This is a genomic window from Streptomyces sp. NPDC007971, assembly GCF_042958635.1.
GTDB lineage: Bacteria > Actinomycetota > Actinomycetes > Streptomycetales > Streptomycetaceae > Streptomyces.
Genome location: NZ_JBIBJK010000018.1, coordinates 115,343 through 211,507, shown reverse-complemented (window position 1 = coordinate 211,507; position 96,165 = coordinate 115,343). Strand labels below are relative to the sequence as shown.

The window sequence follows — 96,165 nt, the reverse complement described above, 5'->3', positions numbered from 1 at the left end:
TCGCTTCCTTTGTACTCACCCTCTCGGGCTTTCCTCCGGGCTTCCCTTCGGTGTTTCCGACTCTATCAGATCTTTTCTCGATCCGATTTCCTCGGCGCTTTCCAGGTTCTCGCTCTCGCGTTTCCCTTTCCGGCGGTTCCGACTCTATCAGATCCTTTCGGCGTCCGATCCCCGGTCGGCGGGGTTTGTCTTCGCGGCTTTTGGGCCGTTCCGACGAGTGAGACTTTAGCGGATTCCTGGCTCCCGAGCTAATCGGGGCTGCATCCTTTCGGACGCGGATTCCTCATTTCGTCATACGCACACCAAAGCAATCGACGCCGAAACGTCGAGGCGTGGGTGGTACTCGGAATGGTTGTCCGGGGACCGACCGGAGTCGGCGCTCACGTCGGACAACCCGGAGAACATTACGTACCGGGGTGAGGTGTGTCAACCCTTGCCCTGGGAGCACTCCGGAGGCGTAATCTGTCGGCCATGACCACGCGTACGTGTAGCCAGCTCTGGTGGGCCGCCTGACGGCGGCCGTGCTCACGTATGCAACCAACGGCCGCCGCCTCGGCGGCCGTTCGTGTATCTCCTCCAGTACTCCGGGGGTGGCGGCCGCAGAGCGGCGGTCCCGATCAGGAGGTGGAGTGGAGATGACGCGGGTCTTCAGCGGGATCCAGCCGACCGGGCACCTGACCCTGGGCAACTACCTGGGAGCCATGCGGTGCTGGGCCGAGACGGACCAGCACCGGGCTGACGCGCTGTTCTGCGTCGTGGATCTGCACGCACTGACCGTGGACCACGATCCGGCACGGGTGCGCAGGCTCAGTCGGCAGACGGCGACGTTGATGCTGGCGGCCGGGCTCGATCCCGAAGTGTGCACCGTGTTCCTGCAGAGCCATGTCGACGAGCACACGAGGCTCTCGTACCTGCTGGAGTGCGTGGCGACCGACGGGGAGATGCGTCGGATGATCCAGTACAAGGAGAAGGCCGCCCGGGTGAGGGAGCGCGGCGGGAGCGTGCGGCTGTCGTTGCTGACGTATCCGGTGCTGATGGCGGCGGACATCCTGGGGTACGGCGCGGAGGAAGTGCCGGTCGGGGACGACCAGGTACAGCATGTCGAGCTGGCGCGGGATCTGGCGGTGCGGTTCAACCAGCGCTACGGGTACACGTTCGTGGTGCCGAGGGCGACGCGTCCGGGGATCGCGGCACGGGTGATGAATCTGCAGAACCCGGCGTCGAAGATGGGGAAGTCGGACGACTCCGGTCTGGGCGTCGTCTATCTGCTCGACGAGCCGGACGTCGTACGGAAGAAGGTCACGCGTGCCGTCACGGACAGCGGGCGGGGCGTGGAGTACGACCGGGAGGCGCGGCCGGGCGTGGCGAATCTGCTGGAGGTCCTCGCGGCCTGCACGGACGGCGACCCGGAGGCTCTGGCCGGTGCGTACGAGTCGTACGGCGCCCTGAAGAAGGACACGGCGGAGGCGGTGGTGGAGGTTCTCCGGCCGGTGCAGGCCAGGCATCGGGAGCTGTGCGCCGATCCCGCGTATGTGGAGGGGGTGCTGCGGGAGGGGGCGGAGAAGGCCCGGGCGATTGCCCGGCCGTTCGTCGACGCCGCCTACCGGGCGATCGGGCTGCTGCCGCCGGTGGCGGAGCCCGTGCCGAGCGCCGCGGGCTCCTGAACGCCGTTCGCCGGCCGCGGGGCGGCGGGGTGACCCGCCGCCCTCGGGGGCGCGAGGGGGAGCAGTCCCCTCCGGGGCGAGGTGGGGATCAGTCCTTCTTGCCGGAGGCGAGTTCGCGGCTGCGGTCGCGGGCGGCCTCCAGCGCGGCGATCAGGGCGGCGCGGACTCCGTGGTTCTCCAGTTCGCGGATCGCGTTGATCGTCGTACCGGCCGGGGAGGTGACGTTCTCGCGGAGCCTGACGGGGTGCTCGCCGCTGTCGCGGAGCATCACGGCGGCGCCGATGGCGGACTGGACGATGAGGTCGTGGGCCTTGTCGCGGGGCAGGCCGAGCAGGATGCCTGCGTCGGTCATCGCCTCGACCAGGTAGAAGAAGTACGCCGGGCCGGAGCCGGAGAGGGCGGTGCAGGCGTCCTGCTGGTTCTCCGGGACGCGGAGGGTCTTGCCGACTCCTCCGAAGATCTCCTCGGTGTGGGCGAGGTGCGCCTCGGTGGCGTGGCTGCCGGCCGAGATGACGGACATCGCCTCGTCGACGAGGGCGGGGGTGTTGGTCATGACGCGCACGACCGGGGTGCCCGCGGCCAGGCGCTCCTCGAAGAAGGACGTGGGGATGCCGGCGGCTCCGCTGATGATCAGGCGGTCGGCGGGAATGTGCGGGGCGAGTTCGTCCAGGAGGGCGCCCATGTCCTGCGGCTTGACCGTGAGGATCAGGGTGTCGGCGGTCTTGGCGGCCTCGGTGTTGCTGACGGGGTTGACGCCGTAGCGGGTGCGGAGCTCTTCGGCCCGTTCGGGCCGGCGGGCCGTGACCAGGAGGTCGGCGGGGGCCCAGCCGGCCCGGATCATTCCGCTGAGCAGGGCTTCGCCGATCTTGCCGGTGCCGAGGACTGCGACTTTCTGGCTCATGCGGTTCAGTTTCGCACCGGTGCCCAGGGGGCGGCCGGAGCGTCCGGGTGGCGGAACGGGCCCTATGCCGTACGCCGTCGCAGCGTCGCCGCCCCCAGCCCGAGGACGAGCACGGCGCAGCCGGCCACGATCAGGACGTCGCGGACGAAGGTCGCGGTCATGTCGGTGTGGTGGAGGACCTCGTTCATGCCGTCGACGGCGTACGACATCGGCAGGACGTCGGAGACGGCCGTGAGGACGGGGTGCATCTCGGAGCGGGGAGTGAACAGGCCGCAGAGGAGGAGCTGGGGGAAGATCACCGCGGGCATGAACTGGACCGCCTGGAACTCCGAGGCCGCGAAGGCCGAGACGAAGAGTCCGAGGGCCGTGCCGAGCAGGGCGTCGAGAAGAGCGACGAGCAGGAGCAGCCAGGGCGAGCCGGTGACGTCCAGGCCGAGGACCCAGACGGCGAGGCCGGTGGCGAGGGCGGACTGGACGACGGCGAGGGCGCCGAAGGCGAGGGCGTAGCCGGCGATGAGGTCGGCCTTGCCCAGCGGCATGGCGAGCAGGCGTTCGAGGGTGCCGGAGGTGCGTTCCCGCAGGGTGGCGATGGAGGTGACCAGGAACATCGTGATCAGCGGGAAGATGCCGAGCAGGGAGGCGCCGATGTTGTCGAAGGTGTGCGGGCTGCCGTCGAAGACGTAGCGCAGCAGGACCAGCATCAGGCAGGGGACGAGGATCATCAGGGCGATGGTCCGCGGGTCGTGGCGGAGCTGGCGCAGGACGCGGGCCGCGGTGGCGGTGGTGCGGGCGGCGTTCAGCGGGCCGGTGGGCACTGCGGCGGGGGCGGCGGGCGGGGGCGTGCTCATCGGGTCGTCTCCTTGGTGCGGTCCGCGGCGGCTGCTTCGTCCACCAGGTGCAGGAAGGCGGCCTCGACGGTGTCGCTGCCGGTGCGGGTGCGCAGGGCGTCCGGGGTGTCGTCGGCGAGGATCCGGCCGTCGCGCATGAGCAGGAGGCGGTGGCAGCGCTCGGCCTCGTCCATGACGTGGGAGGAGACGAGGAGGGTGGCGCCCCGCTCGGCGGCGAGGTCGTGGAAGAGGTTCCACAGGTCGCGGCGCAGGACGGGGTCGAGGCCGACGGTCGGCTCGTCGAGGACGAGGAGTTCGGGGGAGCCGAGGAGGGCGACGGCGAGGGAGACGCGGCTGCGCTGCCCGCCGGAGAGGTTGCCGGCGAGGGCGTCGGCGTGGCTGGTGAGGTCGACGTCGGCGAGGACGCGTTCGACGTCGTTGCGGCGCTGGGCGGTGACGGAGGTCCCCTCGCGGTGGGGTCGCCTCTCGCTCGGGCGGAGCCGGGAGTGGGGAAGCCTTCGGGCGCGGGCGAGGCCGGGGTCCAGGATCGCGGCGAAGTAGTCGAGGTTCTGGCGGACGGTCAGGTCGTCGTAGACGGAGGGGGCCTGGGTGACGTAGCCGATGCGGCTGCGCAGGGCGGCGTGGCCGGCCGGGAGGCCGAGGACGTCGAGGGTGCCGGTGACCTTGGCCTGGGTGCCGACGACGGAGCGCATGAGGGTGGACTTGCCGCATCCGGAGGGGCCGAGCAGGCCGGTGATCTGGCCGCGCGGGACGGTGAAGCCGAGGTGGTGCAGGACGGTGCGGGGGCCGCGGACGACGGTGAGGTCCTCGGCGTGGACGGCGTCCGGTGCTGTGGAGCCCGGTGGATCCGGCACATAATTCATCATGCGATGAATAATCTGCCTCGGCGAGCCGGACAGTCAAGGGCGGAAGCCGGTGTTCCGTACACGGGAACGGTGGCCGGACACGAGAACGGCGGCCCGGAAGGAACCGGGCCGCCGCTGGCGCCTGTTGGCAGGTCTCGGGTCAGGGCGTGGTCGCCACGAGCACGAGCACGTCGTACGTCTCCTCGACGATGCCGTCCGGGAAGGTCTTCAGCAGGTGGTCGCGCTCCTCCTCCAGGAAAGCGGACCTGCGGTCCTCGGGGGCGACGAGGAAGGCCGAGTGGCTGCCGACGTTGGCGAGGTGGGTGTCGACGGGGACGCGGCGGCTCCAGCGGATCTTGTCGCGGCCGAAGCGGAGCCGGCCGCTGGGATCGGCCTGGTCCGTGCGGTCCGCGGCCTTGCGCGGTTCGGCGGCCGTGTTCACGCCGAAGAAGCGGTTCGCGCGGTCGGCCTGCTCGGCGATCCACTCGATGTCGGGCGCGGTGGTGTTCCACCACAGCGCCAGCGCGCCGCCGGGCCGCAGGACGCGCAGCGCCTCCGGCACCGAGCGGGCGGTGTCGGTCCAGTGCCAGGCCTGGGCGTAGGTGAGGAAGTCGGCGCGGGCGTCGGCCACGGGGAGGGCGTTGCCGTTGCCCTGCACGATCGGGATGTGCGGCAGACCGCGGCGGAACTCGGCGGCCATGCCCGCACCGGGTTCGACGGCGAGGACGTCGGCGCCGCGCTCGTGCAGCAGGGCGGTCGCGATACCGGTACCGGCGCCGACGTCCACGACCCGGGCGCCGGACAGCGACCGGCCGGCCAGTGCCTCGACGGTGTCGAAGAGGGCGGGCGGGTAGGAGGGGCGGTTCGCGGCGTACTGGGCGGCCGCGGCGTTGAAGGAGTGGGCGCGCAGTGCGTGCGCCGGCTCGGACGGATCTGGCGGCTCGGAGGAGGGCGGGGACGCGATCATGCCGCCATGGTGCGCGGGGAAGGCCCGGGGGGACAGCAGATATCCGGCCGGGCAGCGATTTTCGGACGGTGGCCTTTACGCCGGTCCCGTCGCCGATGTCGCTGGGGCAGCGGGGCTCGGACGGTGGCCCCTACGCCGGTTCCGTCACCGGCGTCGCTTCTTTCTCGCCGGGTTGCCGGTGCGGCGCAGGGTGCGGCGGGCGTACTCCTCGCCGGCCTTCTCGTACTCCGCGCGGTGCAGCTTCTCGCCCGGGGCCTCGGTGAGGGAACGGAAGAAGTAGGCGAACAGGGAGCCGACGAAGCCGATGGCCAGCAGACCGCGCAGGGAGGCCTGCCGGACCGGGTCGTGGCGCTTGCCGAAGCCCTCCCAGGTGTTGCGGAAGGCGAGCGCGCTGCAGATCGCGAACATGGCGACGATCAGCACGGTCACGAAGGCGCCGGTGTCGGCGATCCGGATGCCCTGGTAGGCGAAGCGCAGGATCAGGCAGGAGGCGACGGCGGCGGCGAGGGAGCCCGCGGCCGCGCCGACGCGGCGGGCCGGGTACCCGTTGTCGTGGTTCACCCAGGACGTGCCGAAGAAGCGAAGCGGCTCCGGGCGGGGGCCGCCGTCCTGGTCCGCGCCGTCTCTGGAGCCCGCCGGGGTGTCCGGGGTGCCGGTTTCGTCGCTCACGGGACGATTATGGCTCCGGACGGGGGCGGGCTCCCGGGCGGGGTCAGCTGCAGCGGCCCGCGACGTAGCCGTCGGTGCCCGTCTGCACGAAGGCGTCCGAGACGTACTCGCCGTTGCTGATGTTGTCCCAGATGTTCGAGGTGCCGTAGGGGCCTGCGACGGCGGTGCCCGGCGACTGGCAGTAGATGTGCACCTTGGCGCCCTCGGGCAGGACGCGGACGAGGTTGTAGTTCGTACCCGGCCCGCTGCGGACGTTCAGACTGACGCCCGGGGCGACCGAGTAGTAGCGCAAGGACTCCGTCGCGACCGCGGCCGTCCCGGCCGCCGCACCGCTGCGTTCGTCTTCTCCGACGCGCTCGACAGACATCGAGTGCCTCCCCCCGTTTGTCCCCACGAATGTCATGGGGTGTCGTTGATGCCCCTGGGACGAATCGCGAAACACCTGTGCGCGACTCGCATGCAGACGCTAGCAAGCCGCCTCTGTCTCGTACGAGTCATCGACTAGGCTCCGTGCGTCGCGCGCGCGGACGAACAGCACGGGGGTGGTCCATGACGCCACAGCGCAACACCGGAGCGGGCGCGGAAGCAGAACTTCCCGAGTACGCCGGCCAGTACCACCTGGACTCGTGTCTGGGCTCCGGCGGCATGGGCGTGGTGCATCTGGCCCGCAGCACCTCCGGACTGCGGCTCGCCGTGAAGGTCGTGCACGCCGAGTTCGCGAGGGACCCCGAGTTCAGAGGGCGCTTCCGGCAGGAGGTGGCCGCGGCCCGCCGGGTGAGCGGTGCCTTCACCGCGCCGGTCGTGGACGCCGACCCCGAGGCCGAGCGGCCCTGGATGGCCACGCTGTTCATTCCCGGTCCGACGCTCTCGGAGCATGTGAAGCAGAACGGGCCGATGCCTACGGCGCAGTTGCGTCGGCTGATGGCCGGGCTCGCCGAGGCGCTGCGCGACATCCACCGGGTGGGGGTCGTGCACCGGGATCTCAAGCCGAGCAACGTGCTGCTCGCCGAGGACGGGCCGAAGGTCATCGATTTCGGCATCTCCCGGCCCAAGGACAGTGAACTGCGCACCGAGACCGGGAAGTTGATCGGCACGCCGCCTTTCATGGCGCCCGAGCAGTTCCGGCGCCCGCGGGAGGTGGGGCCGGCGGCGGACATCTTCGCCCTCGGGTCGGTGCTGGTGCACGCCGCGACCGGGCGGGGGCCGTTCGACTCCGACAGCCCGTACGTCGTCGCCTATCAGGTGGTGCACGACGAGCCGGATCTGACCGGGGTGCCGGAGAACCTCGCGCCGCTGGTGCTGCGGTGTCTCGCCAAGGAGCCCGAGGACCGGCCCACCCCCGACGAGCTGATGCGGGAACTGCGGTCGCAGGCGGCCTCGTACGACACGCAGGCGTTCATACCCGCGCAGCGGGCGAGTGAGGACGAGCGGGGGCAGCAGGCCGGCGGCGAGCCGGCCGGGGAGCGGTCCGCCGGGCACTTTGCCGGGCCGTCCACGGGATCCGCGGGGCCGTCCGCGGAGCATTCCGCCGCGCCCGCCGTCAAGCAGTCCGCCGAGCCGTCCATGGGGTCGTCGGCCGAGCCGTCCGGCAGGCGTCGGCTCCGGGGGAAGCGGATGGCGGCCGTGGGCGCCGGGGCGCTCGGGCTGGCCGCGCTCGGTGTCCTGGTCTGCGTACAGCTGCTCGACGCAGCCCCGCACGCGTCGCGGGGCGAAAGCCCACGGACGCTGTCGACGGCCTCCGCCACCTGGGCGGCCGAACCGGTGGGGTCCGGCAAGGGCATGCCTCAGTGCTCCTACGGGGCCGGGAAGCTGCTCTGCACCCGCCCCGGTGTGGTGTTCGCCGTGTCCCCCGCCGACGGCGCCCTGATGTGGCGGCACTCCGTCGCCGCACGGACCACGAGCGCTCCGCCCCTGGTCTCCGCCGGCCTCGTGCAGCCCTTCACGAGCGGCGGGTCACGTCTGGCGGCTCTCGCTCCGGCGTCGGGCAGACAGGTCTGGGAGCGGCGCCTGCCCCCGGACACGACGATTCGTTACGCCGGCGGCACGACCCTACTCACGCGCGCCGACGGGACCGTCACCGGTGTGGACGCGGCGACCGGTTCGACCACGTGGCAGCGCCGGTTCCCCGGCCGGGGCACGCCGGCCTTTGTGTCATTCCCGGGAGACTCCTCGGCCTACGCGGCACAGACGTCCGCCGACGGCACGAGCACGCAGGTGACCGCGGTGGATCCGGACACGGGCCGGGTGCGATGGGACGTCCGGCTCGCCGGGGCGCTGAGGCCGTTCGGTGCCCAGGACGGCTCGGTGTTCTTCCAGGCCGTCGACAGCGTCTACGGGAACACCGGGGCGGTCGTCCGCTACACACCCGCCTCGAAGGAGACGCGCCGGGTGAAGCTGCCCGTCGCGCTCGACGACGCCCAGGCCGCCGTGCGGGGGCACTTCGTCTATCTCCTGGCCGCGGGCGGTTCCCTGGTCGCCGTCGACCTGGACACGCAGAAGCAGCTGTGGCGCATGGAGACCTCCGTGGTCCGCGGGTCGGCGCCCGTCACCGACGGCAGGAGGGTGTACTTCAGCTCGGGCGACGGGCGGCTCCTCGCCGTCGACGCGGCCAGGGGGAGGCTCGTCGGGCAGACCGAGGCCCGTCTCGGCAACCACTCCGGGGTCGCGGGAGCACCGCCCGCGCCGGTCGTCGTCGGCAACCGGATCTTCGCCACGGCTCCCGACGGCACCGTCTTCGCCCTCGACACACGCCGGCCGTCGTCCTGGTGACGTGCGGAAGGGGCCGCCCCGGCGAAGGGCGGCCCCTTTCCGTGGACCGGTCGACTCCCAAGGACCGGTCGACTTCCCGTGGACCGGTCGGTCGGGCTTCCCGTGGACCGGTCGGCGTCTCGTGAGCGGTCAGCCCAGCTCGGTCACGCCAGCTTGGTCACGTCGCGCACCGCGCCCTTGTCCGCGCTGGTCGCCATCGCGGCGTAGGCGCGCAGGGCGGCCGAGACCTTGCGGTCGCGGTTCCTGGGGGCGTAGGCGCCGTCGAGGGCTTCCTCGCGGCGGGCGAGTTCCGCCTCGTCGACCAGCAGCTCGATGGTGCGGTCGGGGATGTCGATGCGGATCCGGTCGCCGTCCTGGACCAGGGCGATCGTGCCGCCGGAGGCCGCCTCGGGGGACGCGTGGCCGATGGAGAGGCCGGACGTGCCGCCGGAGAAGCGTCCGTCGGTGATCAGGGCGCAGGACTTGCCCAGGCCCCGGCCCTTCAGATACGAGGTCGGGTAGAGCATCTCCTGCATGCCGGGACCGCCCTTGGGGCCCTCGTAGCGGATGACGACGACGTCGCCGTCCTTGACCTCCTGGGTGAGGATCCGCTGGACGGCCTCCTCCTGGGACTCGCAGACCACGGCCGGGCCCTCGAAGGTCCAGATGGACTCGTCGACGCCGGCCGTCTTGACCACGCAGCCGTCCACGGCCAGGTTGCCCCTGAGGACCGCGAGGCCGCCGTCCTTGGAGTAGGCGTGCTCGGCGGAGCGGATGCAGCCGCCCTCGGCGTCGTCGTCCAGCGCCTCCCAGCGCTCGGACTGGGAGAAGGCCTCGGCGGAGCGGACGCAGCCGGGGGCCGCGTGCCACAGCTCCACAGCCTCGGGGGACGGGGAGCCGCCGCGGACGTCCCAGGTCTTCAGCCAGTCGGAGAGGGAGGGGCTGTGGACCGCGTGGACGTCCTCGTTGAGGAGACCGGCGCGGTGCAGTTCGCCGAGGAGGGCGGGGATGCCGCCGGCGCGGTGCACGTCCTCCATGTAGTACGTGCGGTTCTTCGCGACGTTGGGCGCGACCTTGGCCAGGCAGGGGACGCGGCGCGAGACGGCGTCGATCTGCTCCAGTCCGAAGGGGACGCCCGCCTCCTGGGCGGCGGCCAGCAGGTGCAGGATCGTGTTCGTGGAGCCGCCCATCGCGATGTCCAGCGCCATGGCGTTCTCGAAGGCCTGGAAGGTGGCGATGTTGAGCGGCAGGGCGGTGTCGTCGTCCTGCTCGTAGTAGCGGCGGGTGAGGTCCATGACCGTGCGGGCCGCGTCGACGTAGAGCTGCTTGCGTGCGGTGTGGGTGGCGAGGACCGAGCCGTTGCCGGGCAGGGAGAGGCCGATGGCCTCGGTCAGGCAGTTCATCGAGTTGGCGGTGAACATGCCCGAACAGCTGCCGCAGGTCGGACAGGCGTTCTCCTCGATCCGGAGGATGTCCTCGTCGGAGATCTTGTCGTTGACGGCGTCGGAGATCGCGTCGACCAGGTCGAGGGTGCGGACCGTGCCGTCGACCAGCGTGGCCCGGCCGGACTCCATCGGGCCGCCGGAGACGAAGACCGTCGGGATGTTCAGGCGCAGGGCCGCCAGCAGCATGCCCGGGGTGATCTTGTCGCAGTTGGAGATGCAGACCAGGGCGTCGGCGCAGTGGGCCTCGACCATGTACTCCACGCTGTCCGCGATCAGGTCGCGGGAGGGGAGGCTGTAGAGCATGCCGCCGTGTCCCATGGCGATGCCGTCGTCGACCGCGATCGTGTTGAACTCGCGCGGGATGCCGCCGGCCTCCTTGATCGCCTCGCTGACGATCCGGCCGACGGGCTGGAGGTGGGTGTGCCCCGGCACGAACTCGGTGAAGGAGTTGGCGACCGCGATGACCGGCTTCCGGCCGATGTCCGCACCGGGTACACCGGAGGCGCGCATCAGGGCGCGGGCGCCCGCCATGTTGCGGCCGTGGGTGACTGTGCGGGACCTCAGCTCGGGCATCGTCGCTCGCTCCTTCGAAGACCTACCGCCGGAGAGGGTTCCGGCTCCTTTGAGCGTACGCCGCCCCTCCAAGGGATGGACACGGTTGTCCGGAATGCGGGACGGGTGTTTCACGGATCCGACAGGTGACGCCGCCGGGCCGGGTCACGCCGCCGTCCGGCCGCGCCGCCCTTCCCCGGTCACGCAGCTCGGGGCGGGCCGCGCGTCCCGCCCCGGTCACGGCTCCGTCAGGTGGCGCTGGACCACCGGTGCCACCCGGGTGATGATCTGTTCCAGGTCCGCCGAGGCCAGCGGCTCCAGCTTGATCACGTAGCGCATCATCGCCGTGCCCACGATCTGCGCGGCGGCCAGCTCGGCCCGCAGCTCCGCGTCCGGCAGGTCCACCTGGGCGGCGACGCGGCGCAGCAGCTGGGAGGCGACCAGGCGGCGGAAGACCGCGGCAGCGGTCTCGTTGTTCACGGCGGACCGGAGGATCGCCAGGAGGGGCGCACGGGTCGTGGGGTTGTCCCAGACGCCGAAGACGAAGCGGGTCAGCCGCTCCCCCACCCCCTCCAGCGGCCCGTCGGCCACCGCGTTCGGCGCGTCGAGCGCGGGCGCGAAGGCGACCGCGATGGCGGCCTCGAAGATCTGTTCCTTGGTGCCGAAGTAGTGGTGGACCAGTGCCGAGTCCACGTCGGCGGTCTTGGCGATCCCGCGTACGGACGTCTTGTCGTAGCCGCGTTCGGAGAACTGCTCGCGGGCCGCGGTCAGGATGCGGTCGCGGGTGTCCGCCGATTCGGTGCGCGGGGGCCGCCCCCGCCGTCGTGCCGTGGTCCCGGTCATCGCCTCGGCACCTCCACCGCATGAGCCAGGTGCCGGCGCGTGAAGGCCAGGGCCTCGGCGAGGTCGGCCTCGCGCTCGGCGCTGGACATCGCCCGCCGGGTGTTGACCTCGATGACGACATGGCCGTCGAAACCGCCGACGGAGAGACGTTCCAGCAGCTCGGCGCAGGGCTGGGTGCCGCGTCCCGGGACCAGGTGCTCGTCCTTGGCCGAGCCGCGCCCGTCGGCGAGGTGGACGTGACCGAGGCGGTCGCCCATGCGGTCGATCATGTGCAGGGCGTCGGTGCGAGCCGTCGACGTGTGGCTGAGGTCGATCGTGAAGTGCCGGTAGTCGTCCTTGGTGACGTCCCAGTCCGGGGCGTAGGCCAGCATCTCGCGGTCGCGATAGCGCCACGGGTACATGTTCTCCACGGCGAAGCGCACATCCGTCTCGTTCGCCATCCGCCAGATCCCGGCGACGAAGTCGCGGGCGTACTGCCGCTGCCACCGGAAGGGCGGGTGCACGACGACGGTGGAGGCGCCCAGCTTCTCGGCGGCCGACCGGGCCCGCTGGAGCTTGACCCAGGGGTCGGTGGACCAGACCCGCTGGGTGATCAGCAGACAGGGGGCGTGGACGGCCAGGATCGGAATGCCGTGGTAGTCGGACAGGCGGCGCAGCGCCTCGATGTCCTGGCTGACCGGGTCCGTCCACACCATGACCTCGACGCCGTCGTAGCCGAGGCGCGCGGCGATCTCGAAGGCCGTCGCCGTGGACTCCGGGTAGACGGAGGCGGTCGACAGCGCGATGCGCGCGTGCGTTGGTTCAACCACGTCCGTCACCTTACGGGGTCGAGTGGTGAGGGGGTGGGGTGCCTATTCGCCGTTGTGACGTTCGCCATTCGGGCGCCCGAGGGGTTACCGGGCGGCCGTGGGGAGCCCGCGGGGAGATGCGTGGGAGCCCCCGCGGGGAGGCGTCCGGGGGCCGGTCGTACGCGGTGCGTGGGGGCCGGTGGCGGGCGTGCGGCGGTGGCCGCACGCCCGTACGGCACCGCACCCCTGCGTGACCGACCGCCTGCAACGCGCTCGGACCGCCGTCGGACGGCCGACACTCCCCGGGTGATCGAAACCGCCGTCGGACGACCGGACACTCCCGGGGTGATCGAACCGCCGTCAGGCGACTAGGCGCTTCCCATGTGATCGAGCCGCCGCAGGATCACGCCCTCCCTCAGGGCCCACGGGCAGACCTCCAGGCTCTCCACTCCGAACAGGTCCATCGCGCCCTCGGCCACCAGCGCACCGGCCAGTATCTGGCGGGCGCGGCCCTCCGAGACCCCGGGGAGTTCGGCGCGCTGGTCCGCCGACATGCCGGACAGACGCGGGACCCAGGCCTCCAGGGACTCCCGCTTGAGTTCGCGCTGGACGTAGAGGCCGTCGGCGCTGCGGGCGGCGCCGGCGATGCGGGCCAGCTGCTTGAACGTCTTGGAGGTGGCGACCACGTGGTCGGGGGCGCCGAAGCGGCTGAATTCGCCGACGGTCCGGGCGATCTGCGCGCGCACATGGCGGCGCAGGGCGCGGACCGCGTCGGGGTCGGGCGGGTCGCCGGGCAGCCAGCCGGCGGTGAGGCGGCCGGCGCCGAGCGGCAGCGAGACGGCGGTGTCCGGCTCCTCGTCGATGCCGTAGGCGATCTCCAGGGAACCCCCGCCGATGTCCAGGACCAGCAGTTTTCCGGCGGACCAGCCGTACCAGCGGCGGACGGCGAGGAAGGTGAGCCGGGCCTCCTCCGGGCCGGTGAGGACCTGGAGGCGTACACCGGTCTGCTCCTCCACGCGCGCGAGGACCTCGTCGGCGTTGGTCGCCTCGCGCACGGCGGAGGTCGCGAACGGCAGCAGGTCCTCGACACCCTTGTCCTCGGCGGCCTGGAGCGCGTCCCGTACGACGGCGATCAGCTTCTCGACGCCGTCGTCACCGATGGCACCGCTGTCGTCGAGCAGTTGGGCGAGCCGCAGTTCGGCCTTGTGCGAATGCGCGGGCAGCGGGCGCGCGCCGGGGTGGGCGTCCACCACCAGCAGATGCACCGTGTTCGAACCCACGTCCAGGACACCGAGTCTCATATACGGAACGCTACTGCCAGATCGTCCGTGCTCGGTCCCCGCAGCGGCCCCTGGACACTTACCCTGGACAGGTGCCAAAGACGAAAAAGGCGAAGGACGACAAGGGAGCCAAGTCTTCCAAGTCCGGCAAGACGCCCACGAAGGCCCCGAAGGTGAGCGACGAGAAGGGGCTCGACTTCGCGCGCGCATGGGTGGAGTTCCCTGATCCGGCGGACGAGGAGCAGGTGTTCCGCTGCGATCTGACATGGCTGACCTCTCGCTGGAACTGCATCTTCGGCAGCGGCTGCCAGGGCATCCAGGCGGGCCGCGCGGACGACGGGTGCTGCACGCTGGGCGCGCACTTCTCCGACGAGGACGACGAGAAGCGGGTCGCCGGGCACGTGGCGCGGCTCACTCCGGAGATCTGGCAGCACCACGAGGAGGGCGCGCGGGGCGGCTGGATCTCCGAGGACGAGGACGGATCCCGGCAGACCCGGCCCTTCCAGGGCTCGTGCATCTTCCAGAACCGCCCCGGGTTCGCGGGCGGCGCGGGCTGCTCGCTGCACATCCTCGCCCTGAAGGAGGGCCGGGAGCCGCTGGAGACCAAGCCGGACGTGTGCTGGCAGCTGCCGATCCGGCGGACGTACGACTGGATCGACCGGCCGGACGACACGCGCGTGCTGCAGGTGTCGATCGGCGAGTACGACCGCCGGGGCTGGGGTCCGGGCGGCCACGACCTGCACTGGTGGTGCACGTCGGCGACCTCGGCGCACGGCGCGGGCGAGCCGGTGTACGTCTCCTACCGGGCCGAGCTGACCGAGCTGATGGGCAAGGCCGGCTACGACCGTCTCGTCGAGCTGTGCGAGCAGCGGCTGGCATCGCAGCTGCCGCTGGTGGCACCCCACCCGGCGGACCCGGAGCCGGGCCGCTGAGGTCTTCGCCGGGAGCCCGCTAGCTGTCCGAGGGGCTCGGGGTGCCGTCGTCCCCCGGGGGCGGGGACGGAGTCGGGGGCGGGTCGGACGGGGTCGGGTCCGAGGGCGTGGGGCTGGGGCTCGGGTCGGTCGGGGACGGGCTCTGGCCGCCCGGCGGATCCGTGGGGGGCGAGGCAGGGGGCGTGGTCGGCTCGTGGCTGGGGGTCGGGGGCGGGCTCGCGGGGCCGCTGGGGGCGGTGCCGTAGCCCTCGATGGTGACCACGGCGCCGGCCGGTGAGACCGCCACGTGCGCGTGCCAGTGGCCGGACGGCTCGCGCAGATGGTCGACGTACACCTTCACCGTCAGGGTCTGGCCGGGGGCGAGGGTTCCCGACGACCGGCTGAGGTAGAGCCAGGCCGCCGGGGTGGACGCGGACCAGCGGACCGGGGCGGAACCGGAGGCGGTGAGGGTGATCAGCGTGGTGTCGCCGTCGTTGGCGGCGCTCACCGCGAGGTCCCCGGTGCCCTTCTTGTCTCCCCCGGAGACGCTGACGACCTCCACGGAGACGTCCGAGGTGCCGTGCCGGCCCGGGCCGGCGCCGGGCTTCACGCTGGCGTTGCCCGCGTTCTCGTAGCCGCCCGCGGTGTCGCTGCCGAGCTCGTCGGGGCCCTGCGCCTCGCGCGCGGTGGGCGTCCTGCCGTCCTCGCCGACGGCGGGCGTGCCCCGGTAGGCGGCCCACAGGGCGAGCACGGGGGCGGCGACGACGGTGGCGACGACCGTCGTGGTGACGGCACGCGCGCGCAGGCGGTCGCGGCGGGCCGCGCGGTCCTTGGGGTCCATCGGGAAGCCGCGCCGGTCGAAGCGCGGGACGGCCGCACCTCGCGCGCGGGGGGTGTGGGCGAGGGCGATGTGCAGGGCCGCGCGCGGGGCCTCCAGGACGGGCAGCTCGGCCGGGGTGACGGTGGCGCCGGGCCAGGGGCCGGTCACCGCGCGCTCGGCGGTGCGGCGGCAGCGCGGGCAGTCGTCGACATGGCGGACCAGCTCGCGGCGCAGGGCCGTGCTGAGGACCAGCTGGCTGTCTCCGGTGAGATGGGCCACGCTCGGGCAGCCGCCGGTCTCGACCACGGCGAGCGCGGCGCGGGTGCGCTCGACCTCGCAGGCGGCGGAGGCCAGCAGTTCCCGGGCGGTGGCGGGCTCCATGCCGAGGACGGCGGCGACCTCGTGGGCGGCCAGGTGGTGGCGCACGGCGAGTTCGAGGGCCTCGCGCTGTTCGGGGGTGGTACCGGCCGCTTCCGGCCAGGCGAGCAGCGCGAGTTCGCGGCGCCGCTGCTCCTGGACCTCGGGCGCGGCGGGTGGATCGGGTGCCTGTTTTCCGGGCGCCGAACGGCCGGCCGCATGAGTGGCCTGACGTTTCTGCTTGGCTTCGGCGAGCCCTCGCAGGCACGCCCAGCGGGCCAGCGCGTACAGCCAGGCCCTGCGGTCGGCGGCCGCCTCCGGGATGCGCTGCCCGCGCCGCTCCGCCAGCGCGAGGACGTCCCCGAGGGCGGCGGTGGCCGCGTCGTGGTCGCACAGCACCGACAGGCAGTAGGTGAACAGACCGTCCAGGTACGGCTCGTAGCGCGCCGGCGGCCGGTGGGCGAGGGTGCGTGCGGCGGCTCGGTCGCGCACTTCGCGGTGCGCCCGGTGAGCGCCAGTGGTGCGGGTCGTGGTCTCCGGACTGCTGCTCATCACCCGTGCGACCGTAGGCGGCCGTGGAGTGCACCTTCGTGCACCTTGAGCACTTTTAATCCGTACGGGTGAAACGATCCCTCATAAGGGGACAGGAGGCCTCCGTTCCGCGGCTCGAACCGGACGGCTCGTGGCCGTTACCGGTCCACCGCGTGCGCCCCGGGCGGGCTCTGTCAGTGGCGCGGGCTACGGTTTCCGCATGGCTGCCCGTACCAAGACCACCAAGGACCGCCCGTCCTACCGCTGCACGGAGTGCGGCTGGCAGACGGCCAAGTGGCTCGGCCGCTGCCCCGAGTGCCAGGCCTGGGGCACGATCGACGAGTACGGCACGCCCGCGGTCCGTACGACGGCACCGGGCCGCGTGACGAAGTCCGCGCTGCCCATCGGCCAGGTCGACGGCCGGCAGGCCACCGCCCGCTCGACCGGCGTGCCGGAGCTGGACCGGGTGCTCGGTGGCGGTCTCGTCCCCGGCGCGGTCGTCCTGCTCGCGGGCGAGCCGGGCGTCGGCAAGTCCACCCTGCTGCTGGACGTGGCCGCCAAGTCGGCGAGCGCGGAGCACCGCACCCTGTATGTGACCGGCGAGGAGTCCGCGAGCCAGGTGCGGCTGCGCGCCGACCGCATCCGCGCTCTCGACGACGACCTGTACCTGGCCGCCGAGACCGACCTGTCCGCGGTCCTCGGCCACTTGGACGAGGTGAAGCCCTCCCTGCTGATCCTCGACTCGGTGCAGACGGTGGCCTCCCCGGAGATCGACGGCGCGCCCGGCGGCATGGCCCAGGTCCGCGAGGTGGCCGGCGCCCTGATCCGCGCCTCCAAGGAGCGCGGGATGTCCACGCTGCTGGTGGGCCACGTCACCAAGGACGGCGCGATCGCCGGCCCCCGACTGCTGGAGCACCTGGTCGACGTCGTCCTGCACTTCGAGGGCGACCGGCACGCACGCCTGCGCCTGGTCCGCGGCGTGAAGAACCGCTACGGCGCCACGGACGAGGTCGGCTGCTTCGAACTGCACGACGAGGGCATTACGAGCCTTGCCGACCCAAGCGGACTTTTCCTGACCCGTCGTGACGAACCGGTCCCCGGCACCTGCCTGACCGTCACCCTGGAGGGCCGCCGCCCGCTGGTGGCCGAGGTGCAGGCGCTTACCGTCGACTCCCAGATCCCCTCCCCGCGCCGGACCACCTCGGGCCTGGAGACCTCCCGCGTGTCGATGATGCTCGCGGTGCTGGAGCAGCGCGGCCGGATCAGCGCGCTCGGCAAGCGGGACATCTACTCCGCGACCGTCGGCGGGGTGAAGCTCTCCGAGCCGGCCGCCGACCTCGCCGTCGCGCTCGCGCTCGCCTCGGCCGCGAGCGACGTCCCGCTGCCGAAGAACCTGGTCGCGATCGGCGAGGTGGGCCTGGCGGGCGAGGTCAGACGGGTCACGGGCGTGCAGCGCAGACTCGCCGAGGCGCACCGGCTGGGCTTCACGCACGCGCTCGTGCCGGGCGATCCGGGCAAGATCCCGGCCGGGATGAAGGTCCTGGAAGTCGCGGACATTGGGGACGCGCTGAGAGTACTGCCACGCTCCCGTCGCCGAGAGGCCCCACGGGAGGCGGAGGACCGCCGGTAGACTTTGCCCAGGTCTCGCCCGTCCGTACGAACCGAGTGCGCACGACGGCAGCGCCCAGAACCTGCGACCGGAGGAGTGCAGTGGCAGCCAACGACCGGGCAGCAGCTCCCGGAAAGTCCGGTGGGAGTGCCGGTTCCGATGGCCTGATGCGCGCCTCGCTGAGCGCTGTGGCTCCGGGTACGGCCCTGCGTGACGGCCTTGAGCGGGTCCTGCGCGGCAACACCGGCGGACTCATCGTCCTCGGCTCCGACAAGACCGTCGAGGCGATGTGCACGGGCGGTTTCGTCCTGGATGTCGAGTTCACCGCCACGCGCCTGCGGGAGCTGTGCAAGCTGGACGGCGGCATCGTGGTGTCGTCGGACCTGTCGAAGATCCTGCGGGCCGGTGTGCAGCTGGTGCCGGACCCGACGATCCCGACGGAGGAGACGGGCACCCGTCACCGCACGGCGGACCGGGTCTCCAAGCAGGTCGGCTTCCCGGTGGTGTCGGTCTCCCAGTCGATGCGGCTGATCGCCCTGTACGTCGACGGGCAGCGGCGCGTCCTGGAGGACTCGGCGGCGATCCTGTCCCGCGCGAACCAGGCGCTGGCGACCCTGGAGCGGTACAAGCTGCGCCTGGACGAGGTCGCGGGCACGCTGTCGGCGCTGGAGATCGAGGACCTGGTGACGGTCCGGGACGTGTCGGCGGTCGCGCAGCGCCTGGAGATGGTGCGGCGCATCGCCACCGAAATCGCCGAATACGTGGTCGAACTGGGCACGGACGGCCGTCTTCTGGCACTCCAGCTGGAGGAGCTGATCGCGGGCGTGGAGCCGGACCGTGAGCTGGTCGTGCGGGACTACGTCCCCGAGCCCACGGCGAAGCGCTCCCGTACGGTCGAGGAGGCCCTCGCGGAGCTGGACGCCCTCAGCCACGCGGAACTGCTGGAGCTGGGCACGGTGGCGCGGGCGCTGGGCTACACGGGCTCCCCCGAGACCCTCGACTCGGCGGTGTCCCCGCGCGGCTTCCGGCTCCTGGCCAAGGTGCCGCGGCTTCCGGGCGCGATCATCGACCGGCTGGTGGAGCACTTCGGGGGCCTGCAGAAGCTGCTGGCAGCGAGCGTCGACGATCTCCAGACGGTGGACGGGGTCGGTGAGGCGCGCGCGAGGAGCGTCCGCGAGGGCCTGTCCCGGCTGGCGGAATCGTCGATCCTTGAGCGGTACGTCTGAGTGCGGTGCCTGAGTGCGGTGCCCGAGTGCCGCATCTGAGTGCCGCGTCTGCGTGCCTCGTCGTGAGCGCCTGGTCCGAACGCCGCGTCCGAACGCCGCGTCCGAGCGCCTCGTCGTGAGTGCCTCGCCCGACCGCTTCGTCTGAGCGCCGTGTCTGAGCGGTTCGCCTGAGTCGGGGGGCCGCTCGTTGATCCGGGGGGCCGCCCGTCTCGTTTTCGGCTGCGGGGTGTCGGGGGCTGGTCGCGCAGTTCCCCGCGCCCCTTTGGGGCGCCTGGCTGCGCGCCGGCGTCAGGGGCCGGTCGGTTGACGCTCGTCGCGGCCGTGCGGCCGAGCCGCACATCAAGAGGCCCGTGTCCCTCTGGGGCGCGTCTCCAGCTTCCCTCAGCTGCGGGCAGTCGTGCCGCTGGGGCGGCACGGGTGGGCGCGGCGGCAGCCCGTCGGGGAGGGACGAGTGGTCCGTCCTTCGGCCGGTCTCCCTCTGTGACCGCTAGTCGGCGGACAGGACGAACGAGGTCCGGGCCTTGGCGAAGCCGGGTGCCTTGGCCTCCAGCAGATACGTTCCGGGCTTGGCCGAACCCGCCGGAGGCGTCGCGCACTGGGCAGCGCTCGGCTTGCGGTCCCACTGCACGGTGTACGTGATGCTCTGCCCCGCGGGCACCCGGAACACCAGGCTCGCGGCGCCCTTCGGGCAGTCGGCGGAGGACCAGTAGACGTGGCTGTCGGCCGCCGGCATGACGGTCAACACCGCGCTCTTCGGCCCGAGGTCGACCTTGCAGTCACCGGACGACGTGTTCTTCGCAATGAGTTCGAAGGACGGCGTCTGGTCCGGCGAGTACGAGTTGTGCAGGCTGCGCAGGGTCAACGTGACCGCACCGGTGCCGCAGTTGGGCAGGGAGGAGGACGCCGGCAGCGCGTCGTCCGTACCGACCTGGCCGCCGCCGGACCCGGAGCCCGAGGAGCCGTCGGATCCCGGGGAGCCGGTGCCGTCCTTGCCGTCCGACCCGGAGCCGTCGCCGGAGGCGGAGCCGGTCCCGCCGGAGCCGCCGCCGCTCGACTCGTCGCGCCCGCCCGGGTGTTGGCTGATCGCGGGCCCCGAGGAGGTGGGCCCCGGCGTGATCGTGGAGACGGGATTCTTGTCGCTGCCCCCGCCGGCGTTCTTCTTCTCTCCCCCGCCGCCTGACGTGACGATCCAGACGGTCAGCAGCGCCAACAGGGCGGCCACCGACAGCATGACGGCCCTCCGACGCCAGTAGATGGAGGAGGGAAGCGGCCCGACCGGATTGCGCAGAGATCCCACGGCCCAAACTGTACGAGAGATCGGGGTGCTTGCTTGCGTCACCCGCCGCCCGGGCATCAACTTTTCCGGATCATCATCCCGGCAACTGCCGCCCGGCGGACAGCTTTTCCCCGAGCGCCACGCTCCGTGTCCGCGCGGTCACCTGCCATGCCCGCCCCGGCCGTGGCAGGATCGGAGAGCCATGACTGAGAAGCTCCACGCTCCCGTGATCGCCTGGTTCGACACACACGCCCGCGACCTCCCCTGGCGCCGCCCGGATGCGGGCCCGTGGGGGGTGATGGTCAGCGAGTTCATGCTCCAGCAGACCCCGGTGAGCCGGGTGCTGCCCGTCTACGAGGAATGGCTGGCCCGCTGGCCGCGCCCCGCCGATCTCGCCGAGGAGGCTCCCGGCGAGGCGGTGCGCGCCTGGGGCCGCCTCGGCTATCCGCGCCGCGCCCTGCGCCTGCACAGCGCCGCCGTCGCCATAACGGAACGGCACGGCGGGGACGTGCCGACGGACCACGCGCAGCTGCTGGCACTGCCCGGCATCGGCGAGTACACGGCGGCCGCCGTGGCGTCCTTCGCCTACGGGCAGCGGCACGCGGTGCTGGACACGAACGTCCGCCGGGTCTTCGCCCGGGCGGTGGCGGGGATGCAGTACCCGCCGAACGCCACCACCGCGGCCGAGCGGCGCCTGGCCCGCGAGCTGCTGCCCGAGGACGAGCGGACCGCCGCCCGCTGGGCCGCCGCGTCCATGGAGCTGGGTGCGCTGGTGTGCACCGCCAAGAACGAGGGATGCCACCGCTGCCCGATCGCCGCGCAGTGCGCCTGGCGGCTCGCGGGCAAGCCGGAGCACGAGGGTCCGCCGCGCCGCGGGCAGACGTACGCGGGCACGGACCGCCAGGTGCGCGGCAAGCTGCTCGCCGTGCTGCGGGAGGCGCACGTGCCGGTGCCGCAGGCGGCGTTGGACCGGGTGTGGCACGAGCCGGTGCAGCGCGCCCGGGCGCTCGACGGCCTGGTGACGGACGGCCTGGTGGAACCGCTGCCGGGGGGGCTGTACCGGCTGCCGCTCACCTGACACTCAGCCAAGTCACAGCGCACGGCCTTCCGTTACGGCCCCTCCAATCCGACAAACCACTACATAAAGGTACATAAGGGCCCCCTCCTCTACCCCGAACCTGCTTCCGTTACACAACCGACGGACAGCCGATTGCTAGCCGAAGGCTGCTCCGCACAGCCCCGTGACAACCACTCCGTAGTTTTTTCCTGTGCCCGGCAGACCACGGGCCGGTGAGAAAGCAGGACTTCGGGCGTGGGCCCGAGGACACGGGGAACGGAGGCGGTTGATCATGGCGCAGGGCGAGGTGCTCGAATTCGAGGAGTACGTCCGCACTCGGCAGGACGCGCTGCTGCGCAGCGCCCGCCGGCTGGTCCCGGACCCCGTCGACGCCCAGGACCTGCTGCAGACCGCGCTGGTGCGGACGTACGGCCGCTGGGAGGGCATCGCGGACAAGCGGCTCGCGGACGCCTACCTTCGCCGGGTGATGATCAACACCCGTACCGAGTGGTGGCGGGCGCGCAAGCTGGAGGAGGTCCCGACCGAGCAGCTGCCGGACGCGTCCGTGGACGACTCCACCGAGCAGCACGCCGACCGGGCACTCCTCATGGACATCATGAAGGTTCTCGCTCCGAAGCAGCGGAGCGTCGTGGTGCTGCGACACTGGGAGCAGATGTCCACGGAGGAGACGGCCGCCGCCCTCGGCATGTCGGCCGGTACGGTCAAGAGCACGCTGCACCGGGCGCTCGCCCGGCTCCGCGAGGAGCTGGAGGCCCGCGATCTGGACGCACGCGCGCTGGAGCGTGAGGAGCGGGAGCGTTGCGCGGCCTGACCGGGGCCGGGCCCGGTGAGGCCCGAGTTAGTTCTTTGGCGGTGATCGCGGCTGTGGCCTCGATCGCCGCCCTCGCCCTTTTCACCGCCTCGTGCAGCAGCGGGGGCGAGGGGGCCCGGGACGAGGGCCCGGCGCACGCGTCCGCGATGGCGGGCGCCTTCGCCTCGCCGTCACCCAGCCCCTCCGACTCCGACCCGCACGTGGACCCCGTGGACCTGCTCATGAATGACCCGGCGGTCTCGGCGTCCGTCAAGCGCGACCTGAAGCCGTGCGACGGCGATGACGATGCGGTCCAGGTCACCTACGGCGATCTGACCGGCGGCTCCGTGGACGACATGCTGATCAACGTGTCGGCCTGCAGTGACTGGGTGGGTATCGGCACGTACGTGTACCGGTACGTCGGCGGTACGTACAAGAATGTGTTCAAGGCGGAGGAGTCGCCGGTCGTCGCGGATATCGACGGCACCGGCCTGACCGTGACCAAGCAGGTGTATGACACGGACGATCAGGTGTCGAACCCTTCCAAGGAGACTGTGATCACCTACAGGTGGAAGGCGGACCGGTTCGTCGAGCGGTACAGGCACGACACCAAATACAGCAAAACCGGCGGCGACGCGGCGTCCTCGTCGGACGGCTGAACCCCCCACGCACGCACATCACAAGGACTGAGAGCAGCGGGATGGCAGACCAGACCCACGTCCTGTTCGTCGAGGACGACGACGTCATCCGCGAGGCCACACAGCTCGCCCTGGAGCGGGACGGCTTCGCGGTCACCGCCATGCCCGACGGGCTGTCCGGCCTGGACGCCTTTCGCGCGAACCGGCCGGACATCGCGCTGCTGGACGTCATGGTCCCGGGCCTCGACGGCGTCAGCCTGTGCCGTCGCATCCGGGACGAGTCGACCGTGCCGGTGATCATGCTCTCGGCGCGGGCCGACTCCATCGACGTCGTCCTCGGCCTGGAGGCGGGCGCCGACGACTATGTGACCAAGCCGTTCGACGGCGCCGTCCTGGTCGCCCGGATCCGCGCGGTGCTGCGCCGCTTCGGGCACGCCGGCGGGGCCGCGCAGAGCGGGGACTCCCCCGCGGAGGTGGACGCCGGCGCGCTGACCTTCGGTGACCTGGAGATCGACACCGAGGGCATGGAGGTGCACCGGGCCGGGCAGCCGGTGGCTCTCACCCCGACCGAGATGCGGCTGCTGCTGGAGTTCTCCGGCGCGCCGGGCACCGTGCTCTCCCGTGACAAGCTGCTCGAACGGGTGTGGGACTACGGCTGGGGCGGGGACACCCGGGTCGTCGACGTCCATGTGCAGCGGCTGCGCCAGAAGATCGGCCAGGACCGGATCGAGACGGTCCGCGGCTTCGGCTACAAGTTGAAGGCCTGAGCGGGGCGGCGATGCGGGGGTTCATGCGGCGCCCGGTGGGATGGGCGGAGAGCGCGGGTCTCAAGACCGGGCTCAGATGGAAGCTGAGCGCGGCGATCGCCCTGGTCGCCGGGCTTGTGGCGATAGCACTCAGCCTGGTCGTGCACAACGCCGCCCGGGTCTCGATGCTGGACAACGCGCGCGATCTGGCCAACGAGCGTGTGCAGGTCGCCGAGGGCAATTACGAGCGGCTCGGGCGGACGAACTTCCCCAACATCAAGATCGACGACCCCGAACTGCCCCCCGCCCTGCGCGAGAAGGTCGAGAAGGGCCGTCGGGTCAGCGACGTCACGGACCACGCCGGCGGGCCGCCGGACATCTGGGCGGCCGTGCCCGCCAAGGACGGGCACGTGCTGTCCCTGCACAGCTCCTTCCCGGACCGGTCCGCGGACGTGATGAAGGACCTCGACCAGGCCCTGGTCATCGGCTCCATCGCGGTCGTGCTCGGTGGCAGCGCGCTCGGTGTGCTGATCGGCGGTCAGTTGTCGCGGCGGCTGCGCAAGGCGGCGGCCGCGGCGGGCCAGCTCGCCAACGGCGAGACGGACGTACGGGTGCGGGAGGCCATCGGCGGGGTCGTACGGGACGAGACCGACGATCTCGCGCACGCGGTGGACGCCATGGCGGACGCGCTGCGGCAGCGGCTGGAGGCCGAGCGGCGGGTCACCGCCGACATCGCGCACGAACTGCGCACCCCGGTGACGGGCCTGCTGACCGCGGCCGAACTGCTGCCGCCCGGCCGGCCCACCGAGTTGGTCCTGGACCGCGCGAAGGCGATGCGCACGCTGGTCGAGGACGTCCTGGAGGTGGCCCGGCTGGACAGCGCCTCCGAGCGGGCCGAGCTGCAGGACATCATGCTGGGTGAGTTCGTGACCCGGCGCGTGGCCGCCAAGGATCCGGACGCCTCCGTACAGGTGGTGCACGAGTCGGAGGTCACCACCGACCCGCGCCGTCTGGAGCGGGTGCTGTTCAACCTGCTCGCCAACGCCGCCCGGCACGGCAAGCCGCCGATCGAGGTGAGTGTCGAGGGCCGGGTCATCCGGGTGCGCGACCACGGCCCCGGCTTCCCCGAGAAGCTGCTCGCCGAGGGTCCGAGCCGGTTCCGCACCGGCAGCAAGTCCCGCGCCGGCCAGGGCCACGGTCTGGGCCTGACCATCGCGGCCGGCCAGGCCCGGGTGCTGGGCGCCCGCCTGACCTTCCGCAACGTGCGCCCCATCGGAGCTCCCGAGCACGTCCCGGCCGAGGGTGCGGTGGCCGTCCTGTGGCTTCCGGAACACGCGCCCACCAGCACGGGCAGCTATCCCATGCTGCCGCTGTCCGGCGGCACGAGCAGCACGCGCGGCACGGGCAGCACGCGCGGCACGGGCAGCACGGGCAGCACGCGCGGCATCGGCGGCACTAGCTGAGCAGGGAGTCGGCGAGGCGCTCGGCCGTGGCCGCGTCCAGGGGGGCGTGGCCGAGCAGGAAGCGGTACCAGAAGAAGCCGTAGAACTGGTCGACCAGCAGGTCGACATCCCGGTCGCCGGCGAGTTCGCCCCGCTCGCGGCCGCGTTCGAGGACGGCGCGCGCGGCCGCCCGGCGGGACTCGGTGAACGTCCGCAGCAGCTCCGCCAGATGCGGATCGCGGGCCGCTTCCCGGACGAGGGCGCGCAGGGCCGGTGCGGCCGGTGAGCGCTGCGACGTCTCGAAGGTGGCCACCGCCAGCGCGCGCAGATCCCCGCGCAGGGTGCCGGTGTCCGGCGCGGGGACGTCCTGGGCCGCGCGGTCGGCGAGCGCGTCCAGCAGCACGGCACCCTTCGACGGCCACCAGCGGTACAGCGTCTGCTTGCCGACCCCGGCCGCCCGCGCGATGGTCTCCACGCTCACCGGGGCGCCGTCGGCGTCGGCGAGCAGTTCCAGGGCGGCGTCGAGGATCGCCCGGCGGGCCGCCTCGTTGCGGCGCCGACCAGTGTGCGGGCGGGGCGCCGCGCCTGCGGTGCCGGGTTCTTTCGTGTCCACGGGCTCATCCTCTCCGACTCCGGGGTGCTCTTGGCTCAGTCACCCCTCGCTCTGTCACCCCTCGGCTCAGCCGCCCCTCGGCGCTGTCGGCGCCTGACTCCGCCGGCCCTCGGCCCAGACGGCCCGCGGCCCCGGCAGTCCTCGGCGCCGCCAGTCCTGGACTCGGTCAGCCCTTGAAGCGGTCTCCCCTCGGCTCCGCCACCCCTTGACGAGACTAGCGGTCTCGGTAACACTTTATCGAGACCGGCGTTCTCGACAAAAGGTCGGAACCCGGTGACGCATCAGGAGAGAAGCCACTCATGAGCACTCCGAACACCAGCCCCCTCGCCGGACAGCGCGTCGTCGTCATGGGCGGCGGCTCCGGCATCGGGGAGGCGACGGCCGCCTTCTTCGCCGCGGACGGCGCGGAGGTGGTCATCACCGGCCGCGGCCAGGACCGCCTCGACGCGGCCGCGGCCCGGATCGAGGGCAAGGTGTCGACGTACCGTCTGGACGCGGCCGACCGGCCCGCCGTGGACGCCTTCTTCGGCCGGTCCGGAACCGTGGACCACCTCGTCATCGCCGTCAGCGGCTCCAAGGGCGGCGGCCCCTTCGCCGGGCTGGACCTCGCCGAGTTGGCTGCCGGCTTCGACGGCAAGTTCTGGCCGCACGTCCACGTCCTGCAGGCGGCTCTGCCCGCCCTGCGCCGCGATGGTTCGGTCACCCTGGTGACCGCCGCCTCCGCCCGTGCCGCCCTCCCCGGCACCGCCGGCCTCGCGGCGATCAACGGCGCGCTGGAGGCGATGGTGCCGCCCCTCGCGGTGGAGCTGGCGCCGCTGCGGATCAACGCGGTCTCCCCGGGCGTCGTCGACACGCCCTGGTGGGACGCCGTACCGGCGGAGCAGCGCAGCGCCCTCTTCGACGGCTTCGCCGCCGTCACTCCCGTGGGCCGCGTCGGCCGCCCCGAGGACATCGCCCGTGCCGTGCACCTGCTCGCCGCCAACGACTTCGTGACCGGCGTGGTCCTGGAGGCGACGGGCGGCGCCACCCTGGCGACCGGCCGCTGAGACTCGGGCCCGGACCTCCCTCGGACCTGGACCTCCTCGGACCAGGACCTCCTCGGACCAGGACCTCCTCGGACCAGGATTCCTCTCAGCCCGGGACCTCCCTCGGGCCAGGATCTCTCTCAAGTCAGGACCTCGCTCAGGCGAGGGCCTCCCCCTGGTCCCTCCTTCCCAGGCCCCCTCAGGCCTTTTCAGGCCCTCCCCCAGGCCCCCTCCGGCCCTCCCTCAGGCCCAGTCCTTCGAGAAGTCCAGTTCCTCGCTGCGCTCGGTCAGCGAGAACCAGTTGCCGTTGTCGTCCCGGAAGATCGCCTCGATGCCGTACGGCCGCTCCTGCGGCTCCTGGAGAAACTCCACGCCGCGCGACCGGAAGGTCTCGTAGTCCCCCCGGCAGTCGTCCGTACGGAACGCGCCGGCCCCCAGCACCCCCTTGGCCACCAGCTTCTTCAGTGCCTCGGCCGACTCGGGGTCGAGGCCGGGGCCGTCCAGGCTCATCAGGGCCAGCTCCACCCCGGGCTGGTCCCTGGCGCCGACGGTGACCCAGCGCATGTCGCCCATGGCGACCTCGCTGCGCACCTCGAAGCCCAGTTTCTCGGTGAAGAAGGCCTTCGTCCGCTGCTGGTCGGAGGTCCATACGGTGGTGATGCCCAGGCCCTTGATCATGGATCTGCTCTCCCGTCGGCAGGCTGCTGCTGTTCCTGCTCGCCACCGTAGGCAGGGCCGGGTCCGGAGCGCTTCTTCGATGTTGCGGTGTTGAAGCCACCGGCCCAGAGCAGGGCGTAACAGCCGGGTATGAGGGAGGCGCCGCGGCCCACGTGCTCGGTGCGGTACTCGCTCGGGGTGCGTCCGGTGCGGGCTTTGAAGCGGGCGGAGAACGTGCCGAGGCTGCTGAAGCCGATCAGGGTGCAGATCTCCGTCACCGAGAGGTCGGCACCGCGCAGCATCTCCTCGGCGCGCTCGATCCTGCGGTGCGTCAGATACTGCCCGGGAGTCTCGCCGTAGGCGTCCTTGAAGGCGCGCAGGAAGTGATACCGCGAGTACCCGGCATGCGCGGCCACCGCATCCAGATCGAGCCCGGGGTCGGCCCAGTCACGGTCCATGGCGTCCTTGGCCAGGCGCAACCGGCGGATCTTCTCCATGACGCCGATGGTGACACGGGGCACTGACAGTCGTCGGGACGGCGACCGGGCCAGGCGATCAGGCACAGCGGCAGGGCAGGGCGGCCGGGCGCAGGGCACGGCAACCAGGCACGGCGGCAGGGCACGGCGAAGGCCCCCGGGGCGGACACCGACCGGGGGCCTTCGTACAGCCTTGATGCAGGGGTGGGCTCAGACCGCGTCGATCAGCGGCGCCGGACCCTCGCCGCCCTCCGCCGCGGGCTTCTGCGGCCCGCCCTTCAGCGGAACTTCCTTCACGAACAGCGAGGCGATCAGCACCAGCACCGCGATCACCGAACCCAGCAGGAACGCCGAGTGGGTGCCGGAGGACACCGCGTGCTGGTACGCCTCCCGCGCCTGCGCCGGCAGCTTCGCGAGGCTCGCCGCGTCCAGCTGGGCGGACTTCTCGGTGATGTTCTTGCCCAGCGCGCCGGCCCGCTCGGCCATGACGTCCTGGACCCGGTGGTTGAACAGCGCCCCCATGATGGCCACGCCGAAGGAGGAGCCGAGCGTACGGAACAGGGTGGTGGACGAGGAGGCCACGCCCATGTCCTTCATCTGCACGCTGTTCTGCGCGACCAGCATGGTGATCTGCATCAGGCAGCCCATGCCCGCACCGAGCACGGCCATGTAGATGCCGGACGTCAGCCGCGTGGTGCCGGTGTCCATCGTCGACAGCAGGTACAGGCCGACGATCATCAGCACACCGCCGACGATCGGGAAGACCTTGTAGCGGCCGCTGTTGGTGGTGACCCGCCCGGCCACCATCGAGGTCACCAGCATCGCGCCGAGCATCGGCAGGAGCAGCAGACCCGAGTTGGTCGCGGAGGCGCCCTGCACCGACTGCTGGTAGAGCGGCAGGAAGAGGGTGGCACCGAACATCACGAAGCCCGTGATGAAGCCGATGACCGACATCAGGGTGAAGTTGCGGCTCCGGAAGATGTGCAGCGGAAGCACCGGCTCGGCGACCCTGGTCTGCCAGAACACGAATCCGACCAGCGCGGCCACGCCGATACCGATCAGCTCCATGATCCGCGCGGACGTCCAGGCATACTCACTGCCGCCCCAGGTCGTGACGAGCACGATGGAGGTGATGCCGACGGTCAGCAGGACGACACCGAGGTAGTCGATGCCCGCCTTGGACCGCTTCTTCGGCAGGTGCAGCACCGCGGTGACCAGCGCGAGGGCCACGGCGCCGAGCGGCAGGTTGATGTAGAAGGTCCAGCGCCAGCCCCAGTTGTCGGTGATGGTGCCGCCGACCAGCGGACCGCCGATCATCGCCAGCGCCATGACGCCGGCCATCATGCCCTGGTACTTGCCGCGCTCGCGCGGCGGTATGAGGTCACCGATGATCGCCATGACGCCGACCATCAGACCGCCGGCACCGAGCCCCTGGACGGCCCGGAACCCGATCAGCTGGCCCATGTTCTGGGCCATGCCGCTCAGCGCGGAACCGACCAGGAAGATCACGATCGAGCTGAGGAAGGCGCCCTTGCGCCCGAACATGTCTCCGAGCTTGCCCCAGACCGGGGTCGAGGCCGCGGTCGCCAGGGTGTACCCGGTCACCACCCAGGACAGGTGTTCCAGGCCGCCCAGCTCACCCACGATCGTCGGCATCGCCGTGCCCACGATCATGTTGTCGAGCATCGCGAGCATCATCGCGAGCATCATCGCGATCATGAGAGCGAGCAGAACCACCCGCACGCTCTTCGGCTGTTTCTCCGGCTTGCCCACTGCCTCGGGGGCCTTCACGGCCGCCTGGGTGTCCGCCATCTTCCCACTCCCCCTGGCGGCCTCACTTACTTGCCGCCCGGCTAGTTCTGACTACACTGGGAAGGTAGAGGTTTCACTTGCCGGTCGTCAAGTAAGTTTCCGCGGGAGCGCGAGGAGTACGAGGATGAGCGTCACCATGGACGGCACCAAGCATCAGCGCCGCGGCAACACCCGCCAGCGCATCCAGGACGTGGCACTCGAACTCTTCGCCGAGCAGGGCTACGAGAAGACCTCGCTGCGCGAGATCGCCGAGCGCCTCGACGTCACCAAGGCGGCCCTGTACTACCACTTCAAGACGAAGGAAGAGATCATCGTCAGCCTCTTCGAGGACCTGACGAAACCGATCGAGGACCTGATCGAGTGGGGCAGGCAGCAGCCGCACACCCTGGAGACCAAGCACGAGATCGTACGGCGCTACAGCCAGGCCCTGGCCGGCGCGGAACCGCTCTTCCGGTTCATGCACGAGAACCAGGCGACGGTTCGGGAACTGCGCATCGGCGACACCTTCAAGGACCGCATGCGCGACCTCCGGGACATCTTCATCGACCCCGACGCGCCCCTCGTGGAACAGATCCGCTGCGTCAGTGCGATGTTCACGCTGCACGCCGCGATGTTCCTGATGCAGGACCTGGAAGGCGACTTCGAGACACGGCGCGAGGCCGTTCTCGAAGTCGCCATGGGCCTCGTCACGCAGGCGCACGAGGGCGCCCGCAGGAGGGACTGAATCAGACGGTGACGCCGTGGGCCCGCAGGAAGTCGACCGGGTTGACGGCGGAGCCGTAGTTGGGGGTGGTACGGATCTCGAAGTGCAGGTGCGGGCCGGTGGAGTTACCGGTGGAGCCCGACAGGGCTATGTGCTGGCCGGTCTTGACGACCTGGCCGACCTTCACGTCGATCCGGGACAGGTGGGCGTACTGCGAGTACGTGCCGTTGCCGTGGCTGATGACGATGGCGTTGCCGTAGGCGGGGCCGTCACCGGCGCCGTTGCCGCCGGCCTTGACGACGGTTCCGCCGTGCGCGGCCATGACCTCGGTGCCGGTCGGCACGGCGAAGTCCTGCCCGCTGTGCTTGTGGGCCCAGTGGCTGCCGTCCTGCATGAAGCTGGCCGAGAGCGTGTACGTCTTCACCGGGTCGACCCAGGAGGCGGCGGACGGCGCTGCGGCGCTCGCGACCCCGGCACCCAGCACGGCCGTGGCGCCCACTCCGGCGGCCAGGACAGCCACGCGGTTGCGAAGCGAGGACGTACGGGAAGAACGGGACGTGACGCGCTTGAACATCGATACCTCGTGGTTTCGGGGACGGAACCGCCACCTGGCGCAAAGCCGTTCGCCGGGTGGCCCGTCATTGGTAACCCGCAGGGCCATCCCGGCTCAATCCCCCCCATCTACGGCATTCAGTAGTAGATGAGCACAGAACAACCCACCTCTTGACAGCGAACCCGCCCGCTGCGGATCGGCCTTACCGACTGCGGTATTTGATGCGAGGTTCCGGGCTAAAAGTTCCCTTTTGCCCGGATCAAATGTCCCACTATCTAGGCTAGTAACGGACATTTCGCCTGTGTGGCACATCACCGGCTTACAGCCGGTTTCCCGAATCAACGGACGAAGAAATGTGACGCACACCCCTTGGCTGCCTACCGTTCAGTAACCCTATGGTTCCCCTCGCGCCACCCTTGCCACACATCATGCTCCTGACATTCCCAGTCAGGCCGTGCAGCGTACGGACGTGAGAGGACCCCCACCGATGACCAGACGCCCCTGGGCGCGCCGGACAGCCGTCGCCGCCGTCTCCGTGGCCGCGCTCGCCGCGCTCGCCACCCCGGCCGAGGCGGCGACCACCACCAGCAGCGGCGCCACCGCGAGCAGCAGCGCCACCGCCGCCAAGGTCGACTACGCGACCTGGCAGAAGGACTGCCAGACGGTGATGGGCCAGGCCCTGCCGTACCTGAAGGAGCGCATCGCGGACGCCGAGCCCGGCGAGAAGCAGGCGATCGTCTTCGACATCGACAACACCACGCTGGAGACCGACTTCGGCTTCAGCTACCCGCAGCCGGCCAACAAGCCCGTCCTGGACGTCGCCCGGTACGCCCAGGAGCACGGCGTCTCCCTCTTCTTCGTCACCGCCCGCCCGGGCATCATCTACTGGCCCACCGAGTACAACCTCGAGCACGACGGCTACGACGTCTCCGGCCTCTACGTCCGCGGCTTCTTCGACCTCTTCAAGAACGTCGGCGACTACAAGACCGCCCAGCGCGTCGACATCGAGAACCACGGCTACAAGATCATCGCGAACATCGGCAACAGCGCCACCGACCTCTCGGGCGGCCACGCCGAGAAGACGTTCAAGCTCCCGGACTACGACGGGCAGCTGTCCTGACGCGAGGCTGAATCCTCCGGCTGGGCTCCATCCCTGCCTCCGTCGTTGCGCAACCACGCGCGGGGGGTGGCGGGGTGGAGCCGGCCGTACTGGGCAGCAGGCCGGCGTGCCGCGGCAGGCGGCAGGCGGCAGGCGGCAGGCGGTTGTCGAACTGCCACCGCCTGGGACATGCCGTGCCGGACTCCCGGCCCGAGGCGCTCCTCCCCGGTGCGGAACTCACCGGGGAACAACACGGCAAGGGGCCGGTGCCCGAAGGCACCGGCCCCTTGCCGCTCGGCCTCTCGGCCGCGACGCCTATGCGTCCTTGCTCAGGTTCGGTCCGGCTCCGCCGGCCGCCTGCTCGATCGGCGGGACGTCCGGCAGCGCCGACTTCTCCTCACCCCGGAAGGTGAAGGTCTGCGACTCGCCCTCGCCCTCGGTGTCCACGACCACGATGTGGCCGGGGCGCAGCTCGCCGAAGAGGATCTTCTCCGAGAGGGTGTCCTCGATCTCGCGCTGGATCGTGCGACGCAGCGGACGCGCGCCCAGCACCGGGTCGTAACCCTTCTTGGCCAGCAGCTCCTTGGCGGACTGGGAGAGCTCGATGCCCATGTCCCGGTCCTTCAGGCGCTCGTCCACCTTGCTGATCATCAGGTCGACGATCCGCAGGATGTCCTCCTGCGTCAGCTGCGGGAAGACGACCACGTCGTCGACGCGGTTGAGGAACTCGGGGCGGAAGTGCTGCTTCAGCTCGTCCGACACCTTGTTCTTCATGCGCTCGTAGTTGGTCTTCGTGTCGCCGGAGGCGGCGAAGCCCAGGTTGAAGCCCTTGGAGATGTCCCGGGTGCCGAGGTTGGTCGTCATGATGATGACCGTGTTCTTGAAGTCCACGACCCGGCCCTGGGAGTCGGTCAGACGACCGTCCTCCAGGATCTGCAGCAGCGAGTTGAAGATGTCCGGGTGCGCCTTCTCGACCTCGTCGAAGAGGACCACCGAGAACGGCTTGCGCCGCACCTTCTCCGTCAGCTGGCCGCCCTCTTCGTAGCCCACGTAGCCGGGGGGCGAACCGAAGAGACGCGAGACCGTGTGCTTCTCGCTGAACTCCGACATGTCGAGGGAGATCAGCGCGTCCTCGTCGCCGAAGAGGAACTCGGCGAGCGCCTTGGACAGCTCGGTCTTACCGACACCGGACGGACCGGCGAAGATGAACGAACCACCCGGACGCTTCGGGTCCTTGAGCCCGGCACGTGTACGGCGGATCGCCTTCGACAGCGCCTTGACGGCGTCCACCTGGCCGATGACCCGCTTGTGGAGCTCGTCCTCCATGCGGAGCAGTCGGCTGGACTCCTCCTCGGTCAGCTTGAAGACCGGGATGCCGGTGGCCGTGGCGAGGACCTCGGCGATCAGCTCGCCGTCGACCTCGGCGACGACGTCCATGTCGCCGGCCTTCCACTCCTTCTCCCGCTTGGCCTTGGCGGCCAGGAGCTGCTTCTCCTTGTCGCGCAGGGAGGCGGCCTTCTCGAAGTCCTGCGAGTCGATCGCGGACTCCTTGTCCCGGCGGACGGCGGCGATCTTCTCGTCGAACTCGCGCAGGTCCGGCGGCGCGGTCATCCGGCGGATGCGCATCCGGGAACCGGCCTCGTCGATCAGGTCGATGGCCTTGTCCGGCAGGAAGCGGTCCGAGATGTAGCGGTCGGCCAGGGTGGCGGCCTGGACCAGGGCCTCGTCCGTGATGGAGACCCGGTGGTGGGCCTCGTACCGGTCGCGCAGACCCTTGAGGATCTCGATCGTGTGCGGCAGCGACGGCTCGGCGACCTGGATGGGCTGGAAGCGGCGCTCCAGGGCCGCGTCCTTCTCCAGGTGCTTGCGGTACTCGTCCAGCGTGGTCGCACCGATGGTCTGCAGCTCACCGCGGGCGAGCATCGGCTTCAGGATCGAGGCGGCGTCGATGGCGCCCTCGGCGGCACCCGCACCGACCAGCGTGTGCAGCTCGTCGATGAACAGGATGATGTCGCCGCGGGTGCGGATCTCCTTGAGGACCTTCTTCAGGCGCTCCTCGAAGTCACCCCGGTAGCGGGAGCCGGCGACCAGGGCGCCGAGGTCCAGCGTGTAGAGGTGCTTGTCCTTGAGGGTCTCGGGCACCTCGCCCTTGACGATGGCCTGGGCGAGGCCCTCGACGACGGCGGTCTTGCCGACGCCGGGCTCACCGATCAGCACCGGGTTGTTCTTGGTACGGCGGGACAGCACCTGCATGACCCGCTCGATCTCCTTCTCGCGCCCGATGACGGGGTCGAGCTTGGACTCACGAGCGGCCTGGGTGAGGTTCCGGCCGAACTGGTCGAGGACCAGGGACGTCGAGGGGGTGCCCTCGGCGGGACCACCGGCGGTGGCGGCCTCCTTGCCCTGCTGGTAACCGGAGAGCAGCTGGATGACCTGCTGCCGCACCCGGTTGAGATCGGCGCCCAGCTTGACCAGGACCTGGGCGGCGACGCCCTCGCCCTCACGGATCAGGCCGAGCAGGATGTGCTCCGTGCCGATGTAGTTGTGGCCCAGCTGAAGGGCCTCGCGGAGCGACAGCTCCAGGACCTTCTTGGCACGGGGGGTGAAGGGGATGTGCCCGGACGGGGCCTGCTGGCCCTGACCGATGATCTCCTCCACCTGCTGGCGGACCGCCTCAAGCGAAATGCCGAGGCTCTCCAGGGCCTTAGCGGCGACACCTTCGCCCTCGTGGATGAGACCCAGGAGGATGTGCTCGGTGCCGATGTAGTTGTGGTTGAGCATCCGGGCTTCTTCCTGAGCCAGGACGACAACCCGCCGCGCGCGGTCGGTGAACCTCTCGAACATCGTTAATCGCTCCTCAGAGCGGTCAGGCAGTGGGGGGAACTTCCCCTCCCTGTCCTTCCGCAGCTTAGTCCCGCAAGCGGGGACCGCTCATTCCAACTGCCGACACCGTCCTTGGCCTCCTGACCCCGAACGCCGACATCTGCTCCAACCCGATGGTGCGAGACGATGTTCCCGCAGGCCAGGCAGTTACCCCACTCGCCACTACGCCGATGGCGAACGTGAGACGTCCCGTCCTGCGCGTCGCCCCCTCCCACTAGGCATGTCTTACCCGCGGGGACTGACACTCCATGCCGCGCGCACCGGTTCCCTCCGCTATGGGCGAACAACCTTGCGCCTCCACGGGTCCCCGCGCGCCCCCCTCTTGGGCACTCTGTGCGTTTGACAGAACACCCAGCGTAACTCGCGGCCCGCTTCGGCGGTTGCACGTGGCATGGCTGGCTCGGTCTGCACGACCTCCACAACCTCCTCAACCTCCACGGTCCCCCTTCCACGCCGCCCCGTCGATCCGGGGGCGCCCGGTCTCCCGGCCGGCCCGTGCGGACGGCCCGAGCCCGATGCCCGGGTCCGGCACTGGTACGAGAACGATCTGGGGTGGCCGACCGTGCCCGGACGGCCGCTGCGGCTTGTCACGGGGGTCCGGTTCGACGTGCTGGACGTGCCGGCGGAGGCGGGCGCCGCGGCGCTCAGGCATCTCGCACCGGACTCTCCGGTGGCCCGGTGGGGCGACCGGATGCGGCTGCTGGTGGCCGCGGGCAGCGCGGAGGAGCTGCCTCAGGTGCTGGAGTGGCTGGAGTGGGACGCGCTGGCCCTCGATCTGCGCGCCCTGGGCGCGGGCGGCCTGACGGAGGCGCCGCTGCTGCCCGGGCGGGTCGGCGCCGACGACGTTCAGGGGGCCGCCGTGTGGCTGCGGCCCCCTGCACCGGGGTGCGAGGTCGAGGCCTCGCTGCCGGCACTGCCGGCCATGGGGGGCCTGGGGGACGCCCCCGATCTGGTGCGAGTGGTGGACACGGTGGCAGCGCAGTGCCACCGCGTCCGGCTGCGGCGCGCGAGCGCCCCCTCGCTCACCTGCCGGAGAAATCAGCCGTTGGCCTTCTCGTAGGCCTCGCGAATGGACGCCGGAACACGGCCGCGGTCGTTGACCTCGTATCCGTTCTCCTTCGCCCAGGCGCGGATCGCCGCGGTGTCCTGGCTGCCGCCGGAAGCCGCACGCGCCTTTCCGCGTCCGCCCGAAGCACGGCCTCCGGTGCGACGACCACCCTTCACATAGGCCTCGAGAAGGCCACGCAGCTTGTCCGCATTGGCGGTCGTGAGATCGATCTCGTACGTCTTGCCGTCCAACGCGAACGTGACGGTCTCGTCCGCCTCGCCGCCGTCGAGGTCGTCGACAAGAAGGACCTGAACCTTCTGTGCCACCGGATTTCCTTTCATCGATAACGTCAGGGCAGGGGGTGTGTGGCGTCCGCCGTTTCGCCGCCCCTGTTATATGCAGTACTGCAGTACGTCGGAAAGCAAACCGCTTTTGCCGGAAAAACACAAACCCCTGAGGGAGATCCAGGGACCCACCGCGGCCGGGAAACATGCGCGTTTCGGACATAGGGAACCGGGGCAATGACGATCACAGATGCAGAAGCATCCGGCTGTTGCCCAAGGTGTTCGGTTTCACTCGTTCGAGACCGAGGAACTCCGCTACGCCCTCGTCATAGGAACGCAACAGCTCCGCGTACACATCGGTGTCGACCGGTGTCTCACCGATCTCCACGAAGCCGTGCTTCCCGAAGAAGTCCACTTCGAAGGTGAGGCAGAAAACGCGCCGAACGCCGAGCCAGCGCGCCGTCTCCACCAACTTCTCCAGCAACTGGTGACCGACGCCGGCGCCCTTGAGGCCTGGCTTCACCGCGAGAGTGCGGACTTCCGCGAGGTCTTCCCACATGACGTGCAGCGCGCCGCAGCCGACCACCTCGGCGTTGTCGTCGCGTTCCGCGACCCAGAACTCCTGGATGTCCTCGTAAAGGGTGACCGTGGCTTTGTCGAGCAGGATGCGGTCGCGGGCGTAGGCGTCGAGGAGCCGGCGCACCGCCGGGACATCGCTGGTCCGGGCCCGCCGGACGGTGATGGCTTTTGCGCTGACTTCGGGGCGCTCTGCTGACATGGGCGGACGCTATCGCCCGCCGGCGTCCCCGGCCGAGCCGGGGTTCTCCTCCTGGGGAGCTTGAGCGGCTTCCTCTTGCGGAGCTCGAGCGGCTTCCTGCGTTTCCGGCCCCTGGACGATGCGTACGGCGTCCCGGAGGGCCTGACGCTGTTCCTCGCTCATCATCCCGAAGAAGGCGACGAGAGCGGCTGCCGGGTTGTCACTCTGCGACCAGGCGTCGTTCATCAGGGCGGCGGCGTACGCGGCTCGCGTCGAGACGGCCTCATATCGATAGGCGCGCCCTTCCGCCTCACGGCGGACCCAGCCCTTCTGATGGAGATTGTCCAAAACGGTCATCACGGTGGTGTACGCGATGGACCGTTCCTGCTGGAGGTCTTCCAGGACTTCTCGAACGGTCACCGGGCGGTTCCACTTCCAGACCCGCGTCATGACCGCGTCTTCGAGTTCTCCCAATGGGCGTGGCACAGCTCAGAACAATAGTGGGAGATCCCGACAATGGCGTGCCGGACGTGCACTCGGGCTACAAACGTGAACAAAAAGGGCGTGCGACTCGGAACGCACCGCAGTGCGGGGAGTCGTACGCCCTGCCGGGTGCCCGGCCGGTGAGGGGTTCCGGCTCAGGCGTCGTGGCCGGCCGGGGCCTTGCGCACGCTGTCCGCGCGCGCGAGGGCGGCGTCGACGGCCGCGTCCTCCTTGGCCTTGGCGGCCCCGCCCTGGGTCTTCACGATCACCCTGACCAGACCGATGAAGAACACGGCCATGACGACCGGCGGCACGAGCGCGGAGACGTAGTCCATGGCACCAGGGTAGCCACGGAGGTCCGGGCGAATGGGGCGGGGTGGGCCAACCGGGGCGCCGGGCGCACAGCGGGAGCCCCGGCCTGGGACGACGCCCGGCGGTCCACGCCGCCCGACCACGACGCCGCGACGCCACCACGCCGTCCGGTCGCAACGCTGTCCGCGTCGCGCCTGCCGTCTTGGCCGCGCGCGGACGTCTCGGCCGTCTTGGCCGCGCGCGGACGGTCTCGGCCCGGCGGACCGCTCAGCCGGCGGCCAATTGCCGTGTCTCCGGGGGGCCGGCCGGTGGAGCGGGCCTCCTGCGGGGCGGGAAGACCTCGCCGGGGGTGGGGATGGGGCGTTTGGGAGCCGCCGGCTCCGTGGCAGGCCGGCCGTCCGGGTCGGAAGGGGACCGTCCGGGTTTCGGGGCGGGCTTGCTCGCGGGGTCCTGTGCCGGATTCCGGGCGGGTTCCTCCGGGCCCTCGGCCATGAGGGCCGCGGCGCCCTCCGCGCGGCCCGGGAGGGCCATCAGGCGCGTTCTGGAGGGCGGTACGGCGGGAGCGGGGACCCTGCGCGCGCCCTGGGCGAAGCGCGTCCGTACGTCCCGCTCGGCCAGCGCCTGGCAGCGGTCGAGCAGACGGGCCGCCGTGGGATTCCCGCGCAGTGCCCGCAGCGCGGCGAGGTCGTCCGGCACGGGCCGGTACCCGGCGCCCAGCACCTCCTCCAGGAGCGCGAGGTAGTCGGCGGCGGTTCCCGGCAGGGCGGCGCGGTACCGGCCGAGATCGGCCACCAGGAAGGCGCGCAGCCGGGCCCCCTCGCGCATCGCCTCGTCGAGGGACTCGGCGAGGCGGAAGCAGTCCTTGACGTCCTCGGTGGACGCTCGGCCGGGGTGAAGGGCGAGGGCGAGGGCGCGGCGGAGCACACGCAGCTCCTCCGCGCCGAACGCCATGCCGCCGCGGGATCCGTATGGCGTGGGCATGCGGCGACGCTACCGCTAATCGGACAAAAGCGACGAATGGCACTGTTGTGTCGCCGCGTGTCGTTACCGGGTTTCCCTCGGCCGGGGTCACGCGCGCGGGGACGGCGAAAACCGGCGCCCCCACGGGCGCCGGCCTCCTGCCGGTCTCGTCACCGACGCGACACGTTGCTCCGCACCGACGCGACACGCTCTCCCGTCACCGGGGCGGCACGCTTGCCGTCACAGGCGCGACACGTTGCGCTCGTACACCAGGCGCAGGCCGATCAGGGTCAGCCACGGCTGGTGCTCGTCGATCACCGAGGACTCCCCCAGCACCATCGGGGCGAGGCCGCCCGTGGCGATCACCGTGACGTCGTCGGGATCGTCGGCCAGCTCCCGGGCCATCCGGCTCACCACTCCGTCGACCTGCCCGGCGAAGCCGTACACGATGCCCGCCTGCATGGCCTCGACCGTGTTCTTGCCGATCACGCTGCGCGGCCGGGCGACCTCGATCTTGCGCAGCTGCGCGCCCCTGACGCCGAGCGCCTCCACGGAGATCTCGATACCGGGCGCGATCACCCCGCCGACGTACTCACCGCGTGCGGAGACCGCGTCGAACGTCGTCGCCGTACCGAAGTCGACGACGATCGCCGGGCCGCCGTACATCTCGACGGCGGCCACCGCGTTGATGATCCGGTCCGCGCCGACCTCCTTGGGGTTGTCGGTGAGGATCGGCACGCCCGTCTTCACGCCCGGCTCGACCAGCACCGCGGGCACGTCGCCGTAGTACCTGCGGGTGACCTCGCGCAGCTCGTGGAGGACCGACGGCACGGTGGCGCAGATCGCGATGCCGTCGATGCCGTCGCCCAGCTCCTCGCCGAGCAGCGGGTGCATGCCCATCAGGCCCTGCAGCAGCACCGCCAGTTCGTCGGCCGTGCGGCGCGCGTCCGTGGAGATGCGCCAGTGCTCGACGATGTCCTCGCCGTCGAACAGGCCGAGCACGGTGTGCGTGTTACCGACGTCGATCGTGAGCAGCATGGCCGTTACTCCGCCTCGCGCAGGTCCAGGCCGATGTCGAGGATCGGCGAGGAGTGGGTGAGCGCGCCGACGGCGAGGAAGTCCACGCCGGTCTCGGCGTACGCGCGCGCGGTGTCGAGCGTGAGCCGCCCGGAGGCCTCCAGCAGGGCTCGTCCGCCGACGATCCCGACGGCCTCCGCGCACTCCCCGGGGGTGAAGTTGTCCAGGAGGATCAGGTCGGCGCCCGCGTCGACGACCTCGCGCAGCTGGTGCAGGGTGTCGACCTCGACCTCGATCGGCACCTCCGGGAAGGTGTCCCGTACGGCCTTGAAGGCCTGCGCGACGCCGCCCGCGGCGACCACGTGGTTGTCCTTCACCAGGGCGGCGTCGGAGAGCGACATGCGGTGGTTGACGCCCCCGCCGCAGCGGACCGCGAACTTCTCCAGCGAGCGCAGCCCCGGCGTGGTCTTGCGGGTGTCGCGCACGCGTGTCTTGGTGCCCTCCAGCACGTCCGACCACGCACGCGTGGCGGTCGCGATCCCGGACAGCCTGCACAGGAGGTTGAGGGCGCTGCGCTCGCCGGTGAGCAGGTCACGCGTGCGCGTGGTGACCGACAGCAGCTTCTGTCCGGCCTCGACGCGGTCGCCGTCCCCGACGTGCCGCTCGACCTCGAACTCGTCCGTGCAGACCACGGAGAGCACGGCCTCGGCGACCCTGAGGCCCGCGACCACACCGGCCTCGCGCGCGGTGAAGTCGCCGGTGGCCACGGCGTCCTCGGAAATGGTCGAGACGGTCGTCACGTCCACGCCGCCGTCCAGGTCCTCCTGGATGGCGACGTTCGCGACGTCCTCGACCTCGATGGGGTCGAGCCCGGCAGCGGCCAGCAGCTCGGCGAGCGCGGGGTCGAGCCCGCTCTCCAGGTACTCCTCGTCGCCCTCCGCGCCGCAGGCGCAGCCGTCACCGCAGCCGCCGTTCGGGGCGAGGGGAAGGTCGTCGGTGCTCACGTGTTCACTGCTCCTGGGGGCGCTGGGTCTGCCGGGTCGGGGGGAAGTCTGCGGTGTCCGTGGTGCGGACGGCCAGGGACCGGTCCGGATTGAGCCGTACCACGATGTGGCGCCGCCACTGCGTGTCGTCGCGCTCGGCGCGGTCCTCGCGCCAGTGGCAGCCGCGGGTCTCCTCGCGCAGCCGGGCGGCGGCGACCAGGACGCGGGCCACGCACAGGAGGTTGGTGGCCTCCCAGGTGTCGACACCGGGCTCGGCGGTCTTGCCGTTCTCCTCCAGGGCGTCGCGTGCCTCGCTGTGCAGCCGCTGGAGCTGGTCCGCGGCCGTCTCCAGGGCCCCCGCCGAACGGAGCACGCCCGCGCCCTCGGTCATGATCCGCTGGATGGCGAAGCGGCTCTCGGGGGCGAGCAGCGGGTGGGCGGGCTTCTCGGGGTGCGGGACCGGCTCGGGCACGCGCGCGTGGAGGCCGTCTCCGGCGTGGGCCGAGGCGATGTCGGCGGCGATGCGCTCGGCGTAGACGAGGCCTTCGAGAAGGGAGTTGGAGGCGAGCCGGTTCGCGCCGTGCACGCCGGTGCAGGCGACCTCGCCGCACGCGTACAGGCCGGGGACGGTCGTACGCCCCCGGGCGTCGGTGCGTACGCCTCCGGAGGCGTGGTGGGCGGCCGGGGCGATCGGGATGGGGTCGGTGACCGGGTCGATGCCGTTGGCGCGGCAGGCGGCCAGGATGGTCGGGAAGCGGTGCTCCCACATGTCGGCGCCGAAGTGCCGGGCGTCGAGGAACATGTGCTCGGCGCCCTGCTCCTGCATCCGCCGCATGATGCCCTTGGCGACGATGTCGCGGGGCGCCAGCTCGGCCAGCTCGTGCTGCCCGACCATGAAGCGCACGCCGTCCCCGTCGACCAGGTGGGCGCCCTCGCCGCGCACCGCCTCGGAGACCAGCGGCTGCTGCCCCTCGGCGTCCGCGCCGAGGAACAGCACGGTCGGGTGGAACTGCACGAACTCCAGGTCGCTGATCTCGGCGCCCGCGCGCAGCGCCAGCGCCACGCCGTCGCCGGTGGACACCGACGGGTTGGTGGTCGCGGAGAACACCTGGCCCATGCCGCCGGTGGCGAGGACGACCGCGGGGGCGTGCACGGCGCCCACACCGTCGTGCTGGCCCTCGCCCATCACGTGCAGGGTGACGCCCGCCGTGCGGCCGTCGGCGTCGGTGAGCAGGTCGAGCACGAGCGCGTTCTCGATCGTGCGCAGCCCGCGCGCGCGTACGGCCTCCACGAGCGCCCGGGAGATCTCCGCGCCGGTCGCGTCCCCGCCCGCGTGGACGATACGGCGCCGGTGGTGGCCGCCCTCGCGGGTGAGCTGGATGTCGCCCTCGTCGTCGGTGTCGAAGTGGGCGCCGGTGTTGATCAGCCGCCGCACGGCGTCGGGGCCCTCGGTGACGAGGATCCGCACGGCCTCCTCGTCGCACAGGCCCGCGCCCGCCACCAGGGTGTCCTCAAGGTGCTGCTCGGGGGTGTCACCCTCGCCCAGGGCGGCCGCGACGCCGCCCTGCGCCCAGCGGGTGGAGCCGTCGTCGAGGCGGGCCTTGGTGACCACGACCGTCGTCAGGCCCGCCGCCTGGCAGCGCAGGGCGGCGGTCAGGCCGGCCACCCCGGAACCGACGATGACCACGTCCGCCGAGATGGACCACCCGGGGGCGGGTGCGTGCAGTCGTATGCCTGTGCTGGTCACGAGGCGGCTCCGAGGGATCCGAAGGTGAGAGGGAGGTTGTCGATCAGCCGGGTGGTGCCGACCCGGGCGGCGACCGCGAGGACGGCCTCACCGGTGAAGCCGTCGCCGATCTCGCTGAAGTCGGACGGGTCGACCAGGGCGAGGTAGTCCAGCTGCAGCGGCGGGTCGAGCCGGGCGCCCTCGTCGAGAGCCTGGCGGGCGGCCGCCCGGACGGCCGCCGGGCCGCCGGGCGCGGCCGTGGCCACGGCGTGCGCGTCGGCCGCCGCGCGGGACTCCCCTATGGCGCTCAGCGCCTCGGCACGCGCGTGCGTGGTGGGCACTTCGAGGGCCCGCGCGCGCAGCGCCTCCTGCGCGGCGTGCCGGTCGCGGCCGGTGAACAGGGCGTGGGACAGGGTGAGCGCGGTGCGGCGCTCGTCGGGCGAGAGGTAGCGGTTGCGGCTGGACAGGGCGAGCCCGTCCTCCTCGCGCACGGTCGGTACGGCGACGATCTCGACGCCGAAGTTCAGGTCCCGCACCATGCGCCGGATCAGGGCCAGCTGCTGGGCGTCCTTCTGGCCGAACAGGGCCATGTCGGGGCGGGTGAGGTGCAGCAGCTTGGCGACGACGGTGAGCACGCCGTCGAAGTGGCCGGGCCGCGAGGCGCCTTCCAGGCGCTCGCCCATGGGGCCCGCGGAGATGCGCACCTGGGGCTCGCCGCCCGGGTACACCTCGTCGACGGAGGGTGCGAACACGGCGTCGGCGCCCGCCTGCTCGGCGAGCTTCAGGTCGGCCTCGAGGGTGCGCGGGTAGCGGTCCAGGTCCTCGCCCGCGCCGAACTGGAGCGGATTGACGAAGACGGTGACGACGACCTCGCCGCCCGGGCCGGCGATCTCGCGCGCGGTGCGGATCAGCGTGGCGTGGCCCTCGTGCAGGGCGCCCATGGTCATCACGACGGCGCGGCGGCCGGTGCGCACGCGCGCGTGCAGTTCGTCGGCGGTGCTCAGCAGGGCGGTGGTCATCAGGCGTTCCCCTCGGTGCCGTTCGTGCCGTTGGTGCCGTTGGATCCGTCGGCCAGCACACCGAGCAGGTCCTCGGCGAGTTCCGGCTTCAGCAGGCCGTGCGCGAGGGCCCGGTCGGCGGTCGCGCGGGCCATCGCCAGGTAGCCCGCGACGGTCTGCGGGGCGTGCTCGCGCAGCTGGGCGACGTGCGCGGCGACCGTGCCGGCGTCCCCGCGCGCGACGGGGCCGGTGAGCGCGGCGTCCCCGGAGCGCAGGGCGTTGTCCAGGGCCGCGCCGAGCAGCGGGCCGAGCATCCGGTCGGGGGCCTCGACGCCGGCCGTGCGCAGCAGCTCCATGGACTGGGCGACCAGGGTCACCAGGTGGTTGGCGCCGAGGGCGAGAGCCGCGTGGTAGAGCGGACGGTTCTCCTCGCTGATCCACTCGGGCTCGCCGCCCATCTCGATGACCAGGGCCTCGGCCGCGAGTCGCAGCTCCTCGGGCGCGGTGACGCCGAAGGAGCAGCCCGCCAGGCGCTGGACGTCCACGGGGGTGCCGGTGAAGGTCATCGCCGGGTGCAGGGCCAGCGGCAGCGCGCCCGCGCGCAGGGCGGGGTCCAGCACCTTCGCGCCGTACCGCCCGGAGGTGTGCACGAGCAGCTGTCCCGGTCGTACGGCACCGGTCTCGGCGAGGCCGGCGACCAGGCCGGGCAGGGCGTCGTCCGGGACCGTGAGCAGGACGAGGTCGGCGCGTTCGAGGACCTCGGCCGGCGGCACCAGCGGGACGTCGGGGAGCATCGTCTCGGCGCGCCTGCGGGAGGCGTCGGAGACTCCGGAGACGGCCACCGGGCGGTGCCCGGCGAGCTGCAGGGACGCGGCCAGGGCGGGGCCCACCCGGCCGGCGCCGACGACGCCGACGGTGAGCCGCGCGGGGCGGTCCTTGAGGTCTGGCTGGTGGACTGTACTCACGCGACGGCGGCCTTCCCGTTCCAGTCCGCTCTGGGTACCGGACGATTTCTCGTCATGTTAACGCTATCCGGTCGGACACCAATGGGTTGTCCACAGGCTGTGGGTTACCCCACGTTCGCGGACCGTGGCCCCCTCGGGAAATCCCGGTGCCCCCCACCGGCCGGCACGGCATGATCCGCAGCATGACGGACACGGCTGCACAGAGCAGTGAACAGGGCGAGGAACGAGCCGAGCGGGGCACTGAGCGGGGCGAGGAACGAGCCGGGCGGGGCTCCGAACAGGGCGAGGAACCATCGGCGCAGGAGCAGTTGCGGGAGCGGCGCGCGGCCGCCCACCGGCAGGCGCAGCGCACGCTGTCCCGCGCCGGCTGGGGATCGACGATCCGCGAACGTCTGGCGTATCTGAACGAGGCGGGTTCGGGGGTGTACGACCTGGACGAGCCCGCCGACGTCTACGGCAACCGGATCGTGGCCGCCGTGGAGGAACGGGTCGCCGCGCTGCTCGGCACGGAGGCCGCCGCGTTCTTCCCGACGGGCACGATGGCCCAGCAGGTGGCCCTGCGCTGCTGGGCGGCCCGCACGGGAAACCCGGCGGTGGCCCTGCACGCCCTGGCCCACCCCGAGATGTATGAACGGCATGCGTTCAGCCAGGTCAGCGGCCTGCGCCCGGTCCGGGTGGGCAGTGGGCCCCAGCTGCCCACGGCTGCCGAGATCCGCGCGTTCGACGAACCCTTCGGGGCCTTGATGCTGGAACTTCCCCTCCGGGACGCCGGTTTCGTGCTGCCCACCTGGGAGGAGCTGACCGAGGTCGTCGAGGCGGCGCGGGAGCGCGACGCGGTGGTGCACTTCGACGGTGCCCGCCTGTGGGAGTGCACGGACCATTTCGGGCGTCCCCTGGAGGAGATCGCCGCTCTGGCCGACAGCGTCTACGTCTCGTTCTACAAGTCCCTCGGCGGCTTCGGCGGCGCCGCGCTCGCCGGCCCGAGGACGCTGGTGGAGGAGGCGAAGAGCTGGCGGCACCGGTACGGCGGCATGATCTTCCAGCAGTTCCCGACCGCCCTGTCCGCGCTCATCGGCCTGGAGCATGAGCTGCCCCGGCTGCCCGAATACGTACGTCACGCGCGCGTGGTGGCCGCCGCGCTGCGCGAGGGCTTCGCGGCGGCGGGAGTGCCCTGGTCCCGCGTCCACCCGGAGCGGCCGCACACGCAGGAGTTCCAGGTCTGGCTGCCGTACGAGCCGGACGTGGTCGCCGAGGCGGCCGTGCGCCAGGCCGAGGAGACCTCGGTCATGCTCTTCGCGAACGCCTGGGACGGCGTGGGGCCCGGCATCGCGGTCACGGAGGTCGTCATCCGTGCCGCGGGCCTCGAATGGACGGCCGACGACGTCCGCGCGGCCGTCCGGGACTTCGTGGACCGTCTGCCGGACAAGGCCTAGCCGCGGCCAGGCCGCGGTCTGGCCGCGGTCTGGCCGAAGAGCCCTACCGAGGGGCCTGGCGAAGGCGCGCGGACACGGTCTGGCCGGGGCGCGCGGACAGGGCCTGGCGGACAAGGCCTGGTCCTGGGCTGGTCCAGGGCTGGTCCAGGGGCGCGCGGACAGGGCCCGGCTGTGGTCTAGCCGAGGGCGCGCGGGCGCGGCCGGCGCCTCAGGGCGTGGCGCAGCCACCCGCGCGCCGGGCGCTCGGCGACGACGGCCAGGAAGCGCCGGTGGTCGCGCAGGGCGCGCACCACGCCGAGGTCGTGACGGCCCGGCGGGGGCGGGTCGGGCTCGCCGTGCTGACGGGCGCGGAAGGTGTCGAGGAGGTACTGCTGGGTGACGCTCATGGCGGACCGCCTTCTCGGGACGTGGACTGATCACCGGCCGGCCGGTGGCTGATCGGGCTCCGCGGCTGCCCCGGTGGGCCCAGGTTGCGCGGGTCGGGGCGGGAAAGTCGCGCCGATTGACGTCCGCCGTCAATCGAGGATCCGGTTGTCGGTGGCGGCGGGCACCATGGGGTCATGAGCGTGCGCATCGACATCACGGGGCTGCGTCCGGAGAGGGTCGCCGTCGTCCCCTCGCCGCTGGGCGAACTGGGCATGGCGCTGCACGCGTTGTCGGAGCCGGGCCATCACCCGGGCCTGCAGGGGTGGGTGACCGGCGTGACCGCCCGGCTGGACCCGCACCTGGCCGACCGGATGTGCGAGGCGGACTTCCTGTGGCGCTCGACGTTCTCGGACCTGTTCCTGCCGTTCGCCGGCATCGAGGGCCTGAGCACGCTGCCCGGTGCCACCCTCGCCGAGGACCTGGACCTCATCGACAAGCTGACGGACGAGCAGTTCGTGGACGCGGCCATGGAGTTCACCTGCGCGGCGCCGTACTGGTCGCGCGGGCCGTCCGCGCTCACCGATGCCGCCGTGCGGCGGCGGGCGCTGGAGCTGGCCGCCTCGCGCGGGCCCCGGCAGGTGCGGTTCACCGAGCGGCTGCTGGCCGATCCGCCGAGGATCCGGGACTGGCTGCGGCAGTTCCTGCAGGACTGCGACGAAGCGTTCTTCGCGGAGACCTGGTCCAGGCTGCGCCACCAGCTCGCGGCGGACGCCCGCCACAAGACGGACCTCCTGAGGCGCAGGGGCCTGGCGGAGGCACTGGCCGCGGTGTCCCCCACGGTCGCGCTCGACGAAGAGGGCGCCCTGATCACCGTCGACAAACTGGGCATCGGCCACTCGGCCACCGCGGACGGCGGTCTTCTGCTCGTCCCGACGAGCCTGGGCTGGCCGCATCTGAGCGTCCTGCACCGGTACGGCTGGCAGCCGGTGCTGCACTATCCGGTCGGCTCACCCGAGCTGGCGGCCCCGCCCTCGGTGGAGCAGCTCGCCCTGCGGATGACCGCCCTGTCCCACCCGGTGCGGATGCGGCTGTGCCGCCATCTGGCGCGCAGCGCCTACACCACCAGCGAGCTGGCACAGATCCACGGGATGACGGCTCCCGAGATATCCCGGCACCTGGGCGTGCTGAAGAAGGCGGGGCTGCTCACCACGCGCCGGCGCGGCCGGTACGTCCTGCACCAGCTGGACGTCACCGTCGTCGCCCGGCTCGGCAGCGACTTCCTGGAGGGGATCCTCCGGTAGCCGTCGGTTTCCTGGACGGGGTTGTGCCGGTTCCCTGGAGGGGGGTGTCCGGTGGCCGTCAGCCGAGGCCGCCCGCGCGCACCAGACCGGTCTCGTAGGCCAGCACCACCACCTGCACCCGGTCCCTGAGGCCGAGCTTGGTCAGGATGCGGCCCACGTGGGTCTTCACGGTGGCCTCGGACAGCACCAGCCGGGCCGCGATCTCGCCGTTGGACAGCCCCTGCGCGACCAGCACCATGACCTCGCGCTCCCGGTCGGTGAGCCGCTCCAGCTCCTTGTGCTGGGGCTCCTTGGTGCCGGAGGGCAGCATCGGCGCGAACCGGTCCAGCAGGCGCCGGGTGGTGGACGGGGCCACGACCGCGTCCCCGCTGTGCACGGCGCGGATGGCGGCCAGCAGCTCGCCGGGCGGCACGTCCTTGAGCATGAAGCCGGAGGCGCCCGCCTTCAGCCCGGAGAAGGCGTACTCGTCCAGGTCGAAGGTGGTCAGGATCAGCACCTTCGGGGGGTTGGACTCCGAGCAGATCCGCCGCGTGGTCTCCACGCCGTCCAGCTTCGGCATGCGGACGTCCATCAGGACGACGTCGACAGCGGTGGCGCGCAGCACCTGGAGGGCCTCGACGCCGTCGCCCGCCTCCGCGACGACCTCCATGTCCGGCTGGGCGGCGAGCACCATCCGGAATCCGGTGCGCAGCAGCACCTGGTCGTCGACGAGCATCACGCGGATCGTCATCGGGTCTCTTTCGTTCGGGTGGGCGGAGCCGGGGGTGTTACAGGTGTCAACAGGGGGCGCACGACCGCGTCAGTGCGCTGGTTTGAGCGGGAGCAGCACACTGATGCGGAATCCTCCGCCCGGGCGCGGCCCGGCGTCCAGGGTGCCGCCCACCATGCCGACCCGCTCGCGCATGCCGATCAGGCCGTGCCCCTGGCCGTCGGCGCCGCCCTCCTCGTACAGCTCGTGCGGGGCACCCTTGCCGTCGTCCTCGACGAGCAGGCCGAGCCCGTCGTCGAAGTAGACCAGCCGCACGCTCGCGCCCGTGTTGGGCCCGCCGTGCTTGCGGGTGTTGGTGAGGGCCTCCTGCACGATGCGGTACGCGGTCAGCTCCACGCCGCTGGGCAGCGGGCGCGGGGTGCCCTCGACCTTGAAGTCGACGGGCAGGCCGGAGCTGCGGCACTGCTCGATCAGCTCGTCGATCTGCTCGACGTCCGGCTGGGGGACGTACTCCCCGCCCTCCTCGTGCTCGCCGGTGCGCAGGACGCCGAGCAGGCGGCGCATCTCGGCGAGGGCCTGCCGGCCGGTGGAGGAGATCGTCTCCAGGGCCTTCTTCGCCTGGTCGGGGGCGGCGTCGAGCACGTAGGCGGCGCCGTCGGCCTGCACGACCATCACCGACACGTTGTGTGCGACGACGTCGTGCAGCTCGCGCGCGATCCGGGCGCGCTCGGCGGCGACCGCCACCTTGGCCTGCGCCTCGCGCTCCTTCTCCAGCCGGGCGGCGCGCTCCTCCAGCTGCGCGAAGTAGGCGCGCCGGGTGCGCATGGAGTCGCCGAGCACCCAGGCGAGGGCGAAGGGCACCGTCTGGAACACCGCCAGCGCCACATGGCCCAGAACGGTCGTCTGCTGTTCCGGCCAGCGCAGCTGCGCCAGGGCCGCCGCACCGAGGCTCACCGCGAGCGCCAGCCGTGAGGCCCAGCGCGCGCCGATCATGGCGACCGTGTAGGTGATCACCAGCATGGCGAAGTCGGCGACGGTCGACTCGATGTTCAGGACGAGCTGGAACAGACCGGTCGCCAGGGCCAGCAGCAGCATCGGCTCCGGGAAGCGGCGGCGCAGCGCGACGACGACGCTCAGGACCGCGGAGACCGCCAGCCCCCCGCCGATCGGCATGTGGTGGCCGGGCACCCTGTGCAGACTCACCACGCTCACACCGGAGAGCCCGAAGAGGACGACGGCCCAGAAGGTGTCGACCCACGTCGGGTGCCTGCGGAGAAAGTCATAGAGGCGCTGCACGTAACCCAGAGTAGGGAAACGAGGTGCGTGCAGGGGTCAACCGGAGGACCGATCCCTGCCCGGGACACGTACTCCGCAAGGTGGAGGCAGTGATCACCTGTGCGCCTAGTCTGTCCGGGTGACGGATGGTGCGAGGGCTCAGAGCCACGGCGAGCGACACGGCTGGCGGGCGGCGACCGAGGAGGCCCTGTACGGCCCGGGCGGCTTCTACCTGCGGCCCGAGGGCCCTGCCGGGCACTTCCGTACGTCCGTGCACGCCTCCCCGCTCTTCGCGCAGGCCGTCGCCCGGCTGCTGTGCCGGGTCGACGAGGCGCTCGGGCGGCCGCGGAGGCTCGACTTCGTGGACCTGGGCGCCGGGCGCGGTGAGCTGGTCGCCGGCGTGCTCGCGGCGCTGCCGGCCGAGGTGGCCGCCCGGGCGCGCGGGTACGCCGTCGAGCTGGCCGGCCGTCCGGCGGGCCTGGACGACCGGATCGTCTGGCTGGGAGAACCCCCGCAGGAGGTCACCGGGCTGCTGTTCGCCAACGAGTGGCTGGACAACGTGCCCGTGGACGTCGCCGAGGTGGACGCCGCCGGGGTGCCCCGGCTGGTGCTCGTCGCGGCGGACGGCACCGAACGGCTCGGGGAGCCCGTGTCGGGCGCTGAGGCGGGCTGGCTCGCGCGGTGGTGGCCGCTGCCCGCCGAGGAGGGGCTTCGCGCGGAGATCGGGCTGCCCAGGGACCTCGCCTGGGCTGCGGCGGTGGGCCGGGTGACGCGGGGGCTCGCGGTGGCCGTGGACTACGCGCACACGGTGGACGCACGCCCGCCGTTCGGGACGCTCACCGGCTTCCGGGAGGGACGCGAGACGGCGCCCGTACCGGACGGGTCGTGCGACATCACGGCACACGTCGCACTGGACGCGTGCGCGGCCGCCTGCACGGCGCACGCCCCTTCAGGCCCGGCGGCCACCCCCGCGAACACGGCGGACACCCGCGCGAACACGGCGGACACCCGCGCGAACACGGCGGACACCCGCGCGAACACTGCAGACATTCCCGCGAACACGACGTGCACCCCCTCGGACACGGGGCCTGCGGCCCGCGGCTCGGGGCGCACGGCTCCCGGGTCGGGGCGCACGCTCGCCACCGCACGACTGCTCACGCAGCGAGCCGCCCTCCAAGCCCTCGACCTCACGGGCGCGCGCCCCCCGCTCGCGCTGGCCTCCACGGACCCCGCTGCCTATGTACGCGCCCTCGCGAGCGCCGGCGAGGCCGCCGAACTCACATCCCCGGGCGGCCTCGGCGACTTCGGCTGGCTGATCCAGCCGGTCGGCATTCCGGACCCGCTCCCGGCCGACGCCTAGGACCACCTGGGAGGACGGCCAGGGACTGTCAGGGGGCAGCCAGGGGCGAGGAGCGGTGGACGGCCAGGGGGACAGGTGGGGGGACAGCCAGGGGGGCGGCGAGGAGCGGTGGACGGCCAGGGGCAGCCGGAAGGCGCTGGGACGGCCTGCGACTGCCCGCGGCGTCCTACTTGTCGATGTCCCCGACCACGAAGAACATCGACCCCAGGATCGCCACCATGTCCGCCACCAGCGTCCCGGGCAGCAGCTCGGTCAGCACCTGGATGTTGTTGTAGGACGCCGAGCGCAGCTTCAGCCGGTACGGGGTCTTCTCACCCTTGCTGACCAGGTAGTAGCCGTTGATGCCGAGCGGGTTCTCGGTCCAGGCGTACGTGTGCCCCTCGGGCGCCTTGAGCACCTTGGGCAGCCGCTGGTTGATCGGCCCGGGCGGCAGCTCGGCGAGCCGGTCGAGGCAGGCGTCGGCGAGGTCCAGCGCGTTGTGGGTCTGCTCCAGCAGGCACTCGAAGCGGGCGAGGCAGTCGCCCTCGCCGCGGGTGACGACCTTCAGCGTGTCCTGGAGATCGCCGTAGGCCAGGTACGGCTCGTCGCGGCGCAGGTCGAAGTCGACGCCCGAGGCGCGCGCGATGGGCCCGCTCACGCCGTAGGCGTGCACGGCCTCGGGCGCGAGCGTCCCCACACCCCGGGTACGCCCCCGGAAGATCTCGTTGCCGAGCACCAGGTCGTCGAAGACGTCCATGCGGGAACGCACCGCGGCGACGGCGTCACGCGCGCGCGTCGTCCACCCGGCCGGCAGGTCCTCCTTGAGGCCGCCGACGCGGTTGAACATGTAGTGCATGCGCCCGCCGGAGACCTCCTCCATGACGTTCTGGAGCACCTCGCGCTCCCGGAACGCGTAGAACACCGGCGTGATCCCGCCCAGCTCCAGCGGGTAGGACCCGAGGAACATCAGGTGGTTCAGGACCCGGTTCAGCTCGGCGAGCAGGGTGCGCGTCCACACCGCGCGCTCGGGGACCTCCATGCCGAGCATCCGCTCCACGGCGAGGACCACACCCAGCTCGTTCGAGAACGCCGACAGCCAGTCGTGGCGGTTGGCGAGCATGATGATCTGCCGGTAGTCCCGGGCCTCGAAGAGCTTCTCGGCGCCCCGGTGCATGTAGCCGATCACCGGCTCCGCATGCTGGATGCGCTCCCCGTCCAGCACGAGCTTGAGCCGCAGCACGCCGTGTGTGGACGGATGCTGGGGGCCGATGTTGAGCACCATGTCGGTGCTCTCGGCGGCGCCGCCGACGCCGACCGTGGTCTCCGTCGCTGTCATGGACCCAGTTTCCCCTACGTACGCTGGGCCCATGGAGACGGGGAGCCCGGAGACGACCGGGGTGGCGGGCGACGAGCCGGTGTGGCGGGGGCTCCCGCCCGGCCTGCTGCGCATGCGCAGGCTGCTGCTGATGGTGTGGGCGGGCGTGCTCGCCCTGGTGGCGGGGCTGCTGCCCGGCCTGCTCGCGGGATGGCCCTGGGCGGCCTTCGCGCTGCTCCCCCTGGCCCTGGCGGCCTGGGGATGGCGGCTGCTGGGCCGCAACTGGCGCTCCTGGAGGTACGCCGAGCGCGCCGACGACCTGCTGATCAGCCGGGGTGTCCTGTGGCGCGAGGAGACCGTGGTGCCGTACGGGCGGATGCAGCTGGTGGAGGTCACCTCGGGGCCCGTCGAGCGCTACTTCAAGCTGGCCAGCGTGCAGCTGCACACCGCGGCCGCGGCGACCGACGCGACCGTACCGGGGCTGGACCCGGCCGAGGCGGAGAGGCTGCGCGACCGGCTCACCGAGCTGGGCGAGGCCCGATCGGCGGGCCTGTGACGACTCCGGGCCTCGACGACGCAGCGGTGCGCCCGTCCGTCGCCGAGCGGCGGCTGCACCCCGTCACGCCGTTCCGGCGGGCGTGGGCGCCGGTCACCGTGCTCGCCGGGTGGGGCGTGCACGACCCGGGCGGGGCGCAGGAGCAGCTGCAGCGGCTGACCTCCACCATGCTGCTCGCCGGCGTCGCCGTGCTGGTCCCGGTGGCCGGCCTCTACGGCTTTCTGTCCTGGTGGTTCACGCACTTCGCGGTCACCGACACCGAACTGCGCATACGCACCGGACTGCTCTTCCGGCGCACGGCGCACATCCGGCTGGAACGCATCCAGGCGGTCGACGTCACCCGTCCGCTCCTCGCGCGCGTGGCGGGGGTCGCCAAGCTGCGGATCGACGTCGTCGGAGCGGACAAGAAGGACGAACTCGCCTTTCTGGGCGAGCGGGAGGCGCGCGTCCTGCGCGCGGAACTGCTCGCGCGCGCGGCGGGCTTCGCGCCCGAGACGGCGCGCGAGGTGGGCGAGGCGCCCGCGCACGAGCTGCTGCACGTGCCCCCGCGCGAGCTGGCGCTCTCCCTGGCGCTGACGGGCGCCACCTGGGGCTCCCTGGCCGCCGCCCTGGTCGTACCGCCCGTGCTGTGGTTCGCCACCCACAGTGTGTGGACGGTCCTCGCCGTCGCGCTGCCGCTGCTCGGCACGGCCGGCGCGCGCAGCGCCGGGCGGTTCGTCGCCGAGTACGACTGGACGGTGGGCGAGTCCCCGGACGGGCTGCGCATCGACCACGGGCTGCTCGACCGCGCGCACGAGACGGTGCCGCCGGGGCGGGTGCAGACCGTGCGGATCGTGGAACCGCTGCTGTGGCGGTGGCTGGGCTGGGTGCGGGTGGAACTGGACGTGGCGGGGTCCGACAACTCGGTGCTGGTGCCGGTCGCCCCGCGCGCGGTCGCCGAGTCGGTCATAGCGCAGGTGCTGCCCGGGGTGACCGTGCCGGCGTCGCTGTCGCGGCCGCCGCGGCGGGCCGGGTGGCGCGTTCCGCTGTGGTGGCGCGGGCAGGGCCTCGCGGTCACCGACACGGTGTTCGCCGCGCGGCGCGGCCTGCTGCGCCGCCGCCTGGCCCTGGTCCCGCACGCCAAGGTGCAGAGTGTCCGGCTCACCCAGGGGCCCTGGGAACGCCTGTGGCGGCTCGCCGACGTCCATGTGGACACCGGCGCCGACAAGAGCGTCACGGCCCGTCTGCGGGACGCCGAGGAGGCCGCGCGGCTGCTGCGCGCCCAGGCGGAGCGGTCCCGCACCGGCCGCAGGGACGCCCGCCCGGACCGCTGGATGGCGTGAGCCCGGATCCGGCGCACGGCGTGGGCCCGGAACCGCCGGCTGTGTGAAGCCCGACCGCCGGACAGCGCGAGCCCGGAACCACCGGACGACGTGAGACCCGGCCGCCCTCGGATGGCATGAGCCCGGCCCGCCCCTCGTGGGCGGACCGGGCTCGGTGTCCTTGCGACGCCTCAGGAAGCCGCGCTGCGCAGCCCCTGGAGGTCGATCTGTTCCGTCTCGTCGTGCGCCGTCAGGTCGATGACCTGGCCGACGCCGCGCGCCTGCGGGTCGGCCGACTTGAACTCCGCCTCGGCCTCGGCCTTGTGCAGCGCGAGGGCCTCCTGGCCGACGACGTCCGCGAGGTCCTCGTTCTGCACGGTGTCCAGCGCGGCGGACGACGTCTGCTTCTGGGTGCCGAAGAAATCGAAGCCGCCCTCGACCACCGGGCGCGCGGGCGCGGCCGGTACGACGGCCACCGCGGTCGGCACCGTGAAGTGCCCGTCGCCCTGCCGGCCCGCGGGGATCGCGGGGTCGGCCGGCGTCGTCGGGGCGGCGGCCGCGCGCGCGTGCGAGTCGGCCGCCTCGGACTGCCCCTCTGCTTCGCCCTCCTGGGCCACGCCTTCGCCGCGGGCAGCCCCGGACGTCTCCTGCACACCGTCCGCCCCGGAGGCGCCCGTTCCGTCGGCGGCGCGCTCGGCCTGCGCGGACGCGGACCGCGCGGCCCCGAACCCGGCAGTGTGCTTCCTGGGCTCGGCCGACACAGCCGCGGCCTCGGGCGACGCAGGCGCCGGCTCGGACGACACAGCCGCCGTCTCGGCCGACTCAGGCGCCGCCTCGGCCGACACAGGTATCGGCTCGGACGCGGCCCCGGCGGAGGGCCGTACCGGCTCGTCCCCGGCGGACGCGCCCTCGGCGGACTGCCGCACCGGCTCACTCGCGGCAGACACGGCCTCCGCGGACTGCCGCACCGGCTCGGACGGCACAGCCGCCGCCTCGGGCGACGCAGTCGTCGGCTCGGACGGGTCCTCGGCGGACGGCCGTACCGGCTCGTCCCCGGTGGACGGTTTCGCGGGCTCAGGCTCTGCGACGGCGTCGGAGCCGAACCGGGCCAGTGCCGCCGCGGCCCGCAGGTACAGGCGCGAGCCCTCGGGCGAGAACACCACGGCCGGCCGCGGACCGACCTCGGCCGGTTCCTCCGGGGACGCGGATGCCTCCGGGGACGCGGAATCCTCCAGGGACCCGGATGCCTCCGGGGACTCGGGTTCCTGCAGTGCCGGCGGCTCGGCGCTGCGCGCGGGCGGCAGCGCGAGGGCACCGGACGGCTCGGCCGTCTCGATCTCCAGCAGCCGGCGTCCCTCCAGGGCGCTCGCACGCTCGGTCTCCGCCGTGGCGTAGCGGCGCAGCAGAGCCGCGTGCTCGTTGCGCAGCCCGGCCAGCTCCGCACGCTTGGCGCGCAGCCGCTGCTCCAGCTTGGTGCGCAGCTCGCGCGACTCCTCCAGGTCGCTCTCCAGTTCGGCGACGCGCTCCTCGAAGCGCCACTCGTCACTGGCACGCGCGCGTGAGAGGTCGGCGACCTGCTTGCCCGCCGAGCTGTCCCAGCGGCGCATCACGACCGCACCGACGACTGCCGTCGCCGCGGCGGCAGCAGCCAGCGTGCGCAGCACCGTGGCCTCGGAGAACACCCAGGGACCCAGCGCGCAGACGACGGAGACACCGGCGATCGCCGAGGGAGGCAACAGCCGGTGCAAAGGCGGGGAATGGCGGTGGCGTCCACGTGGCATGGCCAGAAACTTACCGCGCGTAGGCGGATCGTGGGCCCCCGCCCCGTAAAAACACCTCCATACCGCAGGCTTCACGGGGCATCAGGCACACGGCGGCTCAGCGGTCGGTCAGCCGCCCGCTGAGCCACTGCAGGGTCGCCGGGATCTCCCGCCGCCAGGTGTTGAAGTTGTGGCCGCCGCTGTCCAGGATGATCGACGAGATCCGGGTCAGGTTCGTGCCCTGCACCTGCTGAATGAACTTGAGCGTGTCCTTGTAGTTGTGCTCGCCGATCTTGCTGCTGGTGACGAGCAGCGAGGTGTCGGGCGCGGGCTCGTGCTTGAGGAGCCACCACAGGTCGGCACGATTCTGCAGATTCCTGTCACTCTGGAAGAGGTCGCCGGTCGTGGGGTCGATCGGCGCCTTGTAGTAGGGCGAGAGACCGGCGCCGGCCGCGTAGACGCCCGGGTGGTGCATGGCGAGCTTCAGCGCGCAGTAGCCGCCGGTGGAGTCGCCGACGATGCCCCAGCTGCCGGGCCGCTTGCCGACCCTGTAGTGGGCCAGGACGGCATCCGGCAGGTCCTTGGCGAAGAACGACTCCGACTGCGGCCCGCCCGGGACGTCCACGCACTCCGTGTCGCGCGGCGGCGCCACGGTCGGCCGCAGCATCACCAGGACCATCGGCTGCATCCGCCCGTTCTTGGCCAGTTGCTGCGCCGTGCGCGGGTAGTTCAGCTTGTCCACCAGCGCCTGCGCCGTACCGGGGTAGCCGGTGAGCACCACGGCCGCCGGGAACGTGCGCGTGCGGTACTGCGGCTGGAAGTACTCCGGCGGCAGGTAGACGTACGCCGGTGTGGCGATATGGGTTTTGCGCCCGATGATGTCCACCTTCTGGATCTGCCCGCCCGTCTCCGGCCGCGAGCCGCCGGCGCCTTTCACCGACGCCGAGGACACCACCTGGAGCGGACCGCCCGTCCCGCCCTGGGCGCTGTGGTCGATGACGACACCCTGGTCGGTCTCCTTGCCGAAGAGGTCTGCCCAGCTGGCATAGAAGCCGAAGGCCTGGTTGGCGGCGATCCCCAGAGAGGAGAACAGGGCCAGTTGCGTGGCGAGCAGGAGGCCGACACGTCCGCTGACGGCCCGCCAGTTCTGCCGGGCGAGTTGCGGCCACAGCCACACCGTGCCGACGAACAACACCACAGCGATCATGATCGCCAGTACCAGCACCTTATTGCTCGTAAGACCCATGAGCTGCTTCCTGCCTGCGCTTTCCGCCCGCCCGCCCACGACTTCGTCGCAGGGGCTTGCCCGGGGCTTTCCTTGGCCTTTGACCCGACTTTCCGGTGGGGAGTGAACCTCTCTCCCCGTGACACCGTCCTAGAGGGCGCAATGTCGCCGGATGCCCGATCGGCACCGGGTTCAAGGTCTCTCGCAGAACTACGGGATGCGATGTCTGTCAGGATAGATGGGGAATTGTCGGGCGGGGTTCCGGGCCGATCAAGCCGGGCGCGGCGCATACTGCGCGGCCCGCGTCCCGAGGCCGTCCCGACGCTGGTTGCCAGGGCGTGCGCCGTCGTGGGCGTTCTGGACATTGCCGCGGGGGTGTTCCCGCGCTTCCGCCACAGCCGTATGCACGCCATCGCGGAGGTGCTGCCCGGCTCCTTCGGGCCCTTCGCCGCGGCTCTCTCGCTCAGCGCCGGTGTGCTGTTGCTGCTACTCGCCCACGGACTCAGGCGGCGCAAGCGCCGGGCGTGGCGCGCCGCGGTCGCCCTGCTGCCGGCCGGCGCCTTCGCCGAGTTCGCCTACCGGCACTCGGTCATCGGCGTGCTCATCTCGGTGGCGCTCCTCGTACCGCTGCTGCGCCACCGCAACGAGTTCACCGCCCTGCCCGATCCGCGCAGCCGCTGGCGCGCGCTCGCCAACTTCGTCCTGATGGGGGCCGCGTCCCTCGTCCTCGGGCTGGTCATCGTCAGCGTGCACCCGAACCGCATGGTCGGTGACCCGAGCCTGGCCGACCGGCTGACGCACGTCGTCTACGGCCTGTTCGGCTTCGAGGGCCCGCTGGACTACGACGGAACCACCTCCTGGACGGTTGCCTTCTCCCTCGGCGCCCTCGGCTGGCTGACCGCGGTCACCACCATCTACTTCGCCTTCCGCCCCGAGCACCCGGCCGCGCGCCTCACCGAGGAGGACGAGTCCCAGCTGCGCGCCCTGCTGGTCAAGCACGGCGGCCGCGACTCCCTCGGCCACTTCGCGCTGCGCCGCGACAAGGCGGTCGTCTTCTCGCCCAGCGGCAAGGCCGCGGTCACCTACCGCGTCATCTCCGGCGTGATGCTCGCCAGCGGCGACCCGATCGGCGACGTCGAGGCCTGGCCCGGCGCCATCGAGCGCTTCATGGACGAGGCGAAGGCGCACTCCTGGACCCCGGCGGTCGTGGGCTGCTCGGAGACCGGCGGCGAGGTGTGGACCCGCGAGACCGGCCTGGACGCCCTGGAACTGGGCGACGAGGCGGTGGTCGACGTGGCGGATTTCTCGCTTGCCGGACGCGCGATGCGCAACGTGCGACAGATGGTCAAGCGCATCGAGCGGGCCGGCTACGAAACCCGGGTACGGCGTATCCGTGACCTCGGCGAGGCCGAGCTGGAGCGCATCCGCCTGGCGGCGGAGGACTGGCGCGGCACCGACACCGAGCGCGGCTTCTCCATGGCGCTCGGCCGCATCGGCGACCCCACCGACGGCGACTGTCTGATCGCCACCGCCCACAAGGCCGACGACGAGCCCGGCGAGTACGGCGACCTGAAGGCGATCCTGCACTTCGTGCCCTGGGGCAAGGACGGCGCCTCGCTGGACCTGATGCGCCGCGACCGCAGTGCCGACCCCGGCATGAACGAACTGCTGATCGTCGCCGCCCTGCAGGCCGCCTCCAAGTTCGGCATCACCCGTGTCTCGCTGAACTTCGCGATGTTCCGCTCCGCCCTCGCGCGCGGGGAGAAGATCGGCGCCGGCCCGGTGCTGCGGGCCTGGCGCGGGCTGCTGGTGTTCCTCTCCCGCTGGTTCCAGATCGAGTCGCTCTACAAGTTCAACGCCAAGTTCCAGCCGCGCTGGGAGCCGCGGTTCATCGTGTACCGCGCCACCACCGACCTGCCGCGCATCGGCTTCGCCACCATGCAGGCCGAGGGCTTCGTCAACCTCGCCCTCCCGCTCCCGCGCGCCCTGCGCAGGCGCCGGGCGTCCGCCGCGCGCCCCTGCGCGCACGCGGTGGGCGAACACGACGTCCGAGCGGCCTGACCCCGGCCCGGCCCCGCCGAGTCCCGCGCGAAGCCCACAGCACGAGACACGAAGCACGAAGCACGAAGCCGAACGCGAAGCACAGAGCACGAACACGAAACACAGAGCACACAGCACCAAGCCCGGAACGGCCCCTGACCGGCCCGGGCGGAAGCCCCACCCCCTCCAGCACAGGGGCTTCCGCCCGGGCCCCGGCGCGTTCGGGGCCCCACCCGGGCCGCGGCGCAATCGGGGCCCCTCCTGGGCCTACGCTGAACGTATGAACAACCTCAGCGGGCGCCGCCGAGTGGCAGGCCTTCCGGCATGGGACCGGTGTGCGGTCATGGGCGTCGTGAACGTGACCCCCGACTCCTTCTCCGACGGCGGCCGCTGGTTCGACACCACCGTCGCCGTCAAGCACGGCCTGGACCTGGCCGCCGAGGGCGCGGACCTGGTCGACGTGGGCGGCGAGTCCACCCGTCCCGGCGCCACCCGCGTCGACGAGGCGGAGGAGCTCAGGCGGGTCATCCCCGTGGTGCGCGGTCTCGCCTCCGAAGGCGTCGTCGTCTCCGTCGACACCATGCGCGCCTCCGTCGCCGAACAGTCCCTCGCCGCCGGAGCCGCCCTCGTCAACGACGTCAGCGGCGGCCTCGCCGACCCCGCGATGATCCCCGTGGTCGCCGCCGCCGGCGCCCCCTTCGTCGTCATGCACTGGCGCGGCTTCCTGCAGGGCGGCAACGTCGAGGGGCGCTACGAGGACGTCGTCGCCGAGGTCGTGGACGAGCTGCACGCGCGCGTGGAGGCCGTTCTGGAGGGCGGCATCGCCCCCGACCGGATCGTCGTCGACCCGGGCCTCGGCTTCTCCAAGGAGGCCGAGCACGACCTCACTCTCCTGTCCCGCCTCGACCGCCTGCACGCCCTCGGGCACCCCGTGCTCGTCGCCGCCTCCCGCAAGCGGTTCCTCGGGCGCGTCCTCGCCGGTCCCGAGGGTGCACCCCCGCCGGCCCGCGAACGCGACGCCGCCACGGCCGCCGTCTCCGCGCTCGCGGCGCACGCCGGCGCGTGGGCGGTGCGCGTGCACGAGGTGCGCGCCACAGCGGACGCGGTGCGGGTCGCCCGGGCCGTGGAAGGAGCGCGGTGAGCGCCCCCCACACCGACGTCGAACAGGTGGAGGCCGCCAACACCGCCTACTACGAGGCGATGGAGCGCGGCGACTTCGAAGAACTGTCCACGCTCTGGCTCACCCCGTCCGACCTGGGCGTCGACGAGGAGTACCACGACCCGGCGGACACCGGCGTGATCTCCTGCGTACACCCGGGCTGGCCGGTGCTCACCGGCCGCGGCGAGGTCCTCAGGTCGTACGCGCTGATCATGGCGAGCACCGACTACATCCAGTTCTTCCTCACCGACGTGCACGTCTCCGTCACCGGTGACACGGCGCTGGTGACCTGCACCGAGAACATCCTCAGCGGTGGCCCGGCCCCTGAGGACGGCGCGGAGCTCGGCCCCCTGGTCGGGCAGCTCGTGGTCGCCACCAACGTGTTCCGGCGCACGCCCGACGGCTGGAAGATCTGGTCGCACCACGCCTCGCCCGTCCTCGCCGAAACCGACGAGGACGAGGAGAACGGCCAGAACGGAACGAAGGGCTCCAATCCGGACGGCGATCCCCGCATCTGAGGGGGGTCCGCACCCCACAGGGACCAAGAAGTGGTTGGAATCACGAACCCCGGGGTAGGTGCGGCTACCAGCCCATGATGCGACCGGGTTCCCCAGGGGAAACGCGCGGTGAACCCTCCGCGTCCAAGCCCCCGCCCTCGGCCCCGTAACCCGGCCGTGTCAGTGCCCGCAGGTAGATTCGTCAGAGACCGGTGTGCCGCCCGCACGCGGCGCGGGCCGGTCGTTCCCGACGATTGCAGGAGTGATTCGCGTGGATCGTGTCGCGCTGCGCGGCCTGAAGGCCCGCGGGCACCACGGCGTGTTCCCCAAGGAGCGCGAGGAGGGCCAGACCTTCGTCGTGGACCTCGTCCTCGGCCTGGACACGCGGCCCGCCGCCGCCGACGACGACCTGGCGAAGACCGTGCACTACGGCATCGTGGCCGAGGAGGTCGTGGCCGTGGTCGAAGGTGAGCCGGTGAACCTCATCGAGACGCTCGCCGAGCGGATCGCCCAGGCCTGCCTGAAGCACGATGGAGTCCAGGAGGTCGAGGTCTGCGTCCACAAGCCGGACGCACCGATCACGGTCCCCTTCGACGACGTGACCGTCACCATCACCCGGAGCCGAGTATGACCCGACCTTTCGCCCTGGGTCAGAGCGACCCGACCGTCCAGCCGGTGCCCGCCTCCGTCGTCGAACAGGTCGACGCCGCCGACACGACGCTGAGCAACCCCAAACGAGCCGTGATCTCCATCGGCTCCAACCTCGGCAACCGCCTGGAGACCCTCCAGGGGGCCGTCGACGCCCTGGAGGACACTCCCGGCGTCCGTGTGAAGGCGGTCTCGCCGGTCTACGAGACGGAGCCGTGGGGTGTCGAGCCGGGCACCCAGCCCTCCTACTACAACGCGATCGTGGTCCTGAAGACCACCCTGCCCCCGTCCTCCCTCCTGGAGCGGGCGCACGCCGTCGAGGAGGCCTTCAACCGGGTCCGCGACGAGCACTGGGGACCGCGCACCCTGGACGTCGACATCGTCGCGTACGCGGACGTCACCTCCGACGACCCGCAGCTGACCCTCCCCCACCCGCGCGCCCACCAGCGCGCCTTCGTGCTCGCTCCCTGGCACGACATCGACCCCGAGGCGCACCTGCCGGGCCTCGGCGCGGTGGCCGAACTCCTGTCGGTCGTCACCCGCGAAGGCATCGAAGCCCGCGCGGACCTGGAACTCCGACTGCCCGAGTAGTCGTTAAGGTCAAGACGACCACTGTCCGGGATCGGTCCGGGGGAACTGAAGGGACACCGTGAAACAGCTGCGCATCAGGGTGCTGGCAGGCGTGTTCGTCGTGGCCGGAGTCCTTTCCTGGGCGGCCGCCCGCCTGTGGAACTCGGTGGGGACGCTCCCCAGCGTCCCGCTGGCCGCCCCCATCGTGCTGGCCCTGATCGCGGTGGTCCTGCTCGCCACGGCGCTCTCGCTGCGCGCCCGTTTCAAGGCGCAGCGCGAGCGCCGCCCCGGCGCCAAGGGCGTCGATCCCCTGATGGCCGCCCGGGCGGTCGTCTTCGGCCAGGCCAGCGCCCTGGTGGCCGCCCTCGTCGCCGGAATGTACGGCGGCACGGGCATCTTCCTGCTGGAGCTGCTCGACATCCCCGCCCGGCGCGACCAGGCTCTCTACGCCGGCTTCTCGGTCCTGGCCGGCATCGCCGTGATAGCGGCGGCCCTGTTCCTGGAGCGGGTCTGCAAACTGCCCGAGGACGAGGACCAGAACCACCCGGGCGCAGAGCCGGTGGCCTGACCACCGGCCCCGCGGACGCGCTCGGTCAGCGCGCCATGATGAGGCTCATCGCCTCGTTGCGCGTCGCCGCGTCGCGCAGCTGACCGCGCACCGCCGAGGTGATGGTCTTCGCGCCCGGCTTGCGGATGCCCCGCATCGACATGCACATGTGCTCGCACTCCACGACCACGATGACGCCCCGCGGCTCCAGGATCTCCATCAGCGAGTCCGCTATCTGCGTGGTGAGTCGTTCCTGCACCTGCGGGCGGCGGGCGTAGACGTCCACGAGCCGGGCCAGCTTCGACAGGCCGGTGATCTTCCCGGTCACGGACGGGATGTAGCCGACGTGGGCGACGCCCCGGAACGGCACCAGATGATGCTCGCAGGTGGAGTAGACCTCGATGTCCTTCACCAGCACCATCTCGTCGTGCCCCAGGTCGAACGTCGTCGTCAGGACGTCCTCGGGCCGCTGCCACAGTCCCGCGAAGATCTCCCTGTACGCCCGTGCCACCCGGGCCGGCGTCTCCCTGAGGCCCTCACGGTCCGGGTCCTCACCGACCGCGATCAGCAGTTCCCGTACGGCGTTCTCGGCACGCTTCTCGTCGAACTCACCGATGGTGCCTTCACCGTCCAGGGTCACGGGGTCGGTCATCTGGTTCCTCGTTCCTGTACCTGTCACGCGTATGACCACGCGTTCTCTGTGCGGACATGCAAAAGCGCCGCGCCCCCCAGGCTAGAACCCGAGGGGCGCGGCATTCATTCCGGGCCGGTTGGCCGAAAGCGGTCAGCTGTCGGTGCGGTCCTCCGGGGACTCCGTCGCCGGGGCGGACTCGGTCGCCGTGGACTTCACCGTGCTGATCGCCGCCGTCGAGCCGTTCGCACCGTTGGTCAGTGCCAGCTCCCTGGGGGAGAGCACCGGCGGGCGGGTGGAGGGCGTGCGACGGGAGGAGCCGGTCCACGCGGGCCGCGGCGGGCGCTTGTGGATCGTGGCGAAGATCTCGGCGATCTCCTCCTTGCCCAGGGTCTCCTTCTCCAGCAGGTGAAGGACGAGCTGGTCGAGCACGTCGCGGTTCTCGACCAGGATCTCCCAGGCCTCGTTGTGCGCGGTCTCGATGAGCTTCTTGACCTCTTCGTCGACCAGCGCGGCGACCTCTTCCGAGTAGTCGCGCTGGTGAGCCATCTCACGTCCGAGGAAGGGCTCGCTGTTGTCGCCGCCGAACTTGATCGCGCCGAGCCGCTCGGTCATGCCGTACTGCGTGACCATCGCGCGGGCCAGGTTGGTGGCCTTCTCGATGTCGTTGGCGGCGCCGGTGGTCGGGTCGTGGAAGACCAGTTCCTCGGCCGCGCGGCCGCCCAGCATGTAGGCGAGCTGGTCGAGCATCTCGTTGCGGGTGGTCGAGTACTTGTCCTCGTCCGGGAGCACCATCGTGTAGCCGAGGGCGCGGCCGCGGGAGAGGATCGTGATCTTGTGCACCGGGTCGGAGTTCGGCGAGGCCGCCGCGACCAGGGCGTGGCCGCCCTCGTGGTACGCGGTGATCTTCTTCTCCTTGTCCGACATGATCCGGGTCCGCTTCTGCGGGCCCGCGACCACGCGGTCGATCGCCTCGTCCAGCGCCTTGTTGTCGACCAGCTTCTGGTCGCTGCGGGCGGTGAGCAGCGCGGCCTCGTTCAGCACGTTGGCGAGGTCGGCGCCGGTCATGCCGGGGGTGCGGCGGGCGACGGCGGCGAGGTCGACGTCCGGCGCGACCGGCTTGCCCTTCTGGTGGACCTTGAGGATCTCCAGACGGCCCTGCAGGTCCGGCGGGTCGACCGCGATCTGGCGGTCGAAGCGGCCGGGGCGCAGCAGCGCCGGGTCGAGGATGTCGGGACGGTTCGTGGCGGCGATCAGGATGACGCCGCCCTTGACGTCGAAGCCGTCCATCTCGACGAGCAGCTGGTTCAGGGTCTGCTCGCGCTCGTCGTGACCGCCGCCGAGGCCGGCGCCGCGGTGGCGGCCGACCGCGTCGATCTCGTCGACGAAGACGATCGCCGGGGCGTTCGCCTTGGCCTGCTCGAACAGGTCACGGACCCGGGAGGCACCGACACCGACGAACATCTCGACGAAGTCGGAACCGGAGATCGAGTAGAACGGGACGCCCGCTTCGCCGGCGACCGCGCGGGCGAGGAGGGTCTTGCCCGTGCCGGGGCGGCCGTAGAGGAGCACGCCCTTGGGGATCTTGGCGCCGACGGCCTGGAACTTGGCCGGTTCCTGGAGGAATTCCTTGATCTCGTGGAGTTCCTCGACGGCCTCGTCGCAGCCGGCGACGTCGGAGAAGGTCGTCTTCGGGGTGTCCTTGGTGATGAGCTTGGCCTTGGACTTGCCGAAGTTCATGACCCGGGAGCCGCCGCCCTGCATCTGATTCATCAGGAACAGGAAGACGACCACGATCAGGACGAAGGGCAGCAACGAGAGCAGGACGCCGACGAACGGGTTCTGCTTGGACGGCGAAACCGTGTAGCCGTCCGGAATCTGCTTGTCCTGGTACTTGGTCTGCAGCGTGGCGGCAATGGCCACGCCCTGGTCGCCGATGTAGCTCGCCTGGATCTTCGAGCTGCCGTCGACCTTCTGACCGTCCTTGAGCGTGACCTTGACGGTCTGCTCGTCACCGGTGGTGAGCTTGGCCGACTGGACCTTGTTCGCGTTGATCGCCGCCACGACCTGGCCGGTGTCCACCGTCTTGTAGCCGCCGGACGAGCCGACGACCTGCATCAACACGACCACGGCAAGGACGGCCAGCACGATCCACATGACCGGCCCACGGAAGTATCGCTTCACGTCCATCCATACGGAGCGGAGTCGCCCCGTCCCTCCTGCCATAGTGAGTTTGATAAGACAGTTCTTCTGACGGTACCCCAGCATTGTTGTCCGAAGCCGCACGGAGCGGTACGGACGGCCGACGTTCCCGTCTCTGCATGCTCCAACGGCGCGCAACCCGCTGGGGTTCCCGATCGTCTTACGAGAGCTGGCCCGGTTGGCCCAGCCGCCCTGTCAGCCGCCGTAGACGTGAGGCGCGAGCGTACCGACGAACGGCAGGTTGCGGTACTTCTCGGCGTAGTCGAGGCCGTAGCCGACGACGAACTCGTTCGGGATGTCGAAGCCGACCCACTCCACGTCGATGGCGACCTTGGCGGCGTCCGGCTTGCGCAGCAGCGTGCACACCTTCAGCGACGCGGGCTCACGGGAGCCGAGGTTGTTGATCAGCCAGGACAGGGTGAGGCCCGAGTCGATGATGTCCTCGACGATCAGGACGTGCCTGCCCTTGATGTCGGTGTCGAGGTCCTTGAGGATGCGCACGACCCCGGAGGACTGGGTGCCCGCGCCGTAGGAGGACACGGCCATCCAGTCCATGGTGAGGGGGGTGGACAGCGCCCGGGCGAGGTCCGCCATGACCATCACGGCACCCTTGAGGACGCCGACGATGAGCAGGTCCTTGCCCGCGTACTCCGCGTCGATCTTCGCGGCCAGCTCGGCCAGCTTCGCGTCGATCTCTTCCTTGGTGATGAGCACCTGCTGGAGGTCGGCACCCATGTCTTTCGCGTCCACCCGCATCACTTTCGGTCGTCCCGCACTTACGGCCGCACTGACGGCGACCGGCTGCCCGGCCCCGTCGGAGGGTCGCTCCGGGAGGGCGGGATTCAGCCTTGCCGAATCACCAGTCTGCCACCCTGCCGCTGTGCGACGACTTTGCCGGGGAGATTGATGGCTCCCTGGCCGCGCCAACCGGTGATCAGCCGGTCGACTTCCTCGATGTGCCGGGCGAAGAGGGAACCGGCGGGAGCACCGGCCTCGATCGCCGCGCGGCGCAGGATGCGGCGGCGTACGGCGGGCGGGAGGGCGTAGAGCTTGGCGCACTCCAGCAGGCCCGCGGCGTCGCGTACGGAGGCCTCGGCCTGACTGGCCCAGGTGTCGAGGGCGTCGGCGTCGTCGCGGGAGAGCTGGGCGGTGCGGGCGAGGGCCTCCACGACCCCTTTGCCGAGGGCCTTTTCGAGGGCGGGCAGTCCCTCGTGCCTCAGCCGCGAGCGGGTGTAGGCGGGATCGGCGTTGTGCGGGTCGTCCCAGACGGGCAGGGCCTGGACCATGCAGGCCTTGCGCGCGGTCTGCCGGTCGAGGTGCAGGAAGGGGCGCCGGTAACGGCCGCCGGCCCCCGAGACCGCGGCCATGCCGGACAGGGAGCGGATGCCGGAGCCGCGGGCGAGGCCCAGCAGGACGGTTTCGGCCTGGTCGTCGCGGGTGTGCCCGAGCAGGACCGCGGTGGCGCCGTGGCGTTCGGCGGCGGCGTCGAGGGCGGCGTAGCGGGCGTCCCGGGCGGCGGCCTCGGGGCCGCCGTCGCGGCCGACGGTCACGGCGATGGACTCGACCGGGTGGAGGCCGAGTTCGCGCAGCCTGAGGGCCACCTCGTCGGCCCGGAGGTCGGAGCCGGGCTGGAGGCCGTGGTCCACGGTGATGCCGCCGGCGCGGATGCCGAGCTTGGGGGCCTCGAAGGCGAGGGCGGAGGCCAGGGCCATGGAGTCGGCGCCGCCGGAACACGCGACGAGCACGAGGGGGGACGGCGGGCGCTCGCGCAGGCGGGGTTCGCAGGCCGGTCCGGCGGCTGTCACGGCTGCTCTCGCTGCCGCTGCCGTCACCGCCTCGGGGTGGCGGCTGTGGTCGGTGAGGATGTCGTGGAGGACGCGGCGGACCGCCAGGCGTATCGCCGCGACCGCAGGATGGGGACCCATGTCCGGTTCCCTTCATGAAGTTTTCGGGGGGTGAGCCCGAGGTCGGTCACTCAGAGTGTGTAGATGGTGACAGAAGCGGGCCGTTCCCCGAGCATTGCACGCCTACCCATGGCTCACGGTCCCTCGGACGGGTGATTGGAGGGGCGTTCGCCTGCCGTCGGCCGGATTCGTTTCACGACTTCCCCACGGGGTTCACGCCTCGGGCCTGCGGTGCACCCGTGCGACCCAGTCCGCCGGTTTGGCGATCTCCGCCTTGGTGGGCAGGGTGTTGGGGGAGGTCCACACCCGGTTGAAGCCGTCCATGCCGACCTCCTCGACTACGGAGCGCACGAAGCGTTCACCGTCCCGGTACTGCCTGAGTTTGGCGTCCAGGCCGAGCAGTTTGCGCAGGGCGAGGTCGAGCCGGGAGGCGCCCTTGGCACGGCGCTGCTGGAACTTTTCGCGGATCTCGGCGACGCTCGGCACGACGTCGGGGCCGACTCCGTCCATGACGAAGTCGGCGTGGCCCTCCAGCAGGGACATGACCGCGGTCAGACGGCCGAGGATCTCGCGCTGGACAGGGGTCTGGACGAGGTCCACGAAGGAGCGTCCGCCGTCGTCCTCCTCGCCCTCGGGGCGGCCCCCGGCGAGCGACTGGGCGGCTTCGCGGACGCGCTCCAGCACCGTCATGGGGTCGACGTCGGTCTCCGCCAAGAAAGACTGGATTTCACCCTCCAGGTGGGCGCGGAGCCAGGGCACGGCGGTGAACTGCGTGCGGTGGGTCTCCTCGTGCAGGCACACCCAGAGCCTGAAGTCGTGCGGCTGGACGTCGAGTTCGCGCTCCACGTGGACGATGTTGGGCGCGACGAGCAGGAGTCGGCCGCCGCCGTTGGGCGAACCGGGGGGACCGCCGGCCGGGAGGTCACGGGCGGCGGGGGCGAAGGTCTCGTACTGGCCGAGGACGCGGGAGGAGAGGAAGGACAGCAGCATGCCGAGTTCGACGCCGGTGACCTTGCCGCCGACGGCGCCGAGGACGGCGCCCGACGGGCTGCTGCCGCGTCGTTCCTGCATCTTGTCCAGGAGGGGCTTGAGGATCTCCCGGAAGCCTGCGACGTTCGCCCGGACCCAGCCGGGGCGGTCGACGACGAGGACGGGGGTGTCGTGGGCGTCCTCGGTCCCCATACGAGTGAAGCCCCGGACGTGCTCCTCCGAGGCCTTCGCGTGCCGGCGCAGCTCCGCGACGACGGTTCTGGCCTCGTCGCGGCTGACGTCGGGGCCCGGCCGTACGAGCCGGGTCGCGGTTGCCACCGCGAGGTTCCAGTCGACCATCCCGGAAGATGCGGTGCCACCGAAGCTCGTCATGTGTCAACCGTACGTGAGCGCTCCCTCCTGGGGCAGGCCGTGGCGCCGTGCGGGGCACGAAGCGGCTTGGCCCCTCGGGAGGCGCTCGCCCTACCGGCAGCCGCAGCCCGCCAGCGCCGTCGCCGCCTTGTCCAGGGCCGCCTGGGCCTGGAGGGGGTTCGTCGTCCCGGAGGCGAGGAAGGCGAAGACCAGAAGGCGGCCGTCCCGGTCGACGACCGTGCCGGCCAGGGTGTTCACGCCCGTCAGTGTGCCGGTCTTCGCCCGCACGAACCCTCCCGCGCCGTCGGTGTAACGGCCGGCCAGGGTGCCCGTGAAGCCCCCGACGGGCAGGCCGGTGAGGACCGGGCGCAGGCCGGGGCCTGCCGGGTCGCCGGCCTTGACCAGCAGCGCGGTCAGCAGGTCCGCGGTGAGCCGGTCGTCGCGGCTGAGGCCGCTGCCGTCGTGGAAGGCGGCGCCGGACATCGGCAGGCCGAGTTTCCCGAGCTGTGCGGCGACGGCCCTGGCGCCGCCCCCGAAGTCGGCGGGCCTGCCGCTCGCCAGGGCGGTCTGGCGTGCGAGGGCCTCGGCGATGTCGTTGTCGCTGTTGGTCAGCATCCGCTCGACGACGTCGGACAGCGGGGGCGAGGTGACGGTGGCGAGGGTCGTGGCGCGGCCGGTGGCCTTGGAGGGGCCGGGAGGGGTCGTCCGGATGCCGGCGGCCCGCAGGAATCCGGCGAACTTGCCGGCCGCGTCCGCCGCCGGGTCGGACACGCGGGGCGCCGGTCCTCTGGAGGAGTTGTCGGTACGGCCCTCGTCGACGCTGAGGGCGCTGACCGGGGCGAGATTCTCGTTGACGCCGATGGGGTGCAGTGCGGGGCCGGAGTAGAGCGTGGTGTCGTAGGAGAGCGTGATCTGGCGGATGCCGCGCTTGTTGAGCGCGGCGGCCGTGCCGGTGGCCAGGGTGCGCAGTCCGGCCCAGCCGTCCGTGACCGCGTGGGCGGTGAGGGTGGGGTCGCCGCCGCCGACCAGGACCAGTTCCCGGGTGTCGGGTTCGAGGGCGGTGCGGGTGGTGAAGCGGTGGTCGGGGCCGAGGGCGGACAGCGCGGCGACGGCGGTGGCGATCTTGGTGGTGGAGGCGGGGGCGAGGGCCTTCGTGGCGTCGGTGCTGTAGATCCGCTTGCCGGTGGCGACGTCGACGACGACGGCCGCGCGGCTGCCGCCGAGCTCGGGGACGCCCAGGAGCGGCCCGAGGACACCTGTGAGGGCCTTTCCGCCCGGCGGGGCCTTCTTGGTGCTGACGGTGCCCGCGGAGGAGTCCAGGCCCGCCAGGACGGGCGCGGCGCTCGGTGCGGGCAGAGGCGCTGCGGCGGAGCCGCCCGGCGTACCGTGATCTGCGCCACCTGACCGCTCCTGGGCGGCTGCCCGGTCCCGCTCGGCCGTACGCTGACCGTTGGCGTCCCAGGGACCGGAGGCGGTCACCACACCGGCGGCCAGTGCCAGACCGGCGGTGGCGGCGCCCGCGGTGTACTGCCAGGTCCTGACGGTCCGCGGACGGGGAAGGTGCGCGATCCGGACGAGTCCGGGCCCGACCGCCCGCGTCAGCCGCGCGACCCGCGGTCCTGCGGCCGTGGCGGCGCCTGCCAGACGCGGTCGCACGGCCTTCGCGATCCGCTCCACCTGCGGTCCCGCGGCTCGCCAAGGCCTCAGCTCTGGCACGACCACCAGCCCCTTTCGCGATCACACACCTGCGTGAGGGACACTTAATCACCAGAACTATGTGCTGATCATGGAGGAGCCACCGGTGGAGTTCGACGTCACGATCGAGATCCCGAAGGGTTCGCGCAACAAGTACGAGGTGGACCACGAGACCGGTCGGATCCGCCTGGACCGTCGCCTCTTCACCTCGACCGCCTACCCGACCGACTACGGCTTCGTCGAGAACACCCTCGGCGAGGACGGCGACCCGCTGGACGCGCTGGTCATCCTGGACGAGCCGACCTTCCCGGGTTGCCTGATCAAGTGCCGCGCGATCGGCATGTTCCGGATGACGGACGAGGCGGGCGGCGACGACAAGCTGCTGTGCGTCCCGGCCACCGACCCGCGCGTGGAGCACCTGCGCGACATCCACCACGTGTCGGAGTTCGACCGCCTGGAGATCCAGCACTTCTTCGAGGTGTACAAGGACCTGGAGCCCGGCAAGTCGGTCGAGGGTGCCAACTGGGTGGGCCGCGTGGAGGCGGAAGTGGAGATCGAGCGGTCCTACAAGCGCTTCAAGGAGCAGGGCGGTCACTGATCCCCCTGCCGTGGAAACGGGCCGCACGCGCACGCGTGCGGCCCGTTTGCCTACGCGCGCGCATCGAGTCCGGTACGGGTGCGCATACTGAGGCTTACGGAAGGTGTCGTTCAGGGAGACAGGTCGAGTGACGGAGGCGGAGGACCGCAAGCCCCGGTCCGACGAGGCGCGGTACGACCCGGAGATCACGTCCGAGTTCGCCGTTCCGGAGGGCATCGAGGTCGCCGAGGGGGGCGGCGGTGAGCCGGAGACCACGTCCGAGTTCACCGTTCCGAAGGGCCTGCAGTCGCCGGAGCCGCCGAGTGCCGAGCCGGAGGGATCGGCGTTCAGCCTGCCGCGCACCTACAGCGCCAACGATGCCCCGACGGCGTTCACCCCGGCCACCGGCATGCCGGCGGTCAGCCTGGTCAAGGACGCACCCTGGCAGGACCGGATGCGCACGATGCTGCGCATGCCGGTGGCCGAGCGTCCGGCGCCCGAGCTGGTGCAGCGGGCCGAGGAGGGCGGGCCCGCCGTCCCGCGCGTGCTCGACCTGACCCTGCGTATCGGGGAGCTGCTGCTGGCGGGCGGCGAGGGCGCGGAGGACGTGGAGGCCGCGATGTTCGCGGTGTGCCGGTCCTACGGCCTGGACCGCTGCGAGCCGAACGTCACCTTCACGCTGCTGTCGATCTCCCACCAGCCGTCGCTGGTGGACGACCCCGTGACGTCCTCGCGGACCGTACGGCGGCGGGGCACGGACTACACCCGGCTCGCGGCCGTCTTCCATCTGGTGGACGACCTGACCGACCCGGAGACACATGTCTCCCTGGAGGAGGCCTACCGGCGCCTGGCCGAGATCCGCCGCAACCGGCACCCCTACCCCGGCTGGGCGCTGACCCTGGCCAGCGGACTGCTCGCGGGAGCGGCCTCCATGCTGGTCGGCGGCGACCTGATCGTGTTCGTCGCGGCGGCGCTGGGCGCGATGCTCGGTGACCGGCTGGCGTGGCTGTGCGCGGGGCGCGGGCTGCCGGAGTTCTACCAGTTCACGGTGGCCGCGATGCCGCCCGCGGCGATCGGTGTGGCGTTCTCGCTGTCCCACATCGACGTCGCGGCGTCCGCGGTCGTCACCGGTGGGCTCTTCGCGCTGCTGCCGGGGCGGGCGCTGGTGGCGGGGGTGCAGGACGGGCTGACGGGCTTCTACATCACCGCCGCCGCACGCCTGCTGGAGGTCATGTACTTCTTCGTCGGCATCGTCATCGGCGTGCTGGTCGTCCTGTACTTCGGCGTGAAGGTGGGCGGGCAGCTGAACCCGGACGCGGCGCTGATCGTCTCCGAGCGGCCGCTGATCCAGATCACCGCGTCCATGCTGCTGTCGCTGACGTTCGCCGTGCTCCTCCAGCAGGAACGATCCACCGTGCTGGCGGTGACGCTCAACGGGGGTGTCGCGTGGTGCGTGTACGGCGCGATGCACTATGTGGGCGGCATTTCACCGGTCGCTTCCACGGCCGCGGCGGCGGGGCTGGTGGGGCTGTTCGGGCAGTTGCTGTCGCGGTACCGGTTCGCGTCCGCGCTGCCCTACACGACGGCTGCGATCGGGCCGCTGCTGCCCGGGTCGGCGACGTACTTCGGGCTGTTGTCCATGGCTCAGAACGAGGTGGACAAGGGGCTGGTGTCCCTGGCGAAGGCGGCTTCGCTGGCGATGGCGATCGCCATCGGAGTCAACCTGGGATCGGAGATCTCCAGGCTGACCCTGCGGGTCGGTTCCGCCGGCAAGCGCAGGGCCGCGAAGCGGACCCGGGGGTTCTGAGCACCCAGGAGTCAAGGGGTCCGGCTCGTCGGTGTCTGCGGGTGCGTCGTGGCTTGTCGCGCAGTTCCCCGCGCCCCCTCAGTGGTTGCGGGAGTCGTACGGCCGACCGTACTGGTCGTACTGCTGCTGCGGGTATTGCTGCTGGTCGTAGTACTGGTTGCCGTAGTTCTGGTGGTCGTAGCCCTGGTCCCAGTACTGCTGGTCCTGCTGCGCCTGGTGCTGATGTTGCTGGTGCTGAGGGTGCTGCGGCTGGTGCTGGTGCTGCTGGTGCTCCTGCTGGTGCTGCGGCTGGTGCTGCTGGTACTCCTGCTGGTGCTGCTGGTACTCCTGCTGGTGCTGCTGGTACTCCTGCTGGTGCTCCTGCTGGTACGGCTGCCCGTAAGACTGCTCGTAAGGCTGCTCGTGGGGCTGGTCCGGCTCGATGCGGCGCAGTCGGGTCGTCGCGTCGTCCATGGGCGGCCGGTGCTGGTGCAGGGCCTGCTGCCGGGGGGCGGGCTGCGGCTCGGGGCGGGCGGGCTGCGCCTTCTTGTTCTTGCTGCGCGCGCGGAGGAACTCGATCGCGATCGGGACCACGGACACGAGGACGATCAGGATGAGGATCGCCTCGATGTTGTTCTTGACGAAGCCGATGTCGCCGAGCCAGGAGCCGAGCAGGGTGACGCCCGCGCCCCACAGGACGCCGCCGATGACGTTGAAGACCAGGAACGAGCGGTACTTCATGCCGCTGACGCCCGCGATGATCGGCGTGAACGTGCGCACGATGGGCACGAAGCGGGCCAGGACCAGGGACTTCGGGCCGTACTTCTCGAAGAACTCGTGCGCCTTGGTCACGTTCTCCTGCTTGAACAGGCGCGAGTCCGGGCGGTTGAACAGGGACGGTCCGACCTTCTTGCCGAACATGTAGCCCGCCTGGTCGCCGAGGACCGCGGCGAGGCAGATCAGGGCGATCGCGCCCCACAGCGGGAAGTCGAGCTGGTGCGAAGTGATCAGCAGACCGCAGGTGAACAGGAGCGAGTCGCCCGGCAGGAAGAAGCCGATGAGCAGGCCGGACTCCGCGAAGACGATGAGCAGCAGGCCCCAGATGCTGTAGGTGTGGAGCAGATGGTTGGGATCCAGCCAGCTCGGGCCGAGGGCGAGTGTCATCACGGGTCCGGGCTCCTGAGGGATGAAGGCGGCTACGGCGTCCTTGTGCGGTCGCACAAAGCTATCAACGCGACGTGACCGCCCCAGGTTCCACCGGTGACTCCAGGATGCACTGTGGGGCAACCGCGGCAAAGCTGTGAGCCATGGGACTCGATGACTACGGCGGCGGCCAGGGGCCCCAGCCGGACGTGCTGGTCGTGACGACGAACGAGGTGCCCGGTCACCGGGTGCAGGAGGTGATCGGTGAGGTGTTCGGCCTCACCGTGCGGTCCCGGCACCTGGGCAGCCAGATCGGCGCCGGGCTGAAGTCGATGATCGGCGGCGAGCTGAAGGGGCTCACCAAGACGCTCGTGCAGACCCGCAACCAGGCCATGGAGCGGCTGGTGGAGCAGGCACGCGCGCGTGGGGCCAACGCGGTGCTGGCGTTCCGGTTCGATGTGACGGAGGCCGCGGACACGGGCACGGAGGTGTGCGCGTACGGCACCGCGGTGGTCCTGGCCCGGGAGTAGGCCTCCCGGGCCAGGGGTCACGCGGTGTGCCGGTCGGCGTTCGCGGCGATCGCCTCGCTCAGGTGATCGGCGAGCCCGGGGCGCATGGAGTCGTAGAACGCCTTGAAGCGCTCGTCGGCGACGTACATCGCGCCCAGGCAGCGGTGCATGGGGTGCGGGCACTCGTAGTACCACTTGCCGATGTGCAGGCGGTGCTCCTCGGCCAGGTCCATGGCGGCCTCGCCGGACGGCTGCTCGCCGGCGGTCATCAGGGCGACGTAGCGCCCGGTCCAGTCGTCGACCTCGGCCTGCAGGCGCTTCCAGTCCTCCTTGGTGTAGCGGGCGGCGCGGCGCTGTGACTCGGCGTAGGCCTCGGTGCCGCCCCAGCGCTGCTCGGCCTCCTCGGCGTACTTCTCGGGGTCCTTGTCCCCGAAGACCTCGAACCGCTCCTCGGGGGTGAGGTTGATGCCCATCGTGCGTGCCTCCATGGCGTGCTCCACGGCCGCGGCCATCTTCTGCAGCTTCTCGATCCGGGCGGTCAGCAGTTCGTGCTGGCGGCGCAGGTGCACGCGCGGGTCCGCGTCCGGGTCGTCGAGCAGGGCCTGGACCTCGTCGAGCGGAAAGCCGAGCTCCCGGTAGAACAGGATCTGCTGGAGCCGGTCGAGGTCGGCGTCGCCGTAGCGCCGGTGGCCGGCGTGGGTGCGCTCGCTGGGCACGAGCAGGCCGATCCCGTCGTAGTGGTGCAGGGTGCGCACCGTCACGCCGGCGAACCCCGCGACCTGTCCCACGGAGTAGCTCACTTTTCCGCTCCTTGTCGTCGGTACGCACTCCACGCTGAGGCCTCACGCCACGTGAGGTGCAAGCCCGTTTCCCGGGGGCGCCCCTGCTGCCCCACTCCGGATGTTCTGCCCGTTTCATCCGCTTAAGGTGAGCCCGTGGCCCAGGACTCCGCGCGGCAGGCGCCCACCACCGCTCCCGCGGCTCCCGCACGCGCCCTGCTGCCGTTGATCCTGCCCGCTCTCGCCGTGGGCGTGGTGTCCAGCCTGCTCTTCGTGGGGGTGAGCGTCGGGGCGGAGAAGCTCCAGGGCGTGCTGTGGAAGAACCTGCCCGACGCCCTGGGGATCGGCCGCTACTCGGTGCTGTGGATCTTCGTCATGCTCATCGCGACCGGCATCGCGGTCGGTCTGGTGGTGTGGAAGGTGCCGGGGCACGCGGGGCCCGACCCGGCCACCATGGGGCTGAACGCGCCCGCGCTGCCGCCCGTCGTGCTGCCCGGCCTGCTGCTGGCGGCGGCCCTGATGCTCGCCGGCGGCCCGAGCCTCGGCCCCGAGAACCCGGTCATCGCCGTCAACGTCGGGCTGGCGGTGTGGCTGGGCCGCCGGTTCCTGCCCGGGCTGCCCGGCTCGCTGTGGATGGCGCTGGCGGAGGCGGGGACGCTCGGCGCGCTGTTCGGGACCCCGGTGGCCGCCGCCCTGGTCATCTCGGAGGCGCTGGCCGGGCAGCGGATCAGGGGGCTGCTGTGGGACAACCTCTTCGCCCCGCTGGCCGCCGCCGCGGCGGGCGCCCTGACGACCGACCTGGTCCACCATGCGACGTTCGACCTCCATCTGCCCCCGATCGGCCGGCCGGACGCGGGCGACGTACTGGCGGCGATCGTCATCGCGTCGGCCGGCGCGGTGCTCGGCATGGGCGCGGTGTACGTCTTCCCCCACCTCCACCGTGCCTTCCAGCGGTTGCGGCACCCGATGCTGATGCTCCCGGTGGGCGGAGCCGTTCTGGGGGCGCTGGGGGCGCTGGGCGGCCCGCTGACGCTCTTCAAGGGGCTGGACCAGATCGGGGAGTTGGCGCGCGACCCCGAGGGCTGGTCGGCGGGCCAGTTCGCCACGATGACGGTGGTGAAGCTGGCGGCCCTGACCGTCGCCGCGACCTGCGGTTTCCGTGGCGGCCGGATCTTTCCCGGCGTCTTCGTCGGCACCGCCCTCGGTCTGTGCGCCCACGCCCTGGTGCCCGGTGTCCCGCCCGCCGTGGGGGTGGCGGCGGGCGTGCTGGGCATGCTCCTGGCCATCACCCGGCAGGGCTGGGTGAGCCTGTTCACCGCGGCGGTCCTGGTCGCCTCACCCGTGATCCTCGCCCTGCTCTGCATCGCCTCGCTGCCGGCCTGGCTGCTGGTGACGGGGCGGCCACAGATGCAGATGCGGGCGGACGGCACACAGATCCGCTGACTCACTTCCCTGTCTGGAGGCACGTACATGGCCCTGCACAAAGGTCCCGAGAAGCACGATGAGCGGCCGATGTCGGTCAACCCGTTCTTCGGGGAGGCCAATCCGGTCGTCGAAATGGCCGAGGCCCCGCCCAAGCACCGGCTCCCCGACGCGCCCCTGCCGCCCACCACGGCGGCGCAGATCGTGCACGACGAGCTGATGCTGGACGGCAACTCCCGCCTGAACCTGGCGACCTTCGTCACCACCTGGATGGAGCCGCAGGCCGACCTGCTGATGGCGGAGTGCCGGGACAAGAACATGATCGACAAGGACGAGTACCCGCGCACGGCCGAACTGGAACGGCGCTGTGTGGCGATGCTCGCCGACCTGTGGAACGCGCCGGACCCGTCGGCCGCCGTGGGCTGTTCGACGACGGGGTCCAGCGAGGCGTGCATGCTCGCCGGGATGGCGCTCAAGCGCCGCTGGGCCAACCGCAACGCCGACCGCTACCCGGGCGCCCGCCCGAACCTGGTCATGGGCGTCAACGTGCAGGTCTGCTGGGAGAAGTTCTGCAACTTCTGGGAGGTGGAGGCCCGCCTGGTCCCCATGGAGGGCGACCGGTACCACCTCGACCCGCAGGCGGCGGCCGAGCTGTGCGACGAGAACACCATCGGGGCCGTCGGCGTCCTCGGCTCCACCTTCGACGGGTCCTACGAGCCGATCGCGGACCTGTGCGCGGCCCTGGACGCTCTCCAGGAACGCACCGGTCTGGACGTCCCGGTGCACGTGGACGGTGCGTCCGGGGCCATGGTGGCGCCGTTCCTGGACGAGGACCTGGTGTGGGACTTCCGCCTCCCGCGCGTGGCCTCGATCAACACCTCGGGCCACAAGTACGGCCTGGTCTACCCGGGCGTCGGCTGGGCCCTGTGGCGGGACAAGGAGGCGCTGCCCGAGGAGCTGGTCTTCCGGGTGAACTACCTGGGCGGCGACATGCCGACCTTCGCGCTCAACTTCTCCCGCCCCGGCGCCCAGGTGGTCGGGCAGTACTACACGTTCCTGCGGCTGGGCCGCGAGGGCTACCGGGCGGTGCAGCAGTCGACACGGGACGTGGCGCGCTACGTCGCCGGCCGGATCGAGGCGCTGGACGACTTCCGGCTGCTCACACACGGCGAGGAACTGCCGGTGTTCGCCTTCACCACCGCTCCGGGCGTGACGTCGTACGACGTCTTCGACGTGTCCCGGCGGCTGCGCGAGGGCGGCTGGCTGGTGCCCGCGTACACCTTCCCGCCCAACCGGGAGGACCTCTCCGTGATCCGGATCGTGTGCCGCAACGGCTTCTCCCACGACCTCGCCGACCTGTTCGTGGACGACCTGAACCGCCTGGTGCCGGAGCTGCGCCGGCAGCCGCACCCCCTGACCCGGGACAAGAGCGCGGCCACCAGCTTCCACCACTGACTCCGCTCCGCGGACGGGTTCTAGCGTCCCAGCCGCGCGAACTTCCCCACGGCGAGCGGGAGGAACACGGCCAGCAGGCCCAGCGGCCAGGCCACGGCCGCCCACACGTGTCCCTGCTCGACGCCCTGGCCGCCGAGCAGGTCCCGTACGGCCGTCGCCGTCCGGGACAGCGGGTTCCACCGGACGGCCGTGCCGAGCCAGTCGGGCATGGCGTGCGGTGCGGCGATGGCGTTGGACAGGAAGCCGACCGGCCAGACGAGGATCTGCACGGCCTGGACCATCTCGGGGCGGCCGGCGACCAGGGCGAGATGGATGCCGACCCACAGCATCGCGAAGCGGAGCAGGAGGAGCAGTCCTGCCGCGCCCAGCAGGGCGCCGGGGCCGCCGTGCACCCGCCAGCCCAGCGCGAGGGCCGTGGCCGCCATCAGCGCGAGCCCGGCGGCCGACTGGATCATGTCGGCCGCCGAACGGCCCACCAGGACGGCTCCGTCCGCCATGGGCAGGGAGCGGAAGCGGTCGATGACGCCCTTGGTGAGGTCCTGGGTGACGTGGAGCATCGTGCCCTCCAGGCCGAAGGCCATGGTGAGCGCGAGCATGCCGGGGACCAGGTAGTCGAGGTACGCGCCGCTGACGCCCCGGCCGCCGCCGATCAGGTAGCCGAACATCAGCAGCAGCATCACCGGGAAGAGCAGGGCGACCAGCAGTTGCCCGGGCTGCCGTGCCCAGTGGGCGAGTTCGCGCCGGGTCATGGTCCAGGAGTCGGTCAGCACGTACCGCATCACGCGGCCTCCTTCACGCGGTCGCGGCCGCCGGTGAGGTGCAGGAAGACCTCGTCCAGCGTGGGCCGGCGCAGGGCGATGTCGGCCGCCTCGATACCGGCGTCCTCCAGGGCGCGTACGACCCCGGAGAGGGCGCTCATGCGGTCGGTGACCGGGGCGCTGAGCAGCCGGCGGTCGGTGTCCACCGAGACGCCGGTGACGGGCAGCAGGGCGGCGGCCTCGGCGAGCCGGCCCGCCTCGCGCAGGACGACGTCGATGCGGTCGCCCCCGGTGAGCGTCTTCAGCTCGTCGGGGGTGCCGTCGGCGACGACCCGGCCGTGGTCCACGAACGCGATGCGGTGGGCGAGCTGGTCGGCCTCCTCCAGGTACTGGGTGGTGAGCAGGACGGTGGTGCCGCCGTCGGCCAGGGAGCGGACGGCGGCCCACACCTCGGCGCGGCCGCGCGGGTCGAGACCGGTCGTCGGCTCGTCCAGGAACAGCACCTCGGGGCCGGTGAGCAGGCAGACGGCGAGGTCGAGGCGGCGGCGCATGCCGCCGCTGTAGCGGGCCACCGGGGTGCGGCCGGTGCCGGCTAGGTCGAAGCGCCGAAGCAGTTCGGTGGCGCACGCGCGCGCGTGGCGGGCGCCGAGGTGGTGGAGGCGGGCGAACATCTCCAGGTTCTGCCGGCCGTCCAACTGCTCGTCCAGGGCCGCGTACTGGCCCAGCAGCCCGATGCGCCTGCGGACCGCGCGGGCCGCGGTGAGCACGTCGTGCCCGGCGACCTCGACGCGGCCGCCGTCCGGCCTGAGCAGGGTGGACAGGATCCGGACCAGGGTGGTCTTGCCCGCCCCGTTGGGCCCGAGCACCGCGTGCACGGTGCCCCGGGCGACCTCCAGGTCGAGCCCGTCCAGGGCGTGTTTCCCGCCGTAGTTCTTGCGTGCGTCCTCGACGGTGATCGCCGTGTCGGCCACGTGCCCCTCCCTCGCTAGTCAAGCTTGACTACTACACGAAAGTAACGCCGCGCGCCTCGTTGGTCAAACTTGATTAGCTAGGGGTCTCCGCCGCGTCAGCGCTCGTCCCCCGGATGCCGCTCCCCCGTCGCGTACGGGTTCTCCTGACCTTCCCGCAGGACGCCGACGAAGGGCTCTCCCTCACCGGCGAACGTGTAGGCGCCCGCCTCCAGGCGGGCGATCAGCCCCCGGGTCCAGGCCTCGTCGGAGTCGGCCGTGTGGACCCAGAGGTTCATGATCTCGCCGATGTGGCCGAGCTGTCCGGGGCCGCCCTCGGGGATGTAGTGCTCCGTGACGGCGGCCCGCCACTGCCCGATCCGCCGGATCCGCTCCCCGAGCAGATCCAGCGCCTCGGCCCGCTCCAGCTCGACCAGGAAGCCGATGGCCGCCGACTGGATGTCCGTCTTCTGGTCGTAGGCGACCAGGGACTCGCGCAGCAGCCGGAAGAACTCCTCGTTGCCCCGGTCCGTGATCTCGTACTCGGTGCGCGGCGGGCCCCCGGCGGTGGACGGCGCGACCTCGTGGGCGTGCAGCAGCCCCTGTTTCTCCATCTGTTTCAGGGCGTGGTAGATGGAGCCCGGCTTGGCGTTGGACCACTCGTGCGCGCCCCAGTACTCCAGGTCGTTGCGCACCTGGTAGCCGTGGGCCCGCCCGTGCTGACGGACCGCGCCCAGCACGAGAAGACGGATCGCTGACATGCGGTCCAGGTTATGGCCGGGCCCTAGCCGGCCTGCTCCAGGGCCACCAGCTCGAACGCCGTCTTCCCGTCCAGCGACTCGCGGATGATGTCCGCGTGCCCCGCGTGCCGGGCCGTCTCACGGATCAGGTGCAGGCACAGCCAGCGCAGGGAGACGCGGGCATCGGGCGGGAACCAGGGGTCGTTCGGCAGCGGGAAGGTCTCGTCCAGGCTGGGCGCCGAGCGGATGAACTTCTCCGTCTCTGCGGCCACCTGCTCCCAGTACGCGAGCTGCGCGGCCACCGTCTCGTCGCCGGCCAGCCGGAAACACTCGTGCCAGTTCGACTCGTCGCGGTGGACCGCCGGCGGCTCCTGCCTGGCCCGGGCCACCCAGCCCTGCTCGACCTCGGCGACGTGCTTGAGCAGGCCGCCGAGAGAGAGCTCACTGGCGCTCGGGCAGGAGCGCGCCTGCTCCTCGGTCAGCCCCAGAAGCGCCCTGCGGATGCCTCCGCGCTGCTCCTCCAGGAAGGTCAGCAGCGCCCCTCGCTCGTCGCCCTGCGCCTCTGCCCGCACGTGCGTGACCATGACGGCCGCCTTTCGTCGCAGTGTTCGGGGCTCTTGCCCCGACACCGATGACGCTACGGACCCTTGCGGTCAGCTTCTGTCCGCAAGGGCGGGCGGCTCAGAACGGGAACTCGCTGCGCCGGTGCTGGACCGAGATCCACTTCAGCGTGGTGAAGGCGTCCAGGGTGGTCTCGCCGTTGAGCCGGCCGATCCCCGAGTTCTTCTCGCCGCCGAACGGCACCAGCGGCTCGTCGTGGATGGTCCCGTCGTTCACGTGGAACATTCCCGTGTCGATCCGCTTGGCGAAGGCCACGCCGCGCTCGATGTCCGCGGTGTGCACGGCGCCGCTGAGGCCGTAGGGGGAGTCGTTGACGATGCGGACCGCGTCCTCCTCGCCGTCGAACGGCACGAGCAGGGCGACCGGACCGAAGATCTCCTTGCGCAGGAGGGAGGAGCCGGAGGGCACGTCGGTGAGGACGGAGGGCTCCACCAGGTTGTCGTTCGCCCCGCCCCGGACGAGCACGGTGGCACCCTCGGCGACCGCCTGGTCGATCGCGGCCGAGATGGCGTTCGCCTGAAGGGAGTTGATGACCGGCCCGATCACCGTCTGCGGGTCCCTCGGGTCACCCGTCTTCAGCGTCCTGACCTTGGCGACGAACTTCTTGGTGAACTCCTCGGTCACCGACCGGTCCACCAGGACCCGGTTGGCCGCCATGCAGACCTGCCCCTGGTCGACGTAGCGGCTGAAGACGGCCGCGTCGACCGCGTAGTCGATGTCGGCGTCGTCCAGGACCACCAGCGCGCTGTTGCCGCCCAGTTCCAGCACCGAGCGCTTGAGCTGCGCCGCGCACACGGTCGCGATGTGCCGGCCGACCTTGTCGGAACCGGTGAAGGAGATGACCTTCGGGACCGGGTGCTCGATGAACGCGTCGCCTATCTCGGCTATGTCCGTCAGCAGGACGTTGAGCAGACCGGGCGCCAGGCCCGCGTCCTCGAAGAGCTTGGCGATCAGCGTGCCGCCGGTGATCGGGGTGTCCTGGTGGGGCTTGAGGACCACGGCGTTGCCCAGGGCGAGGGCGGCGGCGACCGGCTTGATCGACAGCAGGAAGGGGAAGTTGAAGGGGCTGATGACGCCGACCACGCCCACCGGGAGCCGGTAGAGGCGGTTCTCCTTGCCGTCGATCGGCGAGGGCAGGAAGCGGCCCTCGCAGCGCAACGCCAGCTGCGCCGCCTCGCGCAGGAACTCCTTGGCGAGGTGCATCTCGAACCGGGCCTTCATCCGCGTGCCGCCCAGCTCCGCGATGATCATCTCGGTGATCTCGTCCTCACGCTCCTCGACGAGGCGCAGGACCTTCTCGAAGAGCACGCGGCGGGTGTAGGGGTTGGTCCCGCCCCAGTCGCGCTGGGCGCGGGCGGCCGCTCTGTAGGCGTCGTCGACCTCGTCGACGGTGGCTATGGTGATCGAGGCCAGCTTCTCACCGTCGTACGGGTTGAAGTCGATGATGTCCCAGGAACCGGTCCCCTGGCGCCACTCGCCCTCGATGTACTGCTGGGCCAGGTCGGTGAAGCAGGACGACATGTGTTCCCTCGATCCCCCGCTGCTCGGCGGCAGCCAGACAGACACCCGGTCGACTACACGGTCTGATCACGCGTCATCGTACTTGTGTTTCCCGGGAGTTGTGAGGTCATGACAGCTGCAGGAGCCCCCGCAGCAGATCGCGGCTCTCGTCCGGGCCGGGGCTGTCCTGCTGGAGTTCCTTGAGCGCCTGCTCGTACTGGGCGACGTCCTCGCGCTTGTCCAGATAGAGCGCGCTGGTCAGCTGTTCCATGTAGACGACGTCGGACAGGTCGGACTCGGGGAAGCTGAGGATGGTGAAGGCGCCGCTCTCCCCGGAGTGCCCGCCGAAGCCGAACGGCATGATCTGCAGACGTACGTTGGGGCGCTGGGAGACGTCGATCAGATGCTGGAGCTGGCCGCGCATCGCGTCGCGGTCGCCGTAGGGGCGGCGCAGGGCGGCCTCGTCGAGGACGATGTGGAACTCGGGCCCGTTCTGGTCGAGCAGATGCTTCTGCCGCTCCAGACGCAGGGCGACCCGGCGCTCCACGTCGGCCGCGCTCGCGCCGCGCATGCCACGCCGCACCACCGCGCGGGCGTACTCAGCGGTCTGCAGCAGGCCGTGCACGAACTGCACCTCGTACACCCGGATCAGGGAGGCCGCGCCCTCCAGGCCCACATAGGTGGGGAACCAGCTGGGCAGCACGTCGGTGTAACTGTGCCACCAGCCCGCGACGTTCGCCTCCCGGGCCAGCGAGAGCAGCGACTCGCGCTCCGCCTCGTCCGTGATGCCGTACAGCGTCAGCAGGTCTTCCACGTCTCTGGTCTTGAAGCTCACCCGGCCCAGCTCCATCCGGCTGATCTTCGACTCGGAGGCGCGGATCGAGTAGCCCGCCGCCTCTCGCGTGATCCCCCGCGCTTCACGCAGTCGCCTGAGTTGCGAGCCGAGCAGCATGCGCCGCACCACCGATCCGGGCTCTCCCGCGCTCACGTTCGCCAGCCTCCCCAACCGTCTTCAGGGGGCGAAGTCTGCCACTAAAACACTTCGAGCAGTACTCGCCCGGTTACGGAAACGGAAAGAGGTCAGCCGTTTTGGGCAGCAAGAGGTCAGGACCTGTGACAGCAACCTGTTCAACTTGGCGGAAAAAATGGCCAAGAAGCGGGGCGGGCAGGTTCAATTCGGTCGCGTGCACGTGCATCTGCCCTTGCATCTGCCCTTCGCATCCGAAAGCATGGTGCCGCGCCACCGCTGCATCGCAACGACCGCGAATTCCCGGGAGTGCCTCGCATGGGAACGAATGGATCGACCATGCTCAAGCCGTTACGGCAGGGCCTTCCGCCGCTTGATCCAGCGGCCGTGTCCGATGCCGCCTCCTGCGCCCTGCCCGCCCGTTACGAAGCCGTGCGCGAGGCCCGGCAGTTCACCCGCCACACGCTGGACCAGTGGGACGTCGGCGACCGCTTCGACGACATATGTCTCGTCGTCTCCGAACTCGCCACCAACGCCCTGCGTCATGCTCCGCCGCTCTCGGCCGCGCTCGAACGGGGGGACTCCCGCCCGGCCGGCTCGGGGTGCACCGAGCACCCGTCCTCGGTGCGGCTGCACCTGATGCGCTGGACCGAGCGACTGGTGTGCGCGGTGCGCGACCCCAGCCACGAGGCCCCCGTCCCGCGCGCCTCGGACGACTTCTCGGCCGAGTCGGGCCGCGGCCTGTTCCTGGTCGACTCCTTTGCCGACAGCTGGGGCTGGCACCCACTCGCGGGCTCCCTCGAGGGCAAGGTCGTCTGGGCGCTGTTCCGGCTCCGGCCGGCCGACTGACAAGGCATCGCACCGCAGGACGCCGTGTTTCTACGCGCGTACACCCCCGGTTCGTACGGGCCCGCCGAGATCCACGCCTCCACCTGGGCTCCGCCCGGCCCCCACCGCCCCTCGCGACCGGCCCGCCATGGCAGGTGCGTCGTCGCGCCGGGGCCGGTGAGCCGTCAGGGCCCGGCAAGCGGTCGAGGCCGACAGGCGGTCGGAGCCGGTGGGTGGTCAAGACAGGTGGGTCCCGTCAGCCGACCACCAGATGGTCGAACTCGCCGTCCTTGACGCCGAGCAGCATGGCCTCGATCTCCGCGCGCGTGTAGACGAGCGCGGGACCGTCCGGGAAGCGCGAGTTGCGTACGGCCACCTCGCCGCCCGGCAGCCGAGCGAACTCCACGCAGGAGCCCTGCGAGTTGCTGTGCCTGCTCTTCTGCCAGGCCACTCCGTCCAGCTGCGTGGCAGCCATGCCGTTGTACACGTCGTCGTACCCCCCGTACACGCCGTCAACGTCGCGGTCCACAGATCGCTCCCCGGTGGTGCACTGGCTGGTGAGGCCATAGATGCTGTAGTCAACTGACCCGGATCATAACCCCGTTCATTTGCAGGTGCATGAGCAGATGCACGTGCACGGGGGGTGTTCTCGTGATTACAGCTTTGACGTCCGCTTTACCGAAGCCGGTCCAGCGTCTGCCCCAGAGACGGCAGCACATGCCCCCTCCATCCCCCGCCCATGATCTTCCGCGCCATCAGCTGCACCGGATCGTCCGGGTCGAACCCTTCGTGCACTAGGAAGAGACGCGTACCGCGCCCTTCCTGTTCCAGGGTCCAGGTGATGGTCCAGTCCGCGGGATTGGCGGGATCGGCATCCGTCCACCGGAGGGACAGCATCCGCTCGGTGTCGTAGGCGAGAACCTGCACTTCTACGACACCGGAGAAGCGGGAGTTGGGACGCGGGACCGAGGTCATCCGGTACCGGTGGCCGACCTCCAGCCGGAAGCCCTCGGCGCCGGGCATCTGCCAGGCGGCGAGCAGTCCGGGCTCGGTCAGGGCCTGCCAGACCTTGGCCGGCGGGTGAGGGAAGAACTGGTCGACGCGGATCGTGGTGAGGTCGTCGGCGTCGCCGGTCGGTGCGGTGCTCATGGGCGGCCATCGTCGGGCATGCGGTCGAGCAGATCGCCGAGCCCCTTCAGCCGGTCCCGCCAGAACCGCTCGTACGGATGGAGCCAGTCCTGGACCTCGGCGAGCGGGGCCGCCTCCAGGCGGTAGATGCGCTGCCGGCCCGAGCGCTGCTCGGAGACGAGCCCGGCCTCGCGGAGCACCTTGAGGTGTTCCGACAGGCTCGGGCGGCGCATGTCGAAGTGGTCGGCCAGGATCTGGACGGGCTGCGGTCCGCGCTCGCGCAGCAGCCGCAGCACTTCCCTGCGCGTGGCGTTCGCGAGCGCGGCGAAGACGCGGTCCTCGGTGGCGGTACCCGTCCCGTTCATGGAGCGGTCAGAAGCCTTCCTTCTCCGTCAGCAGCATCAGACCGTTGCCGTCGGGGTCCGCGAAGGAGGCCATCCGCCCCCAGGGGAGTTCGTCCGGTCCCTGTACGGGGATCCCGGCCGCGGTGAGCCGGGCGCAGTCCGCGTCGACGTCGGTCGTGACCAACATGATCCCCCGCGCGGAGCCGGGTGCGGCAACCCCTTTCCGGGCTCCGTCCCCGGACCCCCGTCCCATGTCCGGCCCCGCCAGGGTGAAGACGGTCTGTGCGCCCCCGGGTGCCACCTGGAGCCAGCGGCCCTGGGGCATGTCCCGGTCGGCGGTGACCTCCAGGCCGAGGACCTCCGTGTAGAAGCGCAGCGCGCGGTCCTGGTCGGCGACGGGGAGCGTGACGAAAGAGGCGTGTGTGATGGTCATGCCCGGAGAATAGGTAGGAGATTCCCTACGCGTCAACCGTAGGGAATCACCTACCCATAGCTCATCACCTGCTGGAGTACGGCAGCAGCGCCATCTCGCGTGCGTTCTTGATCGCCTGTGCCAGCAGCCGCTGCTGTCGGGCGGTCACCCCGGTGACCCGGCGGCTGCGGATCTTGCCGCGGTCGGAGAGGAACTTCCGGAGCAGGTCCGTGTCCTTGTAGTCGATGCAGGTGACCCCGGCCCGGTCCAGCGGGTTGGGGCGGCTCCTGGCGGGCTTGCGGTCGCTCTTGCGGGTCATCGGACCTCCAGCAGGGTGTCGAAGGCGGGCGGCAGCTTCCTCCAGGCGTCGCGTCCGGCGGCGTACTCGGCGTCGGTGAGCAGGCAGGACTCCAGGACGTGCGTGAGTCCGTCGCGATCGAGGCCGGGCGAGGTGAAGACGAGGTGGTTGCAGCAGTCGCCGTGCTCCGGGTGCCAGTCGAGGGCGGCGGCGACCCTGCGCATCGGCGGGACCATCTCCCAGGCGGCGTCCGGCAGCGCCGCGAGCCACGGTCCGGCGCTCTCCACGCACAGCGCGCCGCCGGCCGCGTCCCAGTGCAGCAGCGCATCGGGCTTGTCGGCCAGCCAGAACCGGCCCCGGCTGCGGGCCGCGGCGCAGGTCAGCTCCTCCAGGGCCGCGTACAGCCGCTCGGGGTGGAACGGGCGGCGCCGGTTCCAGACCAGGGTGGAGACCCCGTGCCCGTCCGCCTCGGCGGGCAGCAGGGCACAGGCCGGGTGCTGGGCGGCCGCGGCGGCCTCCACGTCGAAACCGGCGAAGGCTGCTCTCGCCAGCGGGGACGGCGCCGCGGATGCAGGTACGGACGCGGACACGGATGCAGGCGGGGACGCGGGCTCGGTCGCAGGTACGGACGCCGGTGCGCCCGCCGGGTCACCGTGGCCGATCGGGACCCGGCGGGCCGTCGGATGGAGCTGCGCGAGCAGCTCACGGTCCTCGTCGTCGGCCTCCGGGGAGTCCGCGACGGCGAGGACGGGGGCGTACTCCAGCTGCCGCGCGAAGGTGTCGGCGACCGTGCGCCGGTCGGTGGCGGCCGCGGCGAGCCCCGCCTCGGCGAGGTCGTCGCCGTTGCCGAGGTACGGCAGCACCAGCGCCGGGTCGACGGCGGTGATCACGCCGGTGACGGTGAGGCCGCCGGCCATGATCACCTCGGCCATCGCCTTCGGCTCGACCGAGTCCCACAGCTCGACGATCGCGAGCCGGGTCCTGCCGTCACCGGCGAGGCGGCGCAGCTCCGGCACCAGGTCCTCACGCAGGGCGCAGCAGGCACAGTCGTCGACCAGGGGCGTCTCGCCGGAGGCGAGAAGGCCGCCGCGGTCCCGGACGGTGCGCACGACCGTGCCGGCCGCGGCCGTCGCCAGGTCGTGATGGAGGACGACGCTGCCGGGCACGTCGGCCAGGAGCCGGTCCACGGCCGCCCTGCGGGCCGCGGTGTGCAGCCCGCCGACGACGGTCACGGACAGGTTCACACCCCGCCCCGCTTCCCGTACCGGCGCTCGAAGCGCTCCACGCGGCCGGCCGTGTCCAGGACGCGGACGGTGCCTGTGAAGAAGGGGTGGCTGACGTTCGAGATCTCGACGTCCACGACCGGGTAGGTGCGGCCGTCCGCCCACTCGACCGTCTTCGCGCTCGTCATGGTCGAACGGGTGAGAAAGGCGTGGTTCGCGGCACGGTCGCGGAAGACGACGAGCCCGTAACCGGGGTGGAGTCCCTTGCGCATGGCGATACCTCAGCGCTCCTCTCGGAAGTCGACGTGCCGGCCGGCGACCGGGTCGTACTTGCGCAGCGTCATGCGGTCCGGGTCGCTGCGGCGGTTCTTGCGGGTCACGTAGGTGAAGCCGGTCCCGGCGGAGGACCGGAGCCTGACGATCGGGCGGAGTTCGTTGCGTGCCATGCTGCTAGAGTACTGAAAATGAAATCCATTACCAACTACTTTCGAGGAGAGGTACGTCACCCGTGTCCGCCCACTGCATGCTGACCGGCGCCCGGCCGGGCTTCGGCAACCGCATCTCCCGCTCCCACCGGCGCACCTCCCGCCGCTTCGACCCGAACATCCAGACCAGGCGCTACTGGCTGCCCGGCGAGGGACGCCACGTCCGGCTGCGACTGAGCGCGAGGGCGGTCAGGGCCGTGGACACGATCGGCATCGAGGCGGCCGTGGCCCGGATCCGCGCCCGGGGAGTGAAGGTCTGATGGCGAAGAAGAGCAAGGTCGCGAAGAACGAGCGGCGCAAGGAGGTCGTCGCCCGCTACGCCGAGCGCCGCGCCGAGCTGAAGGAGACCATCCGGCGGCCCTCCGCCACGCAGACCGAACGGCTCGCCGCCCAGCGGGAGTTGGGCAGGCAGCCGCGGGACGCGAGCGCCACGCGCGTGCGCAACCGCGACCAGGTGGACGGCCGGCCGCGCGGCTTCCTGCGCGTCTTCGGCCTGTCCCGGCTGAACCTGCGCGAGCAGGCTCACAAGGGATTCCTGCCCGGCGTACGGAAGTCCTCCTGGTGACGACTGATAGCTTGCTGCGGTCCCTCCGGCCACGGGCGGCCGGCCACCGAAGCTTGGGAGCTTGACGTGACGACGGCGACTGCAAGGGTGCGGACGGCGGCCGCGGCCGCGGGGCTGGTGGGCGTGCTCGCCCTGACCGCGTGCAGCGGGGGCGGCTCCAAGGACGGCTCCTCGTCCGGGCCCAGCGCGACGCCGACGGCCGGCGGCAGCGCGACGGGCGCGGTGACGGGCACCTCCGACTCACTGCAGGGCAGTTGGATCACCACCAGCAAGGGCAAGATCGTGGCCCTGGTCGTCACCGGGAAGAAGGCCGGGCTCTTCGCGACCGGCGGATCCGTGTGCAGCGGCACCGCGGGCACCGAGACGGGCATGCAGATGATCCATCTGACCTGCACGGACGGCAGCAAGGACCGGGTCACCGGCATGATCGACTCGGTGAGCAAGAACGGTATGAAGGTGACCTGGTCGGGCAAGCTCGGCGAGGAGACCTACACCAAGGCCGACGGCGGCAAACTGCCCTCCGGCCTGCCGTCGGCACCCGCGAACCCCTGAGGGCGGGCGGGAGCCGGCCCGCCCGCACACCAGGCAGCATGCGGGAGTCGGACCGCAGGGGCCTGACGGCCTGCTGGAGGCGGTCCGCGACATCGCGGTGGCACGGGAACAGGCGGCCGGCGGGCCGCGCCCGCGTCGGTCCGCGAAGTCCCGGCGGGCCCGCCCGGGCGGTCGGCTTCCCCACCCGGGCGGCGAGCGTCCCGGCCGTCCCCGCCCCGGCGTCAAGCACCGGCGCATCATCGCCGGAATCAGGTGAATTCGGCCGGGGCGCGTGATCGGGTCCGGGACATATGGGCCATGATGCGGGAAGACCGCCACGACCTCGATGGGGACCTGCTCATGCGCGTACTTCCGCTCACCGTCACCGCCCTCGCCGCCGCTCTCCTGCTGACCGCCTGCAACGACAGCGGCGGCGGCAAGAACGGCAAGAGCAGCTCCGCCTGCCAGATCGGCGGGGTGTCGGTGCAGATCGGGGCGGCGAGCATGGCCCCGAAGGCCGGTGACACGGGCGAGGTGCCGGTCAGCATCACCAACCAGAGCACCCCCTGCACCCTGGACCACTTCCCGAGCGCGCTGCTGCACACGGGCAGCACCGAGGCGGACGTGCCCGTGCAGCAGGGGGCGAAGGCGCAGAAGCTGAAGCTCGCCAAGGGCGACTCGGCGACCTTCACCATCACCTACGTGCGCGGCAAGGAGGGCGACAAGTCCAGCCTGGCGGCGAAGAGCGTGAAGATCGCCCTGCCCGGCTCCGACTCCTCCCGGAGCTACCCGTGGTCCTACGGCCCTGTCGCCACCAAGAGCGGCTCGACCACCCCGGACGCCTCCGTCAGCGCCTTCCAGCAGGTCGGGGACTGACCATCCGTACGCCGGCGCGGGACCGCACGGCAGCACAGGGCTTCATGGCGGCACAAGGCTTCGTGGCAGCACAGGGCCTCACGGCGGCACGGGACTTCAGCGCGGGACGGGGACACACGGCGGCACCGGCGGCACGGGAACTCGCTGCGGCGCGGGGCCTCACGGCAGCCTGGGGCGGGCCTTGACCTGGGCCCGGTCCGCCGCTTGGGCGCCCTCGGTCCAGCCGGCCGCGTCGCTCACGCCGCGCAGCCGGGTCGTGGTGGTCTCGGGGAACATGTGCTCCAGCCGACCGGTGACGGCTGTCTCCCGGGTGGCGAGGACCGGCAGCAGGTCCTGGGTCACCTGGGTCTCGGCCGCCGCCGCGAGCCGGTCGCCGACGCGGTGGGCGTAGGCCGCGAGGAACGACTGCCGGAAGGTCTTGGTCCGCTTGCGGCCGCCGGCTCTCTGGGCGGCCTCCGCCTTGGTCATCGCGTGCGTGGCCTGCACCAGCAGGGAGGTGTAGAGCAGCTCGACCGCCTCCAGGTCCGCCTCGAAGCCGACGACCGTGGAGAAGGCCAGCGGTTCGTTCCACACCGCGCGGCAGTGGTTGGCGGTGGCGACCGCGTCCAGGAGGACCGCCTTGGCCTGCTCGTACGGCGGCTCGACCCCGATGCGGCAGGCCCCGGGCGCGTCCGGAGCGGGGGCACCGGCGGCCAGCAGCGCCTCGTCGATGCTGTGCCGGGCCATCAGCTCCTGCGCCTTGGCGCTCAGCGCCTCGGCCTCCTCCGGGAACCCGGTCGCCTCGGCCTTGGCGAGCAGGGCACGGATCCGGGTGAGCATGCGGGAGGCGGCGGGCCCGTGCTCGCGGCGGGGTTCTTCGAGGGGCTCCAGGGCGGGCAGGCGCAGCAGCAGGCGGTACAGCTCCAGGACGGCGCTGGCGTGCGAGAAGCGGTCGCCCGCGCGCTCCGGGTCCGCCGGCAGGGCCTCCAGCTGGCCGGCCCAGCGGTGCCCGCGCGGACGGTCCTGCCCGGCCTGCGTCCGGATCAGCCCCGCGGCCAGGTGTACGTGGGGGTCGTCCAGCTCCCGCCGCACCAGCCGTACGACGTCGGCGGGCTGCCAGCCGCGCCGCCAGGCGGCCGCGACGAACTCCTCGCCCCGCCGCGCGAGTTCGCCGTCGGCGGCGGGGTCGGCGGCGAGCAGGGAGGCGCCGGTGTCGAGTCCGGTGTCCGTGTCGTCGTAGAGAGCGGCCCGGAAGGCCCGCTCGACGGTGTCGGCAGTGCTGGTCACACCGTCGATCGTGCCACGCGCCACGGACAGCGGGCCCAGATGTTGTCCACACCCTGTGGACAACCCCGGGTGCGGTCGACCCGGGCGTGAACGGCGGAGCCGCTTTCTCGTGGACCGCGGGGCCGGGAACGCCATTGACGGGGAACGGAGTTGGGCCGTCGGCTCGGACGCGACGGGAGCACGCCACCGGGTGTACGAGCAGTCGTAGCCACCCGCCCCTGCACGGGCCCCTGGGCCGGGTAGCCCCCTACAAGGACGTCGGCAGCCTTCGGGGCGGCCTGCGCGATGTCCGTGCACGTGGCGGCGGCAGCGCTCGGGCAGGACAGGAAGACGGTACTGTCAACCACCGGTTGACAGTACCAGGGTGACAACCTACGGTTGACACATGGCAAGCAATCCGAACATCACGGCATCCGTACGCCTCGACGACCTGATCGCGGCCATCAAGACGGTTCACACCGAACCCCTCGACCAGCTCCAGGACGCGGTGATCGCCGCCGATCACCTCGGTGACGTGGCCGACCATCTGATCGGCCACTTCGTGGACCAGGCCCGGCGCTCGGGGGCGTCCTGGACCGACATCGGCAGGAGCATGGGCGTGACCCGGCAGGCGGCGCAGAAGCGCTTCGTGCCCAAGGAGTCGGCCGACCTCGACCCCAGCCAGGGCTTCAGCCGATACACCCCGCGCGCGCGGAACGTGGTCATGGCCGCCCACAACGAGGCAGTGGCGGCCCGCACCCCCGAGGGCCGCCCCGAACACCTGGTCCTGGGCCTGCTGGCCGAGCCGGAGGGCCTGGCCGCGAAGACGATCACCGCGCAGGGCGTCACGCCGGAGGCCCTGCGGCAGGCCGCGGCCGCCGCGCTCCCGCCGGCCGCGGAGCAGGTCCCCGACCTCGTCCCCTACGGCCCCGAGGCCAAGAAGGTCCTGGAACTCACCTTCCGCGAGGCGCTCCGGCTCGGGCACGACTACATCGGCACCGAGCACCTCCTGCTGGCCCTGCTGGAGCACGAGAACGGCGAGGGCGTCCTCAGCGGGCTCGGCATCACCAAGGAGGCGACCGAGGACCATCTCGGCAGGATGCTGGCGCTACTGCTGGACCAGAAGCAGGATGCGGCGGCGCCGAAGAGCGGCCCCGTGGACCGCTCGGAGGACTGAAGCCACAGGTCAGACTGATTGTCAGTGCCGCCTGCCACACTCGCAGACATGACCGACCGGTGGGCACTCGCGCCGGCCGAGGACGGTGGCGCGGACGTCGCCCCCCTCGGCCCGGACGGGCTGCCCTCCGGTCCGGTGCGGCGGGAGAGCGATCTCGCCGGGGCGGTGCGGAGCCGTCCGGAGGTATCACGCTGGGTGTGGCGGTCGACCGCCGAGGTCTACCCGCGTCTGCTCGCCACGGGGGTGCGAGTGGAGCGGTGTTACGACATCGAGGACGCCGAGACACTTCTGCTGGGCCACGAGGGACGGTACGGCGAGCCACGCTCGGCCGCCGCCGCCCTGGCCCGCCTCCGCGGCGGCCCCGTACCGCCCGACCCGCCCCAGCGCTCGGCCGAACCGGGCGCCCAGTCCCCGCTGTTCGAGCCGTCCGGCACTCGCATGCCCCTCGCCGACCTCCTCGCGGTCTACGCCGAGCAGCAGCGGCGGCACGAGAAGGCCGCCCACCCCGACCGGATGCGCCTGCTGACCGCCTCCGAGTCGGCGGGGATGCTGGTGGCCGCCGAGATGAACCGGGCCGGCCTGCCCTGGAGCGCCGAGGTCCACCGCGAGCTGCTGCACGACCTGCTCGGCGACCGGTACGCGGGCGGCGGCGAGCCGCGCCGCCTGGCCGAGCTGGCCGACCAGGTGTCCGCGGCCTTCGGCCGCCGCGTGCGGCCCGACCTGCCCGCCGACGTGGTCAAGGCCTTCGCGCAGGCCGGGATCAAGGTGAAGTCCACCCGCCGCTGGGAGATCCAGTCCGTCGACCACCCGGCCGTCGAACCCCTGCTGGAGTACAAGAAGCTGTACCGCATCTGGGTCGCACACGGCTGGTCCTGGCTGCAGGACTGGGTGCGCGACGGCCGGTTCCGGCCCGAGTTCCTCGCCGGCGGCACGGTCACCGGGCGCTGGGTGACCAACGGCGGGGGCGCGCTGCAGATCCCCAAGGTGATCCGGCGGGCCGTGGTCGCCGACCCCGGCTGGCGGCTGGTCGTCGCCGACGCCGACCAGATGGAGCCGCGCGTGCTCGCCGCGATCTCCCGCGACCCCGGTCTGATGGAGGTCGCCGGCCGCGCGAGCGACCTCTACCAGTCCGTGTCCGACCACGCCTTCTCCGGCGACCGGGAGCAGGCCAAGATCGCCGTGCTCGGCGCGGTCTACGGCCAGACCTCCGGCGACGGCCTGAAGAACCTCGCCGCGCTGCGCCGCCGCTTCCCGCAGGCGGTCGCCTACGTCGACGAGGCCGCGCGGGCCGGAGAGGAGGGCCGGCTCGTGCGCACCTGGCTGGGCCGGACCTGCCCGCCCGCCGCCGGGGCGGGAGAGGACGCGGGGGAGGAGGCGGGCATCCCGGTCGGCGAGGACGACCCCGACGGCCAGGCCTGGGTCCCCGGCTACGCCTCCACCAACTCCCGTGCGCGAGGACGCTTCGCGCGCAACTTCGTCGTGCAGGGCAGCGCCGCCGACTGGGCCCTGCTGCTGCTCGCCGGACTGCGCCGGGCCTGCGCGGGCCTCGCGGCCGAACTGGTCTTCTTCCAGCACGACGAGGTGATCGTGCACTGCCCGGCCGAGGAGGCCGACACGGTCGTCCGGGCCATCCGGGACGCCGCCGACCTGGCCGGACGGCTGACCTTCGGCGACACCCCGGTGCGCTTCCCGTTCACGACGGCGGTGGTGGAGTGCTACGCCGACGCCAAGTGAACGCCGTTGAGAGCGCCGTGGACTCCGTCGACGGCAGGGTGAACTCCGCTCATGGCGGACGGACTTCGTTCACGGCAGGGTGAAATCCGATCATGGCGGGGGGCTTCGTTCACGGCAGGGTGGACTCCTGCGACGCCAGGTGACCTCGGTTCACGCCGGGGTGGACCTGGTCGACGGCGGGCGCACCACGCGGACGGCGGGCGAACCGCGTCGACGGCGGGCGGACTGCGTCGACTGCGGGGTGGGATCCGCTCACGGCGCGCTGCCGCCGTCCAGCAGCTCGCGCAGTTCCTCCAGCACCATCTGCTCGTCCGTCCCGTCCAGCGCCGCACGAGCCGCGCGCCAGGTGTCGTACGCCTGAGGCTGCCGCCCCCTCTCGCGCAGCAGAAACCCGTGCTGGTGACGGGCGAGGCCGCCGATGTAACGGTCGGCGCGCGCGTCGGCCCGGTGCAGCAGCTCGGCACACTCATGGCCGGCGCGCTCGGACTCGCCCAGCTGCCGCAGGGCGCGGACCAGACCGAGCCGGGTCCGCGACTCGCCGTGCCAGTCGCCGTGGCCGCCCAGGATGCGCAGGCTCTCCTCGAAGTGCCGGGCGGCAGCGGCCGGTTCGCCGAGGGTGAGATGCGCGTAGCCGATGTTGCAGTGCGCCGAGTGCTGCACGATCACCGCGCCGATCGCGTCCCCGATCGCCAGCGAGCGCCGGTGCTGGTCGATGGCGGCCCGCGGATCGATGTGCTCGTAGAGGTTGCCGAGGTGGCTGTAGGTGACCGCCTCGCCGTAGGGGTCGTTCAGCCGGCGGGAGTAGCCGAGGCTCTGCCGCAGTGCCTCCCCGGACTCGGCGAACCGTCCGAGCCCCTCCAGCAGCAGCCCGCGGTTGTTCAGGCTGCGCCGGATCCAGGAGACCCTGCCGAGCTGCTGCCAGATCACCAGGGCCCGGTCGGTGAGGGCGAGAGCGTCGTTCTGCCGGCCGGTCAGGAAGTTCAGGCCCGCGAGGTCGACCAGCGCGTACGCCTCCGCGGGCGCGTCCCCGAGCCGCCGCGCCGTACCGAGCGCCGCCTGCCCCAGCACCTCCATCTCGGCGACCCGGCCGCTGCGCTGGACGTAGGGGAAGAACAGCCGCACGAGCGCGGAGAGGTGAGCTGCGCGGCGCTCGTCGGCCGTGTCCGCGTTGCGCTCCACCAGGGCGACGATGTTCTCCAGCTCCACCTCGCCCCAGGCGAAGGCCATGTCGGCGGACTCGAAGGTCGTCAGGGCGGCCACGTCCGCCGCGTGCTCCGGCGGTTCGGCGGCGGTGGGCCGCCGGCGGTCCTCCTGGTCGAGCCCGGGCTCCACGATGGCGACGAGGACACGTTCGGCGACGGCGGCGTACCAGCGCAGGGCGATGAGGTCGGCGTCGGTGGCCTGCTCCGGGCTCTTGCCGGCCAGTTCGCGGGCGAAGTCGCGCACCAGGTCGTGCGGGGTGTAGCGGCCGTACGACGTCTCCTCCAGCAGGGCCACGTCGACCAGCCGGTCCAGGGCGGCCTCGGCGCGGCGCTCGTCGGTGCCGGTGAGGCGGGCGATCAGCGGGGCGCCGTAGGTCGAGAGGTCGAGGGCGCCGATGCGGCGCAGGACGAGGGCCGCGTCCCGGTCGGCCTCGCGTTCGGCGGCGGCAAGCGCGTCGTGGGCGACGGCCAGCGAGCGGCGCACGCTCAGGTCGTCGTACTCCAGATGGTGCAACCGGCCCTCGGTGGCGGCCAGTTGTCCGGCCAGCACCTCCGGGGTCAGTGCCCGGCGGGCGGCCAGCCGGGCGGCGACGACCCGCAGCGCGAGCGGCAGCCTGCCGGTCAGCTCGACCAGGGCGTGGTCCGCGTGCAGCCCCTCGCGTCCGCTCACCGCGCGGAGCAGCGCGGCGCTGTCCTCACCGCTGAGCGGGCCGAGCGGGAAGCGGCGGGCGCCGTCCAGGGCGGTCAGCGGCGAACGGCTGGTGACGATCA

Annotated in this window: 95 protein-coding genes (1 of these 95 running past the window's edge); 37 read left to right on the top strand and 58 right to left on the bottom strand. The window is 71.7% G+C overall.

Features of this window, described 5'->3' with window-relative positions:
• The first annotated feature begins 635 nt into the window (after positions 1–635).
• On the top strand, positions 636–1,664 hold the full coding sequence (gene trpS, locus ACFZCP_RS33065; protein ID WP_391434540.1) for a tryptophan--tRNA ligase: 1,029 nt from the start codon (positions 636–638) through the stop codon (positions 1,662–1,664).
• Between the two features lie 88 nt (positions 1,665–1,752).
• Here the strand turns inward: trpS and proC are convergent, their stop codons facing one another.
• The 6 genes from proC to ACFZCP_RS33035 form a co-directional block, all read right to left on the bottom strand.
• Positions 1,753–2,565, bottom strand: a complete 813-nt coding sequence (gene proC / locus ACFZCP_RS33060; protein WP_391434538.1) for a pyrroline-5-carboxylate reductase — start codon at positions 2,563–2,565, stop codon at positions 1,753–1,755.
• Between the two features lie 62 nt (positions 2,566–2,627).
• Entirely contained in the window at positions 2,628–3,413 is a 786-nt protein-coding gene (locus ACFZCP_RS33055; RefSeq protein ID WP_391434534.1) for an ABC transporter permease, read from the bottom strand.
• A complete protein-coding gene (locus ACFZCP_RS33050; protein WP_391434530.1) occupies positions 3,410–4,279 on the bottom strand; it encodes an ATP-binding cassette domain-containing protein in 870 nt (289 codons plus the stop codon). Before ACFZCP_RS33050 ends, ACFZCP_RS33055 begins: the two co-directional genes overlap by 4 nt.
• Positions 4,280–4,418: 139 nt before the next feature.
• Positions 4,419–5,225: a methyltransferase domain-containing protein gene (locus ACFZCP_RS33045; RefSeq protein WP_391434526.1), complete on the bottom strand. Its 807-nt coding sequence runs from the start codon at positions 5,223–5,225 to the stop codon at positions 4,419–4,421.
• Positions 5,226–5,369: 144 nt separating this feature from the next.
• On the bottom strand, positions 5,370–5,894 hold the full coding sequence (locus ACFZCP_RS33040; protein ID WP_391434523.1) for an EamA/RhaT family transporter: 525 nt from the start codon (positions 5,892–5,894) through the stop codon (positions 5,370–5,372).
• 43 nt (positions 5,895–5,937) lie between these two features.
• Positions 5,938–6,261: an SH3 domain-containing protein gene (locus ACFZCP_RS33035; RefSeq protein WP_391434521.1), complete on the bottom strand. Its 324-nt coding sequence runs from the start codon at positions 6,259–6,261 to the stop codon at positions 5,938–5,940.
• Positions 6,262–6,443: 182 nt separating this feature from the next.
• Here ACFZCP_RS33035 and ACFZCP_RS33030 point away from each other — a divergent pair, with 182 nt between their 5' ends.
• Positions 6,444–8,663 (top strand): PQQ-binding-like beta-propeller repeat protein, encoded by a 2,220-nt coding sequence (locus ACFZCP_RS33030; RefSeq protein ID WP_391434518.1) that lies wholly within the window; start codon positions 6,444–6,446, stop codon positions 8,661–8,663.
• A gap of 143 nt (positions 8,664–8,806) precedes the next feature.
• Here ACFZCP_RS33030 and ilvD read toward each other — a convergent pair whose 3' ends face one another.
• From ilvD to ACFZCP_RS33010, 4 genes are all read right to left on the bottom strand, one after another.
• Positions 8,807–10,660, bottom strand: coding sequence for a dihydroxy-acid dehydratase (gene ilvD / locus ACFZCP_RS33025; protein ID WP_391434515.1), 1,854 nt, complete (start codon positions 10,658–10,660; stop codon positions 8,807–8,809).
• A gap of 216 nt (positions 10,661–10,876) precedes the next feature.
• Positions 10,877–11,482: a TetR family transcriptional regulator gene (locus ACFZCP_RS33020; protein ID WP_391434512.1), complete on the bottom strand. Its 606-nt coding sequence runs from the start codon at positions 11,480–11,482 to the stop codon at positions 10,877–10,879.
• Complete coding sequence (locus ACFZCP_RS33015; protein ID WP_391434509.1) at positions 11,479–12,300, bottom strand: TIM barrel protein; 822 nt, start codon at positions 12,298–12,300, stop codon at positions 11,479–11,481. The genes ACFZCP_RS33020 and ACFZCP_RS33015 overlap by 4 nt, the downstream gene beginning before the upstream one ends.
• 338 nt (positions 12,301–12,638) lie before the next feature.
• On the bottom strand, positions 12,639–13,571 hold the full coding sequence (locus ACFZCP_RS33010) for a Ppx/GppA family phosphatase (protein ID WP_391434505.1): 933 nt from the start codon (positions 13,569–13,571) through the stop codon (positions 12,639–12,641).
• Positions 13,572–13,642: 71 nt separating this feature from the next.
• Between ACFZCP_RS33010 and ACFZCP_RS33005 the strand changes: the two genes are divergently transcribed.
• Positions 13,643–14,482, top strand: a complete 840-nt coding sequence (locus ACFZCP_RS33005; RefSeq protein ID WP_391434502.1) for a hypothetical protein — start codon at positions 13,643–13,645, stop codon at positions 14,480–14,482.
• A 19-nt stretch (positions 14,483–14,501) separates the two neighbouring features.
• Here the strand turns inward: ACFZCP_RS33005 and ACFZCP_RS33000 are convergent, their stop codons facing one another.
• Complete coding sequence (locus ACFZCP_RS33000; protein ID WP_391434498.1) at positions 14,502–16,190, bottom strand: hypothetical protein; 1,689 nt, start codon at positions 16,188–16,190, stop codon at positions 14,502–14,504.
• Between the two features lie 199 nt (positions 16,191–16,389).
• Between ACFZCP_RS33000 and radA the strand changes: the two genes are divergently transcribed.
• Both radA and disA read left to right on the top strand, forming a co-directional pair.
• The gene (gene radA, locus ACFZCP_RS32995; protein WP_391434495.1) at positions 16,390–17,799 is read left to right on the top strand and encodes a DNA repair protein RadA; all 1,410 of its coding nucleotides are present in this window, start codon (positions 16,390–16,392) and stop codon (positions 17,797–17,799) included.
• Positions 17,800–17,879: 80 nt separating this feature from the next.
• A complete protein-coding gene (gene disA / locus ACFZCP_RS32990; protein WP_391434491.1) occupies positions 17,880–19,004 on the top strand; it encodes a DNA integrity scanning diadenylate cyclase DisA in 1,125 nt (374 codons plus the stop codon).
• 487 nt (positions 19,005–19,491) lie between these two features.
• Here the strand turns inward: disA and ACFZCP_RS32985 are convergent, their stop codons facing one another.
• Positions 19,492–20,301: a hypothetical protein gene (locus tag ACFZCP_RS32985; RefSeq protein ID WP_391434487.1), complete on the bottom strand. Its 810-nt coding sequence runs from the start codon at positions 20,299–20,301 to the stop codon at positions 19,492–19,494.
• Between the two features lie 181 nt (positions 20,302–20,482).
• Here ACFZCP_RS32985 and ACFZCP_RS32980 point away from each other — a divergent pair, with 181 nt between their 5' ends.
• From ACFZCP_RS32980 to cseC, 5 genes are all read left to right on the top strand, one after another.
• Entirely contained in the window at positions 20,483–21,358 is an 876-nt protein-coding gene (locus tag ACFZCP_RS32980; protein ID WP_391434483.1) for an A/G-specific adenine glycosylase, read from the top strand.
• A gap of 271 nt (positions 21,359–21,629) precedes the next feature.
• Positions 21,630–22,169 carry a SigE family RNA polymerase sigma factor gene (locus ACFZCP_RS32975; protein ID WP_067006350.1) on the top strand — a complete coding sequence of 180 codons (540 nt, stop codon included), beginning with the start codon at positions 21,630–21,632 and terminating at the stop codon, positions 22,167–22,169.
• Entirely contained in the window at positions 22,157–22,807 is a 651-nt protein-coding gene (locus ACFZCP_RS32970; RefSeq protein WP_391434480.1) for a hypothetical protein, read from the top strand. The genes ACFZCP_RS32975 and ACFZCP_RS32970 overlap by 13 nt, the downstream gene beginning before the upstream one ends.
• Before the next feature lie 41 nt (positions 22,808–22,848).
• Positions 22,849–23,553, top strand: coding sequence for a two-component system response regulator CseB (gene cseB / locus ACFZCP_RS32965; protein ID WP_362692555.1), 705 nt, complete (start codon positions 22,849–22,851; stop codon positions 23,551–23,553).
• Positions 23,554–23,564: 11 nt separating this feature from the next.
• Positions 23,565–24,995: a two-component system sensor histidine kinase CseC gene (cseC, locus tag ACFZCP_RS32960; RefSeq protein WP_391434476.1), complete on the top strand. Its 1,431-nt coding sequence runs from the start codon at positions 23,565–23,567 to the stop codon at positions 24,993–24,995.
• On the opposite strand, the gene ACFZCP_RS32955 is transcribed toward cseC, so the two are convergent.
• Positions 24,988–25,587 (bottom strand): TetR/AcrR family transcriptional regulator C-terminal ligand-binding domain-containing protein, encoded by a 600-nt coding sequence (locus tag ACFZCP_RS32955; RefSeq protein ID WP_391434471.1) that lies wholly within the window; start codon positions 25,585–25,587, stop codon positions 24,988–24,990. The two genes, cseC and ACFZCP_RS32955, sit on opposite strands and share 8 nt — an antisense overlap.
• A gap of 299 nt (positions 25,588–25,886) precedes the next feature.
• Between ACFZCP_RS32955 and ACFZCP_RS32950 the strand changes: the two genes are divergently transcribed.
• Positions 25,887–26,633 carry an SDR family oxidoreductase gene (locus ACFZCP_RS32950; protein ID WP_391434469.1) on the top strand — a complete coding sequence of 249 codons (747 nt, stop codon included), beginning with the start codon at positions 25,887–25,889 and terminating at the stop codon, positions 26,631–26,633.
• 222 nt (positions 26,634–26,855) lie between these two features.
• On the opposite strand, the gene ACFZCP_RS32945 is transcribed toward ACFZCP_RS32950, so the two are convergent.
• The 3 genes from ACFZCP_RS32945 to ACFZCP_RS32935 form a co-directional block, all read right to left on the bottom strand.
• Positions 26,856–27,290, bottom strand: a complete 435-nt coding sequence (locus ACFZCP_RS32945) for a VOC family protein (protein ID WP_391434467.1) — start codon at positions 27,288–27,290, stop codon at positions 26,856–26,858.
• On the bottom strand, positions 27,287–27,766 hold the full coding sequence (locus tag ACFZCP_RS32940; protein ID WP_391434464.1) for a helix-turn-helix domain-containing protein: 480 nt from the start codon (positions 27,764–27,766) through the stop codon (positions 27,287–27,289). Before ACFZCP_RS32940 ends, ACFZCP_RS32945 begins: the two co-directional genes overlap by 4 nt.
• A gap of 189 nt (positions 27,767–27,955) precedes the next feature.
• Complete coding sequence (locus ACFZCP_RS32935) at positions 27,956–29,557, bottom strand: DHA2 family efflux MFS transporter permease subunit (protein WP_391434459.1); 1,602 nt, start codon at positions 29,555–29,557, stop codon at positions 27,956–27,958.
• A 124-nt stretch (positions 29,558–29,681) separates the two neighbouring features.
• Here ACFZCP_RS32935 and ACFZCP_RS32930 point away from each other — a divergent pair, with 124 nt between their 5' ends.
• On the top strand, positions 29,682–30,281 hold the full coding sequence (locus tag ACFZCP_RS32930; protein ID WP_391434457.1) for a TetR family transcriptional regulator: 600 nt from the start codon (positions 29,682–29,684) through the stop codon (positions 30,279–30,281).
• Position 30,282: 1 nt separating this feature from the next.
• On the opposite strand, the gene ACFZCP_RS32925 is transcribed toward ACFZCP_RS32930, so the two are convergent.
• Positions 30,283–30,834 (bottom strand): peptidoglycan DD-metalloendopeptidase family protein, encoded by a 552-nt coding sequence (locus ACFZCP_RS32925; RefSeq protein ID WP_391434454.1) that lies wholly within the window; start codon positions 30,832–30,834, stop codon positions 30,283–30,285.
• 466 nt (positions 30,835–31,300) lie between these two features.
• Between ACFZCP_RS32925 and ACFZCP_RS32920 the strand changes: the two genes are divergently transcribed.
• Positions 31,301–31,933, top strand: coding sequence for an HAD family acid phosphatase (locus tag ACFZCP_RS32920; RefSeq protein ID WP_391434452.1), 633 nt, complete (start codon positions 31,301–31,303; stop codon positions 31,931–31,933).
• 294 nt (positions 31,934–32,227) lie between these two features.
• On the opposite strand, the gene ACFZCP_RS32915 is transcribed toward ACFZCP_RS32920, so the two are convergent.
• On the bottom strand, positions 32,228–34,756 hold the full coding sequence (locus ACFZCP_RS32915) for an AAA family ATPase (RefSeq protein ID WP_391434447.1): 2,529 nt from the start codon (positions 34,754–34,756) through the stop codon (positions 32,228–32,230).
• Between the two features lie 430 nt (positions 34,757–35,186).
• On the opposite strand from ACFZCP_RS32915, the gene ACFZCP_RS32910 reads away from it, so the two are divergent.
• Complete coding sequence (locus ACFZCP_RS32910; RefSeq protein WP_391434444.1) at positions 35,187–35,855, top strand: SCO3374 family protein; 669 nt, start codon at positions 35,187–35,189, stop codon at positions 35,853–35,855.
• Here ACFZCP_RS32910 and ACFZCP_RS32905 read toward each other — a convergent pair.
• The 10 genes from ACFZCP_RS32905 to ACFZCP_RS32860 form a co-directional block, all read right to left on the bottom strand.
• Entirely contained in the window at positions 35,834–36,169 is a 336-nt protein-coding gene (locus ACFZCP_RS32905) for an Lsr2 family protein (protein WP_361124829.1), read from the bottom strand. The genes ACFZCP_RS32910 and ACFZCP_RS32905 overlap by 22 nt on opposite strands.
• 202 nt (positions 36,170–36,371) lie before the next feature.
• Complete coding sequence (locus ACFZCP_RS32900; protein WP_362692595.1) at positions 36,372–36,905, bottom strand: amino-acid N-acetyltransferase; 534 nt, start codon at positions 36,903–36,905, stop codon at positions 36,372–36,374.
• Positions 36,906–36,914: 9 nt separating this feature from the next.
• Positions 36,915–37,358: a BlaI/MecI/CopY family transcriptional regulator gene (locus ACFZCP_RS32895; RefSeq protein WP_391434563.1), complete on the bottom strand. Its 444-nt coding sequence runs from the start codon at positions 37,356–37,358 to the stop codon at positions 36,915–36,917.
• A gap of 164 nt (positions 37,359–37,522) precedes the next feature.
• Positions 37,523–37,702, bottom strand: coding sequence for a hypothetical protein (locus ACFZCP_RS32890; protein ID WP_362692601.1), 180 nt, complete (start codon positions 37,700–37,702; stop codon positions 37,523–37,525).
• Positions 37,703–37,946: 244 nt separating this feature from the next.
• Positions 37,947–38,630, bottom strand: coding sequence for a hypothetical protein (locus tag ACFZCP_RS32885; RefSeq protein ID WP_391434561.1), 684 nt, complete (start codon positions 38,628–38,630; stop codon positions 37,947–37,949).
• A gap of 249 nt (positions 38,631–38,879) precedes the next feature.
• Positions 38,880–39,677 (bottom strand): type III pantothenate kinase, encoded by a 798-nt coding sequence (locus ACFZCP_RS32880; protein ID WP_391434439.1) that lies wholly within the window; start codon positions 39,675–39,677, stop codon positions 38,880–38,882.
• 5 nt (positions 39,678–39,682) lie between these two features.
• On the bottom strand, positions 39,683–40,660 hold the full coding sequence (gene nadC / locus ACFZCP_RS32875) for a carboxylating nicotinate-nucleotide diphosphorylase (protein ID WP_391434434.1): 978 nt from the start codon (positions 40,658–40,660) through the stop codon (positions 39,683–39,685).
• Positions 40,661–40,664: 4 nt separating this feature from the next.
• The gene (locus ACFZCP_RS32870; protein WP_391434432.1) at positions 40,665–42,386 is read right to left on the bottom strand and encodes an L-aspartate oxidase; all 1,722 of its coding nucleotides are present in this window, start codon (positions 42,384–42,386) and stop codon (positions 40,665–40,667) included.
• Positions 42,383–43,384, bottom strand: coding sequence for a pantoate--beta-alanine ligase (gene panC / locus ACFZCP_RS32865; protein ID WP_391434427.1), 1,002 nt, complete (start codon positions 43,382–43,384; stop codon positions 42,383–42,385). Before panC ends, ACFZCP_RS32870 begins: the two co-directional genes overlap by 4 nt.
• Entirely contained in the window at positions 43,384–44,328 is a 945-nt protein-coding gene (locus ACFZCP_RS32860; protein ID WP_362692618.1) for a DUF2520 domain-containing protein, read from the bottom strand. Before ACFZCP_RS32860 ends, panC begins: the two co-directional genes overlap by 1 nt.
• Before the next feature lie 182 nt (positions 44,329–44,510).
• Here ACFZCP_RS32860 and ACFZCP_RS32855 point away from each other — a divergent pair, with 182 nt between their 5' ends.
• Positions 44,511–45,761 carry a beta-eliminating lyase-related protein gene (locus ACFZCP_RS32855; protein WP_391434423.1) on the top strand — a complete coding sequence of 417 codons (1,251 nt, stop codon included), beginning with the start codon at positions 44,511–44,513 and terminating at the stop codon, positions 45,759–45,761.
• A 176-nt stretch (positions 45,762–45,937) separates the two neighbouring features.
• Here ACFZCP_RS32855 and ACFZCP_RS32850 read toward each other — a convergent pair whose 3' ends face one another.
• On the bottom strand, positions 45,938–46,147 hold the full coding sequence (locus ACFZCP_RS32850) for a hypothetical protein (RefSeq protein ID WP_362692624.1): 210 nt from the start codon (positions 46,145–46,147) through the stop codon (positions 45,938–45,940).
• 174 nt (positions 46,148–46,321) lie between these two features.
• Between ACFZCP_RS32850 and ACFZCP_RS32845 the strand changes: the two genes are divergently transcribed.
• Positions 46,322–47,428, top strand: a complete 1,107-nt coding sequence (locus ACFZCP_RS32845; protein WP_391434419.1) for a DUF5937 family protein — start codon at positions 46,322–46,324, stop codon at positions 47,426–47,428.
• A gap of 58 nt (positions 47,429–47,486) precedes the next feature.
• On the opposite strand, the gene ACFZCP_RS32840 is transcribed toward ACFZCP_RS32845, so the two are convergent.
• Both ACFZCP_RS32840 and ACFZCP_RS32835 read right to left on the bottom strand, forming a co-directional pair.
• On the bottom strand, positions 47,487–48,158 hold the full coding sequence (locus ACFZCP_RS32840) for a response regulator (RefSeq protein ID WP_391434416.1): 672 nt from the start codon (positions 48,156–48,158) through the stop codon (positions 47,487–47,489).
• A 69-nt stretch (positions 48,159–48,227) separates the two neighbouring features.
• Positions 48,228–49,433 carry a histidine kinase gene (locus tag ACFZCP_RS32835; protein ID WP_391434413.1) on the bottom strand — a complete coding sequence of 402 codons (1,206 nt, stop codon included), beginning with the start codon at positions 49,431–49,433 and terminating at the stop codon, positions 48,228–48,230.
• A 118-nt stretch (positions 49,434–49,551) separates the two neighbouring features.
• Here ACFZCP_RS32835 and ACFZCP_RS32830 point away from each other — a divergent pair, with 118 nt between their 5' ends.
• Positions 49,552–50,772, top strand: a complete 1,221-nt coding sequence (locus ACFZCP_RS32830; protein WP_391434409.1) for an SAM-dependent methyltransferase — start codon at positions 49,552–49,554, stop codon at positions 50,770–50,772.
• A 166-nt stretch (positions 50,773–50,938) separates the two neighbouring features.
• Here the strand turns inward: ACFZCP_RS32830 and ACFZCP_RS32825 are convergent, their stop codons facing one another.
• A complete protein-coding gene (locus ACFZCP_RS32825; protein ID WP_391434405.1) occupies positions 50,939–52,087 on the bottom strand; it encodes an NADH-quinone oxidoreductase subunit D in 1,149 nt (382 codons plus the stop codon).
• A 31-nt stretch (positions 52,088–52,118) separates the two neighbouring features.
• Here ACFZCP_RS32825 and ACFZCP_RS32820 point away from each other — a divergent pair, with 31 nt between their 5' ends.
• A complete protein-coding gene (locus ACFZCP_RS32820; protein ID WP_391434402.1) occupies positions 52,119–52,622 on the top strand; it encodes a PH domain-containing protein in 504 nt (167 codons plus the stop codon).
• A complete protein-coding gene (locus tag ACFZCP_RS32815) occupies positions 52,619–53,944 on the top strand; it encodes a PH domain-containing protein (protein ID WP_391434399.1) in 1,326 nt (441 codons plus the stop codon). Before ACFZCP_RS32820 ends, ACFZCP_RS32815 begins: the two co-directional genes overlap by 4 nt.
• 170 nt (positions 53,945–54,114) lie before the next feature.
• On the opposite strand, the gene ACFZCP_RS32810 is transcribed toward ACFZCP_RS32815, so the two are convergent.
• Positions 54,115–55,704, bottom strand: a complete 1,590-nt coding sequence (locus tag ACFZCP_RS32810) for a hypothetical protein (RefSeq protein WP_391434396.1) — start codon at positions 55,702–55,704, stop codon at positions 54,115–54,117.
• 97 nt (positions 55,705–55,801) lie between these two features.
• Complete coding sequence (locus ACFZCP_RS32805; RefSeq protein WP_391434392.1) at positions 55,802–56,929, bottom strand: alpha/beta hydrolase-fold protein; 1,128 nt, start codon at positions 56,927–56,929, stop codon at positions 55,802–55,804.
• A 225-nt stretch (positions 56,930–57,154) separates the two neighbouring features.
• Here ACFZCP_RS32805 and ACFZCP_RS32800 point away from each other — a divergent pair, with 225 nt between their 5' ends.
• The 6 genes from ACFZCP_RS32800 to ACFZCP_RS32775 all read left to right on the top strand — a co-directional run bounded on the left by ACFZCP_RS32800 (position 57,155) and on the right by ACFZCP_RS32775 (position 62,390).
• Entirely contained in the window at positions 57,155–58,969 is a 1,815-nt protein-coding gene (locus ACFZCP_RS32800; protein ID WP_391434557.1) for a phosphatidylglycerol lysyltransferase domain-containing protein, read from the top strand.
• A 259-nt stretch (positions 58,970–59,228) separates the two neighbouring features.
• A complete protein-coding gene (folP, locus tag ACFZCP_RS32795; protein WP_391434389.1) occupies positions 59,229–60,089 on the top strand; it encodes a dihydropteroate synthase in 861 nt (286 codons plus the stop codon).
• Positions 60,086–60,625: a nuclear transport factor 2 family protein gene (locus ACFZCP_RS32790; RefSeq protein WP_362692657.1), complete on the top strand. Its 540-nt coding sequence runs from the start codon at positions 60,086–60,088 to the stop codon at positions 60,623–60,625. The genes folP and ACFZCP_RS32790 overlap by 4 nt, the downstream gene beginning before the upstream one ends.
• Before the next feature lie 250 nt (positions 60,626–60,875).
• Positions 60,876–61,235, top strand: coding sequence for a dihydroneopterin aldolase (gene folB / locus ACFZCP_RS32785; protein WP_362692660.1), 360 nt, complete (start codon positions 60,876–60,878; stop codon positions 61,233–61,235).
• Positions 61,232–61,843 carry a 2-amino-4-hydroxy-6-hydroxymethyldihydropteridine diphosphokinase gene (folK, locus tag ACFZCP_RS32780; protein ID WP_362692663.1) on the top strand — a complete coding sequence of 204 codons (612 nt, stop codon included), beginning with the start codon at positions 61,232–61,234 and terminating at the stop codon, positions 61,841–61,843. The genes folB and folK overlap by 4 nt, the downstream gene beginning before the upstream one ends.
• Before the next feature lie 58 nt (positions 61,844–61,901).
• The gene (locus ACFZCP_RS32775; RefSeq protein WP_391434383.1) at positions 61,902–62,390 is read left to right on the top strand and encodes a DUF3180 family protein; all 489 of its coding nucleotides are present in this window, start codon (positions 61,902–61,904) and stop codon (positions 62,388–62,390) included.
• A gap of 25 nt (positions 62,391–62,415) precedes the next feature.
• Here ACFZCP_RS32775 and folE read toward each other — a convergent pair whose 3' ends face one another.
• From folE to dacB, 6 genes are all read right to left on the bottom strand, one after another.
• On the bottom strand, positions 62,416–63,021 hold the full coding sequence (gene folE / locus ACFZCP_RS32770; RefSeq protein WP_391434380.1) for a GTP cyclohydrolase I FolE: 606 nt from the start codon (positions 63,019–63,021) through the stop codon (positions 62,416–62,418).
• 132 nt (positions 63,022–63,153) lie between these two features.
• Positions 63,154–65,190, bottom strand: a complete 2,037-nt coding sequence (gene ftsH, locus ACFZCP_RS32765; protein ID WP_362692672.1) for an ATP-dependent zinc metalloprotease FtsH — start codon at positions 65,188–65,190, stop codon at positions 63,154–63,156.
• 207 nt (positions 65,191–65,397) lie between these two features.
• On the bottom strand, positions 65,398–65,958 hold the full coding sequence (hpt, locus tag ACFZCP_RS32760; RefSeq protein WP_184975300.1) for a hypoxanthine phosphoribosyltransferase: 561 nt from the start codon (positions 65,956–65,958) through the stop codon (positions 65,398–65,400).
• 86 nt (positions 65,959–66,044) lie between these two features.
• Positions 66,045–67,127: a tRNA lysidine(34) synthetase TilS gene (tilS, locus tag ACFZCP_RS32755; protein ID WP_391434374.1), complete on the bottom strand. Its 1,083-nt coding sequence runs from the start codon at positions 67,125–67,127 to the stop codon at positions 66,045–66,047.
• Positions 67,128–67,319: 192 nt separating this feature from the next.
• Entirely contained in the window at positions 67,320–68,468 is a 1,149-nt protein-coding gene (locus tag ACFZCP_RS32750) for a zinc-dependent metalloprotease (RefSeq protein WP_391434370.1), read from the bottom strand.
• A gap of 90 nt (positions 68,469–68,558) precedes the next feature.
• Positions 68,559–70,169, bottom strand: a complete 1,611-nt coding sequence (dacB, locus tag ACFZCP_RS32745; protein WP_391434367.1) for a D-alanyl-D-alanine carboxypeptidase/D-alanyl-D-alanine-endopeptidase — start codon at positions 70,167–70,169, stop codon at positions 68,559–68,561.
• 79 nt (positions 70,170–70,248) lie between these two features.
• Here dacB and ACFZCP_RS32740 point away from each other — a divergent pair, with 79 nt between their 5' ends.
• Positions 70,249–70,740, top strand: coding sequence for an inorganic diphosphatase (locus ACFZCP_RS32740; RefSeq protein ID WP_362692685.1), 492 nt, complete (start codon positions 70,249–70,251; stop codon positions 70,738–70,740).
• 127 nt (positions 70,741–70,867) lie between these two features.
• Entirely contained in the window at positions 70,868–72,526 is a 1,659-nt protein-coding gene (locus tag ACFZCP_RS32735; protein WP_391434364.1) for a threonine/serine exporter family protein, read from the top strand.
• A 78-nt stretch (positions 72,527–72,604) separates the two neighbouring features.
• Here the strand turns inward: ACFZCP_RS32735 and ACFZCP_RS32730 are convergent, their stop codons facing one another.
• Positions 72,605–73,672 (bottom strand): VTT domain-containing protein, encoded by a 1,068-nt coding sequence (locus tag ACFZCP_RS32730; protein WP_391434359.1) that lies wholly within the window; start codon positions 73,670–73,672, stop codon positions 72,605–72,607.
• Positions 73,673–73,812: 140 nt separating this feature from the next.
• Between ACFZCP_RS32730 and ACFZCP_RS32725 the strand changes: the two genes are divergently transcribed.
• Entirely contained in the window at positions 73,813–74,178 is a 366-nt protein-coding gene (locus tag ACFZCP_RS32725) for a heavy metal-binding domain-containing protein (RefSeq protein WP_391434356.1), read from the top strand.
• Positions 74,179–74,195: 17 nt separating this feature from the next.
• On the opposite strand, the gene ACFZCP_RS32720 is transcribed toward ACFZCP_RS32725, so the two are convergent.
• Complete coding sequence (locus ACFZCP_RS32720) at positions 74,196–74,957, bottom strand: TipAS antibiotic-recognition domain-containing protein (protein ID WP_391434353.1); 762 nt, start codon at positions 74,955–74,957, stop codon at positions 74,196–74,198.
• A gap of 135 nt (positions 74,958–75,092) precedes the next feature.
• On the opposite strand from ACFZCP_RS32720, the gene ACFZCP_RS32715 reads away from it, so the two are divergent.
• Complete coding sequence (locus ACFZCP_RS32715; RefSeq protein ID WP_391434351.1) at positions 75,093–76,379, top strand: ion channel protein; 1,287 nt, start codon at positions 75,093–75,095, stop codon at positions 76,377–76,379.
• Between the two features lie 27 nt (positions 76,380–76,406).
• Positions 76,407–77,813 carry a glutamate decarboxylase gene (locus tag ACFZCP_RS32710; protein ID WP_391434348.1) on the top strand — a complete coding sequence of 469 codons (1,407 nt, stop codon included), beginning with the start codon at positions 76,407–76,409 and terminating at the stop codon, positions 77,811–77,813.
• Between the two features lie 20 nt (positions 77,814–77,833).
• Here the strand turns inward: ACFZCP_RS32710 and ACFZCP_RS32705 are convergent, their stop codons facing one another.
• The 6 genes from ACFZCP_RS32705 to ACFZCP_RS32680 form a co-directional block, all read right to left on the bottom strand.
• A complete protein-coding gene (locus ACFZCP_RS32705; RefSeq protein ID WP_391434345.1) occupies positions 77,834–78,592 on the bottom strand; it encodes an ABC transporter permease in 759 nt (252 codons plus the stop codon).
• Positions 78,592–79,542: an ATP-binding cassette domain-containing protein gene (locus ACFZCP_RS32700; RefSeq protein WP_391434341.1), complete on the bottom strand. Its 951-nt coding sequence runs from the start codon at positions 79,540–79,542 to the stop codon at positions 78,592–78,594. The genes ACFZCP_RS32705 and ACFZCP_RS32700 overlap by 1 nt, the downstream gene beginning before the upstream one ends.
• 95 nt (positions 79,543–79,637) lie before the next feature.
• Positions 79,638–80,279 (bottom strand): helix-turn-helix transcriptional regulator, encoded by a 642-nt coding sequence (locus ACFZCP_RS32695; protein ID WP_391434338.1) that lies wholly within the window; start codon positions 80,277–80,279, stop codon positions 79,638–79,640.
• A gap of 23 nt (positions 80,280–80,302) precedes the next feature.
• The gene (locus tag ACFZCP_RS32690) at positions 80,303–80,842 is read right to left on the bottom strand and encodes a DinB family protein (RefSeq protein ID WP_362692714.1); all 540 of its coding nucleotides are present in this window, start codon (positions 80,840–80,842) and stop codon (positions 80,303–80,305) included.
• A 97-nt stretch (positions 80,843–80,939) separates the two neighbouring features.
• Entirely contained in the window at positions 80,940–82,400 is a 1,461-nt protein-coding gene (locus ACFZCP_RS32685) for an aldehyde dehydrogenase family protein (protein ID WP_362692717.1), read from the bottom strand.
• 106 nt (positions 82,401–82,506) lie between these two features.
• Complete coding sequence (locus ACFZCP_RS32680) at positions 82,507–83,331, bottom strand: Scr1 family TA system antitoxin-like transcriptional regulator (RefSeq protein ID WP_391434552.1); 825 nt, start codon at positions 83,329–83,331, stop codon at positions 82,507–82,509.
• 354 nt (positions 83,332–83,685) lie between these two features.
• Between ACFZCP_RS32680 and ACFZCP_RS32675 the strand changes: the two genes are divergently transcribed.
• The gene (locus ACFZCP_RS32675; protein ID WP_391434333.1) at positions 83,686–84,195 is read left to right on the top strand and encodes an ATP-binding protein; all 510 of its coding nucleotides are present in this window, start codon (positions 83,686–83,688) and stop codon (positions 84,193–84,195) included.
• A gap of 235 nt (positions 84,196–84,430) precedes the next feature.
• Here ACFZCP_RS32675 and ACFZCP_RS32670 read toward each other — a convergent pair whose 3' ends face one another.
• The 8 genes from ACFZCP_RS32670 to rpmG all read right to left on the bottom strand — a co-directional run bounded on the left by ACFZCP_RS32670 (position 84,431) and on the right by rpmG (position 88,025).
• The gene (locus ACFZCP_RS32670; RefSeq protein ID WP_391434329.1) at positions 84,431–84,703 is read right to left on the bottom strand and encodes a DUF397 domain-containing protein; all 273 of its coding nucleotides are present in this window, start codon (positions 84,701–84,703) and stop codon (positions 84,431–84,433) included.
• A gap of 146 nt (positions 84,704–84,849) precedes the next feature.
• Positions 84,850–85,323, bottom strand: coding sequence for an SRPBCC domain-containing protein (locus ACFZCP_RS32665; RefSeq protein WP_391434326.1), 474 nt, complete (start codon positions 85,321–85,323; stop codon positions 84,850–84,852).
• Positions 85,320–85,667 carry a metalloregulator ArsR/SmtB family transcription factor gene (locus ACFZCP_RS32660; RefSeq protein ID WP_391434323.1) on the bottom strand — a complete coding sequence of 116 codons (348 nt, stop codon included), beginning with the start codon at positions 85,665–85,667 and terminating at the stop codon, positions 85,320–85,322. The genes ACFZCP_RS32665 and ACFZCP_RS32660 overlap by 4 nt, the downstream gene beginning before the upstream one ends.
• A 7-nt stretch (positions 85,668–85,674) precedes the next feature.
• On the bottom strand, positions 85,675–86,079 hold the full coding sequence (locus tag ACFZCP_RS32655; protein WP_391434320.1) for a VOC family protein: 405 nt from the start codon (positions 86,077–86,079) through the stop codon (positions 85,675–85,677).
• Positions 86,080–86,143: 64 nt separating this feature from the next.
• Positions 86,144–86,377 carry a 30S ribosomal protein S18 gene (rpsR, locus tag ACFZCP_RS32650; protein WP_391434316.1) on the bottom strand — a complete coding sequence of 78 codons (234 nt, stop codon included), beginning with the start codon at positions 86,375–86,377 and terminating at the stop codon, positions 86,144–86,146.
• Positions 86,374–87,600 (bottom strand): GTP-binding protein, encoded by a 1,227-nt coding sequence (locus ACFZCP_RS32645; RefSeq protein ID WP_391434312.1) that lies wholly within the window; start codon positions 87,598–87,600, stop codon positions 86,374–86,376. Before ACFZCP_RS32645 ends, rpsR begins: the two co-directional genes overlap by 4 nt.
• Positions 87,597–87,851, bottom strand: coding sequence for a type B 50S ribosomal protein L31 (locus tag ACFZCP_RS32640; RefSeq protein ID WP_391434308.1), 255 nt, complete (start codon positions 87,849–87,851; stop codon positions 87,597–87,599). The genes ACFZCP_RS32645 and ACFZCP_RS32640 overlap by 4 nt, the downstream gene beginning before the upstream one ends.
• Positions 87,852–87,860: 9 nt before the next feature.
• Positions 87,861–88,025, bottom strand: coding sequence for a 50S ribosomal protein L33 (gene rpmG, locus ACFZCP_RS32635; RefSeq protein ID WP_391434303.1), 165 nt, complete (start codon positions 88,023–88,025; stop codon positions 87,861–87,863).
• A 62-nt stretch (positions 88,026–88,087) separates the two neighbouring features.
• Between rpmG and rpmB the strand changes: the two genes are divergently transcribed.
• The 4 genes from rpmB to ACFZCP_RS32615 all read left to right on the top strand — a co-directional run bounded on the left by rpmB (position 88,088) and on the right by ACFZCP_RS32615 (position 90,036).
• Positions 88,088–88,324, top strand: a complete 237-nt coding sequence (rpmB, locus tag ACFZCP_RS32630) for a 50S ribosomal protein L28 (protein WP_391434299.1) — start codon at positions 88,088–88,090, stop codon at positions 88,322–88,324.
• Positions 88,324–88,629 carry a 30S ribosomal protein S14 gene (gene rpsN / locus ACFZCP_RS32625; protein ID WP_391434296.1) on the top strand — a complete coding sequence of 102 codons (306 nt, stop codon included), beginning with the start codon at positions 88,324–88,326 and terminating at the stop codon, positions 88,627–88,629. Before rpmB ends, rpsN begins: the two co-directional genes overlap by 1 nt.
• A gap of 66 nt (positions 88,630–88,695) precedes the next feature.
• On the top strand, positions 88,696–89,181 hold the full coding sequence (locus ACFZCP_RS32620; RefSeq protein ID WP_391434291.1) for a hypothetical protein: 486 nt from the start codon (positions 88,696–88,698) through the stop codon (positions 89,179–89,181).
• Between the two features lie 339 nt (positions 89,182–89,520).
• The gene (locus ACFZCP_RS32615) at positions 89,521–90,036 is read left to right on the top strand and encodes a DUF4232 domain-containing protein (protein WP_362692747.1); all 516 of its coding nucleotides are present in this window, start codon (positions 89,521–89,523) and stop codon (positions 90,034–90,036) included.
• 159 nt (positions 90,037–90,195) lie between these two features.
• Here the strand turns inward: ACFZCP_RS32615 and ACFZCP_RS32610 are convergent, their stop codons facing one another.
• Positions 90,196–91,302, bottom strand: coding sequence for a DUF2786 domain-containing protein (locus tag ACFZCP_RS32610; protein ID WP_391434287.1), 1,107 nt, complete (start codon positions 91,300–91,302; stop codon positions 90,196–90,198).
• A 385-nt stretch (positions 91,303–91,687) separates the two neighbouring features.
• Between ACFZCP_RS32610 and ACFZCP_RS32605 the strand changes: the two genes are divergently transcribed.
• Both ACFZCP_RS32605 and ACFZCP_RS32600 read left to right on the top strand, forming a co-directional pair.
• A complete protein-coding gene (locus ACFZCP_RS32605; protein WP_391434284.1) occupies positions 91,688–92,458 on the top strand; it encodes a Clp protease N-terminal domain-containing protein in 771 nt (256 codons plus the stop codon).
• A gap of 48 nt (positions 92,459–92,506) precedes the next feature.
• Positions 92,507–94,192 (top strand): bifunctional 3'-5' exonuclease/DNA polymerase, encoded by a 1,686-nt coding sequence (locus tag ACFZCP_RS32600; RefSeq protein ID WP_391434281.1) that lies wholly within the window; start codon positions 92,507–92,509, stop codon positions 94,190–94,192.
• A gap of 252 nt (positions 94,193–94,444) precedes the next feature.
• Here ACFZCP_RS32600 and ACFZCP_RS32595 read toward each other — a convergent pair whose 3' ends face one another.
• Positions 94,445–96,165: the end of a BTAD domain-containing putative transcriptional regulator gene (locus ACFZCP_RS32595; protein ID WP_391434278.1), read on the bottom strand. 1,993 nt of this gene lie beyond the right edge of the window; the window shows 1,721 of its 3,714 coding nt (coding positions 1,994–3,714); its start codon lies beyond the right edge, outside the window; it ends in the stop codon at positions 94,445–94,447.

Excerpts from the sequence above, each read along its gene's own strand:
- trpS (WP_391434540.1), top strand. The coding sequence starts at position 636 with ATGACGCGGGTCTTCAGCGGGATCCAGCCGACCGGGCACCTGACCCTG.
- proC (WP_391434538.1), bottom strand. The coding sequence starts at position 2,565 with ATGAGCCAGAAAGTCGCAGTCCTCGGCACCGGCAAGATCGGCGAAGCC.
- ACFZCP_RS33055 (WP_391434534.1), bottom strand. The coding sequence starts at position 3,413 with ATGAGCACGCCCCCGCCCGCCGCCCCCGCCGCAGTGCCCACCGGCCCG.
- ACFZCP_RS33050 (WP_391434530.1), bottom strand. The coding sequence starts at position 4,279 with ATGATGAATTATGTGCCGGATCCACCGGGCTCCACAGCACCGGACGCC.
- ACFZCP_RS33045 (WP_391434526.1), bottom strand. The coding sequence starts at position 5,225 with ATGATCGCGTCCCCGCCCTCCTCCGAGCCGCCAGATCCGTCCGAGCCG.
- ACFZCP_RS33035 (WP_391434521.1), bottom strand. The coding sequence starts at position 6,261 with ATGTCTGTCGAGCGCGTCGGAGAAGACGAACGCAGCGGTGCGGCGGCC.
- ACFZCP_RS33030 (WP_391434518.1), top strand. The coding sequence starts at position 6,444 with ATGACGCCACAGCGCAACACCGGAGCGGGCGCGGAAGCAGAACTTCCC.
- ilvD (WP_391434515.1), bottom strand. The coding sequence starts at position 10,660 with ATGCCCGAGCTGAGGTCCCGCACAGTCACCCACGGCCGCAACATGGCG.
- ACFZCP_RS33020 (WP_391434512.1), bottom strand. The coding sequence starts at position 11,482 with ATGACCGGGACCACGGCACGACGGCGGGGGCGGCCCCCGCGCACCGAA.
- ACFZCP_RS33010 (WP_391434505.1), bottom strand. The coding sequence starts at position 13,571 with ATGAGACTCGGTGTCCTGGACGTGGGTTCGAACACGGTGCATCTGCTG.
- ACFZCP_RS33000 (WP_391434498.1), bottom strand. The coding sequence starts at position 16,190 with ATGAGCAGCAGTCCGGAGACCACGACCCGCACCACTGGCGCTCACCGG.
- radA (WP_391434495.1), top strand. The coding sequence starts at position 16,390 with ATGGCTGCCCGTACCAAGACCACCAAGGACCGCCCGTCCTACCGCTGC.
- ACFZCP_RS32980 (WP_391434483.1), top strand. The coding sequence starts at position 20,483 with ATGACTGAGAAGCTCCACGCTCCCGTGATCGCCTGGTTCGACACACAC.
- ACFZCP_RS32975 (WP_067006350.1), top strand. The coding sequence starts at position 21,630 with ATGGCGCAGGGCGAGGTGCTCGAATTCGAGGAGTACGTCCGCACTCGG.
- cseB (WP_362692555.1), top strand. The coding sequence starts at position 22,849 with ATGGCAGACCAGACCCACGTCCTGTTCGTCGAGGACGACGACGTCATC.
- cseC (WP_391434476.1), top strand. The coding sequence starts at position 23,565 with ATGCGGGGGTTCATGCGGCGCCCGGTGGGATGGGCGGAGAGCGCGGGT.
- ACFZCP_RS32950 (WP_391434469.1), top strand. The coding sequence starts at position 25,887 with ATGAGCACTCCGAACACCAGCCCCCTCGCCGGACAGCGCGTCGTCGTC.
- ACFZCP_RS32945 (WP_391434467.1), bottom strand. The coding sequence starts at position 27,290 with ATGATCAAGGGCCTGGGCATCACCACCGTATGGACCTCCGACCAGCAG.
- ACFZCP_RS32940 (WP_391434464.1), bottom strand. The coding sequence starts at position 27,766 with ATGGAGAAGATCCGCCGGTTGCGCCTGGCCAAGGACGCCATGGACCGT.
- ACFZCP_RS32935 (WP_391434459.1), bottom strand. The coding sequence starts at position 29,557 with ATGGCGGACACCCAGGCGGCCGTGAAGGCCCCCGAGGCAGTGGGCAAG.
- ACFZCP_RS32930 (WP_391434457.1), top strand. The coding sequence starts at position 29,682 with ATGAGCGTCACCATGGACGGCACCAAGCATCAGCGCCGCGGCAACACC.
- ACFZCP_RS32925 (WP_391434454.1), bottom strand. The coding sequence starts at position 30,834 with ATGTTCAAGCGCGTCACGTCCCGTTCTTCCCGTACGTCCTCGCTTCGC.
- ACFZCP_RS32920 (WP_391434452.1), top strand. The coding sequence starts at position 31,301 with ATGACCAGACGCCCCTGGGCGCGCCGGACAGCCGTCGCCGCCGTCTCC.
- ACFZCP_RS32915 (WP_391434447.1), bottom strand. The coding sequence starts at position 34,756 with ATGTTCGAGAGGTTCACCGACCGCGCGCGGCGGGTTGTCGTCCTGGCT.
- ACFZCP_RS32910 (WP_391434444.1), top strand. The coding sequence starts at position 35,187 with ATGGCTGGCTCGGTCTGCACGACCTCCACAACCTCCTCAACCTCCACG.
- ACFZCP_RS32900 (WP_362692595.1), bottom strand. The coding sequence starts at position 36,905 with ATGTCAGCAGAGCGCCCCGAAGTCAGCGCAAAAGCCATCACCGTCCGG.
- ACFZCP_RS32890 (WP_362692601.1), bottom strand. The coding sequence starts at position 37,702 with ATGGACTACGTCTCCGCGCTCGTGCCGCCGGTCGTCATGGCCGTGTTC.
- ACFZCP_RS32885 (WP_391434561.1), bottom strand. The coding sequence starts at position 38,630 with ATGGCGTTCGGCGCGGAGGAGCTGCGTGTGCTCCGCCGCGCCCTCGCC.
- ACFZCP_RS32880 (WP_391434439.1), bottom strand. The coding sequence starts at position 39,677 with ATGCTGCTCACGATCGACGTCGGTAACACGCACACCGTGCTCGGCCTG.
- panC (WP_391434427.1), bottom strand. The coding sequence starts at position 43,384 with ATGACCACCGCCCTGCTGAGCACCGCCGACGAACTGCACGCGCGCGTG.
- ACFZCP_RS32855 (WP_391434423.1), top strand. The coding sequence starts at position 44,511 with ATGACGGACACGGCTGCACAGAGCAGTGAACAGGGCGAGGAACGAGCC.
- ACFZCP_RS32850 (WP_362692624.1), bottom strand. The coding sequence starts at position 46,147 with ATGAGCGTCACCCAGCAGTACCTCCTCGACACCTTCCGCGCCCGTCAG.
- ACFZCP_RS32845 (WP_391434419.1), top strand. The coding sequence starts at position 46,322 with ATGAGCGTGCGCATCGACATCACGGGGCTGCGTCCGGAGAGGGTCGCC.
- ACFZCP_RS32840 (WP_391434416.1), bottom strand. The coding sequence starts at position 48,158 with ATGACGATCCGCGTGATGCTCGTCGACGACCAGGTGCTGCTGCGCACC.
- ACFZCP_RS32825 (WP_391434405.1), bottom strand. The coding sequence starts at position 52,087 with ATGACAGCGACGGAGACCACGGTCGGCGTCGGCGGCGCCGCCGAGAGC.
- ACFZCP_RS32820 (WP_391434402.1), top strand. The coding sequence starts at position 52,119 with ATGGAGACGGGGAGCCCGGAGACGACCGGGGTGGCGGGCGACGAGCCG.
- ACFZCP_RS32810 (WP_391434396.1), bottom strand. The coding sequence starts at position 55,704 with ATGCCACGTGGACGCCACCGCCATTCCCCGCCTTTGCACCGGCTGTTG.
- ACFZCP_RS32805 (WP_391434392.1), bottom strand. The coding sequence starts at position 56,929 with ATGGGTCTTACGAGCAATAAGGTGCTGGTACTGGCGATCATGATCGCT.
- folP (WP_391434389.1), top strand. The coding sequence starts at position 59,229 with ATGAACAACCTCAGCGGGCGCCGCCGAGTGGCAGGCCTTCCGGCATGG.
- folK (WP_362692663.1), top strand. The coding sequence starts at position 61,232 with ATGACCCGACCTTTCGCCCTGGGTCAGAGCGACCCGACCGTCCAGCCG.
- folE (WP_391434380.1), bottom strand. The coding sequence starts at position 63,021 with ATGACCGACCCCGTGACCCTGGACGGTGAAGGCACCATCGGTGAGTTC.
- ftsH (WP_362692672.1), bottom strand. The coding sequence starts at position 65,190 with ATGGACGTGAAGCGATACTTCCGTGGGCCGGTCATGTGGATCGTGCTG.
- hpt (WP_184975300.1), bottom strand. The coding sequence starts at position 65,958 with ATGCGGGTGGACGCGAAAGACATGGGTGCCGACCTCCAGCAGGTGCTC.
- tilS (WP_391434374.1), bottom strand. The coding sequence starts at position 67,127 with ATGGGTCCCCATCCTGCGGTCGCGGCGATACGCCTGGCGGTCCGCCGC.
- ACFZCP_RS32750 (WP_391434370.1), bottom strand. The coding sequence starts at position 68,468 with ATGACGAGCTTCGGTGGCACCGCATCTTCCGGGATGGTCGACTGGAAC.
- ACFZCP_RS32725 (WP_391434356.1), top strand. The coding sequence starts at position 73,813 with ATGGGACTCGATGACTACGGCGGCGGCCAGGGGCCCCAGCCGGACGTG.
- ACFZCP_RS32710 (WP_391434348.1), top strand. The coding sequence starts at position 76,407 with ATGGCCCTGCACAAAGGTCCCGAGAAGCACGATGAGCGGCCGATGTCG.
- ACFZCP_RS32705 (WP_391434345.1), bottom strand. The coding sequence starts at position 78,592 with ATGCGGTACGTGCTGACCGACTCCTGGACCATGACCCGGCGCGAACTC.
- ACFZCP_RS32695 (WP_391434338.1), bottom strand. The coding sequence starts at position 80,279 with ATGTCAGCGATCCGTCTTCTCGTGCTGGGCGCGGTCCGTCAGCACGGG.
- ACFZCP_RS32690 (WP_362692714.1), bottom strand. The coding sequence starts at position 80,842 with ATGGTCACGCACGTGCGGGCAGAGGCGCAGGGCGACGAGCGAGGGGCG.
- ACFZCP_RS32685 (WP_362692717.1), bottom strand. The coding sequence starts at position 82,400 with ATGTCGTCCTGCTTCACCGACCTGGCCCAGCAGTACATCGAGGGCGAG.
- ACFZCP_RS32680 (WP_391434552.1), bottom strand. The coding sequence starts at position 83,331 with ATGCTGCTCGGCTCGCAACTCAGGCGACTGCGTGAAGCGCGGGGGATC.
- ACFZCP_RS32675 (WP_391434333.1), top strand. The coding sequence starts at position 83,686 with ATGCTCAAGCCGTTACGGCAGGGCCTTCCGCCGCTTGATCCAGCGGCC.
- ACFZCP_RS32665 (WP_391434326.1), bottom strand. The coding sequence starts at position 85,323 with ATGAGCACCGCACCGACCGGCGACGCCGACGACCTCACCACGATCCGC.
- ACFZCP_RS32660 (WP_391434323.1), bottom strand. The coding sequence starts at position 85,667 with ATGAACGGGACGGGTACCGCCACCGAGGACCGCGTCTTCGCCGCGCTC.
- ACFZCP_RS32655 (WP_391434320.1), bottom strand. The coding sequence starts at position 86,079 with ATGACCATCACACACGCCTCTTTCGTCACGCTCCCCGTCGCCGACCAG.
- rpsR (WP_391434316.1), bottom strand. The coding sequence starts at position 86,377 with ATGACCCGCAAGAGCGACCGCAAGCCCGCCAGGAGCCGCCCCAACCCG.
- ACFZCP_RS32640 (WP_391434308.1), bottom strand. The coding sequence starts at position 87,851 with ATGCGCAAGGGACTCCACCCCGGTTACGGGCTCGTCGTCTTCCGCGAC.
- rpmG (WP_391434303.1), bottom strand. The coding sequence starts at position 88,025 with ATGGCACGCAACGAACTCCGCCCGATCGTCAGGCTCCGGTCCTCCGCC.
- rpsN (WP_391434296.1), top strand. The coding sequence starts at position 88,324 with ATGGCGAAGAAGAGCAAGGTCGCGAAGAACGAGCGGCGCAAGGAGGTC.
- ACFZCP_RS32615 (WP_362692747.1), top strand. The coding sequence starts at position 89,521 with ATGCGCGTACTTCCGCTCACCGTCACCGCCCTCGCCGCCGCTCTCCTG.
- ACFZCP_RS32605 (WP_391434284.1), top strand. The coding sequence starts at position 91,688 with ATGGCAAGCAATCCGAACATCACGGCATCCGTACGCCTCGACGACCTG.
- ACFZCP_RS32600 (WP_391434281.1), top strand. The coding sequence starts at position 92,507 with ATGACCGACCGGTGGGCACTCGCGCCGGCCGAGGACGGTGGCGCGGAC.